101 protein-coding genes and 4 pseudogenes (1 of these 105 running past the window's edge) are annotated in these 114839 nt (G+C 69.8%); 46 read left to right on the forward strand and 59 right to left on the reverse strand.

The genetic code is table 11. The annotated features are described in order from the left end of the window. Positions 1 to 117, forward strand: a pseudogene (locus J7I98_RS41350) (RNA-guided endonuclease TnpB family protein); the annotation flags it as partial. A gap of 101 nt (positions 118 to 218) precedes the next feature. Here the strand turns inward: J7I98_RS41350 and J7I98_RS26000 are convergent. Further along, positions 219 to 626 (reverse strand): RidA family protein, encoded by a 408-nt coding sequence (locus J7I98_RS26000; protein WP_214926541.1) that lies wholly within the window; start codon positions 624 to 626, stop codon positions 219 to 221. Positions 627 to 734: 108 nt separating this feature from the next. Between J7I98_RS26000 and J7I98_RS26005 the strand changes: the two genes are divergently transcribed. After that, positions 735 to 1115 (forward strand): helix-turn-helix domain-containing protein, encoded by a 381-nt coding sequence (locus J7I98_RS26005; RefSeq protein ID WP_214926543.1) that lies wholly within the window; start codon positions 735 to 737, stop codon positions 1113 to 1115. A 38-nt stretch (positions 1116 to 1153) separates the two neighbouring features. Here J7I98_RS26005 and J7I98_RS42980 read toward each other — a convergent pair whose 3' ends face one another. From J7I98_RS42980 to J7I98_RS26015, 3 genes are all read right to left on the reverse strand, one after another. Next, positions 1154 to 1282, reverse strand: a complete 129-nt coding sequence (locus J7I98_RS42980; RefSeq protein WP_374225174.1) for a helix-turn-helix domain-containing protein — start codon at positions 1280 to 1282, stop codon at positions 1154 to 1156. Between the two features lie 230 nt (positions 1283 to 1512). Continuing rightward, positions 1513 to 1893 (reverse strand): hypothetical protein, encoded by a 381-nt coding sequence (locus J7I98_RS26010; RefSeq protein WP_214926545.1) that lies wholly within the window; start codon positions 1891 to 1893, stop codon positions 1513 to 1515. Continuing rightward, a complete protein-coding gene (locus J7I98_RS26015; RefSeq protein WP_214926547.1) occupies positions 1890 to 2477 on the reverse strand; it encodes a TetR/AcrR family transcriptional regulator in 588 nt (195 codons plus the stop codon). Before J7I98_RS26015 ends, J7I98_RS26010 begins: the two co-directional genes overlap by 4 nt. Before the next feature lie 241 nt (positions 2478 to 2718). Between J7I98_RS26015 and J7I98_RS26020 the strand changes: the two genes are divergently transcribed. Then, positions 2719 to 3060, forward strand: a complete 342-nt coding sequence (locus J7I98_RS26020; protein WP_214926549.1) for a hypothetical protein — start codon at positions 2719 to 2721, stop codon at positions 3058 to 3060. 24 nt (positions 3061 to 3084) lie between these two features. Next, a pseudogene (locus J7I98_RS41355) lies at positions 3085 to 3368 on the forward strand (transposase); the annotation flags it as partial. Positions 3369 to 3400: 32 nt separating this feature from the next. Here J7I98_RS41355 and J7I98_RS26025 read toward each other — a convergent pair. From J7I98_RS26025 to J7I98_RS26075, 11 genes are all read right to left on the reverse strand, one after another. After that, the gene (locus J7I98_RS26025; RefSeq protein ID WP_285438081.1) at positions 3401 to 4288 is read right to left on the reverse strand and encodes a LysR family transcriptional regulator; all 888 of its coding nucleotides are present in this window, start codon (positions 4286 to 4288) and stop codon (positions 3401 to 3403) included. Between the two features lie 109 nt (positions 4289 to 4397). Continuing rightward, positions 4398 to 6077 (reverse strand): AMP-binding protein, encoded by a 1680-nt coding sequence (locus J7I98_RS26030; protein ID WP_214926551.1) that lies wholly within the window; start codon positions 6075 to 6077, stop codon positions 4398 to 4400. After that, positions 6074 to 7930 (reverse strand): FAD/NAD(P)-binding protein, encoded by a 1857-nt coding sequence (locus tag J7I98_RS26035; protein ID WP_214926553.1) that lies wholly within the window; start codon positions 7928 to 7930, stop codon positions 6074 to 6076. Before J7I98_RS26035 ends, J7I98_RS26030 begins: the two co-directional genes overlap by 4 nt. Further along, on the reverse strand, positions 7927 to 9219 hold the full coding sequence (locus J7I98_RS26040) for a methylaspartate mutase (protein WP_214926561.1): 1293 nt from the start codon (positions 9217 to 9219) through the stop codon (positions 7927 to 7929). Before J7I98_RS26040 ends, J7I98_RS26035 begins: the two co-directional genes overlap by 4 nt. Further along, positions 9216 to 9692 (reverse strand): cobalamin B12-binding domain-containing protein, encoded by a 477-nt coding sequence (locus J7I98_RS26045; RefSeq protein ID WP_214926569.1) that lies wholly within the window; start codon positions 9690 to 9692, stop codon positions 9216 to 9218. Before J7I98_RS26045 ends, J7I98_RS26040 begins: the two co-directional genes overlap by 4 nt. A gap of 109 nt (positions 9693 to 9801) precedes the next feature. After that, positions 9802 to 10221 carry a cupin domain-containing protein gene (locus J7I98_RS26050; protein WP_214926571.1) on the reverse strand — a complete coding sequence of 140 codons (420 nt, stop codon included), beginning with the start codon at positions 10219 to 10221 and terminating at the stop codon, positions 9802 to 9804. Then, complete coding sequence (locus J7I98_RS26055) at positions 10221 to 11702, reverse strand: vanadium-dependent haloperoxidase (protein ID WP_214926573.1); 1482 nt, start codon at positions 11700 to 11702, stop codon at positions 10221 to 10223. Before J7I98_RS26055 ends, J7I98_RS26050 begins: the two co-directional genes overlap by 1 nt. A 94-nt stretch (positions 11703 to 11796) precedes the next feature. Next, positions 11797 to 12435 carry an HD domain-containing protein gene (locus tag J7I98_RS26060; protein WP_214926575.1) on the reverse strand — a complete coding sequence of 213 codons (639 nt, stop codon included), beginning with the start codon at positions 12433 to 12435 and terminating at the stop codon, positions 11797 to 11799. 62 nt (positions 12436 to 12497) lie between these two features. Beyond that, complete coding sequence (locus J7I98_RS26065; RefSeq protein WP_308377938.1) at positions 12498 to 12977, reverse strand: HPP family protein; 480 nt, start codon at positions 12975 to 12977, stop codon at positions 12498 to 12500. Positions 12978 to 13126: 149 nt separating this feature from the next. Then, positions 13127 to 13315, reverse strand: a complete 189-nt coding sequence (locus tag J7I98_RS26070; protein WP_214926579.1) for a transposase — start codon at positions 13313 to 13315, stop codon at positions 13127 to 13129. A 280-nt stretch (positions 13316 to 13595) separates the two neighbouring features. Next, positions 13596 to 14555, reverse strand: a complete 960-nt coding sequence (locus tag J7I98_RS26075) for a LysR family transcriptional regulator (RefSeq protein WP_214926861.1) — start codon at positions 14553 to 14555, stop codon at positions 13596 to 13598. Between the two features lie 39 nt (positions 14556 to 14594). On the opposite strand from J7I98_RS26075, the gene J7I98_RS26080 reads away from it, so the two are divergent. From J7I98_RS26080 to J7I98_RS26095, 4 genes are all read left to right on the forward strand, one after another. After that, positions 14595 to 15488: a serine hydrolase gene (locus tag J7I98_RS26080; protein WP_214926581.1), complete on the forward strand. Its 894-nt coding sequence runs from the start codon at positions 14595 to 14597 to the stop codon at positions 15486 to 15488. Between the two features lie 83 nt (positions 15489 to 15571). Then, a complete protein-coding gene (locus J7I98_RS26085) occupies positions 15572 to 16564 on the forward strand; it encodes an MBL fold metallo-hydrolase (protein WP_214926583.1) in 993 nt (330 codons plus the stop codon). A 149-nt stretch (positions 16565 to 16713) separates the two neighbouring features. Next, positions 16714 to 17463 (forward strand): DciA family protein, encoded by a 750-nt coding sequence (locus J7I98_RS26090; RefSeq protein WP_214926585.1) that lies wholly within the window; start codon positions 16714 to 16716, stop codon positions 17461 to 17463. Between the two features lie 336 nt (positions 17464 to 17799). Continuing rightward, entirely contained in the window at positions 17800 to 19197 is a 1398-nt protein-coding gene (locus tag J7I98_RS26095) for a condensation domain-containing protein (protein ID WP_214926591.1), read from the forward strand. Here J7I98_RS26095 and J7I98_RS26100 read toward each other — a convergent pair. The 5 genes from J7I98_RS26100 to J7I98_RS26120 form a co-directional block, all read right to left on the reverse strand. After that, the gene (locus J7I98_RS26100) at positions 19154 to 19477 is read right to left on the reverse strand and encodes a recombinase family protein (RefSeq protein WP_251021202.1); all 324 of its coding nucleotides are present in this window, start codon (positions 19475 to 19477) and stop codon (positions 19154 to 19156) included. The genes J7I98_RS26095 and J7I98_RS26100 overlap by 44 nt on opposite strands. Next, on the reverse strand, positions 19474 to 19671 hold the full coding sequence (locus tag J7I98_RS26105) for a hypothetical protein (RefSeq protein ID WP_251021203.1): 198 nt from the start codon (positions 19669 to 19671) through the stop codon (positions 19474 to 19476). Before J7I98_RS26105 ends, J7I98_RS26100 begins: the two co-directional genes overlap by 4 nt. 103 nt (positions 19672 to 19774) lie before the next feature. Then, entirely contained in the window at positions 19775 to 20434 is a 660-nt protein-coding gene (locus tag J7I98_RS26110; protein ID WP_214926593.1) for an NADPH-dependent FMN reductase, read from the reverse strand. A gap of 390 nt (positions 20435 to 20824) precedes the next feature. Next, positions 20825 to 21397 (reverse strand): YceI family protein, encoded by a 573-nt coding sequence (locus tag J7I98_RS26115; RefSeq protein ID WP_214926595.1) that lies wholly within the window; start codon positions 21395 to 21397, stop codon positions 20825 to 20827. A 42-nt stretch (positions 21398 to 21439) separates the two neighbouring features. Beyond that, positions 21440 to 21922 (reverse strand): MauE/DoxX family redox-associated membrane protein, encoded by a 483-nt coding sequence (locus tag J7I98_RS26120; protein WP_308377939.1) that lies wholly within the window; start codon positions 21920 to 21922, stop codon positions 21440 to 21442. A 171-nt stretch (positions 21923 to 22093) separates the two neighbouring features. Here J7I98_RS26120 and J7I98_RS26125 point away from each other — a divergent pair. Continuing rightward, a pseudogene (locus J7I98_RS26125) lies at positions 22094 to 22553 on the forward strand (IS5 family transposase); the annotation flags it as partial. Positions 22554 to 22606: 53 nt separating this feature from the next. On the opposite strand, the gene J7I98_RS26130 reads toward J7I98_RS26125, so the two are convergent. Continuing rightward, on the reverse strand, positions 22607 to 23305 hold the full coding sequence (locus J7I98_RS26130) for a haloacid dehalogenase type II (RefSeq protein ID WP_214926619.1): 699 nt from the start codon (positions 23303 to 23305) through the stop codon (positions 22607 to 22609). A 336-nt stretch (positions 23306 to 23641) separates the two neighbouring features. On the opposite strand from J7I98_RS26130, the gene J7I98_RS26135 reads away from it, so the two are divergent. After that, positions 23642 to 24481, forward strand: a complete 840-nt coding sequence (locus J7I98_RS26135; RefSeq protein ID WP_214926621.1) for an aldo/keto reductase — start codon at positions 23642 to 23644, stop codon at positions 24479 to 24481. A 94-nt stretch (positions 24482 to 24575) separates the two neighbouring features. Here the strand turns inward: J7I98_RS26135 and J7I98_RS26140 are convergent, their stop codons facing one another. Next, the gene (locus tag J7I98_RS26140) at positions 24576 to 25808 is read right to left on the reverse strand and encodes a CdaR family transcriptional regulator (RefSeq protein ID WP_214926623.1); all 1233 of its coding nucleotides are present in this window, start codon (positions 25806 to 25808) and stop codon (positions 24576 to 24578) included. A gap of 163 nt (positions 25809 to 25971) precedes the next feature. On the opposite strand from J7I98_RS26140, the gene J7I98_RS26145 reads away from it, so the two are divergent. The 22 genes from J7I98_RS26145 to J7I98_RS26250 all read left to right on the forward strand — a co-directional run bounded on the left by J7I98_RS26145 (position 25972) and on the right by J7I98_RS26250 (position 56063). After that, entirely contained in the window at positions 25972 to 27183 is a 1212-nt protein-coding gene (locus J7I98_RS26145) for a lipase family protein (RefSeq protein ID WP_214926625.1), read from the forward strand. A 1212-nt stretch (positions 27184 to 28395) separates the two neighbouring features. Then, entirely contained in the window at positions 28396 to 29874 is a 1479-nt protein-coding gene (locus J7I98_RS26150; protein ID WP_214926873.1) for a sugar transferase, read from the forward strand. A 73-nt stretch (positions 29875 to 29947) separates the two neighbouring features. Further along, positions 29948 to 31261: a nucleotide sugar dehydrogenase gene (locus J7I98_RS26155; RefSeq protein ID WP_214926627.1), complete on the forward strand. Its 1314-nt coding sequence runs from the start codon at positions 29948 to 29950 to the stop codon at positions 31259 to 31261. Continuing rightward, the gene (locus tag J7I98_RS26160) at positions 31251 to 32531 is read left to right on the forward strand and encodes a glycosyltransferase family 4 protein (RefSeq protein WP_214926629.1); all 1281 of its coding nucleotides are present in this window, start codon (positions 31251 to 31253) and stop codon (positions 32529 to 32531) included. Before J7I98_RS26155 ends, J7I98_RS26160 begins: the two co-directional genes overlap by 11 nt. Further along, positions 32528 to 33925, forward strand: a complete 1398-nt coding sequence (locus J7I98_RS26165) for a Wzz/FepE/Etk N-terminal domain-containing protein (protein WP_214926631.1) — start codon at positions 32528 to 32530, stop codon at positions 33923 to 33925. The genes J7I98_RS26160 and J7I98_RS26165 overlap by 4 nt, the downstream gene beginning before the upstream one ends. Beyond that, positions 33922 to 35442 (forward strand): Wzz/FepE/Etk N-terminal domain-containing protein, encoded by a 1521-nt coding sequence (locus J7I98_RS26170; RefSeq protein ID WP_214926633.1) that lies wholly within the window; start codon positions 33922 to 33924, stop codon positions 35440 to 35442. The genes J7I98_RS26165 and J7I98_RS26170 overlap by 4 nt, the downstream gene beginning before the upstream one ends. Positions 35443 to 35445: 3 nt before the next feature. Beyond that, positions 35446 to 37380: an asparagine synthase (glutamine-hydrolyzing) gene (gene asnB / locus J7I98_RS26175; RefSeq protein ID WP_214926644.1), complete on the forward strand. Its 1935-nt coding sequence runs from the start codon at positions 35446 to 35448 to the stop codon at positions 37378 to 37380. 17 nt (positions 37381 to 37397) lie between these two features. Beyond that, on the forward strand, positions 37398 to 39602 hold the full coding sequence (locus tag J7I98_RS26180; RefSeq protein ID WP_214926646.1) for a bi-domain-containing oxidoreductase: 2205 nt from the start codon (positions 37398 to 37400) through the stop codon (positions 39600 to 39602). Next, positions 39599 to 41557, forward strand: coding sequence for an alginate lyase family protein (locus tag J7I98_RS26185; protein ID WP_214926648.1), 1959 nt, complete (start codon positions 39599 to 39601; stop codon positions 41555 to 41557). The genes J7I98_RS26180 and J7I98_RS26185 overlap by 4 nt, the downstream gene beginning before the upstream one ends. 8 nt (positions 41558 to 41565) lie before the next feature. Continuing rightward, positions 41566 to 43086, forward strand: coding sequence for a right-handed parallel beta-helix repeat-containing protein (locus J7I98_RS26190; RefSeq protein WP_214926650.1), 1521 nt, complete (start codon positions 41566 to 41568; stop codon positions 43084 to 43086). Position 43087: 1 nt separating this feature from the next. Further along, positions 43088 to 44344 (forward strand): O-antigen ligase domain-containing protein, encoded by a 1257-nt coding sequence (locus tag J7I98_RS26195; RefSeq protein WP_214926656.1) that lies wholly within the window; start codon positions 43088 to 43090, stop codon positions 44342 to 44344. Positions 44345 to 44346: 2 nt separating this feature from the next. After that, a complete protein-coding gene (locus J7I98_RS26200; protein ID WP_214926663.1) occupies positions 44347 to 45588 on the forward strand; it encodes a glycosyltransferase in 1242 nt (413 codons plus the stop codon). After that, on the forward strand, positions 45585 to 46829 hold the full coding sequence (locus J7I98_RS26205) for a class I SAM-dependent methyltransferase (protein ID WP_214926665.1): 1245 nt from the start codon (positions 45585 to 45587) through the stop codon (positions 46827 to 46829). Before J7I98_RS26200 ends, J7I98_RS26205 begins: the two co-directional genes overlap by 4 nt. Beyond that, entirely contained in the window at positions 46826 to 47620 is a 795-nt protein-coding gene (locus J7I98_RS26210; protein WP_214926667.1) for a glucose-1-phosphate cytidylyltransferase, read from the forward strand. The genes J7I98_RS26205 and J7I98_RS26210 overlap by 4 nt, the downstream gene beginning before the upstream one ends. Beyond that, entirely contained in the window at positions 47617 to 48264 is a 648-nt protein-coding gene (locus J7I98_RS26215; RefSeq protein ID WP_214926669.1) for a PIG-L deacetylase family protein, read from the forward strand. The genes J7I98_RS26210 and J7I98_RS26215 overlap by 4 nt, the downstream gene beginning before the upstream one ends. Positions 48265 to 48267: 3 nt before the next feature. Continuing rightward, a complete protein-coding gene (locus J7I98_RS26220) occupies positions 48268 to 49293 on the forward strand; it encodes an NAD(P)-dependent oxidoreductase (protein WP_214926676.1) in 1026 nt (341 codons plus the stop codon). Next, positions 49281 to 50564, forward strand: coding sequence for a DUF4910 domain-containing protein (locus tag J7I98_RS26225; RefSeq protein WP_214926678.1), 1284 nt, complete (start codon positions 49281 to 49283; stop codon positions 50562 to 50564). The genes J7I98_RS26220 and J7I98_RS26225 overlap by 13 nt, the downstream gene beginning before the upstream one ends. Beyond that, entirely contained in the window at positions 50561 to 51880 is a 1320-nt protein-coding gene (locus J7I98_RS26230) for a hypothetical protein (RefSeq protein ID WP_214926680.1), read from the forward strand. The genes J7I98_RS26225 and J7I98_RS26230 overlap by 4 nt, the downstream gene beginning before the upstream one ends. Then, complete coding sequence (locus J7I98_RS26235; protein WP_214926681.1) at positions 51877 to 52860, forward strand: glycosyltransferase family 2 protein; 984 nt, start codon at positions 51877 to 51879, stop codon at positions 52858 to 52860. Before J7I98_RS26230 ends, J7I98_RS26235 begins: the two co-directional genes overlap by 4 nt. Then, positions 52857 to 54143 (forward strand): polysaccharide pyruvyl transferase family protein, encoded by a 1287-nt coding sequence (locus J7I98_RS26240; RefSeq protein ID WP_214926687.1) that lies wholly within the window; start codon positions 52857 to 52859, stop codon positions 54141 to 54143. Before J7I98_RS26235 ends, J7I98_RS26240 begins: the two co-directional genes overlap by 4 nt. Next, positions 54140 to 54691, forward strand: coding sequence for a dTDP-4-dehydrorhamnose 3,5-epimerase (rfbC, locus tag J7I98_RS26245; RefSeq protein ID WP_214926689.1), 552 nt, complete (start codon positions 54140 to 54142; stop codon positions 54689 to 54691). Before J7I98_RS26240 ends, rfbC begins: the two co-directional genes overlap by 4 nt. Positions 54692 to 54698: 7 nt before the next feature. Beyond that, positions 54699 to 56063 (forward strand): glutamate-1-semialdehyde 2,1-aminomutase, encoded by a 1365-nt coding sequence (locus J7I98_RS26250; RefSeq protein ID WP_214926691.1) that lies wholly within the window; start codon positions 54699 to 54701, stop codon positions 56061 to 56063. Positions 56064 to 56075: 12 nt separating this feature from the next. Here the strand turns inward: J7I98_RS26250 and J7I98_RS26255 are convergent, their stop codons facing one another. From J7I98_RS26255 to J7I98_RS26265, 3 genes are all read right to left on the reverse strand, one after another. Next, positions 56076 to 56765 (reverse strand): phosphatase PAP2 family protein, encoded by a 690-nt coding sequence (locus J7I98_RS26255; protein ID WP_214926699.1) that lies wholly within the window; start codon positions 56763 to 56765, stop codon positions 56076 to 56078. Positions 56766 to 57290: 525 nt separating this feature from the next. After that, a complete protein-coding gene (locus J7I98_RS26260; RefSeq protein WP_214926701.1) occupies positions 57291 to 59210 on the reverse strand; it encodes an ABC transporter ATP-binding protein in 1920 nt (639 codons plus the stop codon). 98 nt (positions 59211 to 59308) lie between these two features. Next, the gene (locus tag J7I98_RS26265) at positions 59309 to 59881 is read right to left on the reverse strand and encodes an NAD(P)/FAD-dependent oxidoreductase (RefSeq protein ID WP_214926703.1); all 573 of its coding nucleotides are present in this window, start codon (positions 59879 to 59881) and stop codon (positions 59309 to 59311) included. A 118-nt stretch (positions 59882 to 59999) separates the two neighbouring features. Here J7I98_RS26265 and J7I98_RS42640 point away from each other — a divergent pair, with 118 nt between their 5' ends. After that, on the forward strand, positions 60000 to 60473 hold the full coding sequence (locus J7I98_RS42640; RefSeq protein ID WP_308377940.1) for a hypothetical protein: 474 nt from the start codon (positions 60000 to 60002) through the stop codon (positions 60471 to 60473). A 636-nt stretch (positions 60474 to 61109) separates the two neighbouring features. On the opposite strand, the gene J7I98_RS26275 is transcribed toward J7I98_RS42640, so the two are convergent. Continuing rightward, positions 61110 to 61544: a hypothetical protein gene (locus J7I98_RS26275; RefSeq protein ID WP_214926706.1), complete on the reverse strand. Its 435-nt coding sequence runs from the start codon at positions 61542 to 61544 to the stop codon at positions 61110 to 61112. Positions 61545 to 61635: 91 nt separating this feature from the next. Between J7I98_RS26275 and J7I98_RS26280 the strand changes: the two genes are divergently transcribed. The 4 genes from J7I98_RS26280 (at position 61636) to J7I98_RS26295 (ending at position 64625) form a co-directional block, all read left to right on the forward strand. After that, entirely contained in the window at positions 61636 to 62550 is a 915-nt protein-coding gene (locus J7I98_RS26280) for an IS5 family transposase (RefSeq protein ID WP_214926709.1), read from the forward strand. 213 nt (positions 62551 to 62763) lie between these two features. Beyond that, complete coding sequence (locus J7I98_RS26285; RefSeq protein WP_214926710.1) at positions 62764 to 63312, forward strand: DUF1062 domain-containing protein; 549 nt, start codon at positions 62764 to 62766, stop codon at positions 63310 to 63312. A 477-nt stretch (positions 63313 to 63789) separates the two neighbouring features. After that, positions 63790 to 64044: a DUF397 domain-containing protein gene (locus J7I98_RS26290; RefSeq protein ID WP_214926717.1), complete on the forward strand. Its 255-nt coding sequence runs from the start codon at positions 63790 to 63792 to the stop codon at positions 64042 to 64044. Further along, the gene (locus tag J7I98_RS26295) at positions 64041 to 64625 is read left to right on the forward strand and encodes a DUF6461 domain-containing protein (protein ID WP_214926723.1); all 585 of its coding nucleotides are present in this window, start codon (positions 64041 to 64043) and stop codon (positions 64623 to 64625) included. Before J7I98_RS26290 ends, J7I98_RS26295 begins: the two co-directional genes overlap by 4 nt. Before the next feature lie 42 nt (positions 64626 to 64667). On the opposite strand, the gene J7I98_RS26300 is transcribed toward J7I98_RS26295, so the two are convergent. The 11 genes from J7I98_RS26300 to J7I98_RS26350 all read right to left on the reverse strand — a co-directional run bounded on the left by J7I98_RS26300 (position 64668) and on the right by J7I98_RS26350 (position 77659). Continuing rightward, the gene (locus J7I98_RS26300) at positions 64668 to 66041 is read right to left on the reverse strand and encodes a hypothetical protein (RefSeq protein ID WP_214926726.1); all 1374 of its coding nucleotides are present in this window, start codon (positions 66039 to 66041) and stop codon (positions 64668 to 64670) included. A 202-nt stretch (positions 66042 to 66243) separates the two neighbouring features. Further along, positions 66244 to 66822, reverse strand: coding sequence for a YdeI family protein (locus J7I98_RS26305; protein ID WP_214926728.1), 579 nt, complete (start codon positions 66820 to 66822; stop codon positions 66244 to 66246). 661 nt (positions 66823 to 67483) lie between these two features. Continuing rightward, positions 67484 to 68317 carry a PaaX family transcriptional regulator C-terminal domain-containing protein gene (locus J7I98_RS26310; protein WP_214926730.1) on the reverse strand — a complete coding sequence of 278 codons (834 nt, stop codon included), beginning with the start codon at positions 68315 to 68317 and terminating at the stop codon, positions 67484 to 67486. A 70-nt stretch (positions 68318 to 68387) separates the two neighbouring features. Further along, complete coding sequence (locus J7I98_RS26315; RefSeq protein ID WP_214926884.1) at positions 68388 to 69128, reverse strand: Asp/Glu racemase; 741 nt, start codon at positions 69126 to 69128, stop codon at positions 68388 to 68390. Between the two features lie 97 nt (positions 69129 to 69225). Then, positions 69226 to 70131, reverse strand: coding sequence for a fumarylacetoacetate hydrolase family protein (locus J7I98_RS26320; protein ID WP_214926737.1), 906 nt, complete (start codon positions 70129 to 70131; stop codon positions 69226 to 69228). A 112-nt stretch (positions 70132 to 70243) separates the two neighbouring features. After that, entirely contained in the window at positions 70244 to 71356 is a 1113-nt protein-coding gene (locus tag J7I98_RS26325; RefSeq protein ID WP_214926739.1) for a cupin domain-containing protein, read from the reverse strand. Further along, positions 71353 to 72342 (reverse strand): carbon-nitrogen hydrolase family protein, encoded by a 990-nt coding sequence (locus J7I98_RS26330; RefSeq protein ID WP_214926741.1) that lies wholly within the window; start codon positions 72340 to 72342, stop codon positions 71353 to 71355. The genes J7I98_RS26325 and J7I98_RS26330 overlap by 4 nt, the downstream gene beginning before the upstream one ends. 21 nt (positions 72343 to 72363) lie before the next feature. Further along, complete coding sequence (locus tag J7I98_RS26335; protein WP_214926743.1) at positions 72364 to 74811, reverse strand: bifunctional salicylyl-CoA 5-hydroxylase/oxidoreductase; 2448 nt, start codon at positions 74809 to 74811, stop codon at positions 72364 to 72366. Between the two features lie 77 nt (positions 74812 to 74888). Next, the gene (locus tag J7I98_RS26340; protein WP_214926745.1) at positions 74889 to 75383 is read right to left on the reverse strand and encodes a thioesterase family protein; all 495 of its coding nucleotides are present in this window, start codon (positions 75381 to 75383) and stop codon (positions 74889 to 74891) included. A 63-nt stretch (positions 75384 to 75446) separates the two neighbouring features. Beyond that, on the reverse strand, positions 75447 to 77075 hold the full coding sequence (locus J7I98_RS26345) for an AMP-binding protein (RefSeq protein WP_214926753.1): 1629 nt from the start codon (positions 77073 to 77075) through the stop codon (positions 75447 to 75449). A gap of 152 nt (positions 77076 to 77227) precedes the next feature. Continuing rightward, entirely contained in the window at positions 77228 to 77659 is a 432-nt protein-coding gene (locus J7I98_RS26350) for an ATP-binding protein (RefSeq protein WP_214926755.1), read from the reverse strand. Positions 77660 to 77939: 280 nt separating this feature from the next. Here J7I98_RS26350 and J7I98_RS26355 point away from each other — a divergent pair, with 280 nt between their 5' ends. Next, complete coding sequence (locus tag J7I98_RS26355; protein WP_214926757.1) at positions 77940 to 78881, forward strand: alpha/beta hydrolase; 942 nt, start codon at positions 77940 to 77942, stop codon at positions 78879 to 78881. A gap of 162 nt (positions 78882 to 79043) precedes the next feature. On the opposite strand, the gene J7I98_RS26360 is transcribed toward J7I98_RS26355, so the two are convergent. Together J7I98_RS26360 and J7I98_RS26365 are read right to left on the reverse strand one after the other, a co-directional pair. After that, a complete protein-coding gene (locus J7I98_RS26360) occupies positions 79044 to 80051 on the reverse strand; it encodes a LacI family DNA-binding transcriptional regulator (RefSeq protein ID WP_214926759.1) in 1008 nt (335 codons plus the stop codon). Positions 80052 to 80139: 88 nt separating this feature from the next. Next, positions 80140 to 81693, reverse strand: a complete 1554-nt coding sequence (locus J7I98_RS26365; RefSeq protein WP_214926761.1) for a carboxylesterase/lipase family protein — start codon at positions 81691 to 81693, stop codon at positions 80140 to 80142. Positions 81694 to 82033: 340 nt separating this feature from the next. Here J7I98_RS26365 and J7I98_RS26370 point away from each other — a divergent pair, with 340 nt between their 5' ends. The 3 genes from J7I98_RS26370 to J7I98_RS26380 all read left to right on the forward strand — a co-directional run bounded on the left by J7I98_RS26370 (position 82034) and on the right by J7I98_RS26380 (position 84925). Further along, positions 82034 to 83281 (forward strand): MFS transporter, encoded by a 1248-nt coding sequence (locus tag J7I98_RS26370; RefSeq protein ID WP_214926763.1) that lies wholly within the window; start codon positions 82034 to 82036, stop codon positions 83279 to 83281. Positions 83282 to 83358: 77 nt separating this feature from the next. After that, positions 83359 to 84264 (forward strand): 5'/3'-nucleotidase SurE, encoded by a 906-nt coding sequence (surE, locus tag J7I98_RS26375; RefSeq protein ID WP_214926770.1) that lies wholly within the window; start codon positions 83359 to 83361, stop codon positions 84262 to 84264. A 151-nt stretch (positions 84265 to 84415) separates the two neighbouring features. Continuing rightward, the gene (locus J7I98_RS26380) at positions 84416 to 84925 is read left to right on the forward strand and encodes a DinB family protein (RefSeq protein WP_214926772.1); all 510 of its coding nucleotides are present in this window, start codon (positions 84416 to 84418) and stop codon (positions 84923 to 84925) included. Positions 84926 to 84964: 39 nt separating this feature from the next. Here J7I98_RS26380 and J7I98_RS26385 read toward each other — a convergent pair whose 3' ends face one another. The 13 genes from J7I98_RS26385 to J7I98_RS26445 all read right to left on the reverse strand — a co-directional run bounded on the left by J7I98_RS26385 (position 84965) and on the right by J7I98_RS26445 (position 101327). Continuing rightward, complete coding sequence (locus J7I98_RS26385; RefSeq protein ID WP_214926774.1) at positions 84965 to 86536, reverse strand: hypothetical protein; 1572 nt, start codon at positions 86534 to 86536, stop codon at positions 84965 to 84967. A 147-nt stretch (positions 86537 to 86683) separates the two neighbouring features. Further along, positions 86684 to 88006: a protein kinase gene (locus tag J7I98_RS26390; protein WP_214926776.1), complete on the reverse strand. Its 1323-nt coding sequence runs from the start codon at positions 88004 to 88006 to the stop codon at positions 86684 to 86686. Between the two features lie 92 nt (positions 88007 to 88098). Next, positions 88099 to 88293 (reverse strand): hypothetical protein, encoded by a 195-nt coding sequence (locus J7I98_RS26395; RefSeq protein WP_214926778.1) that lies wholly within the window; start codon positions 88291 to 88293, stop codon positions 88099 to 88101. A gap of 135 nt (positions 88294 to 88428) precedes the next feature. Then, complete coding sequence (locus tag J7I98_RS26400; protein WP_214926786.1) at positions 88429 to 89292, reverse strand: phosphatidylinositol-specific phospholipase C/glycerophosphodiester phosphodiesterase family protein; 864 nt, start codon at positions 89290 to 89292, stop codon at positions 88429 to 88431. Between the two features lie 138 nt (positions 89293 to 89430). Further along, the gene (locus J7I98_RS26405) at positions 89431 to 90090 is read right to left on the reverse strand and encodes an ABC transporter ATP-binding protein (protein ID WP_214926792.1); all 660 of its coding nucleotides are present in this window, start codon (positions 90088 to 90090) and stop codon (positions 89431 to 89433) included. Continuing rightward, positions 90083 to 90994 (reverse strand): ABC transporter ATP-binding protein, encoded by a 912-nt coding sequence (locus J7I98_RS26410; RefSeq protein WP_214926891.1) that lies wholly within the window; start codon positions 90992 to 90994, stop codon positions 90083 to 90085. Before J7I98_RS26410 ends, J7I98_RS26405 begins: the two co-directional genes overlap by 8 nt. Positions 90995 to 91599: 605 nt before the next feature. Next, positions 91600 to 92469: an ABC transporter permease gene (locus J7I98_RS26415; protein ID WP_214926794.1), complete on the reverse strand. Its 870-nt coding sequence runs from the start codon at positions 92467 to 92469 to the stop codon at positions 91600 to 91602. Then, positions 92462 to 93427, reverse strand: a complete 966-nt coding sequence (locus J7I98_RS26420) for an ABC transporter permease (protein ID WP_214926795.1) — start codon at positions 93425 to 93427, stop codon at positions 92462 to 92464. The genes J7I98_RS26415 and J7I98_RS26420 overlap by 8 nt, the downstream gene beginning before the upstream one ends. Positions 93428 to 93459: 32 nt before the next feature. Then, positions 93460 to 95055: an ABC transporter substrate-binding protein gene (locus tag J7I98_RS26425; RefSeq protein WP_214926797.1), complete on the reverse strand. Its 1596-nt coding sequence runs from the start codon at positions 95053 to 95055 to the stop codon at positions 93460 to 93462. Positions 95056 to 95144: 89 nt separating this feature from the next. Beyond that, positions 95145 to 96251, reverse strand: coding sequence for an acyl-CoA dehydrogenase family protein (locus J7I98_RS26430; RefSeq protein ID WP_214926798.1), 1107 nt, complete (start codon positions 96249 to 96251; stop codon positions 95145 to 95147). Further along, positions 96248 to 97453, reverse strand: coding sequence for an acyl-CoA dehydrogenase family protein (locus J7I98_RS26435; protein ID WP_214926800.1), 1206 nt, complete (start codon positions 97451 to 97453; stop codon positions 96248 to 96250). The genes J7I98_RS26430 and J7I98_RS26435 overlap by 4 nt, the downstream gene beginning before the upstream one ends. Next, a complete protein-coding gene (locus J7I98_RS26440) occupies positions 97450 to 98418 on the reverse strand; it encodes an NADPH:quinone oxidoreductase family protein (protein WP_214926802.1) in 969 nt (322 codons plus the stop codon). Before J7I98_RS26440 ends, J7I98_RS26435 begins: the two co-directional genes overlap by 4 nt. 266 nt (positions 98419 to 98684) lie before the next feature. Continuing rightward, complete coding sequence (locus J7I98_RS26445; protein ID WP_214926900.1) at positions 98685 to 101327, reverse strand: beta-N-acetylglucosaminidase domain-containing protein; 2643 nt, start codon at positions 101325 to 101327, stop codon at positions 98685 to 98687. 195 nt (positions 101328 to 101522) lie between these two features. Between J7I98_RS26445 and J7I98_RS26450 the strand changes: the two genes are divergently transcribed. Beyond that, positions 101523 to 102437: an SDR family oxidoreductase gene (locus J7I98_RS26450; RefSeq protein ID WP_214926804.1), complete on the forward strand. Its 915-nt coding sequence runs from the start codon at positions 101523 to 101525 to the stop codon at positions 102435 to 102437. A 67-nt stretch (positions 102438 to 102504) separates the two neighbouring features. On the opposite strand, the gene J7I98_RS26455 is transcribed toward J7I98_RS26450, so the two are convergent. Then, positions 102505 to 103338 (reverse strand): enoyl-CoA hydratase/isomerase family protein, encoded by an 834-nt coding sequence (locus J7I98_RS26455; protein ID WP_214926807.1) that lies wholly within the window; start codon positions 103336 to 103338, stop codon positions 102505 to 102507. A gap of 57 nt (positions 103339 to 103395) precedes the next feature. Continuing rightward, entirely contained in the window at positions 103396 to 104154 is a 759-nt protein-coding gene (locus tag J7I98_RS26460) for a PIG-L deacetylase family protein (protein WP_251021207.1), read from the reverse strand. 98 nt (positions 104155 to 104252) lie between these two features. Here J7I98_RS26460 and J7I98_RS26465 point away from each other — a divergent pair, with 98 nt between their 5' ends. Continuing rightward, positions 104253 to 105416, forward strand: a complete 1164-nt coding sequence (locus J7I98_RS26465) for an ABC transporter ATP-binding protein (RefSeq protein ID WP_214926814.1) — start codon at positions 104253 to 104255, stop codon at positions 105414 to 105416. Between the two features lie 74 nt (positions 105417 to 105490). Further along, positions 105491 to 105743: pseudogene (locus J7I98_RS41365) on the forward strand (cupin); the annotation flags it as partial. 89 nt (positions 105744 to 105832) lie between these two features. On the opposite strand, the gene J7I98_RS26470 reads toward J7I98_RS41365, so the two are convergent. Genes J7I98_RS26470 through J7I98_RS26480 form a run of 3 tightly spaced genes read right to left on the reverse strand, consistent with a single transcriptional unit; the run spans position 105833 to position 108131 of the window. Further along, the gene (locus J7I98_RS26470) at positions 105833 to 106783 is read right to left on the reverse strand and encodes an ABC transporter substrate-binding protein (RefSeq protein WP_214926815.1); all 951 of its coding nucleotides are present in this window, start codon (positions 106781 to 106783) and stop codon (positions 105833 to 105835) included. Then, entirely contained in the window at positions 106780 to 107454 is a 675-nt protein-coding gene (locus J7I98_RS26475) for an ABC transporter permease (RefSeq protein WP_214926823.1), read from the reverse strand. The genes J7I98_RS26470 and J7I98_RS26475 overlap by 4 nt, the downstream gene beginning before the upstream one ends. Further along, positions 107451 to 108131 (reverse strand): ABC transporter permease, encoded by a 681-nt coding sequence (locus tag J7I98_RS26480; protein ID WP_214926825.1) that lies wholly within the window; start codon positions 108129 to 108131, stop codon positions 107451 to 107453. The genes J7I98_RS26475 and J7I98_RS26480 overlap by 4 nt, the downstream gene beginning before the upstream one ends. Positions 108132 to 108284: 153 nt before the next feature. Here J7I98_RS26480 and J7I98_RS26485 point away from each other — a divergent pair, with 153 nt between their 5' ends. Both J7I98_RS26485 and J7I98_RS26490 read left to right on the forward strand, forming a co-directional pair. Beyond that, positions 108285 to 108860, forward strand: a complete 576-nt coding sequence (locus tag J7I98_RS26485; RefSeq protein ID WP_214926826.1) for a TetR/AcrR family transcriptional regulator — start codon at positions 108285 to 108287, stop codon at positions 108858 to 108860. Positions 108861 to 109004: 144 nt separating this feature from the next. Beyond that, positions 109005 to 111701, forward strand: coding sequence for a SpoIIE family protein phosphatase (locus J7I98_RS26490; RefSeq protein ID WP_308377941.1), 2697 nt, complete (start codon positions 109005 to 109007; stop codon positions 111699 to 111701). A 9-nt stretch (positions 111702 to 111710) separates the two neighbouring features. Here J7I98_RS26490 and J7I98_RS26495 read toward each other — a convergent pair whose 3' ends face one another. Together J7I98_RS26495 and J7I98_RS26500 are read right to left on the reverse strand one after the other, a co-directional pair. Continuing rightward, positions 111711 to 113768 (reverse strand): SpoIIE family protein phosphatase, encoded by a 2058-nt coding sequence (locus J7I98_RS26495; RefSeq protein WP_214926833.1) that lies wholly within the window; start codon positions 113766 to 113768, stop codon positions 111711 to 111713. 128 nt (positions 113769 to 113896) lie between these two features. Beyond that, positions 113897 to 114839, reverse strand: partial view of a SpoIIE family protein phosphatase gene (locus J7I98_RS26500; protein WP_214926906.1) — the 3' end only. The gene runs 1478 nt beyond the window's last position; only the last 943 of its 2421 coding nucleotides appear in the window; its start codon lies beyond the right edge, outside the window; it ends in the stop codon at positions 113897 to 113899.

Below are 114839 nucleotides of genomic sequence, written 5' to 3' on the forward strand. Positions count from 1 at the left end.
GCCGTCTCGTCCAGAGACAAGAGCTCCGCACGCGTGATGCTGGTCCGGGCTGGTCTCAACCCGGCTGGTGCTGAGGGCGTAAGACCATCTGGGGCGCTGCCCCAGATGGCTGCCTGAGCCAGAAATCCCCGATCAGCCCTGGAAGGTGAGGAACCCCCTCCCCTCAGGGAGGGGAGGTTTCAAGAGAGATAGACACCCCCGGGGCGAAGAGCACCTGTTCAGTCGATGACGGTGGTGGCTTCGACCTCGACCAGGTGCTCGGGTACATCCAGTGCCGCGACGCCCAGCAGCGTGGCCGGCGGTACCGGGGTGACCCCCAGCTTCGCGGCCGCCCGTGTGATCCCCTCCAGCAGCAGGGGCATCTTGCCGGGGGTCCAGTCGACGACGTAGACAGTCAGTTTCGCCACGTCGTCGAAGGAGGCACCGACCTCGGCCAGGGCGGTGCCGATGTTGAGGTAGCACTGCTCGACCTGGGCGGCGAGGTCGCCTTCGCCGACCGTGACACTGTCCGCGTCCCAGGCGACCTGTCCGGCGATGAAGACCAGTTTCGACCCGGTCGCGATCGACACCTGCCGGTAGGCGTCGATTTCCGGCAATCCGTTGGGGTTTACCAGGGTGATGGCCATGTGCCTGCCTCCATTGCTACGAGAGCCACTCTCTTGTGGTTACTCAGAAACCGTAAGAGAGTGTCCGTTGACATGGAAGAACGCACTTTTCGGTGACTGGGGAACCTGATGGTGACCAAGCAGTTCAGCGGCTCGCCCGAGGATGCGGACCTAAGGCGCGCGGACTCTCTGGCGCGGGAGATCTTCTCGGACGTCGCCAACAAGTGGGCGCTCCTGATCATCGAGTCTTTCGGCGAACGCACCCTGCGCTTCAGCGAGTTGCGGAACGAGATCGAGGGCATCAGCCACAAGATGCTCACCCAGAACCTGCGCATGCTGGAGCGCTACGGCCTGGTTGAGCGGATGGTGCACCCCGTCGTGCCGCCGCGGGTCGAGTACACCCTCACCGAGCCGGGCCAGGCCCTGCGGGTGACGATCGATGGACTGTGCGACTGGACCCATCGCTACCTCGGGCACATCGAGACCTCCCGCCACCGCTTCGACGCCTGACGGGTGGAGCACGCGCACGCGAAGCCATCGGCCGGGCCTCACTGGGACCCGCCGGCCGCGAAGCGGTGGACCGCACCCCGCACGGTGACGGCGTTGCATTCGAGCAGGTCAGCCACCTCGGGCACGGTCAGGCCCCGCCCCATCAGCCGTACGCAGTCCAGACGCAGTCTGGCACCCGGCGCGAGATCTCATGCCTGCAGACGCTCACGCACCTCGCGTTTCTGATCAGACGTCAATTCCACACGCAAGATCTTCGGCATGGGCAGACCCTCCCTGTCCTGCCTCATACCCGAACCACAGCCCGCATCACCGAGACCGCTTAGCTTGTGCGCGGGAGGCTGCTGGCGGCTCGGATCAGCCCCGCGGGCACCGCGGCTGTATCTCTCCGGGGCTGTCGCTACGCAGCACCCGCCACTGTCAGGACCGCGACCGGCAGGAGAAGAATCCACTGCGGCAGCCGGAGCAGTGGCTTCGGCCAGCCGACCGACAACGTGACGACCAGGAAAGCGACTGCGTACGCGACGAAGTGCGCAGCCACGAACCACGCCACCAGGCCGGTCGCTGACGTATCGTCCGCCAGCGCGAGGTAGACCAAGGCGGCTGCGGAGAGCACCAGGTCGACGCTCACCATGTGCCACACGGCATGAAGGACGCGCTTGGGTTCGTCTGCGAGTCCGCAGGACAGCAGCGGGCGCACCACATCCCGGTGCCCGCCGACGATGTGCGCTGCGGCCACACCGAACGCGGTGATGCCCGCTGCGAGAAGCCAGCCGTTCATCGGATCTCGATTCCTTTGGCTATGACAGCAGCCAGCCGGCCGGCCAGCTGAGGGTCGGGCTGTTCTCCGACCAGACCGACGTGGAAGAACACGGCTCCTGCCAGCGTGTCCAGAACCAGATCCACGGGTGTGTCGGCCGCGATCTCCCCGCGCGCCACGGCACGCTCGAAGACGATCAGCAGCCGCTCCTTCGAGGGGGCCAGGAAGTCGCTGCGGATGCGCGCCTTCAGCACCGGATCGGCGGCGAAGTCAGCGAGCAGCCCCGGGAGCGCCGCTGCAGCGGCCGGTGCGTGGAACTCGTCGACCAGGCCCCGCAGCAGTGCCGTCAGGTCCCCGGCCAGCGTTCCGGTGTCTGGGGTCGGAGCATGGTCGGTGGTCGTGAAGACGGCCTCGAAGACCAACTCCGGCTTGCCCCGCCACCGTCGGTAGACCGTGTCCTTGCCGACACCGGCACGGGCAGCCACCGCCCCGATCGATGTCGCTGCGTAGCCGACGTCGATCACCAGCTCTGTGGCCGCGCTGACGATCGCCTCGTGCGAGCGGGGGTCCCTGGGACGTCCCCTGGAGGACGGAAAGGAGCTCATACCGATTTACGATACGGGTCGACCCGTTTGATAAGCAACCCCGGTCGGCGTCACAAGGACATCACTGCTGCAGAGCACGCACACGCGCGATGAGACGAGCCACAGCAGCGGCACCAACCACACAACGCACTTACAAGACCGCTTAGGCCCTGTCCGATGAGTCGTAAGCACAGGGCGGGGCGAACAAGCCTGCGTGGCAGGACCCCGACCCTGCGGGACGCCCTGCCGCGCAGGGTGGAGCATGAGAATTATCGTTCTCGACGACCAGGCCCGGACGCTGCAGCCCAGCCAAGTGCAGTTGGAGTTCTTTGACCGCACGCGCTGGCGGCCTGTCTCCTTCAAGAAGACCGACCGGGGCGAGCACATCGGCGTCTTCAACGACGGCTTCCCCGGGTTCACCGTTTCGCCAGGCCGGACGGTCACCATCTCGGTCCGGCTCGACTTCATCTCCAACACCAAGCCCAACAGGGTCACGGCCAATGCCGCGGCCCTCCAGCGCCGTGACGGCGAGGGCGACTGGCTGGGCCAGTCCAACGCCTATCCGTTCACCATTACCGGCGGGACTGTAGAAAGAACGGTGTAACTCCTGATCACGGAAGATGCGCCGATGACCAGCAACAACATGTCTGAGCATGAGCCCGTCGAGGTAGCTGAGCCGCAGGCGGCCAGGTCCGTGGACGACCAGGTGATTGAGGAGTTGGTGGGCCGGGCCCAGGCCGAGGGTCTCCAGCTGACCGGCGAGGGCGGGCTGCTCCAGCAGCTGACCAAGCGGCTGCTGGAGTCCGCTTGGGAGGGCGAGGTCACCGATCACCTTGGTTATGACCGGCACGATCCGGCGGGAAGAATAGCGGCAACTCCCGTAACGGCACCCGCTCCAAGACGACTCCAACAACCCGAGTTACACCGTTCATTGGACAGGCCGGTCAGCTCCAGTTGCGGGCGTTCTTCAGGAGTGTGCTGTGGACCTGGGAGAGGCGGTAGTCGGACAGTGACCCTGGCTGGACGGCGAGGTAGAGGGTGTTGATGGGTGGTAACTCGGGTTCTATGAGGATGGTGATGGCGCCGGATGCCAGGGCTGCGGAGCACAGGCATTTGGGCAGTACGGAGATGCCGGCGGAGGAGATGACGGCGGCGAGGATGCCGCGCAGGTCGGGGATGACGGCGGTGATGGGGCAGTCGGGTTCGCTGTTGAACACGGTCTGCCAGTAGAGGCGGATCAGTGGCATCGTGTCGGCGTAGGCGATCATCGGTGCTTTGAGGATGCTGTGTTGGTCGACGCCGGAGGGGAAGAAGTCTTCGACGGCTTCGGGTGAGGCGACGAGGATGAGTTCTTCGTCGGCCAGGGGTGTGGTTTCCAGCCCTCGGCGTGAGGGGCGGATGGTGGAGACGACCAGGTCGAGGAAGCCTTCTTCGAGCTGTGGGAGGAGTTCGTGGCTGGCGCCGAGGGACAGCCGGATTCCCAGGCCGCCGGATACGAGGCTGGAGATGGCGGGGACGACGCGGGCGGCGGTGAGTTCGGCGGTGGCTCCGATGCGGATGGGTCGTTCTTCGTCGGCGTGGCCGAAGTGTCGGTAGATCGCGGAGTTCAGGCCCTTGAGTGACGTCTGTACGTCGCGGGCGAGGACGGATCCGCTGGGGGTGGGAAGGGCTCCTTTTGCGGTCCGTTCGAAGAGTGGACGTCCGAACTCCTGCTCGAGGTTACGGATTTGCTGGGTGACGGTTGGCTGGGTCACGCCGAGGTGGCGTGCTGCTTTGGTGAAGGACCCGGTCTGGTACACAGCCATGAAGGTTTGCAGCCAGGTGAGTTGCATGAGGATCCGGCCCCCGTGCCGGATTGCGCATGGCGCGCCGCGCGGCGTGGTCCATGCTGAGCCCGTGGCGGTCCATCGTCAGGGCGGAGAGGGCCGCCACGGGCTCTTCCTAGTCGAGAGTCCAGGTCTCCCCGGTGCTCTCGTGGTGCCCGTTACGCAGAACGCTTCGCTGGATCTTCCCTGACGCGGTCAGAGGGAGTTCCTCAGTGAACTCTACGGCTTTGATCATCTTTTCGTCCGGGAGTTTCTGGGAGACGTGGGTGAGGATCTGCCGGGCGGTGACCTTGGTTGCGGCCCATCCGGGGGCCAGCACGATGTGCGCCTTGGGGATGAACATGCCGATCGGGTCGGGTACGGGGATGACGGCGACGGCAGCCACGGCGGGGTGGGTCAGGGCTGCGGTCTCCAGTTCCAGGGGGGAGATGCGGTGGTCGAACGACTTGAACATGTCGTCGTCGCGGCCCGAGTAGTACAGGGCACCGTCTTCGCCCTGGGTGACGATGTCGCCGGTGTGGTAGATGCCGCCGGCGAATGCGCGGGCGGTTCGCTTGCCGTCGTCGTGGTAGCCGGCCATGACTCCGGCGGACATCTCGGACAGGTCCAGACACAGTTCCCCGGGCTCGTCCTCGCGGACCGGGTTGCCGGTGGCGGTGTTCAGGACGGCGGTCTGGTAACCGGGCATGGGCCATCCCATGCTGCCGGGCTTGCCTTCCCGGCCGGGGGGGATGCCGATCTGGCAGGTCGTTTCGGTCTGCCCGTAGCCGTTCCTGAGGGTGATGCCCCAGGAGTCACGGACGGCGTCGACGAGGTAGGTGTCGAGGGGCTCTCCGGCGGAGGTCGCGGAGGTGAGGCGACCGGGCGGGTTTCCGAGGCCGTGGGCGAACATGGCCCGCCACACGGTGGGGGGTGCACAGAAGCTGGTGATGTCGTGCTGCTGGAGGGTGCGCAGGATGCGGTAGGGCTCGGTTTTGGGGTGGGAGAAGGCGACAGCGGTGGCTTCGGCGTTGAAGGGGACGAAGAAGGAACTCCAGGCGTGCTTGGCCCAGCCGGGTGCGGCGATGTTGAGGTGCCGGTCTCCGGGCTGGACTCCGTTCCAGTACATGCCGGACAGGTGTCCGGCAGGGTAGCTGGTGTGGGTGTGGATGACCATCTTGGGCCTGGAGGTGGTGCCGGAGGTGAAGTAGCAGAAGAGCGGGTCGTCGGCGCCGGTGTGATGGACCGGTTCGAAGGGCTCGTTCGGCGCCTTGTAGGAGGTGGAGTAGTCGAGCCAGCCTTCGGGAACGGGGCCGTCGGTGCAGATCTCGGTGAGGTGGTCGGATATCCCGGCGAACTTGGGGGCGAGCTTGGCAGAGGTGATGACGTGGCTGACGCCGGCACGTTCGACACGGTCCTTCAGCTCCGCCGGGGAGGCCGTGGGGTAAGTGGGGACGAGGATCGCGCTGATCTTGATGGCGGCGATCATCACTTCCCACAGGGGCAGCAGGTTGTGCAGGGCGATCAGGATGCGGTCGCCGCGGGCTACGCCATGTTCGGTGAGCCAGTTGGCGACCTGGTCGGAGCGCTGGGCGAGTTGGCGGTAGCTGGTGGCGTGGTCGGTGACGGTTCCGATCAGATGGAGGGCGGTCTGGTCGTTGTCGCGGGCGATGACGTCGAACCAGTCCAGCGCCCAGTTGAAGCGAGGGATCTGGGGCCAGGTGAACTTCTGCCGTGCGGTATCGAGGTCGTCGCGGTGCTCCAGGAGGACGTCGCGGGCCGCGCGGAACGCCCGGGTGGCGCAAGAGCTCCTCATCGGATGCTTCCCATCATGGTGGCGTGTCGGGGGACGGGGGTCGTCGTGTCGTCGCCGAGGGCGGCGAGCATGGAGCGGGCCATGGCATCGGCGTCCTGCTTGAACAGGGTGTTCAGGCCGGGCTTGCCAGAGCCGACTTGGGTGAACCAGCGGGTGTGCTCGGTGGGGATACCGAGCGCATACACGTCGGGGTGGACTTCCCCATCTGCGCTGATGACGTGGAAGGGGGCGCGGGTGACGTTGAGTCCGCCCGTCGGGGCGGGGGGTGCAGTGCCAGGCCCGGTGCGGAAGAACTCGGAGACGATGCCGGTGGAGATGAGGGAGAACGTCAGCTCGGAGGTGTCGCGGTGCAGGTCGGGGGTGGGGATGCGGGCGTCGATGAGGGCTGCGGCCCACTTGACGGCTCCGCGGACCTGCGGGGAAGAGATCTTGAACAGGCCCTTGGCGTCGTCTTCGGTGAACTCGGTCGCGGGGCCGATGATGTCGGCCTGGCCGGCTTCGATCAGGGCGTAGAGCTGTTCGACGCGTTCGGCCGGGGGCCCTGCGGACAGCAGGGAGTTGACGGGCAGGAACTGGCGGTTGAAGTCCTCTTCGTGGGAGGCGGGGAGGAGCCCGTTGTAGTCGACGGCTTCGCGTACGACGTTGCGGATGTCGCGCAGGACGTCGAGGGCTGCCTTCAGCGGCCCTCGGGCGTTGCCGAGGGCGGCGTCGTCCAGGTCGGCGCGCATCGTTTGCAGCAGGTGGGTGCGGAAGTGGCCGGGGCTGTAGAACGTCTTGCCCGCGAACGGGCGGGCGAGCTTGTGCAGGTCGAGTTCGGGGAGGGTTCCGATGCCGCCCTGAGCGCGGTGGGTGTCCTGGTAGACCTGGTTGACTTCGCGCATCAGCAGCGGCCAGACATCCTCGGTGAAGGACAGCTGGTCGTTGCCGGTGGTCTCCCGACGCCGGACGCGGGCGGCGGCGACGGCCTGCTTGGTGAGGTGGCGTGCCTTGTGGGTGTGGTCGGGTCGCTTCTGGTTGACGCCCCGGGCGGGGATGGGCAGGCCGGAGCGTGATCCGGCGACGATGTAGGGCTCGCGGCCCGAGGGGATGTAGGTCATGCGGTCGCCGTTCGTCTTGAACGTGCCGCCGCGCCCAATGGTCAGGGACAGCATGACGTCGTAGAACGACAGGCCAAGTCCGCGGATGGCGACTGTGGAGCCGGCCGGGATGGCGCGTTCGCTGAGGTCCATGTCGGCGGCGGAGTCCCCGCACTCGTAGTGCGGGCCGTAGGCGTTGCGGGCACAGAAGTCGATCATGCGGCGTTCGAACGCGTCGGGAAGGTTCTTGGGGTGCCCGGTGGCCAGCAGGACATGGTCGGCGGCGATCACGTGCGGGGAGCGGTCGACTTCGACGAACCATCCTCCGGCCGGGCGGGCGGCGAGGGACTTGGCGCGGGTGCGGGTGGAGATCAGCTCCACCCCTTCGGGGAGGTGCTGTTCGATGCTGCGGTAGACGTCGCGCAGGTAGTGACCGTAGGTGCGGCGCGTGGCGTAGTCGTCCGAGCCGAGCGAGAGGATGTCGGCGCGGCTGCGTGACCACTCGTCCAGCGCGGGGCCGGCGCCGGGCCGCCACGGGCCTTCGTCGGGAGTGCCGGAGTACATGGTGATCTGCCCGGCGACGGTGTTCATCGTGTACCAGTCGTCCTGGCTGGTACGCCAGATCCGTCCGGCGCCGATCTCGGTGTCGTCGATGGCGTGGATGCGCACCGGCCGGTTGGGCGGGGTCTCGGCGATGCGGACGGCGAGGCGTTCGAGGACGGAGATGCCGCGCGGGCCGGTGCCGATGACGGCCAGAGTCAGGGGCTGCATGGTCATGAAGCGTCCTTTGCTGCGGAGGTGAGGGCGAGGCGGCGGCCGGTTTCGAGGTGCGGGGCGTCGTAGTGGTGCTGGACGTGCCCGAGCATCGTCAAGAACCCGTCGGCGGTCAGCCGCGGCCTGGAGGCGGGGCGCTCCACGGAGATAGGCATCGATCCGGTGGTCAGCCACTTCAGGCGGCCGTCGGGGGCGATGTAGGCGCGGGTTTTCTGGGCGTTGTCGGCGTGCAGGCAGTACGGCACGTCGAGATAGCCGCGCTCGAACGCCGTCAGGAGTCCTTGGCCGACGTCGTCGGACAGTTCCAGGACCGCTTCGACCAGCGCGCGGGCCTCCTCATACAGGCCCTCCTGTGCGGGCCCGAACACCAGCGGCGGCTCCTGCGATGCTTCGGATGCGGTTTCCAGGGCCTCGATGTTGTCGGCGACAGTCGGGATCCGGTGCGCTTCGGCAGGGGTTTTGACGATCATCCGCTCGATGCCGGTGGACTTCGCCAGCAGCGCTGAGGCACGCAGCAGGTCGAGGGCTCCGCCGTGGGTCTGGGGGAAGACACCCATGTAGGTGTAGAGGACGACGTGCCATTGCGTGCCGCCCAGGTATTGGGCGGCCAGGCGGCGCAGGGCGGCGATGGCTTCGGCGTCCTGGTCGAGGTGGGTCTGCTGCGCGTAGGACAGGGAGATGCTGGTGATTCCGTGCTGGCGGAAGAAGATCCCTTCGAGGAGGGAGATGGCGATGAGGAGGCTCGGGGGGCAGAGCTGTCCCAACATGCAGCCGCCGAAGCTTTCCAGGTGCGCGCCGGGGACCTTCTCCGCTAGGAGCTCGCAGCTTTTCGCCCAGGCGTCGTGTGCTTGTGTGAGGGGGGTGCGACTGTAGGGCAGGCAGTAGGAGACGGGTCCGCCCTCGGTGGCGTTCAGACCGGCGTCGATGAGCCCCTGGACGATCCCGGCCGGTAGCGGCGACCCGTGGCGTACCTGGATCGCGAACCCCGGCGCGTCCAGGCCGGCGAGCATTGCCCGGGTGACGTCCGCGCCGTGCGCGACGATCGGGAACCCGTTCAAGTCGCTGTCCTCGTCCAGTGCCTTGCGCGCGGAGGCGTGGTCACCGACACGGGTGTAACTGTCGAGGGTGATCGTTCCCACCGTCGTCGCGCGGGCCCGGGAGACCGCATACAGCCCCTCCCGCATCTGGGAGACGGTCGGCATCCCCATGCGCGGCTGCACCACCAGACGGCCCTTTCGCGCGGCCTGGGCGACGGCGTCCCCGAACAGCGACGCATCGTGTTCGCTGCTCATCCGGTGGCCTCCAGCTCACGCCGCGGGCCGGTCAGGGCGAGGTAGTCGCGGAAGGTGTCGATGCCCTGGCTGTCTTCGAAGACCGCCGTGAACCCGGCGTCCATCAACTCAGGGCCGGCCTGGCCCCCTTCCCCGGCCTTGATGTCGAGCTTCCCGCCGATGACGACCGGAAGATCTGCGAGGTCGAGAAGGGTGCGGATGCGGGTGATGAGGCGTTTTCCGTCGAGGGCGCCGTGGCCGTTGACGCTGGAGATGACGACCATGTCCGGTCGGTGGCGGCGGGCTTGTTCGATCAGCAGGTCGTCGGGGACGCAGGAGCCGATATTGATGACCTCGTGTCCCATGTCCTCAAGGAGGATCTGGAGGAACACCAGATTCCAGGTGTGGGAATCGGATGAGGTGGAGGAGACCAGGACACGCCGTTTCGGTTCCCGGTCGGGATGGATAGCCTGTGCGGGCGCAGGAAAAGTCATGCTCCGTGCTTCCACTCGTCATGGTGTGGGTGGTGTGGGTGGGGTTTGATGCGCAAAAGAAGGGGGGCTGTGCCCCGGGGTGCGACCCGGAGCACAGCCCTTCGTCCGGTCAGGACCCGGCGGAGACGACCTCTCGGATCGGCTTCTTCGGGGCACGGGGGCTGGCCGGACGGGTCCGGATGGCGAGCACGGTGCAGCCGGAGCTGGACGACATGCGGTGCTCGGTGCCGGGGCCTTCGACGACGAGGTCTCCCTTGAAGTAGGACACGCCGTCGCTGTGGTCGAGCTGGCCGTCCAGGACGAGCATCAGCTCATAGCCCAGGTGCTCGTGGAAGTCGCCGTGGGCGGTCGGCGGGAAGCGCAGCAGCAGGCCGACCGAGTCCTCCCCGGCCGCCTCGTCCGGTGCCCACAGGACGTGGTGGTCGACGCCGATCCGGCCGGGCTCGGACCACGGGGTCCAGTCGATGTCCTTCAGCTCGAATCCGGAGCGGAAGACGTTCTTGATGTACTTCACTGCCTCTGTGGCCATTACTGCTGCTCCTTGGTGTGGGTTCCGTTGAAGTAGGACTGGGAGACCTTCCACACGTCCTTGGCCAGGACTCGGCCCTGCTTGTCGGCGGAGTCGTGGTCGAACTTCCAGTGGGCTCCGCCGTAGATGCGGGAGTCGCCGACTTCCTTGGCCGCTTCGGAGAAGGTGTCCCACTTCAGGGGGACCTCCTTGGACGGCATACCGGGCTCGATCTTGGAAGAGCCGGCCTTGATGACGCCGGTGTTTCCGTAGCGGTCGGAGCCGGTGTAGAGCTTGAGGGTCTCGGCGGCGACGGCGGTGAAGCCGGTGTGGCCGGAGCCGTAGGCGGCGAACGCGGGGGTCTTCAGGTACGGAGTCCAGGTCTCGCCCTTGATGGTCTGGGTGCCCTTGCCGGGGCCGGCCCAGCCCCTGATGTCCTTGCCCGCCATGGCGTAGCGGATCATCGTGATCGGGCGGCCGTAGTCGTGGGTGACCTTCGTCATCCAGTCGACGACGGACTCATCTCCCTCGGCGAGGTTGAGGGCGAAGAACATCTTCACGTCCTCGTCCAGGGTGTGCTTGTCGCGCTGGGAGACGAACGCGGCCCACTCCTGCGGGATGGAGGAGGAGGTGGAACCGGGGTACTGCCAGTGTTCGGCGATGGCCTTCTGGCGTTCGGTGAGGTTCGCGTTGACCTTCATCTGCTCAGCGATGGCCTTACTGGCCTCCGCGCTGCCGTACTTCGGCGGCTTCGGGGACAGGTAGGTCCTGGTGTCCTTTACCGCGTACGGCTTCCCGGTGGCGAACTGCGGGGTCAGGAAGTTGTGCACCATGCCGTCGGGCGTCTTGAGCGGGGCCCACCGGTCGGGGTACTTCAGGGCTTCCTTGTCGAACTTCGCGATCTCCTGCGGCGGGTTGACCGGTGTGTAGTAGCCCACGGGGACCTTGTACGGGGGGTCGGCCTTCTGGTTGCTGCCGTCGTCGGCGCGGTCCTTGATGACCGCGTCGGCGGCCTTGAGGGCTATCTCCTGCGCCGATCCGGCCTTGGGGTTGTCGGTGTAGGCGATGCTGTAGCCGAGGTCGGTCAGCTTCTTGTCGAAGGTGGCCTTCTGCTCGGGGAAGATGTCTGTCAGAACGCGGTGGGCGGCGTAGCTGATCGCGGCCTGCTTGTTGGCGTCGGTGCGCTCGGCTGCCGGTCGGCGCAGGTCTGCGCCGTACTGGGTGCCCACGGCCTTGCTGTCGTAGGCGGCCCATGCGTCGTACATGGCCATGTGGATGATGGCGAAGGCGCGGGCGCCGACGGGCGGGGAGGTGGGGTGCATCTTCCCGGCCTGCGCGGTGCTCAGGGCGCCGGTCATCATCTTGTTCCACTGGATGACGACGTTGGTGCTTTCGGCCTTCGCTGACGGCTTGGCCGTGGCGGGGGGTGCCGGGTTGGCGTTGGCGGTCAGGGTGACCGCGCCGGTGGTCAGGGCGACGGCGGCGACGATGCCGGCGCTCAAGCGGATACGGTTTTTCGATGTGCGGCGGTGCTTGGTACTCAAGGGTGTCCGTGTCCTCAGGGTTGGTGCGTGATGGGCTTGGGCGTGGGGGGATTTACTCGGGCCAGGCGGAGTTCTCGATGACCTGAACGAAGTTGGGCCGCACGTAGCCGTCGGTGAAGCGCTCCAGGACGTCGGCCTTGACGTTGCCGAAGGTGGTGGCCGGGCGGCGGGTGATGCCGTCGTTGAAAGCCTGGAGAATCTGGCGCTTGAAGTCCGGGCGCGGGTGGGCGGCCGTGACGGCGGTGCGGGTCTCGTCCGACACGTCGTGGTAGCCGATGCCCAGGACGTCGAGTTCGACGCCGGCGGTGACCAGGGCGACTTCGGGGGCCATGAGGGTGGGGATCTCGGGGGTGGTGTGCAGGGCGATGCCCTCCCACACCAAGCGGGCCTTGTCCTCGTCGATGCCGTGGGAGAGAAGGAACTTGCGGGCCTCGTTGGCGCCGTCGATCTCGAACCGGGTGCCGTTGTCGCGGTAGGGCTCGGTCAGGCCGAGGTCATGGAACATGGCGCCGACGTAGAGGAGTTCGGCGTCGAAGGTGAGGCCGCGGCGACCTCCCTGGATCGCACCCCAGATGAACACGCGGCGGGAGTGGTGGTAGATCAGGTCGTCGGTGGCCTCGCGGATCAGCTCGGTCGCTTCCTTGGCGATCTGGCTGTCGGGGATGGCGATTCCGGCGATGGTTTCAGACATGGGGGTACCTCGGTTTCTGCCCTGCAGGGGGCGATGGGGTGAACAAAGGGGGATGGCGGGGTCTACCACCAGTAGGCGGGGTAGGCCGCCTGGGCCTTGACCCGGCCCGCTGCGACGCCGACGGCGACGAGGATGACCGACGCGAGCGCGAGCAACGGCAGGAACACCAGCGCGTCCGGCGCTGTCGCGGCGACGATGACAGCGGTGGCCGCGGCCGGTGAGTGGGGGGTGCGGGCGATCATCATCACGCCGAGCGCGAGACCGCCGGCGACCGCCGCGGACCATACGGAACTTCCCGCTACCGCGAGGACCACGAACCCGGTGATGGCTGAAAGGAGTTGACCTCCTACCACGCTGCGCGGCTGGGCGAGCGGGAGGGCGGGCGCCCCGTAGACGAGTGCTGCGCTTGCCGCGAGTGGCGGGATCAGCAGGACCTGCCCGGTGGCCTTGCCTACTGTGACCAGGGCGACCAGGCCGATCACCGCCGCTGCGGTGGCGGCGGCGATGACGTTCCATGAGGCCCTGGGTGGTGCCTTACTCACAGGGACAGATACCACCTTTCGGATTTCGGTGTGTTTTTCAACCGGCCATGGGAACGCTAATTCGAGTGCCGCTCCAGGCTCAAATACGTCCATGCATGGGCCCCATAAGCCCACCGACCCCTAAAAGATCTTTATGGCGGGGGTCGCGATCACCTATGGCTCCCTTCGTCACAGCCGTCGAGCATCTGGCGGTGGCAGTAGCCGTCGGTCTGTCCGCCCCGTCCTTCCAGCCAGACCGGGACCGGCGACAACGGCCGCACGGCCGCCCACTCCGCGTCCGTCATGTCCGACGGACAGCGGCGTTCACGGTCCGGGCGATCGGCTGCGTTGCCGTACACGTGCGCGAGGCAATCGCACGACTGGGCAGCCGAGTTGAAGTCAACGGGCGCGGGCGCATACAACAACGACAACAGGGCATCCCGGCGTCGCTCGGTCAGATTCGCATCCCCGAGCTACCGAGAGGCGCTGCCCTCAGCACGCCACCGCCGGAGTTGACCCGCGCCAGCACCCATGGCGAGGTTGGAAAGAGCTCACTGACTGATCCGAAAGAAACGGCCTAGCCAAGTGGGAGCGTTTGACGGTCTCCCGCGATGCGGCGCAGACGTCGGACTCACTCATCTAGTCGTACACCACCGACCACGGGCGGGGCGCCCCGCCCTGCGGGCGCGGGCTGTCGTCGCGGCGCAGGGCCGCCGTACGGTCGCGGGCGAGCACGTCGGCTGCGAGCTCCGCGAAGTGGGGGGCGGCCGGGTGGGCAGACCGGTCGGCGGACCAGGCGCCAGTGATCCGCTGGGTGAGGGGGCGGCCTGCCAGCGGCCGCCAGGCGACGCGGGGTTCCTTGCGGGCCACCGGCCCCTGGTCGAAGGCGATTCCGTGTCCAGCAGTGACCAGGGCCAGCAGGAACTCAGAGTTGGAGGCGTGCCGGAGGCGGCCGGGCACGAGGCCCTCGGCGCGACAGATGTCGAGGATCCGGTCGTACCAACCGGGGGCATGGGCACGCGGGAAGAGCACCAGATCGTGGCCGGACAGTTCGCCGAGCGCGACCTCCGGGAGCCGGGCCAGCGGTGAGCTGCGGGGCAGGACAACTCCGAGTTCCACGGAGACCTCCGGGCCGAGGCGAAGCTCGGTGGCGTCCACGGGCTGGTGGACGAGGCCGACGTCGAGTCCACCGGAGGCGAGCAGCCGCAGTTGTTCCTCGGTGGTGACCTCCTGCAGATCGACGGACAGACCCGGGGAGTGCTCCGCGCAGGCAGCGAGCAGCGTGGACAGCATCGCGGCTGTGGTGTCGGGAGGTACGCCTGCGCGCAGGGTGCCCAGGCCCCCGTCCCCGGCGCGCCGGGCCAGCGTCCGCAACCGGTCCTCGCGGGCGAGGAGTTCGCGTGCCTCGTCCAGCAGGACCATCCCGGCGGCGGTCAGTCGTATCTGGCGGTGTGATCGGTCGAACAGCTCGGCGCCGAGGTCCTTCTCCAGTCTGCGTACCGCCTGGCTGAGCGGCGGCTGAGCCATGCCCAGTTGGTCGGCGGCACGGCTGAAGTGCAGCTCGTCGGCGACGGTGATGAAAATGCGCAGGTGGCGCAAGAGGTCCACACTCAGGACCTTACGTGAGAGGGGAAACTGGTGGTCGAGGAACGGATCCGCGAGGTCTTCGCGGGGGCGGGCGCCGAGGGATTGCTGCATGCGATCCCTGTCGGCATGGAGCCGGGTGCCGAGGAGGTGGCGGTCGGCGCGGACGAGTCCGTCGTGATCGCTTCGATTTTCAAGGTGCTGCTGGTTTTGGAGTTTGCCCGGCAGGCCGCCGCCGGCCAGCTCGATGTCCGCGAGCGCATACGGGTGACGGCGGCCGACCGGCTCGGCGGCTGGGGCACGGCCGGCTGTATGGACGACGTCGAGCTGTCGCTGCGCGATCTGGCCCTCTTCGCGATGTCGGTCAGCGACAATTCAGCGGCGGATCTGCTGCTGGCGCGGGTCGGCCTGGACACGGTGCGGCTTCTCGCCGGGGAACTCGGGCTCGACAGAACCGTGATCGTGGGCGGCCCTCGTGACGTACTGGAGTCGATGCTCACCGAGGTCGGGGCACGCGACGAGGCAGAGTTCGCCGTCCGTTACCCGGCTTTGCCGGATGACCGCAAGAGACGGCTGAGCGTGTTGGATCCCCGGCGGACCAACGCCAGCACGCCCCGCGAGATCACCGAGCTGCTGCGTCTCATCTGGCGTGATGAAGCGGGCCCGCCGGAAGCCTGCGCCCAGGTACGGGATTTGATGAGCCGTCAAGTATTCCGGCACCGGCTGGTTTCGGGTTTTCCCGACGAGGTGACGGTCGCGGCGAAGACCGGCACCCTGCCGGGGCTGCACATGGAGGCTGGGGTCGTTCGGTATCCCGACGGCAGCTGCTATGCGGTCTCCGTCTTCGCCCGTACGCGGGAGCTGAACGCCTCACGGCCGGCAGTGGACGCCGCGATCGGCGCCGCGGCCAGGATCGCCGTCGACTTCCTGCAGAGCACAGGCGTGTGACCTGGTCTCATATACGTTTGCATATAGGGACGGCAGTGTTTTGATCTTGGACGAAGGTGGTCGGTTCCTGATCTCCTGACGCCATGAGCGACGACACAGACGCACAACGCATACAGAGATTCGGCCGACGTACGGTGCTGCGCGGCGCCGCCCTCGGCGCGGCGGCCCCGCTCCTTACCTCCACCGCCGCCGCGTCCGAGGCGGCCACCCGCGGGGCCCCGGCGGCCGGTTCGGCGTCCCTCCGCTGGCTCGGCACCTCCGGCTGGCGCATCGACGTCGACGGCCGGACCGTGCTCTTCGACCCGTACATCACCCGGTTCAAGACCGGGCTGTTCTCCGGCGCCTTCAAGCCCGACACGGAGCTGAAGTCCAATCCCAAGCTGGTACGGGAATACATCGGCCGCCCCGAAATCGTCCTGGTCAGCCACTGCCACTGGGATCACCTTGCCGATGTGCCCTACATTGCCAAGTCCACCGGCGCCCGGATCATCGGCACCGAGACCACATTCCATGTGCTGGTCGCATTCGGTGTCGACCCGGACCAGATCTCGGTGGTGAAGGGCGGCGAGGTCCTGGACTTCGGCGGGCTCACCGTCGAGGCCGTGGCGAGCCGGCACAGTCGCAACAAGCGCCACTCCTATTTCGCCCCGGGCACGCTGAACGCACCACCCGCGGCGGCCCCGAGGACCATCTCCGACCTGCCGGAGGGCGACACACTCGCCTTCCAGGTGACGGCCCCCAACAGTGGCCCGTCGGCGTTCCTGATGGGCGCCAGCGACTTCTCCGAGCGGGACGCGAAGGGACTCCGCCCCGATCTTGCGATGATCGCGGTGCCGTCCAGCGCCTCCACATCCCACTATGTGCCCCGGCTGCTGCGGGCACTGGGCAAACCCGGGGTCGTCGTGCCCGTCCACTGGGACAACTTCGAGGAGCCGCTGAGCGATCCCCCGCGCCGCGACCCGGCGGTGGACCTGGCCGCATTCATCGCCCAGGTCCACCGGGAGTCTCCGGCTAGCCGGATCGTCGTCCCGGATTACCGCACCACGTATGGCGGTGACATGCGGCCGAGGAACTGACCGGCCTACCCCAGGTTGGACCGGTCAGAGGCTGCCCGGGACAAGCAGGTCATTGCCGCGATGCAAACGTTCATTTCGCAATGGCACAAGCAGGCGAGCTCGCCACCTTCGGTCGCGCAAGTCGCTGAGGGACTTCAGATTTCAGAAAAGTGGGTCCTTTCCGCCAATCGGTCCCTTCTGGGTACACGCGCGGTAAGAAGCGGGGCCACGGTCATCTTTCCCGCAGCATCGGTCGTAGTGGAGGGCCAGACCGAGCCTCAGCACATCGACATTTTCGTCGTCTCTCAACATCTGACGCGCGGGACGGCCGCGATCCGCTGGGACTGGGCGACGCGATCGGCGCGCTGATCACGGAGCGGGCCCGGGAACTCCCTGCCGCCGGCGGCGCGCTGCGCGACCGGCGGCCAGCCATCGCACCGGCCCCCGCGGAGCACGTCGCCGCGACTGAATTCGACGCGGAGGCACGGGAGCTGACGCTGCGCCCGGAGCCGACCGCCTGGGCGGCGAAGGCGGGCATCGAGCAGACTCGGATCGTCCGCGACGTCGACAAGGCTGCGGGCGGTCAGGCGGTCCGCAGGGTCCGTGTGCTGGCTCCCGGATCCGTCCCCGCGGCCGCGATCGCGGCCGCCAATCCGGCACCGTTCCAGGTGACGTCCGCGTCGGAGGCGCCGCGTACCCGCGAGACCGCTTCGGCCAGCTACCGCCGCGCGCTCGCCTCCCAACAGGCCGCCAAGCCCGCACCCCGGCTGAACCGGGTATTGCGGAGGCAGTCGAGCTCAGCGCCCGTGCGTTCCGCGGGCGGAGACGGTCCCGGACGATGCGCCGGCCCGATCGAGGCGTCCCGCATCCAGCGCCGTCGCGCAGCCGCTGCCACCGAGGCCAATGACGGAGGTGAATGAGGGTGGCCAGGCAGACGGTCGACGAAGACCAGTCAGGCGCGCACGCGGTGTGGGTTCTGGGAGTCGGTCCCCACACGAGGCGGATCAGCCGGCTGTGCTCGACTCCCTCTGACACTGTCGGGCACTGTCGGGTCTCATCTGCGGCGTTTCTTTGGGATCATCCGATCGTTGGTCTGGTCGTGTGATTGAGCGATGTCCAATAGGTATGGATCGACGGCGGCCCGGTGGCGGCGACGCCCCACAGTGCGGCTGGCGGCCGCTACCCCGCGCTCGTTTATCCGACCCCACCCTGCCCTGCCTGTGTCCGGGGCATGCGAACGGAGAGCCCCCGTGCGAATGACCGACATGCAGCGTTGCGAGATCCGGCCCGGACATCTCGTGGAATGGACGCTGCATCCGACGACCGTTGAGACCGCGATGAGTCTGCCGGACGATTCCCGCCCGCCCGCGTACGTACAGGAGTCCCACGTTCGAACGGCGCGATCGGCACGCCAAAACGGCATGTTCGTAGCGACGTGGCTAGGCACCGCATTCGATATCCCGGGGCAGGTCGATCTCGACGTCCTCCAAGACGCACTGCGGGCCTGGACACTTCGGCACGAGACGCTGCGCAGCGGTTTCCGCTGGATCGGCGACGACATGCGGCGCTTCACGCTGGACGCCGATGCCGTCATGCTGCACCGCGAGGACATCGGCGACTTTCCCGACGCCCAGAAGCTGGCCCAGTACCTGCAGGACCGCTTCGACATCGCGGCGGACGCGCTCACCTGGCCGAATTTCATTTTCACCGCGGTCGTCAGGGACGACAGCGCAAGTGTCTACATGGCGTTCGACCACAGCAACGTCGACGCATACTCGATCCAGCACATCCCCGCCGAGATCCACGAGCTCTACGCGGCCTTGCTCGAAGGCCGCGCCGTGGACACGGCACCGGTCGCCAGTTACGTCGACTTCTGCGCAACCGAGCGCACGGACGCCGATCAGATCGACGACACGCACGCGATCGTCGCTCGCTGGCGGGATTTCGTCGCCCAATGCGACGGGAAGCTGCCGAATTTCCCCGTCGACCTCGGTCTCGACCCCGAAGGGCCGTTGCCCACCCAGAAGTTCATGCACGAGATGCTCGTGGACGACGCGGATGCGGCGGCCTTCGAGGCATACTGCCGCCGGTACGGCGGAAGCATGGTCGGCATCCTCGCGGCCACCGGCCTCCTCGTCCGCGAAATCAGCGGGCAGACGGTGTACCGCACCATCGTGCCGTTCCACACCAGGGCGAAATCCCAGTGGTCGGACTCGGTGGGCTGGTACGTGGGCAACGCGCCGGTCGAGATTCCCGTGGCGCAGGCGACGGATTTCGACAGCGCACTGGAGATGGTCCGAGCCGCGCTACGGGCGAACCGCCCACTGTCACGGATGCCCCTCGCCCGCGTACTCCGTCTACTGGGCTCCGACTTCCGGCCCACGTCTCCGGACCTGTACTCGATCGTCTCGTTCGTCGACGCGCGCGGCATCCCCGGGTCCGAGCGGTGGCAGGACCTGAAGGTGTACGGGCTGGCCCGGGCTTCGTACGGCGACCAGGTGTGCGCGTGGGCAACGAGGCTCCACGAGGGCTTGCAGTTCGCCTGCCGCTATCCGGACACCGACATCGCGTACAAGAACATGCGGCTGTACGTCGAAGGGCTGCGGGAACTCATCGTTTCGGTGGCGCGCCAAGACTCAACCGTGCGCGCCTGACGAGCTCGAGCATGGTCGGCTTCGCGTGACCGACGGACAGCCGGATGAAGGCCCCGACGTCCCGCTGGTCCAGGCCCGGTCTCGATGCCGTGCTCTTACCGGCTGCGGGCAGCGCCTGCGAGGCCCAACAGTCCTTGTCCGTACCTGCGGCCTTGAGTGCGTCGTACTGCCGGTCGAGCTTCTGCCCGCCGGTCGAGACCCGGGCGTACCCGATCCGGATGTCGGTGAGCACCAGCGGCTCGGGAGTGAGGAGTTCGGACGGCTCCAGGGGTGCATTCATTCCCCGGATCTTCTCAGTGTTCCGGTGAGGCGGTAGAGCGCGAGCTGGGCATCCGCGATCGCATCGGAGGGGACCGCCACCACGATCACCTCAGCGTCGGAGGCGTCCCCGCCGTCGCGGCCCAGCGCGGTCACATTGTGACCGGCCCGCTGCCAGAGCCGCGCGAGGCCGCCACCGACGTGTCCCCTGCCCACGCGTGATATCCAATTGATCCTCCCGAAGTGTCGCCACGCCCACGGTAGGGGCGCCAATCGGTTGAATACCGGATGAAAATTAGCAAAAGGGTGAGATCCCGGGCTAGTCCTCCGCCCGTTGGGTGACAGGCGCCTCGGTGCGGTCTCCTGGGAACTCGTACCACCGGCGCTGCAGGCAGACGTAGCGCACATCGGCCTCGACCAGGCGGAGGAAAGCCGCGACGGTCTCGGAAAGACGCTGCTGCAGGCCGGAATCGGTGAGCAGACCGTCCTGGGTGAAGCCCTTGTGGGCCCTGGCAAGGCTGAACATGTCCGGATAGACGCGGGTGCCCAGGTGCTCCAGGGGAACCCTCAGGGCCCATAGCCCGCGGTTTCCGCCGACCAGGGACGGGGAGGCAGAGACGAGCAGCGCGTGCTTGGTCTTGAACGGCTGCGGCTGGACGCGGGAGACCCAGTCGATCGCGTTCTTCAGCACTCCGGGCACGGAGGCGTTGTACTCCGGGGAGGAGATCACAAAGGCGTCGCACCGCTCGAGCCGGTCACGCAGCGCGAGAGCGCCCTCCGGCAGCCCCACGGCGGCCTCCACATCGCCGTCGTACGGGGGCATGTCGAAGTCGCGCATGGCGGCGAGGTCGACGGTGGCGCCGATTTCGGCGATCAGGCGGCCCACGAGGGAGGCGAGGCGGGCGTTGGTGGATTCGGCCCGCAGCGCGGCGCCGAGGACGAGCACGCGCAAGGGACCGGGGTGGGCGTCCGTGGGCATGGCAACATCCTTCCATCGTGCGGGTTCGCCCGGCCAGGGCGTCATGCGGACCAGTGTGGTCCGGGTAGGGCGGCCGCGCGATCGGTACGGGGCTCTCCGGGCCAGGCCGCGTGTGCCTCCGTCGTATTTGGCGAGCCCGGTGCTGGTAGCCGCGGTGGCGGTGACCGGTCGACGGAGCGCTGGCCGTCGGCCGGCCGCCTTCCGGCCAGTGCTTCGTGGGACCCGACACCGTGCCGGGGGGACAGTGGGGAGGTAAGGGGCGGAGGCTGTCGGCACGGAGGCCGGCCGAGACGATGGCCATGGCCTGCCCGGTGGTGATGAGTTCGAGCTTGTCTTCGAGGGCTTCGGTGAAGGGGGCTTTCGGCCTCAATGACCGCCGGTATGCGGTGCTCAGGCGGCCGTTTCGCCGGCCTCAAGGACTGCCTCGATGTCGACCACGACATCGACCATGGCGCTGACGACGACTCCGCCCCGGTCGACCACATCGTTCCAACTCACCCCGAAGTCATGGCGATTGATGCGGGTGGTGGCCGTGAACCCGGCGCGTCGCCTGGGGCCCAGGTCTCGACCGTCCTCCCACCAGGGGGTGTCCCACTGTCCCAAGTAGGTGACGTCGAAGAGCACAGGATGCGTGACACCCCGCACGGTGAGATTTCCGGTGACCTCGAACTCGGTTGCGCTGAGCTGATGAACGCGCGACCCGACGAATGTCCACGTCGGGTGGTGCTCGACGTCGAAGAAATCGGCACTGCCCAGATGGGCGTCACGCTCGGGCTGACCTGTGTACACCCGGGTCGCGTCGATGGTCGCCTTGACGCGGGCCTTCTCCGGCTCGTCGGGATCGACCTCCAGCCAGCCGTGCACGTTCTTGAACTGCCCGCGCACGTAGGTGACCATCATGTGCCTGGCGCGGAACTCCGCGCCGGTATGGCCGGGCTCGAAGAACCATCTCGTCCAAGCCATGTCGACTCCCGTGGCACCATTGCCCCTGGGGCGGTGGCCTGATCAGCGTCGCAGCATGCGGCGCCAAGGGCCGAGGGCAGTGGTCGCGGGTCCCCGGTGTCCGGTTATGCCCTCGGCGATGAGGGAGATGCCGGCGCCCAGCATCCAGACGTCCTTGGCCAGCACGGTTCCCTGCTCAGTGGGGCGCAGACTGCCTTCCTGACGCATGCCCGGCGTACGCAGGTAAAGCCCGAGAGTGCCGCAAGAGAATGCGCTGAGCGCAGCCCCGGCGACAGCGGCAGGGACGACCGGCAGGAGCAGCGCAGCGGCAACGGCGATCTCCCCGGTGGAGAGCAACCGGGCGAACTTCTGGGCGTCGAGCTTGCCCAGGAAGGGGTAGGCGGCGGTGGCGAACTGCTGGAGTCGCTCAGCGGTGGCCTGGTCCGCGTCGCGTTTCGACAGTCCGGAGTTGAGGAAGAACGCACCGACAGTGAGCCTGAGCGGCAGTTGCCGCGCTGCGGAACGCCATGCCGAACCGGATGCCACGCCGAGCCTCCCAACCGTCACCCCGCCTACCACCATGCCACCCGTCCGAACCATGTCAAACGCGGAGTAGTCGCTGCCGGTGGCGCGTATCCGGGGCGGGTGGCAGCCTCCTTCCCAGGTCCTGTCCGACGGATCTTGTGACTGCTGGGGGTTCTCGTCGTTGGCATGGCCATGGGGCGGGGAAACCTGACGAACCAGGAGTGGGCTCGACTGAAGCCGCATCTGCCCAAGTCCGGGCAGCAGGGTGGACGGTGGGCCAGCCATCGCAGGGTCATCAACGGGATCCTCTTCCGGCAACGCACCGGGGTGCCGTGGCGGGATCTGCCTGCGCGTTTCGGCAAGTGGAAGACGGTGTACGAGCGGCATCGGCGCTGGTCGGCGGACGGCACGTGGCACAGGATCTTCGCCGCCGTGCCGGCCGACGCCGACGCCGAGAGGCGCATCGACCGGTCGATGGTGAGTGTGGACTCCACCTCCTGTCGCGCTCACCAGCACGCCGCCGGAGCACGCAGAAGACCGCCGCGGGTGCCTGGAAAGACGCACGCCCCGGCAGCACCGCCCTGACGAAGGGCTCGGACGCTCCCGGGGCGGCCTGACCTGCAAGATCCACCTCGCCAGTGCACGGCACTGTCACCCTCGCCTCAATCCGACTCTGGCTCCGCCGATGACCCGCCGAACACGCCCCTAGGCATGGTCGAGTTGGTCGGCCAGACCGGCCAGATCGTCGGCGTGCAGGTCGAACCCGTCCGAGGAGGTGGGCGGGTCGCCGACTGGGCGGGCGACGTAGGCGGTGCGCAGGCCGAGGCCCTGTGCTGCGCGCAGGTCCCAGGCGTGGGCGGCGACCATCAGGAGCCGCTCCGGCGGTCGTCCGGAGCCAGTTACGGCCAGCTGGTAGACCGCTGGGTCCGGCTTGTAGGTTCGGGCGTCTTCGGCGGACAGGGCCTGGTGCCAGCGCAGTCCAGCGTGGGCGTTGAGTCCCAGCAGCGCCGTCCGGCTTGCGTTGGAGAGTCCGATCAGCGGCAACCGGTCGGCGAGTCGGGCCAGTCCCGCCACGGTGTCGGGCCACGGCGGGAGCCTGCGACCTGACAGGGCCAGCGCCGCTACGGCAGCCGGATCGGCGACTCCGGCGGCATCGGCGGCATCGGCGACGAGCCTGGCGGCTTCCAGGTCGAGGACGTCGCTGGTGAGGTAAGGCCGGACGCCGTCGAGGATGCGACGTTGCTCGCGGTCGATGTGCTGCTGCCACAGCGACAAAAGCTGCTCGACCCTGGGATCGTCGAGCGATGGGTCGAGTTCACGAATGCCGGCGCGGATACCGGCAGGTTCGTCGACGAGCGTGCCGAGCACGTCGAACACGACGGCATCGATCTCTAGCTCTGACATGGGAGAGGTCTCCTGGACGAAGCAGGGGCGTAAGAGTGGCTGTTAGCCGAACGCAGCGGGAAGCCACCCTGATTCCCGAACCGCACGGCCTGTGCGGCAACCGCATCGCCAGGCCACAACGCACGAAGGCGCACCACCTCCGACTAGCCCCAGGAGCGAGCGACCGGCAACTCAGAGACGCGGCGTGGCTCCGTCCATGATCCGCCGGACAGGCCCTGGGCAGTGTCTCTGCGATCAGGTAGCTGGTGTTGACCATTGGACAACCGCTACTGGTGCCGTCTTGCGGCCAACTGCGCTGTTAGCGTTGCCCCTTGAGAGAAGGGGAGAAGACACCAGGTGACATCGACTGCGTTTCTTATCGGCGGGGATCTGAAAGTGCGGAGGCTCGGGTTCGGGGCCATGCAATTGCCGGCGGAGCCGGGGCCGGCCCGTGAAACCTCTCTCGCGGTCGCCCGGCGAGCGGTCGAACTGGGCGTCACTCTGATCGACACCGCGCATCTATATGGCGGGGGCGCCAACGAGGAACTCCTTGCCGAGGCGCTGTACCCCTACCCGGAGGAGCTGCTGATCACCACCAAGGTCGGCGTTGCTCGATCGGGTCCCTCAGGCGAGTGGGAGCTCGACGGGCGGCCGGCTGTTCTGCGCGATCAGGTCGAGCAGGCGCTGCGCCGACTGCGCGTTGAGCGGATCGAGCTGCTTCAGCTCCACCGTATCGATCCGCAGACGCCGCTCGCCGACCAGGTGGGCACGCTGCGAGACCTGAGGACCGAGGGCAAGATCGGCCGGATCGGGCTGTCCGAGGTCACCGTCGACGACCTCAACCAAGCACAGGACATTGTCGACGTCGCGAGCGTGCAGAACCGCTACAACCTGCTCGATCGCGAGCACGAGCCCGTGCTCGCGGCCTGCGAAGCGGCAGGCATCGCATTCCTGCCGTGGCGCCCTGTCGCCTGGGGGGAGGCTGGGGCGAGGGCCGAGGTCGCTGCCGTGGCGGCCGAAGTCGACGCCACTCCCACGCAGGTCGCGCTCGCCTGGCTCCTCGGCCACTCGCCTGTCATCCTCCCGATCCCGGGCACTGCCCGGATCGACCACCTGGAGGAGAACCTTGCTGCGGAACGTCTCCACCTGACCCAGGCCCACCGCGACCGCCTCAACCGTCTGCCCGAGTTGGCATAGGGCTCAGCCTTTTCGGTGATGATCTGAGCCGGATGAGGAGTGAGGCGGCGGTGACGGTGCCCTGGAACACATATCCACACACCCAATCGCGAAATCACAGCTGCCGTTGCTGGTGAGCGCGAGGTAGCGCCGGACAGCGCAGGACCGAGCGCGGCAGCGCCCGGACGGCCTGGAGTGCGGCGTACAACTCGGCCGTGCTCACCGGGTCAGTGACGGTGCGTCCGGTGAGGTCGTGGATCCGGCGTAGCCGCTGGCGGACGGTGTTGGCGTGGCAGTGCAGGGCTTGCGCGGCCTCCTCCGTGGAGCCGGAGGCCGCGTACCACGCCGTGAGCGTGCCGATCAGCATGGTGCGCTGCTCGGCCGGGAGATCGAGCAGCGCGCCGAGGACCGAGCGGGCCATCCGGGCGGCGACGTCCGGGGAGTGCACCACCAGCCCGGCGAGCGGGCCGTCGTCGAAGCTGGCGACCGGCGGGCCGGCCGGGTCGGCGGTGGCCAGGGCGAGCCGGGCCAACCGCAGGCCGGTGGCGCAGTCGGCGAGGCTCGCGAAGGCCGGGCTCACCCCGTAACGGAGGGTGGCCGACCGCTGGAGCGTGATCAGTAGCCGCTCCAGGGTGCGCTGGTCGCGGACCGAGACCAGTCCGGCCAGCAGGCCGGCGGTGCGGCTCCAGGCGGAGGCGATGCCGTGGGCGGCGAGCCGGTTGCCGAGCTCGGGCGCCGACCCGGGCGGCGGATCGGCGACCAGCACCACGAACAGCCCGTCGTACGGCAGGCGCAGGGCGTCCGCCGCCCGCCAGAGCGCCTCTGTGGTGCGGGCGGTGCCGTCGAAGAGCCCGGCGAGGGCAGGGGAGCCGGCCTGTTCGGCGGCGGCCGACGTCGCATGCCGGTAGGCGGCGGTGATCTCGTTGGCGCCGGTCTCGATCAGCCCGAACAGGCGGGCCGCGCCGTCGGGGAGCGCCTCCAGTCCGCCGTGGCCGGCGTTGCGCGCCTCGGCGGTCAGCTCCTCCAGCAGCATCCGTCCGCCCGCGTGGTAGGCGGCGATCACCGCGGGCAGCGGGACGCCCTGGCCGGCCCGGCGGAGCGCGGTGGCGGTGGCCGGGGCCGGGCTGTTACAGCCCGTCAGGGTACGCAGGGTGAAGGTCAGGTGGGCGCGGCAGGAGCCGCGCAGCTCCTCGACGGGGACCAGCCGGTGGTAGGCGACGGTGCCGGAGGGGGCAAGGATCCGGTCGACGGCGTGTTCGCTCAGTTCGGTCAGCCGCCCGTTCAGGGCGGTGGCCAGTAAGCCGATTCGTCGATCCGTCGGGTGGGTGGTGACGGGGCTATCGGGCATGGCCGCATCCTAACGGGCCGTACGGCATTACCGAACGGCATATGTCATTGTCGCCGCTCACATGATCATGCTTCACATCCTGTTCGACGCTCCATCACCAGGCGCGCACATCCCGCCGATCATCGGTGCACGACCTCGTAACCCTCACCCTTCAGGGACGCTCATGAGATTCCTGCGCACCGCCGTGCCCGCATTCGCCGCACTGCTGGCCACCACCCTGATGGCGACGGCCGCTCCGGCCGCCGCCGTGGAGAGCGGTGACCTCCGCGATGCCTTCTTCACCCCACCGCCCGGTGAACTCACCGCCGGGCCGGGCGAGGTGATCCGGTCCCGAGCCGCCGATTTCCGGGTCGAGCCGACCGGCCTGCTCAAACAGCACGTCCGCTCCTGGCAATTGCTCTACGGCTCCGCCGACGCCGACGGCCGCCGGATCGCCGTCTCCGGCACCGTGCTCGTCCCCGAGGCCCCGTATGCCGGGCCGGGCCCGCGCCCGGTGGTCGCGCACGCCATCGGCACCCACGGTCTGGGCGACCGGTGCGCCCCCTCGCGGGCGCTGGCCGACGGCACCCAGTACGAAAACATCGTGATCAAGGCGATGCTCGACCGCGGCTGGGCCGTGGTCGCCACCGACTACCAGGGGCTCGGCACACCCGGCGGGCACACCTACGTCAACGGGCGGGCCGAGGGCCAGGCCGTGCTGGACTCGGCGCGTGCCGCCCAGCGGCTGCCCGAGGCCGGGATCGCTTCCGACGCCCCGGTCGTCATCGCCGGCTACTCGCAGGGCGGCCAGGCGGCGAGCTGGGCGGCCGAGCTGCAGCCCTCGTACTCACCGGAGTTGAACCTGCGCGCGGCCTCGGTCGGGGCTCCCGCCGCGGACCTTCAGGCGGTCGCGCAGGGGGTGGACGGCAGCATGGCCTTCGGCTTCGGCCTGACCGCCGCCGTCGGCCTCAAGCACGCGTACCCGGAACTCCCGCTGGAGGAGCTGCTCACCGACCACGGCCGCGAACTGCTGGCCGACATCTCCGACGACTGCACGCTGGAGATCGCCACCAAGTACGGGATGCACAGCTGGGACCGGTTGACCACCGAGGACCCGTTCGCGCGGGCCGACTGGCGCGGCCGGCTTGCCGAGCAGCAGGCGGGGCGGCACCGTCCGGCGGTGCCGGTGCGGCTGTACCACTCGCGCCTGGACGACGTGATCCCGTACCGAGTGGGCACCGAGCTCAAGGACCGGCTGTGCGGGCTCGGCGCGTCCGTCGACTGGGACTCGTACCTCGTGCCCACCCACATCGCCGCCTTCTACGCCGCCGCCCCGGCGACCGTCAGGTGGCTGGCGGACCGCATCGAGGGCCGGCCGGTGGAGAACGACTGCTGACCTCAGGAGCCGACTCGACGCCTTCCTGATGAGCGAGAAGAGCTCGGCCGTCGGGCCGTGCGTGAGTACGGGCGGCGACCCGGGCCCGGTTCACAAGAGCGGTGGGTCTGCCAGGTCGCCGATTACCCGTTCCACCTCGACGGAGGGTGGGCCCGCCGGTGGAGCGGTGCCGGGGGTGGAGCGGTGCCGGCCCACAGGCGGACCCGCCACCGGCGATGCTCGCCGTCGAGCCCCGGTGATGTCCTTGGCGTGGTAGCCGTGTCGTACGGAATGCGACGACGCCGAGAAACGACAGAACTGCTACGTGGACCACAGCCTCTCGCTGCGGCCGCCGACGGCCCACGACGTCCGGGCCAAGATCCCGACCATTCTCGGACCACCCTTCCGTCCGCTCACCTCCGGTCCGTCATTTCACCTGGCCAACAGCGGTACAGCTCCTGTACCAGCAGCAGACGAAGAACCTGCTGGTGAGCTACTCGCCCAGGAAGGTCGGGCTCTTCCAGGAGACCGAATGAGGTGTCCGGCCAGGAATTTCTCTGCCGGACACCTCACACTCTCTCGCGTTCGAGGCTGTTGTGGCTGGAGAGCTTGTCGGTGACGATCCAGAACACTCCGGTGGGGTTGGTGTCCGGTGACCAACCCGGTGCCGGCAGCCCGGAGGACTCCCGTCATCACAGGTCACAAGGCACGTCTCCGTCGTCAAGGCACCCGCAGCCGATCACCCGTCGGTGGATCAACCTTCAAAGGTTCAGCACAAGTTGCACACATCCCCTCTCCAGGCAGGCCCCGATGGTCTAGATTGACCGTGCCTCACATCCTTGGACACGGGGCGACAAATAATGATCTATAGGTCAGGCGCCATGGGCAGCCAGCAGTCGCATGCCCGGTGCCAGACGTGGGGGTGACCAATCCTTGGAGCCCGAGAGTGGGCCTTGGGTGCGGGGAGCACTCGAGGTTTCGACCGGTTCGCGCATAGCTCGAGACTCTGGCAGGACGTACGAGACCACCTGCCACCTGGGTGGGGTGTGCGAGTAGCGCGGCAATAGCCGGTACGCATTTCGCGGGGGGCGGGGGCCTCCCGGAGAGAGGAATGGCGCGACACGGGGGGCGGGGGCCTCCCGAGGGCTGGAACTGTGCGGGGGGCGGGGCCTCCCGGGGGGAGGAACCGTGTTGAGCGAACACGTCGAGCCCAGTGGCAACCTGGGGGGGGCTGTGCAGCAGGGCGACTTAGTCAGCCCGTTCCTACCGGCGCGCGGGCGTCCGGTGAACGGGGCAATCAGACAGCCCGCGACCGACTGGGAGCAGCGGTACCGCCGTACCGTGATCACCAGCGATACCGTGGCCACCGCCTTCGTGGTGGCGGCGATCGGCAACTTCTTCGGGGTCCGGGACGCGGCCAACTGGCACGAGAAGTGGGGAATTCTCGCATTCGGCACCGAACTGCTGGTGCTGGGGGCACTTGCGGTGAGCCGGTCGTGGGCTCCGGCCGTGCTCGGCCAGGGCGCCGAGGAATTCCGCCGGCTCGGACGCTCACTGTTCGCGGCGACCGTCGTACTGGCGCTCGGCGGGATCGCCCTCACCTCGCGCAACATCAAGCTCTGGATCTTCGTCGCGATCCCCACGATCGCGGTCGTCACCATGACCGCGCGGTACCTGCTGCGCCTCTCGCTGCACAAACAGCGAAAGGAAGGACGGTGCCTGAGACCGGTGCTCGCTGCCGGGAGCCCGGCCACCGTGCGCGACCTGATCACCCGAACCCGTAAGTTCCCGCACCTCGGCTGGCGGGTGGAGGCGGTGTGCACGCCGGACGGTCTCGGGCTCGACGGTGACCAACTGGACGGAGTGCCGGTCGTCGGCCGACTGACCGACGTCGCAGGCCACGTCCGCCGCGACGGCTACCGTGTCGTCGCGGTCACACCGGACCCGCACTGGTCACCGGACCGGCTGCAGCGGCTGGCCTGGAACCTCGAAGGCAGCGATGCCGACATGGTCGTGGCCCCCGTGCTGATGGAGGTGGCAGGACCGCGGCTGCACGTCGATGCGGTGCTCGGGATCCCGCTGCTGCGGGTCAGCATCCCGACCTTCACCGGGGGCCGCCGGGCGGTCAAAGGGGTCGTCGACCGGACGGGCGCAGCGATCCTGCTGATGCTGTTCGCACCGCTGATGGTGCTCGTCGGGCTGCTCGTGCTGATGGACAGTCGGGGTGGGGCGGTATACCGCCAGCGCCGGGTCGGCAAGGACGGCCGCGAGTTCACCATCTTCAAGTTCCGCACCATGGTCACCGGGGCTGACGCGGCACGTCATGCACTGGCCGACCGCAACGAGGGCGCCGGCCTGCTGTTCAAGCTCCGCCGGGATCCGCGGGTGACGCGGGTGGGAGCAGTGCTGCGCCGGTACTCGCTCGACGAACTCCCGCAGCTCTTCAACGTACTCACCGGCTCGATGTCGCTCGTCGGTCCACGGCCTCCGCTACCGGAGGAATCCGCTGCGTACGGCCCGGACATCCGGCGGCGGCTGCTGGTCAAGCCCGGGCTCACCGGCCTGTGGCAGATCAGCGGACGCAGCGACCTGCCGTGGGAGGAGGCGGTCCGCCTCGACCTGCGGTACGTGGAGGACTGGTCGCTCGCCCTGGACACAGTGATCTTGTGGAAGACGCTGCGCGCGGTGCTCTATGGGCAGGGGGCCTACTGATGCTCGGGGGGCGTCGTCCGGTCGGCGCACGGATGGCAGGCCAAAAGGGCCTGCCCAGGGGGAGGAGCGGGTCATGAGGGTCAGCGTCTTAGGGCTCGGCTACGTGGGCTGCGTGTCGGCCGCGTGCCTGGCGAGCCTGGGTCACGAGGTCATCGGGGTGGACGTGAACCAGGTGAAGGTCGACCTGGTCAACGACGGCAAGGCCCCGGTGGTCGAGGAGCGGATCGGCGAGCTCATCGCCGAGTTCGTGCGGACCGGAGCGTTACGCGCCACCGGCGACGTCCGCGAGGCGATCATGAGCAGCGAGGTGTCGCTGGTCTGCGTGGGCACGCCGTCGGAGCCCAACGGCAGCCTGTGCACCACGTACTTGGAGCGGGTCACCGAGCAGATCGGTACCGCGGTGGCCGAGCGGGGTGGGCGGCAGACCGTCGTGTTCCGCAGCACCATGCTCCCGGGCACTTGCCTGAACCTGCTGGTACCGATCCTGGAGAAGTACGTCGGCACGGCCGGGGTGGACTTCGGGGTCGCGGTCAACCCGGAGTTCCTGCGCGAGGGCACGAGCGTGCGGGACTTCTTCGACCCGCCCAAGACCGTCATCGGCGAGCTCGACCCAGAAAGCGGCGACGTGGTGGCGGCGCTGTACGAGGGACTGCCCGGCGAGGTGTTCCGGGTGCCGGTCCCGACGGCCGAGGCGATCAAGTACGCGGACAACGCGTTCCACGGCCTCAAGATCGGCTTCGCGAACGAGCTGGGCGCGGTGTGCCAGGCGCTCGGGGTGGACTCGCATCAGGTGATGGATGTGTTCCTGGCCGACCGCAAGCTGAACATCAGCCCTGCCTATCTGCGGCCCGGCTTCGCCTTCGGTGGCTCCTGCCTGCCCAAGGACTTGCGCAGCCTGGTCTACGCGGCGCGGCGGGCCGACGTCTCGGTGCCCATCCTCTCCCATGTGCTGCCCTCCAACTCCGAACATCTGCAGCGCGCGGTGGAGTTGGTCGAGCGCACCGGCAAGCGTCGGGTGGGCCTGTTCGGGCTGTCCTTCAAACCCGGCACCGACGACCTCCGCGAGAGCCCGCTCGTCGAGCTGGCGGAGCGGCTCTTCGGCAAGGGGTACGACCTGCGGATCTACGACCCCAACGTGAACCTCTCCCGGCTGCTCGGCGCGAACCGCGAGTACATCGAGACCCGGCTGCCGCACCTCGCGCAGCTGCTCGCGAACTCCGTCGACGAGGTGCTCGACCACGCCGAGGTGTGCCTGGTCGGGACCAGGGATCCGGCCGTCGTGTCGGCGCTCCCCCATGGCGACGGCCCCGTGATCGTCGACCTCATCCACCTTCCCGACGCCGACGCGCGCCGGACCGAACCGGGGTACGTGGGCCTTGCTTGGTGACACATCGTTTGACGACACAACCAGCGGCGACCGGCAAGGCCGGAGCGCGCTGATCCTCGTGGAGAACCTGTCGGTGCCGTTCGACCGGCGGGTGTGGCAGGAGTGCACGACGCTGCGCGACGCGGGCTGGACGGTGCACGTCATCTGTCCCCGGGGGACGAAGCGGGACACCGAGCCGGAGGCGGAGATCGACGGGGTGCGGATCCACCGCTACCCGTTGCGCGCGGCCACCGGAGGACCGGCCGGCTACCTGCGCGAGTACGGCTCTGCCTTGTGGCACACGTTCCGGCTGGCCCGCAAGGTCGGCCCGGTCGACGTGGTCCACGCCTGCAACCCGCCCGACCTGCTGTTCCTGCCGGCGCTGTGGCTGAAGCGGCGCGGCACGCGGTTCGTCTTCGACCAGCACGACCTGGTGCCCGAGCTGTACCTCTCGCGGTTCGACCGCGGCAAGGATCTGCTCTACCGCGCCGTGTGCGCGCTGGAACGGCGGACCTACCGGGCCGCGGACGTCGTGCTCGCCACGAACGAGAGCTACCGGAACGTCGCGCTGCGCCGCGGCGGTCGGCGGCCGGAGGACGTCTTCGTGGTGCGCAGCGCGCCCGACATCGACCGCTTCCACCCGGTGCCGCCCGAACCGGAGTTGAAGCGCGGCAAGCCTCATCTGCTGTGCTACCTCGGCGTGATGGGCCCGCAGGACGGCGTCGACTACGCCCTGCGGTCTCTCGCGAAGCTGCGCGACGAGCTCGGGCGGACCGACTGGCATGCGGTGTTCGTCGGCGCCGGCGACGCCTTCGACGCGATGGTGGAGCTGTCCCGGCGGCTCGGGCTCTCGGAGCAGGTCCAGTTCACCGGGCGCATCCCGGACGCCGACCTGGTCCGCTACCTGTCCACCGCGGACGTGTGCCTCTCCCCCGACCCGCGCAATCCGCTCAACGACGTGTCGACCATGAACAAGGTCCTGGAGTACATGGTGATGGGTCGGCCGATCGTCTCGTTCGACCTCCGGGAGGCGCGAGTATCCGCCGGTGACGCCGCCGTCTACGCGCCCGCCAACGACGAGGCCGAGTTCGCCGAGCTCATCGCGCTGCTGCTTGACGATCCGGAGCAGCGGGCCCGGATGGGCAAGATCGGCCAGGAGCGGATCAGCGGGCCGCTGTCCTGGCGGAACTCGCAAGCGTCGCTGCTGGCCGCCTACGCCGCTGCCTGCCGTGACAACGCTCCAGTGTCGGCGGGCGGCCCGGTCCGGACACGGAGGAGGCCGGGCCGTTGAGCGATGACACGATACGCCTGGTCACGATCGGCCGGATCATCCGTCGGCGCTGGCGGCTTCTCACCGTCCTCGCGTTGGTGGGTGCGCTCGTCGGCTACAGCACCTCCTTGCTGTTTCCGCCGCGTTATACGACGTCGGCATCGGTACTGCTGCCGGGGCAGTGGGAGGAGCGCGAGCTCCTGACTCAGGCGGAGATCGCGACCAGTTCGGTGGTGGTCGACCGCGCGGCTGCCGCGCTCGGCTGGGCCGGGGTCAGCGGCAGCGAGCTGCGGGACCGGGTGAGCGCCAAGGCCACCGACGGGAACATCGTCAAGATCTCGGGTACGGCCGACACCCCGGAGCGCGCACAGGAACTCTCCGACCAAGTGGCCCAGCAATTCGTGACATTCGCCGCGCGGCTCGCAGGCGACAACACCGACTCCGAAGCGACGACGGGGCCCGAGGAGCTGCGGAAGATGGTGGCGCAGACCAGCCGCCGCATCACCGAGCTGGCCGAGGCGACCGATCCGGGGCAGACCGTGGAGAGCGTGCAGACCCGCACCGAGCTCGCGAAGCTGCGCACCGCGCTGCAGGACGCAATCAAGAAGCTGGACCAGGTCGACCCGGCTGCCAACAAGGCCAACATGGTCGTCATGGGGCCGGCGGCCCGGCCGGCCGGCGAGGCACCGCCGACACGGATGCAGCTCATCGTCGCCGGGGCGCTGCTGTTCTTCCTGCTCGCGGTCATCGGCCATCTCACCGCCGCACGGATGAGTCGCCGGCTGCGCACCGAACCGGAGATCGCCGCGGCGCTGGGCTCGACGCTCCTCGGCACCGTCGACGTACCTGGTGAACGGTCCGCGCACCGGCCGGAAGACCATGGCCCGCGGGCCCGGATCCGCCGGCTGCTCGGCGTCGACATCCGGTGGGACATACCGCCCCCGCAGACCTCCGGCGACGAGGCCGGCAGGCAGATCCGCTACCGGCGGGTGTGCACCCGCCTCCGGGACCAACTCCCGGCCCCCCGGCGGCTGCTGGTTGTCGTACCGGACGGCGACGAGGTCGCCCGCCGGGCCGCCGGGCAGCTCGCCGCCGAGGCCGAGAGCGATCCTTCCCCAAGCTCTTCGAGCAGGGGATACCCCATGCTGCGGGTGGTGGGGGTCTCGGTGTCCCGGCCGATGGTGCCGGACCGCGACAACGAGTCCGGTGCCCTGGTCGTGCTCAGCGCGGGCAGCTGGACCGCAGGGGAACTCGCCGGCATCGCCGAGGCGTGTGCGGACGCCAAGCACGAGGTCGTCGGCATCGTCCTCGCCGACACGGTCCGGGCCCGTCCGACGCGGTCTGCCGGCCGTCCTCGGGATGCCGCCACGCCGGCGCTCGCGGTTGGCGACGACGCGACGGGAGGTTCAAGGTGACGACGAGTACGACTTCGGAGTCGTCGGCCGCCGCTCCGCTCTTCGACCTGCAGGCTCTGGTGGTGGCGGTACGCAGACGGCGCCGCCTCTGGTCCTTCATGGCGCTCCTTGGGCTGCTCGTCGGCGCGGCGGTGGCAGTCCTGATGCCGCCGCCGCCGACCGCGGTGACCAAGGTGCTGGTCGCGCATCAGGCCGACCAGCCGAACGACCCCGGAACGCTGATCCGCACCGACGTCGCGCTGCTGCAGACCACTCGGATCGCCAGTAACGCCCTGCAGTCCCTCAACTCCACAGAAAAACCAGAGGACTTCATGCAGGACTACGGGGGTATCGGCTTGACCAACAACCTGCTGCAGATCAATGTGACAGGTGACAGCGACGCGGAAGCGGTGGCCCGTGCCAAGGCGCTGGCCGAAGCGTTCGTCGCGAACCATGTGAAGCAGATACAGGCAGCCGCGAAAGCCGAGGCCAAGGCTCTGCTCGACCAGCGTGACCGCATGCGGGACGAACTCGCCCAGGTCAACAAGGCGATCGGAGACGGACCGCAGGACAACAGCCCGGAAGCCTCGGCGAATTTCGAGTCGCTCTTCGCCCGCCGGGCCGAACTCACCTCGCGGATAGCCGATTTCGATCAGCGCGCAGCAGAGGCGCGCACCGGCACGCCCCAGCTCATCGCCGGCACACAGATCGTGGACGCCCCGCGCGCGGTGCAGCACTCCCTGCCCAAGGCCGCTGCCACCAACGCCGCGATCGGGCTCGCCCTCGGGCTCGCCCTCGGGCTCGCGCTGGCCGCGGTCGGCTCGGTGGTGGCGGATCGCCCCGTGCTGCGCCGGGATTTCGCGGCGAACCTGGGCGCCTCGGTCATCGCGGAGCTGCCCCGTCGGACGGGCAGGCTGTGGCAGCGCCGACGGATCCGGGAGGCACGGACACGGCTCACCACGTCCCTGGCCCGCACCGTGCTCGGCTCCGCGGAACCGGTGTCGCTGCTGGAGCTGGGCTGTGCGCGCGGCACGAGTGTGCTCGCCCTGGACCTCGCCCGGGCACTGGAACCGGAGGGGCCCGTGGTCATCGTCGATGGACTGCCCGGCCCGCAGCTCGCGGGCCGCCGCCCGAAGCCGGGAGACCCGACCGTGGTCAGCGGCGAGCGTGCCGCGGCCGTGTCGCATCAGGAGCGCCGGCTCGGCGTCGGATCGGTGGCGCCCGGCACGGCGTGGACCGACCTCCAGTACCTCGGCACCCGGACCGTGCTCGTCGTGCGTGCCGGGCACGGCAGCGCCGCATGGCTGCACACCGTGGCGCGGCAGCTCGCGGACCAGCGCATTGCGGTGATCGGTGTGGTGCTGATCGACCCCGATCCGCGTGACCGGACCGACGGCACGCTGTGGGACGGGCTGCACACCGCGCTGCGCGGCCAGAGCGAGCGCTTGGCCCGGCAGAACGGGACGGGCCTGCGGCGGACGGAGCGGCAGCCGATGTGGGACGCACGGGTCCCGGACAGCGACCAGGAGGCGCGGTAGGACATGTGTGGCATCGCAGGAACTTACCTATGGCCGGACGGGAAGGTCGTGGCCGACCGGCTCACCGATACCCTCGCCCACCGCGGCCCGGACGGGGCGGGCCGGTACAGCCACCCCGCCGGTGACGGCGAAGTGCAGCTCGGGCACCGCCGGCTTGCCATCATCGACCTGTCCGAGACCGGCGCCCAGCCGATGGTCTCGGGCGGCCTAGTCCTGACGTACAACGGCGAGCTGTACAACGCGCCCGAGCTGCGTGCCGAACTGGCAGCCGCCGGCGTGCGCTTCCGCGGTACCTCCGACACCGAGGTGCTCCTTGAGGCCTGGCGGCGCTGGGGCACGGACTGCCTGCCCCGGCTGCGCGGTATGTTCGCGTTCGGGATCTTCGACGAGCGCACCGGTGAACTGGTGCTGGCGCGCGACCAGTTGGGCATCAAGCCGCTGTTCCTGCTCCGGCGCGGTGCGGGCCTGGTGTTCGCCTCCGAGCTCAAGGCGCTCGCCGTCGCCACCGGCGGGTCTCTGGAGGTGGACCATGCGGCGCTGGTGGCCTCGCTGTTGTACTACTGGGTGCCGGACTCGCGCTGCGCGTACCGCGAAGCGGAGAAGCTGCCGCCGGGGAGCTGGCTGCGGTGCCGGCCCGACGGCCGGGTGGAGCGCGGCCGGTACTGGCACTTGAAGGACGTCGCCGCCGAGGGCCGGGAGCGGGCCCTGAGCGGCGAGCAGCCGGACCTGGCCGCCATCGTCGAGGAGTCGACCCGACGCCACCTGCTCTCCGACGTACCCGTGGCGACCTTCCTCTCCGGCGGTCTCGACTCCAGCTACCTGACCGCGCTGGCGGCCCGCGACCAACCCGGGATCTCCGCCTACACGATCGGATTCCGCGCCGAGGACGCCAAGTTCGAGGCGATGCCGGACGACCTTCGCTATGCCCGACGGGTGGCCGAGCGGTTCGGCGTCGACCTGCATGAGATCGAGATCGCTCCGAATGTGCTCGACCTGCTGCCGCAGATGACGTACCACCTGGACGAGCCGATCGGCGACCCCGCCGCGATCAACACGTTCCTGATCTGCGAGGCCGCCCGGGAGGCCGGGGTCAAGGTGATGCTCTCGGGGATGGGCGCCGACGAGCTGTTCGCCGGTTACCGCAAGCACCTGGCCAACCTCCTTGCGCTGCGCTACCAACGCGTCCCGGGGCCCCTGCGGCGCGGGGTGTCCAGGGTCGTGGACCGGCTGCCGGTCGCCACAGCCCGCCGCGGGTACCGGTCGGTGCGCTTCGCGAAGCGGTTCCTCTCATTCGCCGATCTGCCGGAGGAGACCGCGTTCCGGCGCAGCTACACCATGTACGACCAGGACGAGCTGCTCGCCCTGGTCAATCCGGACTTGGCCGGGACGGTCGAGGACGTGCTGACCGAGCACGCGGACATCTACCAGGACAACGACCTCGACGACTTCGTCAACCGCATGTGCCTGGGCGACGCCCGGATGTTCCTGCCGGGCCTGAACCTCGCTTACACGGACCGGTCGAGCATGGCCGCGTCGACCGAGGTGCGGGTGCCGTACGTGGATGTCGAGGTGGTCAAGGCGGCGTTCGCCGTGCCCGGCGATCGCAAGATCGTCGGACGACAGGGCAAGGCCGTCCTCAAGGAGGCGGCCACCTCGATCCTGCCCCGGGAGATCGTGTACCGGCCCAAGGGCCTGTTCAGCGCCCCGCTGCGGGCCTGGATGAGCCGGGATCTGGCACCGCTGGTGCGCGAGGTGGTCAACGACGGCGTGCTCGTCAACTCCGGGCTCCTGCGCCGCGACGCGCTGGCGCGCATGGTCGCCGAGGACGCCGCCGGGCAGCGGGACTTCTCCAAGCATCTGTGGCATGTGCTGACCCTCGAGTACTGGTATCGCGGCGCGACCTCTGGGTCCGGTCAGAGCACTCGGTTAACGGCTTAGGAATCAGAGGAGTTCGGGTGAAGCAGGTTGTACAGAACTACAAGAGCGGCGAGCTGGCGGTGCTCGACGTGCCGGTGCCGGGGTGCAAGGCGGGCGGTGTGCTGGTCCGCAGCGCCTACTCGCTGATATCCACCGGGACCGAGCTCATGAAGGTGTCCGAGGCCGGCATGTCGATGCTGGGCAAGGCCCGCTCCCGGCCGGACCAGGTGGCCAAGGTCATGCAGAGCGTGGCCACCAACGGGGTGCCCGCCACCTACCGCAAGGTGATGGGCAAGCTGGACTCCTACACGCCGCTGGGCTACTCGCTGTGCGGGGTGGTCGAGCAGGCCGGCACCGGGATCGACGACGTGAAGGTTGGCGACGTCGTGGCATGCGCCGGCAATGAGCACGCGTTGCACGCCGAGCTGAACTGGGTGCCGAAGAACCTCTACGCCCCGGTGCCGGACGGCCTCGCGCCGCAGCACGCGGCCTTCGGCACCGTCGGGTCGATCGCAATGCAGGGCGTCCGCCAAGGCGAGCCGCAACTCGGCGACGTGGCACTGGTCATCGGCCTCGGGCTGATCGGGCAGCTGGTGGTGCAGCTCCTTACCGCCTCGGGAGTCCGCGTCGTCGGGGTCGACCCCGACCCGGTGCGCTGTGAGCTCGCCGAGCGCCTGGGCGCGGCGGCCTGCGGCGATCCCGCCTCCGCGGCCGTGGAAGCCTCCGTCGCCGAGCTCACTGACGGTCACGGCGTGGACCAGGTGTACCTGGCCGCCGGCGGCGGCAGCAACCAACCCGTCGAGCTGGCCGCCAAGTTGAGCCGGGACCGCGGCCGGGTGATCGACATCGGCAAGTGCCGCCTGGACCTGCCGTGGAACGCGTACTACGAGAAAGAGCTCGACGTCCGGTTCTCCCGCAGTTACGGCCCCGGGCGCTACGACCCGGAGTACGAGCTCGAGGGCCGGGACTACCCGATCGGCTACGTGCGCTGGACCGAGCGCCGCAACCTGGCGTGCTTCCTCGATCTCCTCGCCCGCGGCCGCGTCGACGTAGAGCCCCTGGTCTCCCACATCGCCGACTTCGACGACGCCGTGGAGACGTACCAGCGCCTGAAGGACGGCGACCTGAAGGCCGTGGCCGTGCTGTTCCGGTACCCCGAACAGGCGGGGGAAGCGGAGGAAGCGGCGGCCCCGGCCGTGGCCGTGCCCGCGGTGCGACGCAGCGGCAAAGCGCCCACCCCGGCCCGGCCCGCCAAGGCGTCGGTGCGGGTGGCGTTCGCCGGCGCGGGAAACTACGCGACCTCGATGCTGCTGCCGCACCTGGCACAGCGCGACGGCGTCGAGTTGTCCACGGTCGTCACCACGACGGCGCTGTCCGCGGCCAACGCGAAGCGGAAGTTCGGCTTCGCCGAGGCGACCACCGATCTCGACGCCGTGCTCGACGACCCGTCCATCGACGCGGTGTTCGTGGTCACCCGCCACAGCTCGCACGCCGAACTGACCCAAAGGGCACTCCTTGCTGGCAAGGCGGTGTTCGTGGAGAAGCCCCTGGCCCTCACCGAGGACGAACTGGCAGGCGTGCTCGCGGCGGTGGAGAAGTCCGGCAACGACCGGCTGCAGGTGGGCTTCAACCGCCGGTTCGCGCCGCTGCTGCAGGAGGCCAGGAAGCGGTTCGGCGCCCGGACCGGTCCGGCGAGCCTGCGCTACCTGGTCAACGCGGGCCGGCTGCAGCACGGCAGCTGGTACCTCCAACAGGGCACCGAGGGCTCGCGGTTCGCCGGCGAGGGCGGGCACTTCATCGACACGGCAAGCTGGCTGCTCGAGGCCGACCCGGTCTCGGTGTACGCGGTCGCGACGTCCGGCAACGAGGACCTGCAGGTCGTGCTGCGCTACCCGGACGGGTCCACCGCCACCATCAGTTACGTCACCACCGGCTCGTCGGCCTTCCCCAAGGAGACGCTGGACCTGATCGCGGACGGCAAGGTGCTGCGGCTCGACGACTTCGTCCGTGCCTCGGTGTTTGCAGACGGAGGGGTCGGCCGCAAGCGGTGGGTCTCCTCGCGGCTGCCCAAGGCCCGGGACAAGGGCCAGTCCGCCGAGCTGGCCGCGTTCATCAAGGCCGTGCGGACCGGCGGCCCGATGCCGGTGCCGCTGGAGTCGCTGGTCGCCACCACGGCGGCCACCCTCGCCGTGCAGACCGGCCTGGCCGGCGGCGCGCCGGTGACGTTGGCGAGGGCGCGATGACCATGAGCGCGGGCTGGTACCTGCGGCGGCTGTCCCGGATGGGACCGCAGGAGATCGCCGGCCGGGCGGGCGACACGGTGCGCAGGCGGCGGTGGCGGTCGGCGCTGCCCAACTGCCCGAGCGTGACCGGCGCCCGGTTCACCGCGGTACTGCCCGCCGGGACGATCGCCGCGGTGCCGGCGGACGCCGCGAAACGTCTCATCGCCGAGGCGGACCGGCTGATGGCCGGGCACGCCGAGTTCTTCGGCGTGGACCGCGACGACCTGGCCGACCCGGACTGGTGGTACGACCCGAAGACCGGGCGCCGGGCTCCGTGGGGCTACGCCTTCGACGTGCCGTACCGGAACGAGGACGTGGTCGGGGACATCAAGCAGATCTGGGAGCCGTCCCGGCATCAGTACCTCACCGTGCTCGCCGCCGCCTACGCGATCACCGGGAACGAGCAGTACGCCGAGCGGGTGGCCGAGCATCTGCGGTTGTGGTGGACGGCCAACGCGCCGCTGCGCGGAGTGCACTGGATCAGCGGCATCGAGCTGGGGATCCGGCTCCTTTCCTGGGTGTGGATCCGCCGGCTGCTCGACGGCTGGCCGGGCGCGGCCGGTCTTTTCGAGGACAACCCGGTGGCGCTGAACCAGATCTGGCACCACCAGCGCTGGCTGGCCGCCTTCCCCAGCCGGGGATCTTCGGCGAACAACCACGTCATCGCCGAGGCCGCCGGGCAGTTGGCCGCAGCCTGCGCGTTCGGGTGGTTCCCCTCCTCGGCGCGTTGGCGAGCCGGCGCGCTGCGGTCGCTGGAGCGGCATCTGCGCAGCAACACCTTCGAGTCCGGCCTCAACCGCGAGTTGGCCACCGAGTATCACGGACTTGTCCTCGAGCTCGGCCTGGCCGCGGTGGCCGAGGCGGACGCCGCCGACGTACCGGTCCCCGCGTCGATCCGCCTTGTGCTACTGCGGATGACCGACGCGCTCGCGGCCGTCGTGGACGGCCGGTTACGGCCGCCGCGCCAGGGAGACGCGGACGACGGGCACGGTCTGGTCGTGGACGGCGCGGGCACCGACCGCTGGGCCTCGCTACTGGCCACCGGGGACGCCGTGTTCGGCCGGCTCGCCTGGTGGCCGGCGGCGGGTGGCACCGATGTGCGCACCCCGCTGCTTGCCGCGCTCATCCGGCCGTACGCGAAAAATGGAACCGCACCGGCCGTGACCCGCCCGGCAGGCCGACCCGCCCATTTCGCTGACGCGGGCATGACCATTCTGCGCGGTCCGGAGGAGATCTGGTGCCGCTGCGACGGGGGTCCGCACGGGTTCCTGTCCATCGCCGCGCATGCCCACGCGGACGCCCTGTCCGTGGAGGTCCGGCACGACGGGGTCGACGTGCTCGCCGATCCGGGGACGTACTGCTACCACGGGCAGCCCGAGTGGCGGCAGTACTTCCGGTCGACCCTCGGCCACAACACCCTGCAATTGGACGGCGGTGACCAGTCCGTCTCCGGCGGCCCGTTCCTGTGGACCCGGCAGGCCCGCAGCCGCGTTCTGGTCGCGGATACCTCGGACGCGGGTGTGGCCCGCTGGAGCGCCGAGCACGACGGGTACCAGGGCTCCGTGCACCGCCGCCGGGTGGAGCTGACCGCCGCGAGCCAGGAGCTGCGGGTGGTCGACGATGTGCGCGGCCCGCGCCATGCAGTGCAACTGGCGTTCCACCTCGGCCCGTTGATCGCCGCGGATCTGGTGGGGAACCGGGCACAGCTCACCTGGACCCGGGACGGCGAGGACCGCTCCGCGGTGCTCGACCTGCCCGGGCAGCTGTCCTGGCGGGCGCATCGCGGCGAGACCGACCCGCCGCTGGGCTGGTACTCCGCCGGCTTCGGGCGCAAGGAACCCACCACCACGCTGGTCGGCACAGGCTTCACCGACGGCGCGGAGGGGTTCACCACCGTACTCAGGTTCCGGGGCTAGGGGGACGCGTGGTGATCGAGAAGCGGCACTGGGCGTTGCCGACGGCACCGCTGGTGCTGGTCCTGCTGACGGCGACTGGCTGCGTGAGTACACCGGGCCCCCCGGCGGAGCCGACCGTTGCACGAGCCACGTCCGTGGCCCGGGTGTGCGCCAAGCCCGTGGCCGGGCCGGCGAAGGCGCCGGCGGGCGCGGTGACGGTCGACCCCGCGGTGGTCGGTGACCTCGCTGCGAAGACCAAGAGCAGCCCCCCGAACACCACGTTCTGGCTTCGACCGGGCAAGCACAGGCTCGAATCGGACCGTTATGCCCAGGTCATCCCCAAGAAGGGGAACCGCTACCTCGGCGCGCCGGGCGCGGTGCTCGACGGCCGGAAGAAGAACCAGTACGCGTTCGGCGGTTCGGCTCGCGACGTCACCATCCGCCACCTGACCGTGCAGCGTTTCGTCGCGCCGCAGGACCAGGGCGTGGTCAACCACGACTCGGCCGACGGGTGGGTGATCGAGCACGCGACGATCCAGCACAACTCCGGCGCCGGGCTGATGGCCGGTGCCCGCCAGCAGGTCCGCGCCAACTGCCTGCGCGAGAACGGCCAGTACGGAATGAACGCGTACAAGCCCGGCGACGCCATCCGCGGCCTGGTGGTCGAGGGCAACGAGATCGTGGGCAACAACACCGACGACTGGGAGCGGAAGCGGAAGGGCTGCGGCTGCACCGGAGGCATCAAGTTCTGGGCCGTCAACGGCGCCGACGTGCGGGGCAACTGGGTGCACGACAACCGCGGAACCGGGTTGTGGGCGGACACCAACAACAACGACTTCCGCATCGAGGACAACGTGCTCGAGGCCAACGACGGTGCCGCGCTGATCTACGAGACCAGCTACAACGCGGTCATCCGGAAGAACACGATCCGGCGGAACAACTGGGTCGAGGGCCGCAGGTACGCCGACCGCGGCGACAGCTTCCCGCTCGCGACCGTCTACCTGTCCGAGTCCGGCGGCGAACCACGGATCCGAGCCCGCACGGACAAGATCGAGATCTACCGAAACGTGCTGGAGAACAACTGGTCCGGGATCACCCTGTGGGAGAACGCCGACCGGTTCTGCAACAGCCCGGCCAACACCTCGTCCGGTGACTGCACGTTGCTGGTGAAGAAGACCGACCGCTGCGCGCGGCCGGCGATCGCCACCACACCGCTCTACGACGACTGCCGGTGGAAGACCCAGCGGGTGGACATCCACGACAACCGCTTCGTGCTGGACAAGTCCGTCGTCGAGTGCACGGTGAAGTGCGACCGCATGGCGGTCCTTGCCAACTACGGCACCTATCCGGACTGGTCGCCCTACCAGGGCGAGCGGGTGGCTGAGGCGATCACCCGCAAGCAGCACAACCGCTGGCACGACAACGTCTACCTCGGCCCATGGAAGTTCGTGGCCCACGACCCGAGCCGGGTGCTCGACTTCGGACAGTGGCAGGGCACGCCGTACCAGCAGGACGCGGGCAGCACCTTCCGTGCACGGGACGGTGGTTGAGATGGGCGCGGACCACACGTCGAAGATCGTCGGGACAGCCTGGGGGCTGCTGATCCTCAACACGCTCGGCTCCACCGGGGCGAAGACCATCGTCCCGCTGCCCCGCTCCCTCATCCAGATGGTCACCATGGGCGCGCTGGCCGCCGCGTTCGCGCTGGCGCTGGCAGTCAATCTCCGGCTGCGCGTCCGGGCCAGCGCCTTCGTATTCCTGCTCACCCTGCTGCTGGTGCCGAGCGTGATCTCCAGCGCGAACCTGGAGTCCGGGTTCGGCGCGCTGTTCCGCTGCGCCCGGCTGGCTCTCTTCGTCGGCACGCTGTGGCTGCTCAGCCGCTGGTGGGACGGCAGTGAGACGTTCGTCCGGCACCACATCCGGATCTACTTCGCGGTCCTCGGGTCGGTGGCCGCCGGCCTGGTCATCTCACCGGGCGCCGCCCTGCCCGACCTTTACGGCGGGCGGCTGGTCGGCGCGTTGTGGCCGCTCACCCCGCCGCAGATCGGACAGTACGCCGCGGTGATCATCGGGCTCACCGTGCTGCTCGTTCTGGGCCGCCGGACCGACAGGCGCAGCGCGGCGGTAGTCATCGTGCCGGCACTCGTCCTGCTCGCGCTGACCCATACCCGGACGGCCACGCTCGGCCTGTTCATCGGGCTGGTGTTGGCGATCGGCTCGCTCCTCCTGACCAGCGCCGCCGCCCGCCGGTTCTTCGCCTGGGCGGTGCTGTGCGCCGCCGTGGCCGCGGTGGCGTTCAGCTCCGCGCTGCAGGCGTGGTTCCTGCGCGGACAGAGCAAAGAGAACATCTCCAACCTCACCGGTCGGGCCAAGGTCTGGGACGCCCTGCTGGCAGCCCCCCGGTCGACCTCGGAGCAGCTGTTCGGCGCGGGCCTGGGCGACAAGTCGTTCGGCGGGCTGCCGATCGACAACAGCTGGCTGGCCGTTTACCACGAGCAGGGTCTGACCGGCGTCGCCCTGGTGGCGGCGATCATCATCGTGCTCGGCGGCGTCGCGTTGCTGCGGCCACCGTCGCTGTCGAGGGCCTGCGCGATCTTCCTGATCAGCTACTGCGCGATCGCGTCGTACACCGAGGCCGGGCTGGGCGACGCCTCGCCGTATCTGCTGCATCTGACCGTGGCCGCCTCGCTGCTTGCGGCACCTGCCGCGGCCACTCCCCTGTCGACGCCCGACGTCCCCCGGCTCTCGACGCCCGAAGGTCCTCGACGACGCATACCGCGCTGGGCCCGCACATCGGAGGTCACCTGAGCATGCACGTTCTCGTGGTGCACAACCGCTACGCCTCGGCCCAGCCGAGCGGGGAGAACAAGGTCGTCGACCAGGAGGCGGCGCTGCTGCGCGAGGCCGGCCACCGGGTCGAGGTGTTCGAGCGGCGCAGTGACGACATCGGCGCCCGGTCCCTCCTTGCCAAGGCCGCGCTGCCGCTCCTCGTGCCGTGGAACCCGGCGGTTCGCGCGGAGCTCGCCGACCGGCTCCGGAGCGAGCGGCCGGACGTGGTGCACGTCCACAACGTATTCCCGCTCCTGTCGCCCGCGGTCCTTGCCGCCTGCGCCGACGCCGGCGTACCCGCCGTCGCCACGCTGCACAACTACACCCAAGTCTGCCCGCCCGGCACACTGCAGCGGGACGGCCGGCCGTGCACCGAGTGCGTCGGGAGGGCGCCGCTTCCCGCCGTCCGGCACGGCTGCTACCGGAACTCCCGTCTTGCGACGGTGCCGCTCGCGGTCAGCCTGTCGGTCAACCGGCGCCGGTGGTGGTCCGGCGTGGAGCGGTTCTTCTGTATCTCCGCGGCGCAGCGCGACGTCCTGGTGCAGGCCGGCATGCCGGCCGAACGGCTTGCGGTGAAGCACAACTTCGTGCCCGACCCGGGCGCCGGCCGAGCGGGCGCCGGCGAGCATCTGCTCTATCTCGGCCGGCTCGCGGAGGCCAAGGGCGTACGGCTGCTCATGACGGCGTGGGACGAGATCGCCGCGAGCGGCGGGCTGGGCGTGCCGCTCGTGATCGCCGGCACGGGACCGCTGGAGCGCGAGGTGACCACCTGGGCGGCGGGCAGGGACGACGTGCGCTACGTCGGCCTGTACGACACGGCGGAGTGCCAGAAGGCCATCGCCCGGTCCGTCGCCGTGGTGGCTCCCTCGACCTGGCTGGAGGCGTTCGGCCTGGTGGTCGTGGAGGCGATGGCGGCGGGGGTCCCGACCGTCGCCGCCGGACACGGCGCCTTCGTCGAACTCGTCGAGGACGGGGTGACCGGGCTGCTGCACCGGCCGGGCGAGGCCGCCTCGCTCGCGTCCTGCATACGCCGGATCGCGGCCGAACCGGACCTGGTCCGAGAGATGGGCCGGGCGGCCCGGCGCCGTTACGAGCAGGGGTTCAGCCCGGCCGTCGGCCTCGAGCGCCTGGTGGAGGGGTACCGCACCGCGATCGCGGGGCGGTCAGCAATGACTCGCGGCGGGGACACCCACGCGAGCAGGGGGGATGGGGACAGTAGATGACCAAATGCCGACTCTGCGGCTCGGAAGCGATGGCGAGCGTCGTCGATCTCGGGGCGACGCCACCATGTGAGAGCTTTCTCGCCGCGGACCAACTGGACACGGCGGAGCCGGCGTACCCGTTGCACCTGCGGGTCTGCACCGACTGCTGGCTGGCGCAGATACCGCCGCTGATCACGCCGGAGGAGACGTTCAAGGAGTACGCGTACTTCTCCTCGTACTCGACCTCCTGGGTGGAGCACGCGCGCACGTTCGTCGCGGACGCGGTGCAGCGGGTGGGTCTGGGCACCGACGGCGCCGAGGCCTTCGTGGTCGAAGTCGCAAGCAACGACGGGTACTTGCTGAAGCACGTGGTGGACCGGGGGATCCGCTGTCTCGGCATCGAGCCGTCCGTGAATGTCGGCGCCGCGGCGCGGGACGCGGGTGTGCCCACGCTCACGGAGTTCCTGAGCCCGGACACCGGCTCGGCCGTCCGCGAGGAGCACGGCCCGGCGGACCTGGTCGTGGCCAACAACGTGTACGCGCACATCCCCGACGTGGTCGGGTTCACCCAGGGGCTGCGCGCCCTGGTCGCCGACGACGGCTGGGTCTCCATCGAGGTGCAGCACCTGCTGACCCTGATCGAGGAGAACCAGTACGACACGATCTACCACGAACACTTCCAGTACTACACGGTCGCTTCCGCGATCCGGGCCCTCGCGAGCGGCGGACTCGCGCTCGTGGACGTCGAGTTGCTGCCCACGCACGGCGGCTCCATCCGGCTGTGGGCCCGGCCGGCCGACGTGGCGGGCGAGCCGTCCCAGCGAGTGGCCGACGTGCTTGCCCGGGAGAAGGCCGCCGGGCTGCAGGAGGTTTCCGGGTACACCGAGTTCTCCGCCCGGGTGGCCAAGGTGCGCCGGGACCTCCTGCGGTTCCTCATCGAGGCGGCCGAGCGCGGCGAGACGGTCGTCGGCTACGGCGCCCCTGGCAAGGGCAACACCCTGCTCAACCACTGCGGCATCCGGCCCGACCTGCTCCCGTACACGGTCGACCGCAACCCGTACAAGCACGGCAGGTTCACCCCTGGCACCCGCATCCCGATCCTGCCGCCCGAACAGATAGCCGCCGACAAACCGGACTACGTCCTCATCCTGCCGTGGAACCTGCGGGCCGAGCTGGTCGAGCAGCTGTCGTTCGTGCACGACTGGGGCGGCCGCCTTGTCTTTCCCATCCCGGAACTGAGCATTGTCGAGGTCAAGTCATGAAGGTCGTCCTGTTCTGCGGCGGTTACGGGATGCGGATGCGGAGCGGTGCCGCAGACGACGTGCCCAAGCCGATGGCGATGGTCGGCCCCCGGCCGCTGATCTGGCACGTCATGCGCTACTACGCGCACTTCGGGCACACGGAGTTCATCCTGTGTCTCGGGTACGGGGCGCACCACATCAAGGACTTCTTCCTCAACTACGAGGAGACGACGTCCAACGACTTCGTGCTGCGGGGCGGGCGGACCGAGCTGCTTTCCACCGACATCTCGGACTGGACGATCACGTTCGCGCAGACCGGCATCGAGTCACCGATCGGGGAGCGGCTGCGCCGGGTGCGGCACCACCTGGACGGCGACGAGATGTTCCTCGCCAACTACGCCGACGTGCTCACCGACGCCCCGCTGCCCAAGATGATCGACCGGTTCGCCCGGCGCGACGCCGGTGCGTCGATGATGGTGGTGCCGCCGCAGTCGTCGTTCCACTGTGTGGAGTTGGGCGAGGACGGCCTGGTGGGGGGCATCACCGCGGTGAGCGAGCTGCCGCTGTGGGAGAACGGCGGCTACTTCGTGCTCCGCCAGGAGGTCTTCGATCACATACCGGAGAACGGGGACCTGGTCGCCGACGGATGCGCCCAACTGGCCAAGCAGGGCCGGTTGGTGGCGCACCAGCACCGCGGCTTCTGGAAGCCGACCGACACCGTGAAGGAGCGGGCCGCGCTCGACTCCGCCTACGCCCGGGGCGAGCGCCCCTGGGCCGTGTGGGAACGGGACGGCGCGGGGGTGAGCGCGTGATCCGGCTCGGGGCCGGGCGCCTGGACCGGATCGTCGTGGTGGGCGCGCACTGCGACGACATCGCCATCGGCGCCGGCGGCACGCTGCTGACGATGTGCCTCGCGCATCCGGGCACGCGCGTCGACGCGCTGGTGCTCTCCGGCGGTGGCAGCGAGCGGGAGCAGGAGGAGCGGGCCGCGCTCGCCGCCTTCTGCCCGGGCGCCGAACTGCGCCTGACCGTGGACAAGTTGCCGGACGGCCGGCTGCCGGCGCACTGGGAGGGGGCCAAGGCCGCGGTCGAGGAGCTGCGCGAGCGGACCGAGCCGGATCTGGTCCTCGCACCGCGTACCGATGACGCGCACCAGGATCACCGCGGCCTGGCGAAGCTGATGACCACCGCTTTCCGCGACCACCTCGTGCTCGGCTACGAGATCGTCAAGTGGGACGGCGATCTCGGCCGTATGGGGGCGTACCAGCCGCTGTCGCCGGAGATCGCCGAACGGAAGGTGCGGCTGTTGCAGGAGCACTACCCCTCGCAGCGGCACCGGCCCTGGTACGACCGGGAGGCCTTCCTCGGCCTTGCCCGGATCCGCGGCATCGAATGCCACGAGCGATACGCCGAGGCGTTCGCCGTCACCAAACTCACGCTCAACCTGGGGGATTGAACCTTGCGCGTACTACTGACCGGACACCAGGGCTATCTGGGCACCGTGATGGCCCCGGTCCTCGCGGCCGCCGGGCACGAGGTCGTCGGCCTCGACGCCGGCCTGTTCGCCGACTGCGTCCTCGGCCCGTCGCCCGCCGACCCGCAGGGGCATCGGGTGGACCTGCGCGACGTCACGGCCGAACACGTGGCCGGGGTGGACGCCGTGATCCACCTGGCCGCACTCTCCAATGACCCGCTGGGATCGCTGGCGCCGGACCTCACCTACGACATCAACCACCACGCCTCCGTACGGCTGGCCCGGCTGGCCCGCGACGCCGGAGTGCGGCGCTTCCTGTACGCGTCGACCTGCTCCGTCTACGGCGCCGCCGGCGGCGGCGACCTGGTGAGCGAGGACGCCCCGCTGCGCCCGGTCACGCCGTACGCGGAGTCCAAGGTGCGGGTGGAGGACGACCTGCACGCGCTGGCCGACGGCGACTTCACCCCGGTGTTCATGCGCAACGCCACCGCCTTCGGCTACTCGCCCCGGCTGCGCGCCGACATCGTGCTGAACAACCTGGTGGGCCACGCGCTCCTGTCCGGCGAGGTCCTCGTGCTCTCCGACGGCACCCCCTGGCGCCCGCTGGTGCACGCCGCCGACATCGCCCGGGCCTTCACGGCCGCACTGACCGCGCCGCGCGAAGCGGTGCACGACCGGGCGTTCAACATCGGCAGCGAGACCAACAACGTCACGGTCGCCGAGATCGCCGAGCAGGTCGCCGAGGCGGTGTCCGGCGCGAAGGTGGTGATCACCGGGGAGACCGGTGCCGATCCGCGGTCGTACCGGGTGGACTTCTCCCGGTTCCGCGCCGCGATACCCGGCTTCGACTGCGAGTGGACGGTGAAGCGGGGCGCACTCGAACTCGCCGACGCCTACCGGAAGTTCGGGCTGACCCGGGAGGACTTCGAGCAGCGCTTCACCCGGCTTGCCGTGCTGCGCGAGGCGTCCGACGCCGGCGCCGTCGACGACACCCTGCGGTGGCGCCGATGACCGCTGTCGGTGAGGAGATGCACGCACTGGTGGAGCGGCTGTACCCGCTGTGCCGGAGCATCACCGGCGACGGTGTGCGCGCCACCCTGGAGATCGTCGGCGAGTACGTTCCGCTGCAGGTGCACGAGGTGCCGACCGGGACGCAAGCGCTCGACTGGACGGTGCCGCAGGAGTGGAACATCCGGGACGCGTACATCGCCGACACCACAGGCAACCGGGTCGTCGACTTCGCCGCGTCCAGCCTGCACGTGCTCGGCTACAGCGTGCCGGTGTCGGCGACCATGCCGCTGGCCGAGCTGCGCGCGCACCTGCACACCCTGCCGGACCACCCGAGTTGGGTGCCGTACCGCACCAGCTACTACAAGCCGGAATGGGGGTTCTGCCTGGCCCAGGAGACCCTGGAAGCGCTGCCGGACGGCGAGTACGAGGTGCGCATCGACTCCACACTCGCAGACGGCCACCTCACCTACGCCGAGCACGTGGTCCCCGGGCAGGTCCCCGACGAGGTGATCGTCTCCTGCCACGTCTGCCACCCGTCGCTGGCCAACGACAACCTGGCCGGCATCGCGGTGGCGACGTTCCTGGCCCGGGCGCTGGCACAGGAAACGCCGTACTACACCTACCGGTTCATCTACGCACCCGGCACCATCGGGGCGATCACCTGGCTGGCCCGCAACGCGGAGCGGATCGACCAGGTCAAGCACGGGCTCGTGCTGGCCTGCGCCGGCGACTCGGGTCAACTGACGTACAAGCAGAGCAGACGCGGCGACGCGGAGATCGACCGGGTGATGCGGCACGTGCTTGCCGCCTCCGAACGCCCGCACAGCATCAACGAGTTCACTCCGTACGGCTACGACGAGCGGCAGTTCTGCTCGCCCGGGTTCGACCTCGGCGTGGGCTCGCTCAGCCGGACCCCGTACGCCGGCTACCCCGAGTACCACACCTCGGCGGACAACCCGGACTTCGTCACCCCGGAGGCGATGGCGGACACCCTTGCAGTCTGCCGCGAGGCATTCGCCGTCCTCGACCGCAACCGGCAGTACGTCAACCTCAGCCCCTACGGCGAGCCACAGCTGGGCCGACGAGGGTTGTACGACTCACTCGGCGGCCGCAGCGACGCGAAGCAGGCTCAGATGGCCATGCTCTGGGTGCTCAGCCTCTCCGACGGCGAGCACAGTCTGCTGGACGTCGCCGAGCGGTCCGGGCTGCCGTTCAGCGCCGTCGCCGTCGCGGCCGACGCCCTGCACGGCGCCGGGCTGATCAAGGCATGACGCCCATGACCACCGGGAGGGAGAAGCCGACGCCCTCGGCGGCCGGGGCCAGACACGCCCGGCCGACCGCCAGGCGGGCCATCGTCGGCCGGCTGTCCTGGGGACTGGCCGACCAGGCGGCCTCCAGCATGACCAACTTCGCGGTGGGGATCTACGTCGCACGTTCGCTGGGGCTGGCCGCGTTCGGCGTGTTCAGCCTGGCCTGGGTGACCTACGGCGTAGTGCTCAGCGTCTCCCGCGGGGTGGCCACCGACCCCCTCGTGGTGCGCTTCAGCGGCGGGTCGGACACGTCCTGGCGCGGGGCGGTGGCCCGGTCGTCGGGTACCGCGCTCGGCGTCGGTGCCACCATCGGCGCGGTGTGTCTGGTGGTCGGGCTTGCTGTCGGCGGCCCAGTGGGGCCCGCGTTCGCCTGCCTCGGCGTCATCCTGCCGGGGCTGCTGCTGCAGGACGCCTGGCGGTACGCGTTCTTCGCCGCCGGCACCGGGCGGAAGGCATTCGTCAACGACCTCGTGTGGGGCGTCACGCTCGTCCCGGCCATGGTGGTGGCGGCCCGCGTGGGCAGCGTGGCCGCTTTCGTGCTCGCCTGGGGCGCGTCCGCCGCGGTGGCCGCGGTGTACGGCTGCCTCCAGTCCGGCATCCGGCCCCAGCTGACCGGAGCGCGCGAGTGGATTCGCGAGCACCGCGACCTCGGCTACCGATACCTGGTCGAGAACGTCAGCACCAGCGGCGCGAGCCAGCTGCGGGCGTACGGGCTCGGCGCGATCGTCGGAGTCAGCGCGGTGGGTGTGGTCCGGGGCGCCGAGCTCCTGCTCGGCCCGTTCCTCGCTGTGCTGATGGGGCTGTCGCTGGTCACCGTCGCGGAGGCGGCACGGGTGCTGCGGCAGGCCCCGCACCGCCTCGGCAAGTTCTGCCTCGTGCTGGGCGGCGGGCAGGCCGCCGCCGCGCTGCTCTGGGGCGCGGCGCTGCTGCTGATGCCGGACCGGGCCGGCGAGTTCGTACTCGGCGACGTCTGGCGCGCCGCCTCGGAGCTCATCGTGCCGGCCACGCTCGGCGTCGCGGGCGCCGGCCTCGGCACCGGCGCGGCGGCCGGACTGCGCGCGCTCGCCGCGGCCCGGCGCAGCCTGCGCAGCCAGCTGTTCGCCTCCGCCTGTTACGTCATCGGCGGGCTCGGCGGGGCGGCCGTGGCCGGCACGGTCGGCTCGGCCTGGGGCGTCGCCGCCGCGACGTTGAGCAGCTCGGCCGTGTGGTGGCTGCAGCTGCGGTCCGCCCTGCGCGAGCGCCACCAGAACCCCAACCGCGAAGTGAGGACGCCATGACCGCCCATCCCCGGCTGAGCATCGGCCTGCCCGTCTACAACGGCGAGGAGTACCTGGCCGAGGCGCTCGACGCCCTGCTCGGCCAGACCTACGAGGACTTCGAGCTGGTCATCTCCGACAACGCCTCGACCGACGGGACTCAGGACATCTGCGGCAAGTACGCCGCGCAGGACTCGCGCATCCGGTACATACGACTGCCCCGGAACATCGGCGCCGCACCGAACCACAACTACGTGTTCACCGAGTGCCGCGGCGAGCTGTTCAAGTGGGCCTCGCACGACGACCTGTACGCCCGGGACCTGCTGCGGCGCTGCGTGGAGGCGCTGGACGAGCGGCCCGGCGTGATCCTCGCACACTCCGACCAGGCGGTCATCGACGGCGACGGCCAGGTGAAGGTCCCGTACGCGTACACGCTCGCCACCGACTCGCCCCACGCGCCCGAGCGCTTCCGCAGTCTGCTGTTCGAGCCCGGCGGCGACGACTTCTACGGGGTGATGCGGGCCGACGTGCTGCGCCGGGTGAAGCCGCACGACAGCTACCACCACGCGGACCGCACCTTCGTCGCCGAGATCACCCTGCACGGGCCCTTCCACCAGGTGCCGGAGCTGCTGTACTTCCGCCGCGACCACCCCACCCGCGCCGAGCGGGCGAACCCGAGCAAGCGCTCCCGGTGCGTCAACCTCGACCCACGCCGGGCAGGCCTGCTGCACCCGACGCCCCGGCTGCTCGCCGAGTACCTCTGGGGCTTCGCCTCGGCGATCCGGCGGGCGCCGTTGTCCCCCGCCGACCGGCGCGCGTGCTACCGGCACCTGGCCGCATGGATGACCAGCCGGGTCCGGCCGGGCGCCGGCGAGCGGGTCGAGGACCGCGCCCCGGTCGACCCGGCCCTGCTCAGCGTCTCCGTCGACGCCCTCGTCGCCGGACGTGAAGGTCGTGCAGGTCGTGATGCTCGTGATGCTCGTGAAGGGAGGCAGGCATGACGTCCGGAAGTGAAACCCCGGTGCGCGTCGGGGTGTTCGGACTGCTCGGCTCCGGCAACCTCGGCAACGACGGGTCGCTCGAGGCCGTGCTCGGCTACCTCCGCGCCGACCACCCGGAGGCGCTCGTGGACGCGCTGTGCGGCGGACCCGAGGTCGTCACGTCCCGGTACGGGATTCCCGCGATGCGGCTGCACTGGTACCGCGGGGAGTACCGGACCGCGTCACGGGCGGGCGCGATCGCGGGGAAGGGACTGGGCAAACTCGTCGACGTCGTCCGCACCGCCGCCTGGGTGCGCCGGCACGACGTGGTGATCGTGCCGGGTATGGGCGTCCTTGAGGCCACGCTGCCGCTGCGGCCGTGGGGCTTCCCGTACTCGCTGTTCCTGCTCTGCGCGAGCGGCCGGCTGCTGCGCACCCGGGTTGCGCTTGTCGGTGTCGGCGCCGCCGCGATCGGCAACCGGCCGACCCGGGCCCTGGTGCGCTGGTCGGCACGGCTTGCCGCATACCGGTCGTACCGGGACACCCAATCCCGCGACGCTATGCGGAAGATGGGCGTGGACACGGCGCGCGACGAGGTCTACCCGGACCTCGCCTTCGCCCTGCCGACGCCGCCGGAATGGGGTATCCCCTGCTCGGAGCTTGTCGGAGAGCTTGGGGAAGCGCCCTCGGGTCCGCCGGACGCGCCGGGCCCGGTCTGCGTCGGCGTCATGGACTTCCACGGCGGCAACGACGACCGCGCCCGGGCCGAGCAGATCCACCGGCGCTACCTCGACGGGACGACCCGATTCGTCCGCGCTCTGGTCGAGGACGGCAGGCCGGTCCGGCTGCTCACCGGCGACGCGTGCGATGCGCCGGTGGTGGCCGCGATCCTCGACGCGGTGGACTCGCCGCTGGTCACCGCTGCCGAGGCGGCCTCCCTTGCCGACTTGATGAAGGAGACGGCGGCTGCCGACGCCGTGGTGGCGACCCGGTACCACAACCTGATCTGCGCGCTGAAGGTCGGCACACCGACGCTCGCCCTCAGCTATGCGGCGAAGAGCGACGCGCTCATGGACCGGATGGGCCTCGCCGCGTACTGCCACCCGGCCCGCGAGGTCGACGCCGACCAACTCCTCGAACAGTTCCGGGCGCTGGAGAAGCAATCGGCGGAGCTGCGGCGAACCCTCGCCGAGCGGAACCTGATCGCCACCGGACAACTCGAGTCCCAGTTCACCGCCTTGACCGCGGCCCTGTTCCCGGCGGCCGACCATGCCCGACCCCACGCCCGCCAGGAGGCCCCATGAAAGCGACCGAAGTCCCGGCGATCGCCGGCGCGTACCTGTTCGAGCCGACGCCGTACGCCGACGAGCGCGGCTTCTTCTGCCGCACCTTCGACGCCGACGTGGTCCGCTCGGTGGGCCTCGACCCGAACGCCTTCGTCCAGCACAGCCTGTCCCGCTCGGTGCGAGGCGTGCTGCGCGGCCTGCACCTGCGCTCCGGCGCCGGCGAGGCCAAGCTCGTGCGGTGCTCGTACGGGAGGATCTTCGACGTCGTCGTGGACCTGCGGCCGGACTCGCCGACCTACCGCAACGTGGCCTCCTTCGACCTGTCCGACGAGACGCAGGTGACCCTGTACATCCCGGCGGGGTGCGCGCACGGTTTCCAAGCGCTGACCGAGACCGCAGACATCTCCTATCAGATCGACCGCCCGCACAATCCGGCCGAAGACGTGACGATCGCCTTCGACGACCCGGAACTCGCCATCCCCTGGCCACTGCCGGCCATATCGATGTCCAAGCGGGACCGGGAGGCGCCGAGCCTCGCCGAGGCCCTGAAGCAGAAAGAGAGCTGAAGTCAGCGTGGACACCGAAGAGTTCCTCCTGCCCCGGTCGCGGAAGGCGAACGAGCGGCTGCACGCCATGATCCCCGGGGGCGCGCACACGTACGCCAAGGGCGACGACCAGTACCCCGAGAACCTGGCCCCGGTCATCAGCCACGGCCGCGGTGCCCACGTGTGGGACATCGACGGCAACCGCTACATCGAGTACGGGTCCGGACTGCGCTCGGTCAGCCTCGGCCACGCCCACCCACGCGTGCTCGAGGCGGTGCGGCGGGAACTCGACCGCGGCAGCAACTTCGTCCGGCCTTCCATCGTGGAGGTCGAGGCCGCGGAACGCTTCCTGGCCACGGTGCCGACCGCCGAGATGGTGAAGTTCGCGAAGAACGGCTCCGATGCCACCACCGCCGCGGTGCGCCTCGCCCGCGCCGTCACGGGGCGCCCGCGGGTGGCCATCTGCGGCGACCATCCGTTCTTCTCCGTCGACGACTGGTTCATCGGTACGACGCCGATGTCCGCCGGCATTCCGGCGGCCACCACCGAGCTCACCGTGGCGTTCCCGTACGGGGACTTGGCCGCCACGGAGGAACTGCTCACCCGGTATCAGGACGAGATCGCCTGCCTGATCCTCGAACCCGCCGGGCACGCCGAGCCTTCCCCTAGCTCTCAACTTCGTTCGAGCAGGGGAGACCCCACTCCCGGGTACCTCGCGGGCCTCCGCGAACTGGCCGACCGGCACGGCTGCGTACTGATCTTCGACGAGATGATCACCGGCTTCCGATGGTCCGAGGCGGGCGCCCAGGGCCTGTACGGCGTCGTCCCCGATCTCTCCACGTTCGGCAAGGCGCTGGGCAACGGGTTCGCCGTCTCCGCGCTGGCCGGGCGCCGCGACCTGATGGAACGGGGCGGGCTGCGTCACTCCGGCGACCGGGTGTTCCTGCTGTCCACCACGCACGGTGCGGAGACCCACTCCCTGGCAGCCGCGATGGCCGTGCAGACCACCTATGTCGAGGAGGGCATCACCGCGCAACTGCACGCCCTCGGCGAGCGACTGGCCGCCGGTGTCCGCGCAGCCGCGGCCGGCATGGGCGTCGGCGATCACGTCGTCGTCCGGGGCCGGGCCAGCAACCTGGTCTTCGCCACCCTCGACGAGAACCGGCAGCCGTCGCAGCAGTACCGCACCCTGTTCCTGCGCCGGCTCCTCGCGGGCGGAGTGCTGGCCCCGTCGTTCGTGGTGAGCAGCGCGCACGACGACGCCGACATCGACCGCACCGTCGACGTGGTGGCCCAGGCATGTGCGGTGTACCGGAAGGCACTGGACGCCGCCGACCCCACCCCCTGGCTGGCCGGGCGGCCGGTGAAGCCCGTGTTCCGCCGCCTGGCGTGACGTGATGCGTCGTCAGCGGGCCTCCCGCCGACCGGCGTCGGCCATCCGGTCGCCCCGCCGGTCGGCAGTCCAGTCGACCAGCCACGCGGTCGCCGGTACCACCGCCAGCGCGGTGCACCAGCCGCCGAGGGCGTCGGTCGGGTAATGCGCGCCCAGGGCGACCTGCGCCCAGCCCATGGCGGCACCGGCAACCAACGCCGCGGCGAGCACGAGTAACGCGCCGGCCGTCCTGCCGAGGCCGAGCCGGCCGGTCGCGAGCAGCGCCACGATGAGGGCGAGCGCGGTGAGGAAGGCTGTGTGCCCGCTCGGATAGGACAGGTTGCCGTCGCCGTGGATGGTGCGTCCCACCAGGCGCTTGAGCAGCGTCGCCGTGGCCACGGTCATGCCGACACCGAGAACGACGAGCGCCGCCGCGACAGGACGCCGAAGCAGCAGGCAGCCCGTCACGGCGGCCACGACCAGCATCGCCGCTCCGGCGGGCTCCCCCAAGAAGTCCGTGGCCAGAGCGACGTACCGCCACGGCGGCCGCACACTGTCCGCCGTCGGCTGGATGATCCACCTGTCCACCCTGCCGGGCTGGCTGTGGCCGGCATACAGGACCCCGAGCACGACGACCACCAGCGCGGCGAGGGCCGCGATCAGCCCGAGCCCCACGCGCAGCGACGGGGGCAGCACCGTGGGCGCCGGCCGGCAGCCGGTCACACGCCCACCGCGTCCGGTCGGCCTGCGGCAGTGCCCTTGTTGTCTGCCGTACGCAGCGTCGGGCGTTGCGGGATTACCCGCTGCCGCCCGCCGACATGGCCGGGATCGTCAGCCTGTACGGGCTGCGCGGCTGGACCGAGCAAGATGACAAACCCGTCGAGCACGAACTGGGCTGGGCCGACTTCCAGCTCCGCTCCGGCCAGGCGATCCAACGCGAGCCCCCCGTCGTGTCCGACCCACCCTCGAGCGACCATAGCTGCCCCGCGGACACCCGCTCCTGGCCTGTACGACTCCGCAGGAGCCGTAAGCCTGTGCAGCCCCGAACTCGCCAGCCTGGCCATCGCCTTGGCCAAGGGAATCGGGATCAGCCTCTACTTGTCACCCTAACCAACAATCCGGTGCTCTCACACTGCCCCTATGACGGGGGTCACGGCTGTGCCTCCCCGGCGCTTCGCGGTTTGCCGCATGCGACGGACGTATCAGCGTGACGCCGCCTGCGGTCGAGGAGTCCGGGAACCGACTCGGTCACGTGGGCCCGGTGCTCGTACGAGCGTGCGACGACGTCCTTCGGCCCCCGTCCGGCGCCGGGTCGGCCGGTCCGGGCAGCCCGCTGGGACCGGCTCCTGGGACCGGGCGTCCGGAGGCCGACTCGGTGCTCTCGCCGAGGAAGCCGCCCGACTGGTGCTGCCACAGCTTGGCGTAGGCACCGTTCGCCGCGAGCAGCTCCTCGTGGGTGCCCTGCTCGACGACGCTTCCGCGGTCGAGGACGACGAGACGGTCCATGCCGGCGACGGTGCTCAGACGGTGGGCGACCACGAGGGCCGTACGTCCGTCCATCAACCGCCACAGGGCGTCCTGGACGAGGAGCTCGCTCTCCGAGTCCAGCGCGCTGGTCGCCTCGTCGAGCAGCAGGATCGGGGCGTCGCGCAGGATGGCCCTGGCGAGGGCGACGCGCTGGCGCTGGCCGCCCGAGAGTTTCACTCCCCGCTCCCCCACCAGAGTGCCGAAGCCGTCGGGGAGTTGGTCGGCGAACTCCGTGACGTGCGCGGCCGCGGCCGCGGCGTGGATCTCCTCGTCGGTGGCGCTGGGCCGGGCGAAGGCGATGTTGTCCCGCAGGCTGCGGTGGAACATGGCGGGTTCCTGCGGGACGTAGGCGATCAGTGAGCGCAGGTCGGTCTGGCGCAGCCGGCTGATGTCCTGACCACCGATCAGGATGCGTCCGTCATCGATGTCCGACATCCGCAGCAGGAGCCGGGTGAGTGTGGTCTTGCCGCCGCCGGACCTGCCGACCAGACCGATCCGTGCGCCTGCGGGCACGTCCAGGTCGAGTGCCTGGAAAATCGGCTTCGCGCCCGCGTGGGCGAAGGTCACCGCCTCGAAGCGGATGCCTGTGTCCCGCGGAGCGAGCGGTTCGGGTTCCGTCGGGTCGAGCACGGTGGGCGGATCCAGCAGCAGCTCCGTGAATTGCGCGGCCTCGGTCATCGAGCTTTCCAGACGCCGGTAGATCTGGTTGAACTCGAACATGATCTGGGTCGCGTTGGAGTAGTAGGTGAAAGCGACGACGACCTCCTCCACTCCCTGGCCCGGGCCACCGAAGGCGATGGCGACCAACAGGCCCAGCACGTTGGTCAGCACGGACATGGGGGCGATCAGGGTGTCGACGCGCAGATTGCCGTAGTCCCACGACCTCAGCGTCAGGCGCCGGGAGTCCGCGACACGGCTGCGGTGTTCGTCGGCCTCCCGCCGCTCGGCCGCGAACGCCCGGATGGTCTCCATGTTCATGAGGCTGTCGGCGACGTGGCCGGAGACCCGGGCGATCGCCGCCTCACGGTCGTTGACGAGCCTCTGCCGGCGACGGATCAGAGGTGTCGCGGCTACCACGGTCAGCACGATCATCACAAGAAGGCCGGCGACAAGCATCGGTTCGTAGCTCCACAGGACCACGGCACCGAACACCAGGGGGACGAGACTGCCCACGATCCGGTACGTCACCGTGTCGACGAAGTCCTCGAAGCGCTTGCCGAAGCTCAGCACCCGTTTGGTCAAGGAGCCGGCGAAGCTGTCGTGGAAGAATGCCGCGTCCTTGGCGAGGAGTTCGTCCATGCCGCTCACGTACAGGTGTTCCATGCCGAGGGCGTCCACGCGGTTCAGGCAGTGCTGCCCGACCCGCCATACGGCCTCGGCGAGCAGCAGCGTCACGCCGACGCCCAGCACGTACGGCAGCGCCGAGCTGAGGGTGAGACCGCCGTCGTCGGCGGCCTGTCCTACCAGTTTGGCGATGAGTAGGGGGGCAACGTAGCGGATGCCGATGTTGCCCACGGCCGGCAGCAGCAGCGCGGGCAGGGCCAGTCGTCGTAGTCGCAGCAGTTCCCGGCCGTAGCGGCGCAGTGCCAGAACGACCGCGCTCCTGCCCGGCGTCGGCCCTCGTGTATCTGTTGTCCCCATCACACTCCCGGAGGTTCGGAAGTCGGAAGTGTCCCGTCAGGGGAGGTCCTCAGTCCAGGCATTTACCGCGGACTGGCGAGAACCGGACACCGCTGCGTTCAGCGTACGCAGCGGACGTATCCAGTGGTGAGCTTGCGGTAGGAGGAGCGGCCCGAGGCGTCCACCACGAGGTCCGCGGCGATCTCGTCCTCGCCGTCGCCGTCCTTGACGCGCACCCCCGTGACCTTCCCAGGCGTGGCCGTGCGCAGACCGGTGACGGTCAGTTCGCCCCGTAGGGTGACGGGCTCCAGCGCCGTCACCCGTTGGCGGAGAACATGCTCCAGGAGAGGACGGGAGAAAGTCTGGATCGGCATGCCCATCGGTGTAGGCGGTGGGGTGCCGTTGGGCAGCACGGCACACAGTCCTTCGCCCCAGTCCCACACCGGCGCACCGGCCTGTTCCAGCTCGGCCCGCAGCCCGGGGAAGTACCCCTCGAACACCTCGGCACCGAGGGCCAGAAGGCCATGGACATGGTGTCCCTGCGGCACCCCGGCCCTGGGTGCGGACGCACTCGGAAGCGCGTCGCGTTCGATGACGGTGACGACCTCGCAACTGTCGGCCAGGACACGGGCGGCGGCAAGACCCGCCATGCCCGCCCCAATCACCACCGCGTGCCGGACGTCCGTATCCATGAGCATGCCGCTCCTCCCTCTACGGGCCGAACCCCGCTGTTCCCGGACCCTTCCCTGCCCCGATGGGCCGACAGGTATTTCCGAAAGGTGTAACCACTGAGCACGTTCCGTAATCAGGGTGATATTGCCCCGAGTCGGCTGGTGGCTCGGCCCGGCCGTCGGCCTGGTCGTCGGCCTGGTCGTCGCGGCCACCGAGATGCTCCTGGTGCTCTCGCAGCACCGAGCCGGAACCGCAATGACGATCTCCTCGCCGCCGTCCCTGCCGTCCGGACCGGCGCCCTCGTCGGATGCACTCACCCCGGACACCGCGCCCCAGGGCCTGAGCGCGCGGCGGCGCTGGACCCGATCGACGTGGTCCTCGACCTGTTCCCCGCCCTCGGCCGGGACGACGCCGGTACGGGCCACGGCGATGGCGGTCCGGGAGTACGGCACGGTGGTGCTGATGGTGGCGTCGGCATGCTCGGCGACCCCGACCTCGCCTGCCGTATCCGTGGATCATGCGCAACAGCATCACCGTCCGCGGCCAGCGGATGTACCCCCCGATGCGGGCGCCCGGCTCGTCCGACTGGTCCGCTCCGGCGACGCCCAGTAGCCCGCCGCACGCAGAAGCCCCGCCGGGGGCATGGGGGGCGCATTCCGGCGGGGCTTCTCGTCTCATGCGCTCTGACACAGATCTCACCGACGGTGCGGACTCCCCCGGACCATGCGGGCCCTGACCCGGCCTTAAGCTCCCATCCTGGATCGGCTGGACACCCCTGGACGGTCCCTACGACCTGTGCCAGGTGGGACCGCCACAGCTCAAGGACAAAGGCCAGCGCCTTGTGTGGCCGGTCTCGCTGTCCGCGGCCGGATGCAGTTGACGTCGGAACCGTGGGCTCCTCCAGGACGGCATGGGTGTCCGTGCCGATGGAGTGGGCATCAGCGGTTCCCCGCGCCAGTACAGAAGCCCGACCTGCAGGCAATACGCACCACAAGCCCTCACGCAGCGGCCCGCCAACTCAGTGCGTTCCTTATGCGTGCCACGACATGGTTGCGTCCTGCTTCGACCGCTTCATGGCGCCAAGCGGCGGCCAACCAGGAGTGACGTTCTTCGAAGCCGGCCACCAAGCAGCGCAGGAGGCGAAGGTCCGTTCAAGCAATGACCCGGTCCGGGGAACAGCATCGATCATGATCCGGACCATTCCCCCAGACTCAAGGACGGTCCGAGGCGCTGGAGGCAGCGAGATCGCTACCGGTCGCGCAGTAGCCAGACCAGCCGCTCACCGAGATGATGACGCCACAGCCAGAGCGGCAACTCCCGGTGAGCCACGAACGACCACAGATCGTCGTCTGCCTCGTTGCCGCGCGGACAGGCACGCAGAAGTTCCAGACAACGCCGATCCACCGTGTGATGCTGCCGCGCGACGTGCGCCAGCGCGACGACCCCCTGCCGCCGCACCTCCTGGTCCTGCGACTCCAGCGCCCTGGCCACAACAGGCAACACCGCTTTCGGATCGGGGTGGTTGAGCACCAGAGCGATCACAGCCACTCCAACGAGCCCCTCGCCCCGCTCGAACGCCGCATCTACCTGCTCCGGCTGATCGACCCATCTCAGCGTCGAGCTGTGCAGCCAGTCCACACGACCGGTCTCAGACCCACCAGAAGCGAGCTCATCACGATTCACCCGCTGACCGTATCGACTCGGCCCAGCGACCTTCCGAGTCGTCGCGACCCTTGTCCGTGACCCGATCACTAGGGCCTGTCCGGCGGATCATGTGACTGGTTCGGGCCGGGGTCGTTGCGCCCGTCGTGGGACGGGAGATCTGACGAACGACGAGTGGTCCCGGCTGAAACCACATTTGCCCAAGACGGGCCAGCGGGGCGGGTGTTGGAAGAGCCACCGCAGGGTGACCCACGGGATCCTCTTCCGGAAGCGGACCGGAGTGCCATGGCGGGATCTGCCTGCACGTTTCGGCAAGTGGAAGACCGTCTACGAACGACACAGACGCTGGTCGGCGAACGGCACGTGGGACAAGATCCTGCGGGCCGTCCAAGCCGACGCCGACGCGGCAGGCCGCATCGACTGGTCCATGGCGAGCGTGGATTCCACCTCCTGTCCCGCCCACCAACATGCCGCCGGAGCACGCAAGAAACCGCCGCGAGTGCCGGGAAGAAGAAACACGCCCCGACAGCACCGTCCCGACGAGGGACTCGGACGCTCCCAGGGCGGACTGACCTGCAAGATCCATCTGGCCGGTGAAGGTGGGCGTCGCCCGCTGTCATTCGCGATCACACCAGGGCAGTGGGGCGACGCACCGCAGCTCATTCCAGTCATGGAAGGCATCCGCGTCGCCCGCCTGGGCGGCGGGCATCCGCGCACCCGCCCCGATCACCTCGGCGGCGACAAGGCGTACAGCTCCCGCCGTAACCGCCGCTACCCGCGCAGACGCCACATCAAGCACACCATCCCCGAGCCGAAGGACCAGCGGGCCAACCGCAAGCGCCGGGGCAGCAAAGGTGGTCGGCCCGCCGGCTTCGACAAGACGATCTACAGGCGTAGGAGCGAGGTCGAGCGGACGATCAACAGGCTCAAGACCTTCCGGGCCGTGGCCACGAGGGACGACAAGCGGGCCTACGTCTTCCACGGCACCGTCACCGTCTCCGCGATCCGGCTATGGCTCCGTCCATGATCCGCCGGACAGAACCTGGCGGTGAGGCGCTCGAAAACCAGTGGAGCAGCGCCGCTGTGCGCCATTACCGTGCTGCCGAACCAAGTCGTCTGGGCAAGGACGTGCCGTTGTACACCCTGTGAGACCTCCCGAGCGCTGAATCGTCACGCGTCGCGCATGCGCGCGCCGCGCTCCTTTTTGCTGCGGACTTCTCACTGAAACCGGTGTACTTCTGTGCTCGAAAACTGGGTGGTCGTGCCCACCTGCCTGCCGCTCGTTCTCCGTCGTTGTCACGCGTGCGCGTCCGAGCGCTTCCGGGCAAGCGGTAAATTTCGCGTCAACGCAAACCACAAGCTCATCGACGCCTGGCTCCTCGCGCTCTGTACCGCTTGCGGGGAAACTGCAAAGCTCACGGTCCTGGAGCGGATGAATGTGCGCTCCGTACGACCTGAGCTGCTGGACCGGCTGCATGACAACGACCCTGGCCTGACAGCTGAGCTGCTCCAGGATCCGGTCGTGCGGCGCCGTAATCGCATCGCCCTCGACTGGGACAACGCCTGGCGCCTCGACACCGGCGGATCGGATCACCTGGACCGCGAGGTGATCGACGTCTCGGTCCGCTTTGCGGCGCGGATCCCTGTCCGGCCGGTGCGACTGATCGCTGAAGGTTGCGGTCTTTCGCGGGCCAAGGTCGAGAGACTGATCACGGAGGGGAAACTCGTTTCGGCAGTCCGCCTGAGCGGCAAGCTCTCCGGCGACTTCACCTTCACGCTCAAGCGCTGAGCCCTCCTCGGGACCAGGGGCCTGTCCGGCAAGATCCGCCGGACAGGCCCTAGGACTCCGGGGCCAAGCACGGCGGACTCTCGGCGATTCATGCAGCCGGTCCAGCAGCTCAGCTCGTACCGAGCGCACATTCATGCTGCGTCCACGTAGTTGCCGGCCTGGTTCCGGAACAGCCGACCGTCAGGCGCCACGCCGAACCGTTCGATGTGTGTAAGGAGGATGCGCACGAACTGCGGCGGAATGGGAACGGACCGGGTCGCGGTAGCCGCGCGGCGCTTGAGCGAGTGCACCTCGTGCACCGTTGGCTCCCAAGGGGCACAGCCACCAGGTCGGTTACACCGAGGTACAGGGGCACCCTCGACTGATCACTGATGCCCCCGAGGTCCGGCTGCTCGCTGAGCGCTATGGGATCATGCGTGTGGCGGCTAACACGCCACGCAAGTCCTTGGAGCTGATCGAAGGGAAGCTGGGGAAGCGATGAACTCCGCTGAGGAACTCGCCCGGTTCAAGTCGAGCTACAGCGGCGGCTCGGGCGGCGACCGCCTCGAAGTCGCCTATGACTGGAAGAAGTCGACGTACAGCAGCGGCAAAAGCGGCGAATGCGTGGAGATCTCCACGTGCCTCTGCGAGTCCCACGACGTCCACATCCGCGACTCCAAGAACCCCCACGTCCCCCACCTGACCGTCACCCCGGCCGCCTGGTCGCACTTCCTCACGCACACCGCACGATGACCAATCCGCTGGCCTGGATCGGCGAGATGCACATGGCGCACAGCTTGACCCTGGTCCAGGGCCTGACCGGCCGCGATGTGCTCGTACGCATCGGTGGTGAGCCGGAGAGCATCCGGCAGCCGGACGACGCGGACGAGGTCGGGGCGTTGCGCGACGAGGCGCTGGAGAACTACTGGGACTTCGGCGCGCTGCACGGCGGCGTCGCCGGGGAGTGGGCCTTCGCCTTCGAGCCGGCGAGCACCTGGGCCTTCGACGACGAGCGTCTCGCGGCCGCATCGCGCGGCACCCGGCTGATCGGCTGCTACAACGGCGACTCGCTGGGCTTCGTCGAGCACTGGGTGGACGGAAAGCTGATCACCAAGTTCGACACACGGCAGCCCGAACTCCGGCACGAGCAGCCGGGCGAGGACCCCGACCGGCTCGTACCGGAGATGGGCCGGGCAGGCTTCCTCGACCCGGAGAGCACGCTGTCTCCGAACCTGCGCGCCCTGGCGCTGCTGCACGACTGCACCGGGGTCGCGCTGAGCCCGCATCAGGTCACCTTCGGCCTGATGGCCAGGCTTCCGGCGTACGACGAGTGAGGCGGGGCCGGCCGTGCACCGCCCCGCCCCGCACGCCCGGAATCAGCCGACGCTGATCCAGAACTTCTCGCCGTCGATGACCCGTTGCTTCTGGTAGAAGCCGCTCAGGGAGCCACCGACCGAGCCGTTCTGCCGGTTGGGCACGTGCCCGATGGTGCACTCACTGGTGGGGGTCACGTTGTTGACGTAGTAGATGGTCCACTGGCCCTTGCGGCTACCGCTGGTCTCCTTGTGGGGGCGGATCTCCGCGCAGTCCTTGCCCGCAAGCTTCCGCTGCCCGCCGCTCTGCCGCGTCTTGGCGAACGGGTACTCGTCGCAGCTGTCGTCGGGGACCTGCGGGTCGGCCTTGAACGTGCCGTCGTGGCAGATCTTGTTGCGGTTGGCGTCCGACTTGTCCTCGTCGGCAAGCCGGGTCAGCGGCTTGCCCCTGCCCTGCCAGCCCCAGTGGCCCTTGAGGTTCCGCATCGACCAGGCGACATTGGCCTGTCCGGCGTTCCTCAGCGGCAGTTTCATCGTGGGCACCGCCTGGGGGAACACACAGCCGACGTTCTTGCCGCTCGGATACCGGGAGTCACCGAAGGTCCGGTCGCACCTGATCTTCATGGGCGGCGCGAACCAGGCCGGGGAGATGAGGACTTGGCCAGCGCCGAGGATGGTCACGGTGTTCTTCGCGCGGAAGCTCTGGACCGGGACGCCCCCCTTCCACACATGGCTGGTGGCGCCGTCGAGGACCCGGCCCTTACCGATCGGCACCGACCCCGACCACGCGTTGTCGGCCGCGCACGCGCCGCCCGAGCAAGCGGTCTTCCACGACGCCCGCAGCCCCTTCGCCGAGCCCGATGCGGCGTCGAGCCGCAGCGTGTTCTCGGTGTGCCACAGCCCCTCCTTGATGGAGGTCTTGCCGTTGTGCTCCTTGGGATCGAGCTGGATCTCCTGCGTCGCCGTGAACACGGCCCTGCCGGTCGTCCGCTTCGTCTTGATGTCGATCACAGTGTACGTGAGCGACACCCGGCCGCAGGCGTCCGTGCGCGTATAGAACCAGCGGCCCGGCTGGGCCCGGCACTGCCGGCCCGCCAGCGACGCGATCTCGGAGGCCGCCTTCACCTCGGGCTCGGGCAGCTTCGCGCTGTCCCAGCAGCCAATGCTGTCGAGCCCCTTCTTCAGGAACCCTTCGAGCGCCGCCTTGACCTTCTTGCAGCCCTGCTCGAACTCGAACTTGACTGCGCCGCCCTCCTGGGCCTTCGGCGCCGTACCGGCGGCCTGGACGACCTGCCCGCTGCCGGCCTTCGCCCCGGCGTCCTGCGCGCCCTTGTCGTCCTTCCCGCCGCCATCGGGCCCGCAGGCCACGGCACCGGCCAGTACGGCGACGGACAGCGCCGTCGCCAGCACCGGCCGTACGGCCTTCCCGACCAACATCCCCGAGGACTTCCTTACAGCCGATCTCACGGCTCCTCCTCATCATGATCATGCCAAAGAAGTGATCATGATGCCACGCCCACTGTCACACCTAGGCTCGGCCCCGTCCGCGCAAGGCGGACCGGGAGTAAGCCGGGGTCAACTACCCCCCAGCCCCGGACGTTCCCGGAGGACAGACGTCGCCGAGGCCGCGATGACCGGCTTATCCCGGCCTTTCACCGCTCACCAGCATGTGCAGCGCTCTTTCGAGCCGAACCTGCCTGGACTCCGGTGTGAGCGCCTGGAGCAACGGAAGGATCACCAGGTAACGGCCGGTCTTGTCGAGCGCCTCGAACGTCTTCTTGGCCTCGGGGTTCGCATCGAGCGCCGCCGCGAGGTCGGCCGGTACCGTCGCCGTCTTCTGGGACTCGTAGGCCCGCGCCCATCGCCCGTCCTCCTGCGCCCTGCGCACCTCGGCCAGCCCGGGCTCGCGCATACGCCCCGTGGCCGTCAGCATCGCAACCTTGTCCACATTCACCTGCGACCACAGGCTCTTGGGGCGACGTGGCACGTACTTCTGCAGGTAGTACGCGTCGTCGAATGACCGCCGCTGCCCGGAGATCCAGCCGTAGCACAGCCCGATGTCGACCAGCTCGTCGCTGGTGACCGTCGGAATGCCGGACTTCTTCTTGGCCATCTTGATCCACACACCCTCGTGGCGCGTGTAATGCTCGGCCAGCCAGCTCTCGAACGCCTCGGCATCCGCGAAAACGATGATCTCCACCCCGTCGATCTCATCCATGCGACTCAGGCTATCGGCCTCCTGGCCGGCGCCACCGGTGCGCCGGTACGTCAGTGGCTCGCCCTCCCTGACGGAAGGTGGCGTGCGCGCGAGTCGCAGCACCCCTTCGTCGAGGACGCCGCCGAGCTCTGCGTATGGGGCATGAAGACCCTGCAGCCGGAGCGGTTCCTGTGGATCGACGAATCCGGCGTCGCCGCTCATGTGGGCTCGCAGACGGCCCCACGGGGCGAAGCGCGCAAGCACCACCTGTGAATTCCGCCCTCCACCGGCTGGAGTTCCCTGCATCCGCGCGCGCAACAGCTCCTCGGCGACGTCCTCCTGCTGCTCAATCTCCCTGAGCAGGGCGACTGGCCCAATGAGCGGCTCCTGCGTCTTCAGCAGACGGTACGGCCGGACTTGCCGCCGTGCCTCACCCGGGACCGCGGCCCGCTCGACCCCGGTCGTACTGTCGTCCGTACGGCCGCCTCGCAGGCGGGCTCCAACTGCCGGGACGACTGCGCCTTCGAAACTGTGCCCGTACCCGCCGAAGGGCCTGGACAGCCACCGGGTCGAGCTGAGCGAGGCGTTCTGCCGGGCGCAGTCCACCCAGTTGTCGCGATCCCTCTTCCATTCGGGTGGCAGCGCCGCACGGTGACCGGCCCCGGTGCAGGGGGCCTGGTGGCTACGGTTCGCGGACCTCTAGGCCGGTCACGTTCTGTACGTGTCGCAGGCTCGGTTCGGCGAGTACGTGATGCAGCTCCTGGAACACCTGGCGCGCGGCAACCGCGTTCCAGTCCCCCGGCAGTAGTTCGGTGGGCAGGCCGGGGTCGAGATACGGAAGGCGGCGCCACTGCGTCAGCATCGGCACGTAGTGGCGGAATGCCTCGGTGGTGTCGAGGTCGCCCTGCCGCGACAGCCGCTCGGCGACCGGACCGTACGCGTCGGTGAACTCGGCGTACTGCGCCTGGATCGCCGGGAAGTCCCACCAGGTACTGACAGTGGAGCGCAGGTCGCTGAACGCGGCGTAGTCGGCGGCGAACAGGTGCACGTAGTCGCTGAGTCCGAGGCGGACGAGCATGCTGCGGGCATCGTCGAGAAGGCGACCGGGTGCCAGCCACACTCCGGGGGCCATGTTCCCGAAACCGAGCCAGGTGAGCCGGGTGCGCAGCTGGTAGCGGTAGGAGCGCTCGGACTCCGGCACCGAGAAGACGGCCATCGCCCAGCCGTCGGTCAGGTCCGCGGGCTCCAGGCTGCCGAAGATGCGCCGGTCGCCCTCGTCGAAGACGGGGTAGACGGCCGGGCTGAGCCGGTAGCCGGTGGCTCCCCGTCGCTCGGGCTCCAGGATCCCCTTCTTCTTCAGCCGTGACATCGCGGAACGCACCGCCTGGCTGTCCACGTCCAGTTCGGACATCAGCGTGATCAAGTCGGCGATGGAGATCCATCCGCCGAGGCGGCGCAGGAACGCTCCATAGACTGTATTGATCAATGAACTGGGCCGGGTGGGGCTGTCCGACATGATCGCCTTCCGTCGTGTGCGGTGGCGATCCTATCCAGCAGCCGTGCGGCGCCGCGTGGTCGGCTGCTGCTCATCCCGTGCTTGCCGCCTGCCGGGCCAGGGGCGCCTCGGCGTACGCACCGGACAGCAGGTGGCCTGCTCCGGGGGCGACGGCCGGGAGGTCGAGTGCGCGCAGCATCTGATGCGCGGTGCACACCGCCGCGGACACCACGGGCTTGCCCAGGAGTTGCTCGGCTTCCTCGACGGCGCCCAGGGACGGCATCTGTACGCAGGCGGAGAGCACGACCGCGTCGGCGTCGGCGTGGTCCAGGGCGCGTGCGAGTCCGGGCAGTTCGGCGGGGTCGTGCGCAGCGACGTCGAGATTGTTGGGGATCTCCAGTGCCCGGTAGTCGAGCACCTCGATCCCCTCGTGGGTGAGGTACTCGACGACGGTCCTGGTGAGGGGCCGCATGTACGGGGCGATCAGGGCGATCTTCTTCGCGCCGAGGGTGTGGAGCCCGTGGACCAGGGCGCCGGCGCTGGTGACGACCGGCGCGGGTGCCTTGTTCTCGACGGTACGGCGGTGGAGGCGCTCCTCGGATGTGCGGTGGTAGCCCAGGCCCATGCTCATGATGGCGACGAGGCAAGCGTAGCCGAGTACGTCGACATGGGCATCGGAGAGCTCGACGGCGCAGCGGTCGGAGTCTGCGTCCATCGCCTTGAGCTGCTCGGGTGTCACGTGGGTCATGCGCATGCGGCTGGAGTGGAAGGTGAAGCGTTCGGGCGCGACGGTGTGCCGGGCACGCAGGATGGCCGGTACTTCGGTCTCCATGGTGACGTTGGAACTAGGCACGATCTGGCCGATGCGATACGTGCGGTGTGACACAGGGGCTCCTTGATACGGGGATACGGGCCGATGCCGAGTCGGTTCAGCGGGCGTCGATCACGGGGTTGGTGAGCGTGCCGATGCCCTCGACGGTGGCTTCGACCGTGTCGCCGGGGACGAGAAACTCCGGCGGGACCATGCCGGCGCCGACGCCCGAGGGAGAGCCGGTGGCGATGACGTCGCCGGGCTCCAGGGCCACGCCGGAGCTGATGTCGGCGATGAGGCGGGCAATGGGGAAGAGCATGTGGCGGGTGTTGGACTTCTGCTTGGTCACCCCGTTGACGCGCAGCGAGAGATCCAGGGCCATGGGGTCGGGCACATCGTCCGTGGTGACGACGCACGGGCCGAAGGGGGCGTACGAATCCTGGCCCTTGGAGAAGAACCACTGGCCGGAGCGCCGCTGGTCACGGGCGCTGATGTCGTTGACGATGCTGTAGCCGAAGACGTACTCGAAGGCGTCCTCCTCGCTCACGCGGAAGGCGGTGCGTCCGATGACGACGGCGAGTTCGCATTCCCAGTCCAACTGGCTGGTCAGGTCGGCGTTGTGCAGGATCGGCTGCCCGGGGCCGGTGACTGCCGTTGCCGGTTTGCTGAACAGGACCGGACGGGTGGGCAGTTCCTTGTCCGTGTCCAGGCTGCGGCTGGACTCCTCGACATGCTCGACGTAGTTGAGGCCGACTCCGACGATCTTGCCGGGGCGCAGCGGGGCGCGGAGAGAGACGTCGTCGATCCGGTGGACGGCCTCGGCCGGCCATCCGGTGGGGTCGCCGTCGATCAGCTGCCGCGCAGCGTCCCGAGCTGCGCTGCCGGCCCGGATGAACGAGAGCAAGTCCGCGGGAAGTTGTACGCCGGCCCGGTCGGCCAGGGTGGCCAGGTCGAGCACGTGGTCCTCGATCCGGGCGCCGAGGCGGTCGGTCGTGTCGTCGAGCGTGTAGGTCACCAGTCGCATCGGTGGCTCCTCGTGGGCGCGGTGGAAGAGGGCAGTGGAGGTGGTGCGGGGTCGATGCGCCGCCGTACCGGTACCGGTGTCAGGGCCGGCGGTTCCGGTACGGCGGCGCGGTTCAGGCGGTGGGCTGGTGCCCGCCGTTGTCTGCGTAGGCCTCTTCGCGGTAGAAGCCGAGCGAGTGCATGACCGGGAAATCGTTGAAGGAGAACAGGCAGGCATCCTCGGACTGGTCGAGGTTGCGATGCTCGTGCCAGGCCCAGGAGGGCACGCAGAAGATGTCGCCCCGCTTCCACTCGAAGCGCTGTCCGGCGATCACCGAGACGCCCTGCCCCTTGGCCGCGGTGTAGATGACCGAGCCGGTGTGGCGGTGGGCGCGGGTGGCCTGGCCGGGTCGCAGGAGCTGCATGTGGGCGCCCATGGTGGGCATGACCGAGCCGCCGGTGACGGGGTTGGTGTACTCCGCGATCACACCGTCGTACGGGGATCCCTCCGTGGCCGTGGCCAGGTTGCGCAGGGCCTCGTAGGTCTGCTCCCACGGGAAGGCCAGCAGTGGCGAGTACGGCCGGGTCCACTTGTCCACGCCGTACGGCAGAAGGTTCGCGCCGTAGGTGAGGACCGACGCATTGATGACCTTGCCAGGTGTCTGGTACAGGTCGGGGTGGACCTCGTAGAAGCCGGCGTCCAGGGCGTTGACCAGGGGAATGTCGAGCCCGTCCTGCCAGATGACGGGCGCGTCGGCCGAGTCGTTGCCGTGCTCGTGCCAGGTGCCGTTGGGTGTGATGGCGAAGTCGCCGGCGCCCACCTTGAGCTTCTGTCCGTCCACGACGGTCCACGCGCCGGTGCCTTCGTGGACGAAGCGCAGGGCGGCTGCCTGGTGGCGGTGGGCGGTCATGGCCTCCCCGGGGCCCATGATCTGCAGCCCGGTGTAGAGGAGTCCGGCGGCGGCGCTGACGTCCTTGCGGCCGGGGTTGACGAGCATGACGACACGTCGGCCCGCGTCGTCGGCCTTGACCAGGTCGAGCGCCTTGTGGACCAGCGGACGCAGTTCGTCGTAGCGCCACAGGACGGGGACGGACTTGGGCTGCGGGTACCAGGGCTCGATGTCGTTGGCGACGGTCCACAGCGCACCGGCCTCCAGTTCGGCGAGTTCGCCGTAGTAGGCGGTCAGTTCGGGGGTGTCGGACACACGCGCCCGTCCCAGCATGGTGTCGTCGTTCTCGGTGGTCATGCTTCCTCCTTCGTGGGCGGCGCGTCGGTCGGGAAGGTCACCGGGGTGCGCGGCCGGGTGTCGACGTGGAGCTGGAAGATGTCGAAGCGGTTGTAGTGGCCGACGATGTCGTGCATCTGCTTGGGCTGGATGCACTTGGCCAGGTCGATTTCGGCGTACACGATGCCGTCGTCGTCGATGAGCGGTTCGGTGACGGGGCGGCCGTCCGGGCCGAAGATCCCGGAGAGTGCGCTGCGGGGCCGGGCGAGCATGCGCCGTACGTCCTCGTCGTCCCCCGCGATGGTGTCCACGATCTCCGGGGAGATCGTCGAACAGGACACGACGGAGAAGACCTTGCCCTCGAAACTGTGGGCGGCGGTACGGACCGCGATGGCATCGGCCATGTCGTAGTCCTCGGGAGCGACAGGCAATGCGATGTAGCAGGACGCGTGGACGAGCTCGCCCTGTGCGAGGAGGGTGAAGCGGGCAAGTGTGTTCGTGTTCTCGCCGCAGGCGAGCGCGCCGAGCGGCCCGATGGGGGTGGGATGGACCTTCAGGGAGCTCCCGTCACCTCCGGTCCAGGTGAGCTTCTCGGCCCACGTGGGCACCAACTTGCGGTGTACGCCCAGCAGTTCGCCGTCCGGGCCGATAATGAGCAGGGTGTTGTAGAGGACACCGAGACTGTGCGGGCCCCGCTCGTTCACACCGATGACGAGGACGACGCCGTACTGGCGTGCCGCGGCGCGCAGTGCGTCCACGTGCGGGCCGGGGACGTCGATCGATGAGCGGTAGAGGCGTTCGTACCAGGGTGAGCCCTGGACCGGGTTCATGGTCCAGTTCCAGTACGGGTAGCCGGGGACGAACGCTTCGGGGAAGACGACGAGTTCGGCGCCGTTGGCCGATGCCTCGTGGATGAGTGCGACGGCCTTTTCGACGGTTGCTGCGGCGTCCAGATAGACGGGGGACGCCTGGACGGCAGCGGCGGTGAAGCGAGGCAGGTTCTCCATCGGATCTCCGGTTCCTCCAGGTCAGTGGACGGTTGCCGACGCGGATGGGGTGGCAGGTCCGGCAGCAAGTGCCGTGGCGTCGGTGTGCGGCTGCCAACGCTGGTGGACGGGGGCGGAAGGTTCGCGGAGCAGCTGGAGGCGGGGTGGGACGCGGTCGCTGCGGGCGCCGGGGGGCCGTTTGCTGCCTGCCTTCCAGGACGGAGGCCAGGGGGCGCCGGGTCCCGTGTAGTTCTGTGCCGCCGCGGCGTGCAGGGTCCACAGCGGGTCGTGGAGCTGGGCGCGGCCGACGGCGCACAGGTCCGCCCGGCCGGCGAGGATGATCGAGTTGACGTCGTCGTAGCTGGAGATCGCACCGACGGCGATGGTGGGAATGCTCGTGGCGTTGCGCACCAGATCGGCGTAGGGCGTCTGATAGCTGCGCCCGTACCGGGGCCGCTCGTGGGCGACGACCTCACCGGTGGAGATGTCCACGGCGTCCGCTCCCGCTTCGGCCAGGGCCCGCGAGATGGCGACCGCGTCCGCTTCGCTCGTGCCCCCCTCGGCCCAGTCGGCCGCGGAGATGCGGACGATCAGTGCCTTGCCGGCGGGCCAGACGGCACGTACCGCCCGTAGGACGTCGAGCGGGAAACGCAGTCGGCCCGCGAGAGTTCCACCGTAGGAGTCGGTGCGCCGGTTGGTCAGTGGCGAGAGGAAGCCGGATATCAAGTGGCCGTGGCCATACTGCAGTTCAAGGGCATCGAATCCGGCGCGATGGGCGCGCTCGGCCGCGGAGACGAAGTCGTGGGCGATGCGGTCCATGTCCGCGCGGGTGGCTTCGCGCGGGACCGTACTGGCCTGGTCCCAGGCGACGGCCGAGCAGGCGACCAGTGGCCATCCGCCCTCGCCCAGGGGGGTGCTTGTGCCGTCCGGGCGGGGTGTGGTGGTGGCCGCGCGGCGGCCCGCGTGGGTGAGCTGGATGCCCAGGCAGGCATCCGACTGGCGGTGGACGAAGTCGGTGATCCGTCGCCATGAGGCCTCTTGTTCGTCGGTGTACAGACCGGGGCATCCGGGTGTGGCACGCCCCTCGGGGCTCACCGCCGTCATTCCGGCGAATACGAGGCCGGAGCCGCCCAGGGCCCGGGTGCTCAGATGGACGAGGTCGAAGTCCCCGGGGACGCCGTCGCGTGCGGTGTACAACGCGGTCGGCGGCACGACGACGCGGTTGTACAGACGCAGGCCGCCCAGCTGGAAGGGGCGGAACATCGGCGGAACAGCGGAGACCGTGGGATGGCTGGAGCCGGTGGAGTCGGCGGCGGACGCGACCCGGGCGTGCTCCGCCGTGTGCCAGGAGTCGACGGCGGTGGTGAACTCCTCGTCCCGTACCCGCAGATTGTCGTAGGTGACGCGGCGGCTGCGGGTCAGCAGGTTGAACGCGAACTGGTGAGGGTCCTGCCCCGTATAGCGGTCGATGTTCTCGAACCACTCCAGGCTGGCCTGGGCGGCGCGCTGGGTGGATTCCACGACCGGCCTGCGCTCCGCTTCGTACGCGGCGAGCGCCGTGGGCACGTCGGGGTGTTCATGCAGGCAGGCGACCAGGGCCAGTGAGTCCTCCATGGCGAGCTTGGTGCCGGAGCCGATGGAGAAGTGGGCGGTGTGGGCGGCGTCCCCGAGCAGCACCACATTGCCGTGGCGCCAGGTCCGGTTGCGTACGGTCGTGAAGCGGATCCACTTGGAATTGTTGGGGATCAGGCGGTGTCCGTCGAGGTGCGGGGCGAGCAGCTCCTCGCACAGCCGGATGCTGTCCTCGTCACTTGCGCCGGCGGGGTGGTCCCGGGCGGCGTACTTTTCGAAGCCCGCGCGACGCCAGGCATCCTCGTCGATCTCGACGATAAAGGTGCTGCGGGTGGTGTCGAACGGATAGGCGTGCACCTGCAGGGTGCCGAAGTCGTGTTCGTCGACGATGAAGGTGAAGGCCTCGAAGACCTTGTCCGTCCCGAGCCACATGTAGCGGCAGTGCCGCTCGTCGAGATCCGGTCCGAACGTGCCGGCGTACGCCTCGCGCGTGGCCGACCGCACTCCGTCGCAGGCGACCACCAGGTCGTACGCGTCGGTGAGTTCACCCACCGGCGGTGCCTGGGTGCGGTATCGGACGTCCACATCCAGGGCAGCGCACCGCTGTTGAAGGATCTGGAGCAGCCGCTTGCGCCCCAGCGCGGCGAACCCGTGTCCGCCGGAGGTGAGCAGACGGCCCTTGTAACGGACGTCGATGTCGCTCCAGCGGGCGAAGTCCGCGGACATCGCTTCGAAGATCTCCGGGTCGGCCTGCGCAATGCCGTCGAGCGTCTCGTCGGAGAACACGACCCCGAATCCGAAGGTGTCGTCCGCCGCGTTGCGCTCCCAGACGGTGACGTCCCATCGCGGGGAGAGCTGCTTGGCCAGGGCCGCGAAGTACAGCCCGCCGGGCCCTCCTCCGATGACTGCTACGCGCACGGCGTCCTCCTCTGTGGTTCCAGGAACAAGATATGCCGTAAATTCTACGACCGTCAAGATTTCGAGATATGGCAGGGTCAGCCGCTGGTGAGGAGCTCGGGCTCCTGTGGACCCGCCTTGGTGAGGACCTCGCGTACGTCGTCGGGCCAGGGCGCGGATCCGGTGGCGCGGGCGGCCGCGTGCGCGATGACCATGCGCCCGGTGGCGGCAGCCCCCTCCTCACCCTCGCCCCGGACCGTGAAGGCGTAATGGAGGGAGCTGGCCCCCACCTTGGTGACGCGAAGCTCGGTGCGGACGGTCTCGCCGAACCACAGCCGCGCGCGGTAATCGGCCTCGAACCGGACGCGGGGGGTGCTGCCGAAGAGATGGGCCAGCCCCAGGCGCCGCAGCAGGACAGCCTCTGCCGACTCGACCCAGCGCACCACGGTGGAGTGGTGGTAGTGCCCGGCCGCATCGGTGTCGATCCACTCGACGCGGCGCTCGATGACGACGCTGGGCAGGTTCCGCGGCGCGGGGACCTCCGCGCGGCCGTCCGCCGGGGAAGCAGCCGGCTGCGGGGTGGAAATGTCCATGGTGGTGCCTTTCGTGGGGCGAGGGAGCAGTGACAAGTGCGGAAGTACGGGCAGGTCGGCGTATTAACCGGCCGTCGTCCGGGCTCGTTTGCGCAGTTCGCTGCGCTGGAGCTTTCCGTTGCTGGTGCGCGGCAGTTCAGTGACGAACTCGACAGCGCGCGGGTACTTGTACGGCGCGATGCTCTGCTTGACGTGGTTCTGCAGCTCCTTGACGGTCACGTCGTCGGCGGCCGCGCCGGGCCTCAGGACCACGTACGCCTTGACGACCATTCCGCGCCGGTCGTCCGGTGCGCCCACGACGGCGCACTCCTCGACATGGGGGTGGGACGCCAGTGCCTTCTCGACCTCGGGACCGGCGATGTTGTAGCCGGAGGAGACGATCATGTCGTCACTGCGGGCCACGTACCAGAAGTAGCCCTCGGCGTCGCGTATATACGTGTCACCGGTGAGGTTCCAGCCGTCCCTGACGTACGTCGTCTGGCGGGGGTCCGACAGATAGCGGCAGCCCGTGGGACCGGTGACGGCAAGGAGACCGGGCTGCCCGTCGGGCACGGGATCGCCTTCCCCGTTCACCACCACCGCCCGGTAGCCGGGGACGGGCCTGCCCGTGGATCCGGGGCGTATGCCGTCGTCGGCCGCGGAGATGAACACATGGAGCATCTCGGTGGCGCCGATGCCGTCGATGATGCGCAGTCCGGTGGCAGCACGGAACTCCTCCCACACAGCCGCCGGCAGCGCTTCTCCGGCGGATACGCACCGGCGCAGTCCCGCGAGTCGGTCCACCACTCCGGCGGCCATGATCGCGCGGTAGGCGGTGGGGGCGGTGAACAGCACAGTGACGCCGTGTTCCGCCACGAGGTCGGCCAGTTGGCGCGGGGCGGCCTGCTCGATGAGCAGGGTCGCAGCACCCACATGCAGCGGGAAGACCACCAGTCCGCCGAGGCCGAAAGTGAAGGCCAGGGGTGGTGTGCCGGTGAACACATCGTCCTGCTGAGGCTTGAGGACATGACGCGAGAACGTGTCCGCGTTGGCCAGCACGTCCCGGTGGAAGTGCATCGTCGCCTTGGGCCGCCCCGTCGTGCCGGAGGTGAAGGCGATCAGTGCCACATCGTCGGCGGCCGTGTCGACGGTGGTGAACTCGCCGTCCTTGGCCGCACTGCGCCGGGTCAGGTCGTGCTCGCCGGGGCCGCCGTACGCGATCACCGCGAGACCGGGCGTGTCGGCGGCGTCGAGTTCGTCGAGATAGCGGTGGTCGCACACGGCGACCGTGGGCCGGCTGATGTCGTGCAGTTCCGCGATCTCGGCGGAACGCAGCAGCGGCATGGTCGTGACGACGACTCCGCCGGCCTTGAGCACCCCGAACCAGGTGGCGACGAGCCACGGGTTGTTCGGGCCGCGCAGCAGGACGCGGTTTCCGGGGAGCAGGCCGAAGTCCTCGGTGAGCACCTGGGCCACCTGGTTGGCGCGGCGCAGGAGTTCTCCGTAGGACCAGCGACCGGAGGAGGGGGTCAGCAGACAGGGGCGGTCGGCTCCCCAGCGCGTGACGGCGTCGTCGAGCAGTCGCTGGGCGCAGTTGAGCCGGGCCGGGTATTGCAACTCCGGCAGGTCGAAGTGGAGTTCGGGCCAGAGAGGGAATGGCGGGAGCCGATCACGGCAGAAGGGATCGGCGTGCGCGGAAGGGGACAGCTCCATGGGGCGGCACCTCAATCTCGGGGCAGCGGGGAGAGTGGAGCAAGTATCTCGATAATCTGACGACCGTCAATAGTCCGCCACATCGAGATCTGGACCGACGCCACCCGGAGAGCCGGCAAGGTGCATCGGCGACCGCCGAGCAAAAGGCCTGCTCAGGAGGCAGGGATACGCACCCGGACCGCCTTGCCGCGACCACACGGCAGCGCAGCGAGCTCGCCGCACATCTCGGCAACCAGCAGATGGACGATCATCAGTCCGCGGCCGCCCTCCGCATCGGGATCAACTTCCGCCCCGGCGCACGGCAGGGCCGGATCACCGTCGGCGACTTCGAGCTGCAGCCATCCGCCACCGAACGTCACGGTGACGCGCAGGCGATCGGTGACGGCGCCGGCGTACTGGACGGCATTGGTGACAAGTTCACTGACGACCAACAGCAGGGCGTCGGCGACGGCGGGGGATATGCGCCAGCCTTCAAGAACGGCCCGCACGCAGGTCCGGATGCGCGGAACGGTGGCGACGGTCGGCTTCGGGGCCCAGTGGACAGAGGACCGGACAGGGACTGGTCGAGCAGTGGCGGTGACCATGACGGACTCCGGAGGGAAGGCGACGACGCCGACGGAGACAGCTCGTGTAATCAGCGAAAGAAGCGGGCTTGGCAAGTGCCTGCAGTCGGCCTGCTGAAGTGTCGCGGGAGCGTTTGTTACACGTGTAACATCCTAGGCGCCCCCTCGGGCAAGCACAAGGCATTTCGGACAAACATCCCGAGGCCCTCAAAAACCCCGCGGCGCGCGTACGGCCCCCTCAGCGGCACCGTCCCGTGGTCAATGTGGCCCATGTGGTCAATCTGATTGGAAAGAGGCGGACATGACTCAATCCCTTCCGGCCGAGCTCGACACAGGGTGGCCGCCGCCCCCCTACCTCGCTCCAGTTCCTCCCGTGGTGGGCGAAGACGGCATCCGCCGCTTCCACGGGGTCACCTATGCGACCACTCCCGGATACCGGCCCCGCCTGCTCGACGTGCACATGCCCGCGGGCGACGGACCGGTGCCGGCCGTCATATGGATCCACGGCGGGGGCTGGCTGGAGGGCGACCGGCGCTATCCTCCGCCCACCGTTCCGGTCGAGCTGCTGCACGGTTCCGTACTCGGGGCCGGTCTCGCGCTCATCAGCATCGACTACCGGCACAGCCTGGAGGCTCCGTTCCCGGCGCAGCTGCACGATGTGAAGGCGGCGATCCGCTACGTCCGGCGGTTCGCCGACACCTTCGGCATCGACACGAGCCGTATCGGCGTCTGGGGCGAGTCGGCCGGCGGCCACCTGGCCGCGCTCGCCGGGCTCGCCCGCCCCGACAGCCCGAACGGCGAGGCCCTGGAGGGCAGTACAGGAGTGCTCGACGAGCCCAGCGACGTCCGGGCCGTCGTCGACTGGTACGGGGTTTCCGAACTGAACTCACTGCTCGCGCATCCCATGCCGCCGCCCCTGGCCGGTACGGAGTACCCCAATCCGTTCAGCGCGCTACTGGGTGGATCCACCGACCAGTGGCCGGAGCTGGCACGCGCCGCCAGCCCCGTCACGTACGCGCAGAACGGCCCGACTCCCCCGCCGTTCCTCCTCGTCCACGGAACGCAGGACGCCCTCGTGCCCTACAGCCAGAGCGAGGTGCTCGCCGATGCGCTCAAGAGCGCCGGCGGTGACGTCACCCTCCAGCCCGTGGACGGCGCGGATCACATCTTCCTCGGCGCCGCCGACGTCACACCGATCGTCACCGCGAGCGCGGCCTTCCTCGCCCGCCATCTGACCGGCTGAGGACCGGCTCAGGACCGGCTCAGGACCGGCTCAGGACCGGCTCAGGACCGGCTCAGGCTGACAGGAGCTCACCGCAGAGGTGCTTGGCGCAGAGGCACCTGGCACATCTCAGGCGCGAGAGAGCGACCTCTCCCGCGCCTGAGGCCAGGCCCACTTATGCGCTCAGGAGGATTTCCGGTGCACGAGGACGGCTTCCACGCCGTCGAGGGCGGGCGCCGTACCCCGCTCGACCAGCTCGTGCACGGTGTCGGCGATGAGCGCGGGCGACGGCAGGTCCAGCCGTACGGTGGTGAGCGCGGGCTGCTCCAAGGCGGACGGCACGAGGTCGTCCGAGCCGACGACGGCCACATCCTCCGGTACGGCAATGCCTTCGTTTTGGAGCGCACGCATCAGCAGAGCGGCGTACTCGTCGTTGTAGGCGAAGACGGCGTCCAGGTCCAGGTTCCGCCAGCGCCTGGCCAGCTCCGTGGCTGACTCCCGGGTGTACGCGAGGTCTACCGCGGTGACCGTTGCCATATGGCGCGCGGCGACACCCTCCGCGCCGGCCAGCCGTGGCCCGGCGAACGCGTCGAGGCCTCGCTCCTGCGGCATGACCACACCGATCCTGCGTCGCCCGCGGGCGACGAGGTGCTCGACGGCCACCGCGCCGATGCTGCTGTGGTCGAAGGCGACCGTGTAAGCGCCTTCGACAGGCCGGGCGGCGAAGGCGAGGAGGCCGCGCACACCGGCCCGGCGCAGCAGGTCGGCCGCTTGCGCGGTGAAGCGGTCGCCGTCCATGGCCAGCACGGCCGCCGGCCGCAGTTCGGCCCAGGCGCGGGCGGCGGTGACCGCGTCGGGGAACCGGCCGGCATGAAGCACCGCGGTATAGCCCTGGCGGTCGAGCTCGCTGTGCAGGTCGTCCACCCAGTTGCTGACCAGTCGGCCGATCGCCGAGACCGAGGTGGGCATCAGCACCAGATTGCTGCGTCCCGCACGCAGGGAACGGGCGGCCGCGTGCGGTACGTATCCGAGCTGCCTGGCCGCGTCCAGCACACGGGCGCGGGTGGCATCGCTGACCCGGTGCGCCTGTGTGTCGTTGAGGACGAAGGACACCGTGGCGCGGGACACCCCCGCCAGGCGGGCCACATCCGCGCTGGTGACGGTCGCCGCGGCAGTCCTGTCTCTGGCCATGATGTCCTTGATCGATTCCGACGGTCAGCTGACCGACTTACCTCTCAAGGTTACACGCGTAACAGGGGGTAATCGCGCCCCGGGCGTCCTACCGGGTCGCCCGCCGATGCAGTCGGCGCGAGTCTCCGGCCGGGTCGCCGACGGCGGCAGTGACGGAGTCGAACCGCATGGTGGTACGGGAGGGCCTTTCGTACCGGCCCCAGGTCGGCAGGTCCGGGTGATTGGGGTCTCCGGTGCGTACGAACGCGATCCACGCCCGGTGCATGGCGTGCGCCAGGCCGTCACGGACCGCCGGATCGATCCCGGCCAGGAAGGGCGCGTGTGACCACTTGTCGAAGTTGTCGAAGACAAAGGGGAGTTCCAGGCAGTGCGCAGCGGCGAGCCGCCCCTGGTGCGCGGGGGTCGGGAAGTCGAACTGGTACACCCACACCGGGCGCCCGAGCTCCGCCCGGGCCTCGGCCAGTTCCACGCAGGGAACACGGAACAGTTCGTCGGAGATCAGGTCCATGAGTACGTCCACCGGCCGGGCGCCGGGCCGGGCTCGCTCGTACGCGGCGTAGACCTCGACCGCATCGTCCGGGAAGGTCTCCGCGATTCTTCCGATCACTTGATCCTTGGTCGCCTTGTCGTAGCCCTTGTCGAGGGCGAACCCGAAGTTGGCCTCCTCCCGGGTCCAGCCGATCATCACGTCGATGTCGGTGGCCGCGCCGTGGAGCAGCGTTTCGGCGGGGTGGCAGCTCAGCGTCACACCGTCGCGTACGGGCAGGAACGGTGTCGGCCAATAGCCCCACCGCATGGTCTCCCCGAACAGACCTCCGGCCGCCTCGATGAGCTGGGGCCACGGCAGGCCACGCAGTTCGTCGACGTCCTTCACTCCGGCCATCCGCAGATACGCGGCGGTGCGCGGCAGATATTCGGCGGGAGTGGGGATGTGCAGGCCGAAGGGCGGGCTCTGCAGGATGACGCGCCGGAAGAGCCCCTGCGCCTCGGGGTGCCCCGCCAGCGCCGCGATGGACACCGCGCCGCCCGACTGGCCTGCGACGGTGACACAGTCGGGGTCTCCGCCGAAGTGCGCGATGTTGTCGTGCACCCACCGCAGCGCGGCGACCTGATCGGTGAGCCAGAAGTTCCCCGGCTGCACCTCACCGCCCTCCTCCGGACCGCCGCCTTCTGTGCCGAAATGGAGGTAACCGAGCGGTCCGATGCGGTAGTTGATGCTGACGACCACGAGATCTCCGTTGCGTGCGAAGGTCTCGCCGGAGTAGTTGGGCAGCGAGCCGGAACCCGAGACGAATCCACCACCGTGGATCCAGACGAGCACCGGCCGGGGCGCGTCGGCGGCGGACGGGGTCCACACGTTGAGCGTCAGGCAGTCGTCGTCGAACGGCGGCGAGCCGTGGCCTCCGAGTACGGGGTCGCCGCCTTCCATGTACATCTGCGGTGCACTGGGCCCGTCGGCGGTCGCATCCCGCATTCCGCTCCAGCCGGTGTGCGGCTGCGCCGGGCGCCATCTGAGGGCACCGACGGGGGGCTCGGCATAGGGCACCCCCCTGAAGACGGTGACGCCGCGTTCGGTGGCGCCTTGCAGGAGGCCGGCAGGCAGTTCCACAACGGGTGAAGCCTGGTTTCGGGCAGTACCCATGGGTTTCCCTCTCGGTCGGCGGGGCTCGTGCCCTGTCGCAGACGGTCGGCACCCTTCGACGGTATGCCGCATCATTTACGACCGTCAATAGCGCGTAATGCGTGACCGACTGCCGAGCCTTTACCGCCCACCTCCATCATCACGATCCGCCCGACAGTCCGGATTGAAGTCTGGCGCGCGGCCGCCATGAGTGCTACACAGGGCTTCACCACGGCGGTAACACGTGTAACCACCGCTGTCGCCTCACCCCCTGCCCGCCGATTCCGAGCGGCGCAGCCGCCGCGACCCCACGTCCCGCGGCCCCCTCTCACCTCTCCGCTCCATCCCCCGAGGAGTCGACATGTCCTCCCTCAAACTGATCCGTCCGCGCGGTCCGCACGCCGCGACGAAGGACCCCAAGCAGCGGGGGCTCATGCTGCTGCTCCTGGTGGCCAACGCCTCCATGCTGGCCGTCTACATGGGTGTCGGCGCGGTGCTGCTGCCCACCCAGATCGCGGCGATCGACCCCGCGAACAAGGTCGCCGTTCTGGGCGTGGTCGGCGGTGTGAGCGCGGTCTTCGCGACCGCCTTCAACCCCATCGCCGGCGCCCTGTCGGACCGGACCGGCCGACGGAACCCGTGGATCATTGGCGGCGCCCTGGCGTCGCTGGCGGGGCTGGCGTTCCTCGGCAATGTGCACACCGCACTGCTCGTGGGCATCGGCTGGTGCCTGGTGCAGGCCACAATGAACGTCTACCAGGCCGCCGTAACCGCAGTCGTGCCCGACCGGATCCCGGCCGCCCGTCGCGGTACCGCTTCCGCTCTCGTCGGCCTTGCGCTGCCGATCGGCGGAACTGTCGGTGTGCTGATCGCATCGCAGACCGCGGATCAACTGACCATGGGCTACCTGGTGTTCGGCGCGATCGTGGCAGGGGCGGCCGTCCTGCTGACGACCTTCTGTCGCGACGTTCCACGCCCGGCTCCCGCTCCGGCCGTCCCCCGCCGCGAGCAATTCGCCGCGTTCCTTTCCGCCCTGTCCCATCACGACTTCCGCTGGGCGTTCATCGGCCGGGCCCTGATGGTCCTCGGCTACTTCTCCGTCGTCGGCTATCAGCTGTACATCCTGGACGACCACATCGCACTGCCCGCCGGGATGAACCCGGCCGCGGCGATGGCGGTCCTCACCCCGGTGTCGATGGCCGCGATGGCCGTGTCGACGGTGGTCGGTGGAATGCTGTCCGACCGTCTGGACCGACGGAAGGTGTTCGTCGGCGTCTCGGCCGCGCTCGCCGGACTGGTCATGGCCGTCCCCGTCATCAGCCCCACCTGGACCGGGATGCTCGTATTCAGCGCGCTCAACGGCCTGGCTTTCGGCTGCTTCATGGCGGTGGACACCGCACTGGTCACCCTCGTGCTCCCCCGGGCCGAGGACGCCGCCCGCGACATGGGCGTCCTCAACATCGCCAACGCGGGCCCGCAGATCGTCGCCCCGTTCGTCGCCTCCGCGATCGTCACCGGCCTGGGCGGGTATACCGCGCTGTTCCTCGTCGGCGGCGCGCTCTCCCTGGTCGGCGCCCTGGCGATCCTCCCGATCCGCAGCGTGCGCTGACCCCTCCCGACCTCCTCCCTCCCCCGGCGCCTGCACCTGCCGGTTCCACCCCTTCCACCTTCTCGAAGGAGCACATTGTGAGACGTAATCGCGCTCTGCCGCTGGCTGCCCTGCTGCTGTGTACGCCCGCCCTGACCGGGACCGCGCCCGCAGTTGCCACGTCCCAGTCCGTACCGGCCGGTCCGCTGCGGATCCTGCTCACCAATGACGACGGCTACAACGCGCCCGGCATCCGTACGGCGTTCCAGCGGCTCACCGCCGCCGGGCACGACGTCACCATCGTCGCCCCGCTGACCAACCAGAGCGGCACGGGCACGAAGATGCTCAGTGGCCCCACCGTGACGGTCAAGCACCCCGAACCGAAGGTGTGGGCCGTGGACGGCACGCCGGGCGACTCGGTGGCGTTCGGCCTCTCCGAGGTGTTCGAAGACCAGGCTCCGGACCTGGTGGTCTCCGGTACCAATTTCGGTCCGAACATCGCCGGTCTGGCGACCCACTCCGGGACGGTCGGCGGTGCCGTCGCCGCCCTGGAGTACGGCGTTCCTGCCATCGCCCTGAGTACCGGCGGCTTCGCCGCACCCGACCCCGTCTCCACCATCAACGCCATGCGCCCCACCGTCGATTTCACGGTCAAGCTCATCGACCAGCTGCAGTCCCGGGCGAAGTCCGGACGGCTGCTGCCCAAGGGTGTCGGCCTGAACGTCAATCACCCGGTCGTCGGTGCGGACGGCACCGGAACCGCCGAAGGCGTTTCCACGACCTTCCAGGATCCCCAGACGGTACTCGAGCCGGACTTCACCGACTCCGGTGACGGCACCTGGAAGGTGGATGTCCGGTTCGCCCCGCGGCCGGCTGCCAAGGGTGGTGACGTGGAGGCCGTGAGCGCCGACAGGATCTCCATCAGCCCCATGTCCGCCAACTGGAACACCGGCCCGGTCGACTTCGCCGGAACCGCCGCGCTGCTCACCGGGCTGCGCCCGTAGGACGGCCCGCAGCGGCGGTCATGAGCCGCTACGGAAAGGCAGAACAGCGTGTCGGCTGCGATATCCGCAGCGCGGGCGGGGACGCCTTGCATGGTGGGTTTGACGGCGGCTGCCGGGCGGCGGTGTTCACGGACAGAGCTGGGGATCGTGCATGAAGGCTACGGAGCTACTGGCCGACGGATTCGGACGCATCGGAGAGGTGGTTCACGATGCCGTTGAGGGGCTCTCCGCCGAGGAGCTCAATGCGCGCATCGACGCGAAGGCGAATTCGATCACGTGGCTGGTCTGGCATCTGGCCCGGATCCAGGACGCCCAAGTGGCCGAGGTTGCAGGTCTGGAGCAGGTGTGGGACGCCCAGGGCTGGGATGCGCGGTTCGGTCTGTCCCTCCCCGCAGGGTCGACCGGGTACGGCCACACCGCCCGGCAGGTCGGGGCCGTCAAGGTCGACTCGGGCGAGTTGCTGCTGGAGTACTCGGACGCCGTGCTTGAGCAGACCATGACGTTCGTCCGCGGACTCGCCGCCGCCGACCTGGACCGTGTCGTCGACGAGGGCTGGGATCCACCGGTCACGCTGGGGGTACGGCTGGTCAGTGTGCTGAGCGACGACCTGCAGCACGCCGGCCAGGCGGCCTTCGTCCGGGGCGTGCTGCAGCGCCGCTAGGCGGAGGAAGCGGGCGGGCCTCCCCGTGCCCGCCCGCCGTCAGGCCCGGTCGCGCACCGCCACTATGCCGTTGAAGACGCCGACATAGGCCGTGCCGTCCGGGCCGATGGTGACCGGCGCCCAGTTGTTGTCGTACGCCGGTCCTGTGCCGGTGAGTTGCTTCCAGCGCATCTTGCCCGTACGGAAGTCGACGGCCGTCAGGTACCAGGCGTCGATGCCGAGCCAGTTCGGTCGCTTGGCGTAGAAGTAGAGCAGGCCGTTCGCGGTGGAGAGCTTGGGGACGGTGGACGGCGACCGTACGTCGCTCTCCCAGACGGTGTCGCAGCCGCTGCCGTCCTCGCGTACGTCGATGCGTGTCGCGCCGCCCGTTACGCTGCGGCCGAAGAGCAGGGAGCTCGGGTTCTCGTAGCCGTAGTTGTTCTCCACTACGAGGCTGTTGCCCCAGCTGATGAGGGAGTTGTCGGTGGTGGACTTTCCGGCGGCGAAGACCGGCACCTTGCAGACGAGCCGTTCATCCGCCGGTATGTCTCTTCCGCGCCGGTAGACGAGGACATTCATCCGGTCGTCGGCGTTGTCGGTGATCGCCACATAGCCGTCACCGAAGAGGTCGGGCGTGGTGCCCGAACCCTGGTTGACCGAGCCGGGTTTGGTGCCCGTGCCCCGGTCGTACGTCTGGCGCCACTGCGCGCGCGGCGTGCCGTCGGGGTCCGCGCGGAAGCTGTAGAGGGCGTGGTCGGAGACGATCGAGACGCCGTCCTCGGCGACCGAGAAGGAGTTCTGGATCTCCTCCCCCGCCAGGCGGATGGAACGGATCCGGGACGTCTCCGGGTCGACTGTGCCTACGCGGCCGAGCCTGGTCACCCACCAGATACGCCCCTGCCAGTCGGGCATCACGGACGTCACGGGGTCGCACTTACCGCTCGGTAAGAGGTTCGTCCAGGTCACGCAGTCGTGCGGGACGTGTGCCGTGAGGTCCCAGTCGTCCTCGACGACGAAGTCCCACTTGCCGTCGGCCGCCTGCCGGTGCGCGATGCGCCGAACGTGCTGGCGCGAGTCGGCGAGCACCACCCGGTCCTGGTCGTCGAGGTAGAAGTACGCACCGCCGGAGGTGTCCTTGAAGATCTTCCCGAAGTCGAGGCGCGTGATGGCCTCTACGGTCGACGAGCGCTGCGGGAGCTTGTACTCGGCGAGGGTGGCGAGCGTACGCGGGTCGAGCAGCTTGAGTCTGAAGCCCTGGATGGTTCCGCAGACGGTGATCAGGCGGCCCGCCGCGTCGAACGTCGCGGTCGCGCACTCACCGCCCACTGCCGCCATCTTCTCGCTGGTGACCTGCGGGTCGCGCCCGAGGGGGCCCGAGTAGGGGTGGGTGCCACTGCCCGTCGCGTCCGCGTGCATTCCGCTGCGGCCGTTGGGGGCCAGGAAGGGGTGCTGGGGCGGGGCGTCGCCGGGGACCGGTTGCGCGGTCGCCGGTTCGCCTTCGTACGAGCTGACCAGCCGGTGGCCCGGCGTCCTGGGGATTCCCTCCGCCCGCGCGGCAGTCGTCGGCATGGCAGTGGGCACGACGAGGGTGAGGGCGAGGGCCAGCGCGCGGGCATACGCTCTGCGGGACATCGGGCTCCTTGGGTGGGGCGGAGTCGCGCCGCCGCCCGACGCTAGAGCCGAGCCCTTGAAGTGTCCATGGTGATGCCACGTGCTTCATGAGCGTGTAATCGTCGTGCAATGCGGGGCCGTCCGACCCGGATCGAGGGCCGTGGGTCGTCAGGTCTGGCCCGCCATCCCCAGCAGCCACGCGAACCAGACGGCCGCGGCCATCAGATTCAGGAACACACCCCAACCGGCCATGCCGTGCCTGCAACCGGGCCCGCAGCCCGGGTGCGAGAGGGCACGGGCCGAGCAGATCAGACCCACCAGAGCGGCGACGGCGGAGGTCAGAGCGAGGGCCGCGACGGGAGGTCTGGAGACCCCCTCCTCCACCAGGTGATAGAGGAGGGAGAACAGCGGGATGCCGGCCAGCCCGGCCCAGAAGCCGAAGCGGGAAGCCGTCCGGCTGTACGGAACGTACGGCTCGTCCAGCGGCTCGGGTATCAGGTGCGGTGAGCCCGCCGCGCGGGCCCGTTGGGCCACCGGAGGAGGTGGCAGTGGCGACGACCGTACGGGCCGGGGCGGTTCCGCAACTCGGGCGGCGCCCCTGCGGCGTACGTCCGCCATCGCCGCGTGTGTCCGCGCCCCGCCACGTTCGAGAATCCGGCCGATGGCCGAGCTCATCAGGTGGGCATCCTCGAACCGGTCGCGCGGGTCCTTCGCGAGCGCGCGTGTGATGACGTCCTGTACGGCGCGAGGGACGCGTACGCCCACCTCGGCCAGGGTGGGCGGGGCCTGCTGGAGCTGCCTGGCCAGCAGAGTCTGTACGGGGGCGTCACCGAAGGGGGTGCGCCCGCTGAGGAGTTCGAAGAGGACGATGCCGACGGCGTACACATCCGTACGCCCGTCCGTCGCCTCGCCGACCACCTGCTCCGGCGCCATGTACGGCGGCGAACCGACGAAGCGCCCTTCGGCGGTCAGATTCGGCGAGCCCTCGGCCGCCCACGCGATCCCGAAGTCCAGGACCTTGCACCAACCGCTCGACGTGATCATCACGTTGGCCGGTTTCACGTCCCTGTGCACGATCCCCTGCGCGTGGCTGGCCCCCAGCCCCTCCAGGATGTCGACGGCGCAGCGCAGTGCGTCCTCGGTGGGCAGCGGGCCCCGGGCGAGCCGGTCGAGCAGGGACTCGCCCTCGACGTACTCCATGACGAGATACAGCAACGACTCCTGGGTGCCTGGGACGTGGTGTTCGCCGATGTCGTGCACGGACACCACGTGGGGATGGTTGAGCCCGGCGACGAGCCTGGCCTCCCGCCGGAACCGCTGCCGGAACGCCGGGTCCCGGGCCAGCTCGGGCCGCATGACCTTGACCGCGACCGTCCTGCCCAGGGCGTCGTCGAGCGCGCGGTAGACCGTGGCCATGCCGCCGGAACCCAGCGCGGCCTGCAAACGGTATCGGCCGGCGCCCAGTTCGGCGCCTTCGCCCAGGTCGTACAACGGCGTCCCCTCCCCGCGTATCCCCCGTGATCGCTGTTCGCCGAATCGTAGGAGAAGGCCCGCCGCGTGTCTGCCCCCATCACTTCACCGGGTCAGGGCTTGAGGCCTGCGACGACATCGGCGGTGGCGGCGATGCCGTTCTGGATGGTCGGGCCCATGCTCGTACCCGCCAGGAAGAAGCCGAGCAGGGCACAGACCAGCGCGTGTGACAGCTTCAGTCCCCCACTGCGCAGGAAGATAACCGCGAGGATGAGCAGGAGCAGCACCAGTGAGATCGAAATGGCCATGGTCAACCTCCTCCGCCGCGCCTGAATTGCGGCATTCGGCCGCCAGTGTGGCGTAACGAAGGGGCCATCCGGGCGGAAAGCGTGTCCGCCGTACGGGTGTTGACTGCCTGTAGTTCCCGCTACGCGTCGTATCCGCTACGCGTCGTAGGTGCGGAGAAAGCGCTCAAGGCCGGCGAGGTCGTCGGTGTTGATGTGGTCCACGCCCGCGGCGAGCAGCTCGGCCCAGACGGCGTCGCGCGAAGGCCCCGCCAGGTCGGGAGTGGCCCAGAAGCGGACACGTTGGCCGTGCTTGTGGGCGGCGGAGACGATGGCGTGCAGTTCTGCCCGCTCGGCTGCCGGGAAGGGGCCGGTGCCGAGCCAGCTGAAGCTCTGCGTCCAGTTGCTGCTGATGAGCGGGACGAAAGAGGCGGGGGCCGCCGTGCCGAGGTCGTCGAGGCGCCCGTCGTAGAACGCGTACCGGACGCGCTGCGCCTCCATCGGGGCGCGGGCGGCGCGGTCGCCGGAGATGACGGGGATCACCGCGCCGGGGCGTACGTGGCCGTGGGCGTACGTACTGAGCATGCGGCGGTAGCGGCGCAGTTGGCGGTGGAGTTCGAGGTAGGTTTCGGCGCCCTCGTTCTTGATGTCGATGAGCAGCTGTACGGGGCGGCGGTAACCGGCGTATACGGTGCCGTGATTTGCCCTGATCCTGGCCATAAGGGGGGCCAGATAGAGCGATTCGAGCGTGCGGGCGGGGTCGAGGTCGACCGGATCGTGGGCGACGAGGAGCTGCCCGTCGACGAGGTAGATGTCGGCCTCCACGCTGGTGAAGCCGTGGGAGAGGGCGTCGAGCAGGGGCCGTTCGTGCTCGTAGTCGTTGTGGGCATGGGCGCGGCGCAGGGGCTTCGGGCCGGGCTTCCTCTCGGCTGCCTGGGCGAACGCGGGTACGGCGACGGCTCCCGCAAGGGCGGCTGCGAAGGTGGTGACGACTCTGCGGCGGGTGGGCGCGGGGACGGCCATGTGCGGTGCCTCCGGAGCGTACGGGGGGCGGTTCAGGACTCCGGCGAGTATCCGCTCCGTACGGGCTCAATGGGCAGGCCCCTGACAAGAGTTCGGCCATCTGTTGCCCCGGGTTCAAGCTACTACGCACTGACACGCTCAGGCTGCGGCGACGTCCTCCCACCGGAGTGTGCGGTCGCACCAGCGCTCCAGGAGCACGCGGTCGTGGCCGACGGCCAGCAGGCCGGCGCCACGCTCGCGCCGGTACGCCTCGACCACCGCGATCAGCGCGGCCGTCGTCGACGCGTCCAGCATCGCGGTCATCTCGTCGCAGACGAGCCAGCGCGGGCGCAGCACCAGTGCGCGGGCCAGGCAGGCGCGTTGCAGCTGACCGTCGCTGACTTCGTGCGGGCGACGGCCCAGCAGTTCGTCGCCGAGGCCGACCGTTGCGGCCAACTCCCCGACTCTCTCTGCCGCTTCGTTACGCCGCCCTGTAGCGCGCAGTGGTTCCGCGATCAGGTCGCGCAGCCGCAGCCGGGGGTCGGCAGACATCCTTGGCTGCTGGAAGACGACACCGACGGCGGTGCGCTGTTCGCGCGGGGCGCGGTGGCGCCACCCCGTGACGGTGCGGCCGTCAAGGGTGACGGTGCCCGCGTCGGGCCGGTGCAGCAGGGCGGCGACCCTGGCGAGCGTCGATTTGCCGCAGCCGCTCGGCCCGAGCAGGCCGACGGCCTCGCCCGGCTCGACGGTCAGCTGTGCGTCCCGCACGACCGGAGCCCCTCGCTCGTAACCGGCGGTGATCGCATCGAGCTCAAGCACGGGCACGCTCCTCGGCCGGCGGGTGGTGGCAGGCGATGCCGTCCGCGAAGTCCGGCTGTACGGCGCATGCTTCGGAGGCGTACGTACAGCGGGCGGCGAACGCGCATCCGGCGGGCAGGTCGCCGAGCTCGGGCGGCATACCCGGGATCGGCGTGAAGGAACGCTCGGGCAGGGCGTCCAGCAACCCCCGGGCGTAGGGATGCAGGGGCCCGGGAGCACCGAAAAAGCTTGCTGCGTCGGCGAGTTCGACGATCCGCCCGGCGTACATGACGGCGACGCGGTCGGCGATGCGCTCGGCTGCCGCGAGGTCGTGGGTGATCATCAGGAGTGCGTGTCCGTCGTCGACGTGGCGGCGGAGCTCGTCGACGGTCCGGTCGACGAGGTCCCGGTCGAGGCCGGTGGTCGGCTCGTCGGCGAGCAGCAGCGGTGCGTCCCCGACGAGCGCGAGGGCGGTCGCGGCGCGCTGCGCGAGCCCGCCGGACAGCTCGTGCGGGTAGCGGTCGAGGTGGTCCACTGGAAACGCGGCCCGCCCGGCCGCCTCCCGCGCCGCCTTGCGCAGGTTTCGCCTGCGCGTCCCGGTGAGCTCGCGAAGCGTCTCTTCGAGCTGCGCCCCGACGGTTCGTACGGGCGTGAGGTGCGCGGCGGGACTCTGCGGTACGAGCCCGATACGACGCCCCCGCACGGTGCGCGCGAGGGTGCGTTCGTCGGCGGTGAGGAGGTCCAGGTCTACGCCGCCGAGGCGCGCGGATCCTGCGGTCTGCGCGTTGCCGGGGAGAAGCCCGAGCAGCGCAGAGGCAAGCACGGACTTGCCGCACCCGCTCTCACCGACGAGGGCGAGACACTCCCCGGCCGCGAGATCGAAGCTCACACCGGCAACGGCGGCGATATGCGCGCCGCCCCGCATCCGAAAACGCACGGAAAGCCCGCGCACGGCCAGGACAGGTCCCCCAACGGCTGCACCACGACAGACACCGCCGACAGCCGACGCAGACGGGTCCGCCGCGCCGCTGGTCGCGTTCGCCCCGTCCTCCGCGCCGCCCGGCTCCGCGGAATCTCCCCCGGCACCGTGCAGACCCGCAACCGGCGCCGACGCGAAGCCCCCGTCGACGGCCTGCGGCACGACGACCACCCTGCTGGCAGCCGACTCACAATCGCCAGCAGCCGGCGCCTTCGCCGAGCCGCCTGCCACTCCCCTGGGCGCGCTCGCGCCGCTGCTTGCGCCCGGCTCCGCCGAAACGGCCCCAGCACCACGCAGACCGGCAACCGGCGCCGACGCGAAGCCCCCGCTCACGATCCGCGGCACGACGATCGCGCCGCCACCAGCCGACTCAGGTTCGCCAACAGCCAGCGCCTTCGGCGGTGTCGCCGTGCCGCGCTGCGGCGGCGCCGCGGCCTCGCCGGGGCGGGCCGTGGCTGCAGGTCGTGGGGCATCGGCGGTCGCGTCGTCTCGCTGCGCGCTCTCCGCCGGGGCCGGGGCCTGGTCCCGGGGGGACGTGTTGTGTCGGGTACTCACAGCATCAGCTCCGATCGGCGGCGGGGGTTCAGTCGTTCCCGCCAGGCTCCGGCCAGGCCTGCGATCGCCAGGGTCGGGATGATCAGGAGCAGGCCGGGGAAGAGCGTCGGCCACCAGTCGCCCGCCAGCAGCGAACCGCGTGCCGACTGGACCAGGTTGCCGAGGCTCGCCTGGTGCGTCGGCAGGCCGAGGCCCAGGAAGGACAGCGCCGACTCGTGCCACATCGCGTGCGGAATCATCAGCACCGCCGCAAGGCCCGCCTGCGGCAATACGCCCGGCAGCAGGTGACGGACAGTCACCCGCCACCGCGACGCGCCCCCGGACACCGCCGCGTCGATGTACGGACGCGAGCGCAGCGACAGGACTTCCGAGCGGACGATACGGGCCGTAGACAGCCAGTGGGTGAGGGCCACCGACACGATCACCGGCCACACCCCCGGTCGGAACATCGCGACGATGAAGATGCCGAGCAGCAGGTGCGGGACGGACGAGAAGGTGTCGACCAGCCGCATCACCACCCGGTCCGTCCAGCCGCCGAACGCGGCTGCCGCCGCGCCGACCGCCGTTCCGATGAAGGTGGCGGCCAGCGCCGCGACCAGGCCGACGAGGAGTGAGACGCGCAGTCCGTAGACGCAGCGCAGCAACAGGTCGCGGCCGACGTCGTCCGTCCCGAAGGGGTGGGCCGGGGACGGCGGCTGGAGCTTCATCGACAAGTCGACGGCCTGCTGGTCGAGGTCGGCCAGTGGCGGTACGACCAGGACCGCCAGGACCACCGCCGCCACGATCAGCGCAGACGTACGGACGCGGATCGTGCGGGTCGAGCGGCGGGTGCGGCCGTGGGAGCGCCATGCGGTGGGTTCAGCCATCGAAGCCCACCCTCGGGTCCGCCAGTCCGTACAGCACGTCGGAGAGGAGGTTTCCGGCGAGCACCGCCACCGTGGCCAGCACGGTCAGCGCTGCCAGCAGGGGGAAGTCGACGGCAGTGGCCGCCTGCACCGTCGCCGCCGCTATGCCCGGCCAGCTGAAGACCGTCTCGACGAGCAGCGCGCCCGTGATGAGTTCGGGCACGCGCGAGCCGACGAGTGTGAGCATCGGCAGCATTCCGGAGCGCAGGGCGTGGCCGAGCAGGACCGTGCGTTCGCTGAGGCCACGCGATCGCGCCCCGCGCACCGGGTCCTCTTCCAGCGCGTCGGCGACGCCTTGGCGGACGTACAGGAAGAACCAGGGAAGTTGGGAGACCCCGAGGACCGCCGCGGGCAGCACCAGGTGCGAGGCGACCTGGCCGAAGGTGACGACGTCGCTGGCGGTGTCGGTGAGGCCGCCGGCCGGCAGGACGCCCAGCTTCAGGGCGAACAGCCACATGGCCAGCAGGCCCAGCCAGAACGCGGGCGCCGCCTCCAGGGTGTACGCCGCCGAGCTCGCCGCCCGGTCCAGCCGGCCGCCCTGCCTGCGCGCGGCCAGCACGCCCAGCGTCGTACCGAGCAGGATCGCGACGACGAACGCGGCCACGGCCAGGAGGACGGACCAGCCCAGGCGTTCGGCGATGACGTCGGCGACCGGCCGGCGCATCACACCCGAGTCGCCGAGGTCTCCGGTGACCGCCGAGGTCAGCCAGTGCCACCAGCGTCCGACGAGCGGCTGGTCCACGCCGAGGTTGGCGCGGAGCTGGTCGAGGTTTTCCTGCGAGGCGGTGAGGCCCGCGGTGCCCGCGTATGCCTTGACGGGGTCGAAGGGCGAGGCGGCGGCGACGGCGAAGACGCCGAAGGTCACCACCAGCAGGACGGGCACGGCGAACAGGATCCGCCGCCCCGTCATCCTCGCCATCGGCCCCCAGGGGAGCTTCCGGCTCGGGTGTGTCACTTCTTCGGCGTCCAGTCCTCGACGTTCCACCACGGGCCGGAGGCCAGGCCGTGGTCGTGCGGCTCGGTCTGCGTCGTCAGCCCGGACCACTTGTCGTCGACGACGTACAGGTGGTCGATGTGGGTGAGGAAGGTGTAGCCCGGGTTCTTCACGAGCTCGTGCTGGATGGTGTCGTACGCGGCCTTGCGATCGGCCGTCTCACCGCTCCGGCGGCCGTCTTCGAGCGCCTTGTCGACGGCCGGGTTGTCGTACCGGGCCATGTTGTTGAAGGCGTCGCCCGCGAGGGAGGACTGGAGCAGCGCGTACTGGTCGAAGTCCGGGTCGCCGGGCGCTCCGCCGCCCGCGAGGACCGCGTCGTGCTTCATGCGCGGCATGATGACCTCCCAGGTGCCCGCCTGGGTCTTGATGCTGATGCCGGCCTTCTTCGAGTCGGACGCGTAGGCGAGGGCGTGGTCCTGGCGGAGCTTGTCGCCGGACAGGTACCAGAGCGGGAACTCGGCGCGTACGCCGTCCTTGACGCGGATGCCGTCGGCGCCCGCCTTCCAGCCCGCCTCGTCGAGGATCTTCTTCGCCCTGGCGAGGTCGTGCGTGCGCTCGGTGCCCTTGGCGAACCAGGGGCTGTCGGTCGGGACGGGACCGTACGCCGGCTTGCCCGCGCCTTCGAGGATCCGGTCGACCATGGCCTGGCGGTCGACGGCGACGTCGAGGGCCCGCCGTACGTCCGTGTCGCCCGCGACCTTGTTGTGGGTCGGCAGCGTCACGGTGCGGTAGTCGAAGGACCTGGCGGCGTACGTGGTCCTGCCGCTGTCATCCTTGAAGGTATTGGCCAGGTTGGGCGGCAGGACGGCCCCGTCGAGGTCGCCGGCGCGCAGCCGCGTGGCGCGCACGTCGTCGTCCTTGATGATCGCCATGGTGAACTTCTTCACCTTCGGCTCGCCGCCCCAGTAACCGGGGTTGGCCTTGAAGCTGAGCTTCTCGCCCTTGGACCAGCCGGTGAGGATGTACGGTCCGGTGCCGACCGGCTCGGTGGCGAACGCGCCGCTGTTGACGTCCTGGCGGCCCGCGACGTGCTCGGGGGCGATCGGCAGAACGGTGCGCTCGGCGAACGGCGCGTACGGGTACTTGAGCGTGAAGACGACCTTGTGGTCGCCCTCGGCCCGGACGTCCTTGACCGCGTCGAGCTCGGTCTTGGAGGCGTTGTTGGTCTTCTTGTCGAGGATGGTCTTGTAGGTGAAGACCACGTCCTTGGACGTGAAGGGCTTGCCGTCGCTGAACTTCACGCCCTGGCGCAGGGTGTACGTGTACGTCCGGCCGTCGTCGCCGACTTCCGGCAGCTCGGCGGCGAGCGCGGGCTTGAGCGTCATCTCCTCGTCGAAGGTGAGCAGCCCGTCGAAGATCTTGGAGTTGCCGTCCTTGCCGTAGCCGAGGAGAGGACTGAGCGTCTCGGGCTCGTACGCGATGCCGACGACCGCCGAATCCCCGGCCCCGTGTCCGGCGGCGCTCCCGCCCGGATTCGAGCAGGCCGCCGCGGTGATGGCCAGCGTTCCGGCCAGCGTCGCGGCGGCCGCCCCACGTATCGATCGGGACAGCATGGCTCCCCACACCCCTAATAAAGATCAACTGTTATTGCGAATCGGTCGCAATTAAACAGCATGTAGAGGGGTGCTCCAGGACGTGCCCCTTACCGAGGTCCTCGCAGGTCAACGAGGTCGGCGATGGCCTCCTTGTGCCGCCCGGGCGAACCCAGCACGATCTCATCGGACTTGGCCCGCTTGAGGTACAGGTGCGCCGGGTGCTCCCACGTCATCCCGATGCCGCCGTGCAGCTGTACGCACTCCTCGGCCGCCCGCACCGCGACCCGCGAGCAGTACGCCTGCGCGAGCGCGACCGCGAGCGGCGCGTCTGTGGCGCCGGTGGCCAGGGCGTCGGCGGCGTTACGGGCGGCGGCCCGCGCCGAGACGACCTGCAGCCACAGCTGCGCCATGCGGTGCTTGAGCGCCTGGAACGAGCCGACCGGGCGGTTGAACTGCTTGCGGTCGCGCGTGTAGCGGACGACCTCCTCCAGGCACCACTCCGCAACCCCCAGCTGCTCGGACGCGAGCAGTCCGGCCCCGGCGAGCAGCCCGCGGCGTACCGGAGCATCGGCCGAGGCGGCGAGCCGGCGGCCGCGCGCCCCTTCGAGGTTGACGGCGGCGAGCGGCCGGGTCAGGTCCAGCGGAGTGAGGGCGTCCACGCTCACGCCGTCCGCCCCCGTCTCCACCGCGTAGAGACCGTCCTGCGCCGGTACGAGCAGCACCGTGGCGGCGGCCGCGTCGGCGACGCCAGTGATACGGCCCACGAGCAGGCCGTTGCCGTCCGCCCGTACCGTGCCGGAGAGCGCGGCGCCCGGGGCGGCGGACAGCGGGACGGCGAGCACCGCGACCGTACGGCCGCCGGCCAGCGCGCCCAACAGCTCCGCCACGGTCTCGTCCTGCGTGTCGCAGGCCAGCAGCGTCTCGGTGGCGATGACGGCGCTCGTGAGGTACGGCGCCGGGGCGACGCTGCGGCCCAGCTCCTCCAGCACCACCGCGGCCTCGCGGTGTGTGGCGCCCTGGCCGCCCAGCTTCTCGGGCACAAGCAGCCCGGCCAAGCCCATTTCGGTGGCGAGGGAGGCCCACAACCGCTGGTCGTACGGGGTGTCCGACTCGACGCGGGCGAGGACGGCCGGGGCGTCGCAGCGGTCGGCGAGCAGGGACCGTACGGCTGCGCGCAGGTCGTTCTCGGCCTCGGAGTACAGCAGATCGCTCATCGAGCCAGGTCCTTCCAGGCGATGTCCTTGTCGCTGCGCGGCTCTGTCGGGAGGCCGAGCACGCGTTCGGCGACGATGTTCAGCAGCACCTCGCTCGTACCGCCCTCGATGCTGTTGCCCTTGGAGCGCAAGTAGCGGTAGCCGGCGTCGCGTCCGGTGAAGTCGACAAGTTCGGGGCGGCGCATGGTCCAGTCGTCGTACAACATCCCTTCCTCGCCGCGCAGTTCCACCTCCAGGCCGCTGATCTCCTGGTTGAGGCGGGCGAAGGCCAGCTTCATACCGGAGCCCTCGGGGCCCGGCTGTCCGGCCACGAGCTGCTGGCGCAGCCGCTCACCGGCGAGGCGTGCGACCTCCGCCTCGATCCAGAGGTCGAGCAGGCGCTGGTGCAGGTCGTGGGTGCGCAGTTCGGGGCGTTCGCGCCAGGTGTTCGCGACGGGGCCGATCATGCCGCCCTCGCGCGGGATGCGGGAGCCGCCGATCGAGACGCGCTCGTTCATGAGGGTGGTCTGCGCGACCTTCCAGCCCTCGCCGACGGCGCCGAGACGGCGGCTGTCCGGGATGCGTACGTCGGTGAGGAAGACCTCGTTGAACTCGGCCTCACCGGTGATCTGGCGCAGCGGCCTGACCTCGACGCCGGGGTCGGTCATGTCGCACAGGAAGTACGTGATGCCCTGGTGCTTGGGCAGGTCGGGATCGGTGCGGGCGATGAGGATGGCCCAGCGGGCCACATGGGCGCTGGACGTCCAGACCTTCTGCCCGTTGACGACCCATCCTCCCCCACCGTCACGTACCGCCCGCGTCCCGAGCGCCGCGAGGTCTGAGCCCGCGCCCGGCTCGCTGAACAGCTGGCACCACACCTCCTCGCCGACCCACAGCGGCCGCAGCAGGCTCTGCTTCTGCTCGTCCGTACCGAAGCGCAGGATGGTCGGCGCGGCCATGCCGAGGCCGATGCCGATGCGCCGCGGGTCGTTGTCGGGCGCGCCCGCCGCTTCCAGCTCCGCGTCCACTACGGCCTGGAGGGAGCGGGACACTCCGAGTCCGCCGAGCCCTTCGGGGTAGTGCACCCAGGCGAGTCCGGCGTCGAAGCGGGCCTTGAGGAAGTCCGTACGGTCCGTGGTGGCCGACGGGTGTGCGGCCAGCAACTCCCTGGTGAGGCGGCGCACTTCGGCGGCGTCGGTGAGCTTGTCCGGCGTGTCGGTCATCGGGTCGGCCCTTCCGGTACGACGACCACGCGTCCCGTGGTCGTGCCGTCGGCGACGCGCTGGACGGCGTCCGCCGCGTCCTTCATGGCCACGCGCTCGCTGACCAGCGGCTTGATGGCGCCTTCGGCGGCCAGCCTGGTCAGCTCCTGGTGGCAGGCGAGGATCGCGGCCGGGTCCTTGGTGTTGTAGAGGCCCCAGTGCAGGCCGACGATCGAGTAGTTCTTGACCAGGGCGTGGTTGAGCCCGGGCGAGGGGATCGCGCCGCTGGCAAAGCCGACGATCACGATGCGGCCCTCGAAGGCGATGCACTTCACCGACTTGGCGTACGCCTCGCCGCCCACGGGGTCGTAGACGACATCGGCGCCGCGCCCGCCGGTGGCCTCCTTGACCTTGGCCACGATGTCCTCGCTGCGCCGGTCGATGACCAGGTCACAGCCGAGTTCGCGGGCGATGCGTGCCTTGTCGGGGCCGCCGACGACACCGATGACGGTGGCGCCCGCCGCCTTGCCGAGCTGTACGGCGGCGCTGCCGACACCGCCGGCGGCGGCGTGCACGAGCAGAGTTTCGCCCGCCTTGAGGTGCGCCCTGCGGTGCAGCCCGAACCAGCCCGTCTGGTAACCGATGTGCAAGGCGGCCGCCTCAGCGTCGTCCAGCGCATCGGGGGCGGGCAGCACGGTGGCCGCGTCCACGGCGACGTACTCGGCGAAACCGCCGCGCGGCAGCGCCGGGTTGGCGATCACGCGGCGGCCGTCCTCGGTCTCGCCGCAGATCTCGACGCCGGGGGTGAAGGGGAGGGGCGGCCGGACCTGGTACTGGCCGCGGCAGAGCAGGGCGTCGGGGAAGTTGATGTTCGCGGCCAGCACCTTGAGGAGGAGCTGCCCTTCGCCCGGCGTGGGTTTTTCGACCTCGTCGAGCCGCATCACCTCGCTCGGCTCACCGTTCTCGTATACACGCCATGCCTGCATCTGAGGTCCTCCACAACACCGTAGGCAGTACCCGCTCGGCGCATACTAAGCGGTCGCTTGCCATGAATGGAACACCTGCAGGCCAGGCAGCTCCGGGTTACCGCGAACGATCTTTCCCTACTCGCCCCTTCCCGAACCGGGGGCAAGCTCCCAGACCCCCGGACGCCCCGAGGCGCGGGGTCTGGGGCGGAGCCCCCACGCGGCGGCAGCCGCAAAATGTCACAGCCGGGAAAGGGGCGGGTAGGGGAATGCGCCGCAGGCGGCACCTACCGCACAACCACCTCCGCGATCACCGGCGCACCCGTACCCGCCGCCCAGAGCAGCCGCACATCAGAGACCGGCGCTCCCCCAACCCTGAACTCCCCATAGGCCCTGCGGAGTTGGCCGACCGTACGCCACGCACCATCCTCCCCCCGCACCTGTACCGCCGCCCGCGCCGCCCCGCCCTCCGGCTGGAGCACCGTCACGGACTTCACCGCCCGAACCCCGCCCAGCGCCACCTGGAGCGCCTCGCCGGGCTCGGACGCGCGCGCCGCCCGGTAGGCGGTCCCGACGTCCCCGTCGGCCGCGGCCCGCAGGCTGCTGCCGGTCGCAGCGGGCGGGCCGCCGGACACCGCCGCGTCCAGCGTCTCGACGCTGAATTCCCGCACCACCAGCCAGTTCGTCTGGCCGGCCGTCGCCCGCGCCCGTACATAGCGCGCCTTCGTCCCGGCCGGAGCCGTCGCGTCCACGGTCGGCGTACCGGAGAAGGCGCCGAGCTGCTCCCAGCTGGTCCCGTCGGACGAGTACTCCAGCACTCCTTGGCGCAGGTAGTCGTTGACGCTCCCCGGCTTGGCCATGGCGAGACTGATCTCGCCGATCTCGCGCTCCTTGCGCAGGTCGACCGTCACATGGTCGCCCGCCCTCACCGCGCGGCTGCTCCAGAAGTACGTCGAGTCGTCGCCGTCGAGCATCCGCGAGATCACGTTGCCCTGGTACGTACCCAGGCTGGTGAGGCCCTTGACGCTGCCGGTCACGCCGAGCAGCCGGTCGTGCTCGGCGGCCGCGTCCTCGATGAACTTGTCGAGCACGCCGTCACCCACGACCACCGGAATCCTGCGCCCGTCCAGGTCGGTGTAGGTGAAGGACTTCGCCGTGGCGACGAGCCCGGGCAGCCGCTGCCGCAGCTTCCACGCGTCGGCGCCCTCGCCGTCGCGCGCCTCGCCGACCAGTCGCAGCGCGGCGCGGGTCGCGACGCCCCAGGCCTCGGCCGCGTCGAGCCAGGGCTCGCTTTCGGTAATGAACTCCCGCTCGGAAATGCGCTCGCGCAGCACGTCGGGGGACAGCTGGAGGTCTTCCAGCGCTTCGTCCAGCTCCTCTTCGTCTCCCGACTGCCAGAACCGGTCGATGTGGGCCGCCAGGTCGGGCGCCTGCTGCGCATTGATGCGGGAGCTGTAGTTGACGTCGGAGAAGATCCGCAGGGCCTTCTCCGTCCTCGCGTCTCCGTCCGCGTACTGGGAGATGGCCGTCTGCCAGGACCTGAGCGGGTCGTAGGCGTCGTCGTTCCACGTGTAGTCGGCGACCGTCATCAGCGGGATCTTGGAGACGTACGCCTGGTTCATCGGGTTCGCGGTGATACCGGCTCCGAGCTGCGCGGGCATCCCTGTCTCCCGGCCGTTGTACGGGCCGAGCAGTATCCGGTTGGTGACGTAGTCGTTCACCGGGTAGTTGTCCCAGAGCAGTATCGGGTGGGCGAACACATCACGCGCTGCCATCGCCTGCGACACCGTGATCACCGGCGCGATGACGCCGACACCGGTCCATTCGACCACCACGTCGTCGTCGAGGTACTCGGCGAGGGTGTTCTTGTACGGGGACGGGGTGACGTTGTAGTACTCCGTCGGCACCATCTGGAGGGGCGCGGCGCCCGGGTGGGTGGCGATGAAGTCCCGGTTGACCCGGTTCAGGAGGTACGCCTGGGCGGCTCCCGCGGCAGCCGCTCCCGTACCCCACCTGTCCTGGTCGGCCTGGCAGTTCCACTTGGTGTAACTGATGTCGTCGAGCGGGACGGCGTACGTGCGGATGCCGAGCTCCCAGACTGTCCGGAACTTGTCGGTCAGCGCCTTGATGTCGGCCTCGGAGCTATAGCAGACGGAGAGTCCGGGCGACAGCGCGTAAGTGAACTCGACGTGGCGGGCGCGGGCGCGGTCGACGAGCTCCTTCATCTTCGCGAGCTGGGCGGCGGGATAGGGCTCCCGCCACCTCTCGCGGAGATACGGGTCGTCCTTCGGCGAGTAGACGTAGATGTTCATCTTGTGCTCGCCGTAGAAGTCGAGCTGGTCCAGGCGTGCGGCGTGGGTCCACGGGATGCCGTAGAAACCCTCGATGACACCGCGCGTCGCGGTGCCCGGCCAGTCGCGGACCTCGATGCCCCCGGCCTTCCCTCCGGGACGGTCGCGTCGAGGCAGCACTTGGCGCAGCGACTGGGCCGCGTAGTACGTACCGACGGCGTCCTTGCCCGCGAGTGCGATGCGGCGCTCGCCGATGCCCAGGACGTAGCCCTCGGCCGGAAGTTCCACGGGGCCTTCGATGCCGAGGGCGGCCAGTGCGCCCGCGGTCTGCGGGGTCTCCGCCGCGCCGCCGACGTACACGCTGAGCCTGCCCTCGACGGGACGTTCACCGTGTACGACGCTGTCCACGCCCGCGTCGAGCAGCGCCTGCCGGGTCACACCGATGGCCGCGGGGTCGGCCCCGGCGCCGGCGATGAGCGTCACGGTGCGCGTGAGAACGGCCTGGTCCGCGCGTTGCGTGAGGTCCTGCGGAGTCGGGGTTATCACGGGGTCGGATCTTCGGACGCCGCCTTCCGCCGGGCCGGCGGCGGCCCCGACGGCAGGAACACCGAGTACGAGCGAGAGAGCGGTAGCGAGCATGGCGAGGCGGCGCAGGCGGAGCGTCACACGTCCTCCAGAAGTCCCGTTGAACACCGTGGGCATTCGCGCATCACAACGCACAGAATCCACCAGGGACCTGACAGACTGTCAATGGCGCGCTACGCCAAATAGGACATTTCAATAAGTTCCCCTTTGCCATTCAGCTTTGCGGCGGATAGCTGTATCGATGCGGCCATGACAGAGCGGAAGAAGACGACGGGAACGGCCTCCGGCCTTCCCGGCCCTCCGCCGACGGGCGCGAGCGCGCTGCCGCCCGGCACGTACGAGGGCAGCACCGTGCTGGTGACGGGCGGCGGGACGGGGCTCGGCAAGGCGATCGCGGCGGAGTTCGCGCGACTCGGTGCGGATCTGGTGATCGCGAGCCGCAGCTCGGAGCATCTGCTGCCGGCCCGGGAGGAACTGGCCGCGATCGGCGGCGGGGGCCGGGTCATGGCCGCGGTGTGCGACATCCGGGACCCGGAGCGGATCACCGAGGTCTTCGAAGCGGCCGAGGCGGCGTACGGCCTGCCGGACGTCCTGGTCAACAACGCGGCGGCCAACTTCCCTGTGCCCGCAGAGGACATGTCGCCGAACGCGTGGCGCTCGGTCGTGGACATCACGCTCACCGGAACGTGGTTCATGACGCGCGAGTTCGCCCGCCGCCATCTCGCAGCCCGGACGCCGGGTTCGATCGTCAGTGTGGGTGCCTCGTACGCGTGGACGGGCGGCCCGGGCTTCGCGCACAGTGCGGCTGCCAAGGCGGGCGTACAGAGCCTCGTCGAGACGCTGGCCGTCGAGTGGGGCCCGTACGGCATCCAGGTCAACGGCCTGGTGCCGGGCCTCGTCCCGCACGACGACATGACGGAGGCCATACGCGGCCCGCTCGACGGGGTACCGGAGAAGGATGCGCGGCAGCCGGCCCTGAGAGTCGGGCAGCCGCGAGAGGTGGGCTGGGCGGCAACGTTCCTCGCGTCGCCGTACGCCAGATTCATCACCGGCCACACGCTGGTGGTCGACGGTGCGAACTGGCAGCGGCGGAGTGTGGTGAGCGCGCCGGTGGTGCCGGTGCGGGAGCAGTTGGGGAGGGGGGCGTTCGGGGGTGTGGGGTAGCGGGGGTGGCCCTGCGGCGCGGGTGGCCCTGCGGGCGGCTGTTCCGCCCCGCAGGGCCGGCCAGCCTCTACCTCCCCCCGAAATCCGCGCTGCGGCGAGCCGCCTTCGCCGCGTACCCCTCCCGCGCATCCTCCGACGTCAGCGTGAGCGCCGCCGTCATCGCCGTCCGCTCCAGCGCCCCCGCCATCGCCGCGTCCGCATAAGCGTCGACAGAACGCTTGATGCCCTGGACCGCGAGCGGCGCGTTCGCCGCGATCCCGGCCGCCGTCGCCTGTGCGGCGGCGGCCAGTTCGCCCACCGGTACGACCTCCTGCACGAGCCCCAGGCGTTCCGCCTTCGCCACGTCGATACGCCGCCCGGTCAGCGCAAGGTACTTCGCCCAGCCGGCCCCCGCCTCCCGCGCGATCCGCAAATCGCCGCCCGCGTCGACCGCGACCCCGAGCTGCGCCTCGGGCAGTGCGAAGACCGCGTCGTCCGCGGCGATCCGCAAGTCCGCCATGAGGGCCAGCTCGAAGCCGAAGCCCAGGCAGTAACCCTGCACGGCGGCCACGACGGGCTGCGGGAGACGGGCGAAGGCGGCGAACCTTTCGTGTGCCCAGCGGATGCCTTCGTAGTAATTACGTGTCCGCTCGGCCCCGGAGCGGCCCGTGATCCCGCCACCGGGCGCCGTGACGTCGATGCCCGCGCAGAAGGCCCGTCCCCCCGCCCGCAGCAGCACCACTCTCACCGTGTCGTCGAAGCGGACACGGTCCGCCATGAGGCCGAGCTGACGCGTCGACTCCCAGCTCCAGGCGTTGAGCCTGTCCGGCCGGCAGAGGGTGAGGACGCCGATGCCGTCCTCGATATCGAGGCGCATCCGCTCCTCACCCTCGGCGACCTCCGTGCCAATGGTGTCGATCACAGCACCGCACCCCTCCCCCACTCCTGACTATGCGTCAGGAAGGGTACGGGCCGGGGCTCAGCGGCTGAAGACCTCGAACGTGACAGCAGGCGTTCCACCGAAACGCGGCGCCGCCGCCTGCGCATGCCGGCTCAGGAAAGCGCGGCAATACGCCTCGGGGTCCTCGTCCGTCAACGCCTCGATGTAGGCCCGGTGTTCGAGCAGGGACTGCACGCCCCGCTCAAGCCCCGGCGTCGCGTCCACCGCGTGCGTCGGCGTGGCGGAGCCCGCGACCGCGACCCAGCGCACCCCGTCCCACGGTGCGAGGCCCTGCTCGGTGAGCTCGGGGAAGATCCACCGGTTCCCGGCGTCCCCGGCCGCGTCGAGAACGGCGCGGCCGACGGCCCGGTGGTCGGGGGTGTTCCACGCGATGCCGCCCCACGTGTCGCGGTGGTTGAGGGTGATGACGAGCTCGGGGCGGTGCTTGCGGACGGCGGCGGCGATGTCGCGGCGCAGCCCGATCCCGTACTCGATCACGCCGTCCTTGTGGTCGAGGAACTCGACCGCGCTCACGCCGACGACCGCCGCACTGGCCCGCTGCTCCTGCTCGCGCAGCGGCCCGCACTTGGCGGGCTCCAGCCCGTCGATCCCGGCCTCACCGCGAGTGGCGAGCAGATACGTCACTTCGCGGCCGCCGTCGGTCCATCCCGCGATGGCTCCGGCGCACCCGTATTCGAGGTCGTCCGGGTGCGCCACCACGGCCAGGGCACACTGCCAGTCGGAGGGCATCGGTTGAAGTTGAAGCTGCTCAATCGGCTGTGCCGGATCGGTCGTCATGCGCGCAGGATAATAGGCGGCGAAGCGGTCCATGTGTGGTGACTCGTACAGTCGCGGCCGGTGTGCGCCCGGCCCCCGCCGCTTCTAGCGTGGCGTACATGATCCGGTTCGAGCAGGTCAGTAAGGTCTACCCGGACGGCACCACGGCCGTCCACGACCTGTCCTTCGAGGTGGCGGAGGGCGAGCTGGTCACCCTGGTCGGCCCTTCCGGCTGCGGCAAGACGACCACGATGATGATGGTGAACCGGCTGATCGAGCCCACCTCGGGCCGGATCCTCATGAACGGCGAAGACATCGCGGGCGTCGACCCCGTCAAGCTGCGCCGCCGTATCGGATACGTCATCCAGCAGGTCGGCCTCTTCCCGCACCGCACGATCCTCGACAACACCGCCACCGTCCCGTTCCTGACCGGCTGGAAGAAGCCGAAGGCGAGGCAGCGGGCGGCCGAGCTGCTCGACCTGGTCGGGCTCGATCCGTCCGTGTACGGCTCGCGCTACCCGGACCAGCTGTCCGGCGGCCAGCGCCAGCGGGTCGGCGTCGCCCGTGCGCTGGCGGCCGACCCGCCCGTACTCCTGATGGACGAACCCTTCGGAGCGGTCGACCCGGTGGTGCGCGAGCGTCTCCAGGACGAGTTCCTCGGCCTTCAGGCGACGGTCCGCAAGACGGTACTGCTGGTCACGCACGACATCGAGGAAGCGGTGCGGATGGGCGACCGTATCGCGGTGTACGGGGAGGGGCTCATCGAGCAGTTCGACACCCCGGGCACAGTGCTGGGCACGCCCGCGACCCCCTATGTGGCGCAGTTCGTGGGCGCGGACCGGGGCCTGAAGCGGCTGTCCGTCACCGAGATCGAGGCCGACGACCTGGAGCAGCCGCCGGTGGCCCGGCTCGACGAGGCGGCGCAGACGGCGGCGGCCGGGCTGCGCTCCGAGGGCGCCCGGTGGGCCGTCGTCCTCACCGACGGCGGTGACCTGCACGGCTGGGTGTCCGCCGACGAACTCGCCTTCGCGGGGCAGGGCGCCGAAGTCGGCGATCTGGCCCGACGGATGGACGCCTGGGTTCCGGTGGGGGCGCCGCTCAAGCAGGCGTTCAGCGAGATGCTGCAGCACGACGCGGGGTGGGTGGCGGTACTCGACGGCGCGAAGTTCGTCGGCGTACTCACTCCGGCGAAGCTCCACGAGGCGCTGCGCCGCTCGGTCGACGCGGACGCGCAGGGCGTGCCGCGCGGTCAGGTGGACTTCGACTCGGTCGCGGACGCGTAGGGCTATTGACCGGCCTGGCGCGCGGACTCCAGGTTCCGCAGCGAGAAAGCGCTGGCCGCACTCAAGGAGGCTCCGTGCCGAGCGGATACGAAGGGCTGCCCGGCGGCATCGGCATCTCGCTGCTGCGGGTGTACGACTGGCCCTCCCCCGACGGGCTGCGCGGCGGCACGCACCATCTCCATCTCACGTGTTCCGAAAGGTACTTGGTGACCGGCGGCCGGGGCACGGTCCAGACCCCTCACCGCATCCGGCTTCCACGAGACATCCCTCGCCGAGGGCACGCCGGCCTGGTTCACGCCCGGCACCATCCACCGACTCGTCAACGACGGCGACTGCGGGTGCCTGGCGCAGGCGGCCGTATACGCCGAACAGCCCGCCGCGCACGGCAGGTTCGGGATGTGCGGCCGGCTCGACGTCTACGACGCCGTGATCAGCTTCTTGGACTCCAGGTAGCCCCTGGCGACGTCTTCGGGCAGCCTGCGCCAGCTGTCCACCTGCTCGTTGAGGGACGCCAGGTCTTTCGTCGTCAGTACGGTGTTGAGCTTGTCCAGCGCGGCCGCGACCCCGGCGGACCCTGCCCGCGACCTGTTCACCACGGGCACGATGTAGTCGGCGTTCTGGAGGTTTTTGTCGTCCGCCAGCAGCACCAGGCCGAAGTCGTCGAGGGTCGCGTCGGTGGTCGTGGTGAGCAGCATCTGGTCCTGACCGCTCTGGACGGCCTGCTTCGCCGGGGTCGTGCCGACGCCCTTGGGGTCGACGGCGGTGATGTCGATGCCGTACGTCTTCTCCAGGCCGGGCTCGCAGTACGGGCGCTTCACGCACTCGTCGCCCGCCACGAGGCGCACGGGCTGCGCCGATTTTCCGAGGTCGGTGAGGGTCTTCAGGCGGTACTTCGCGGCGTACGCACGGGTGACGGCGAAGGCGTTCTGGTCGACGGCCCTGCCCGGGGCGAGGACGGTGAGGCCGCGCGGGGTGGCGAGCTTGCGCAGGGCGGTCATGGTGGTGCCCAGGTCGGGTGAGCCGACGGGCCGGGCTTCGGGGCCGTCGGCCTTGGCGTTCAGCCAGTCCGCGAAGGTGGCGGCGTATTCGGGGACGACGTCGATCTGGCCGCTTTCCAGGGCGGGTTCGTACAGCTCCCGGTTGGTGACGGAGAGGATCGTCGTCCCGTATCCGGCCCGGCCGAGCAGCAGGGCGTACATCTGGGCGAGCAGGTCGCTCTCGGTGAAGCCCGCCGATCCGATGGTCAGGTTGCGGCTGTCGCCGGGCGGGGCGGTGACCTCTCCCTGGTCCTCCAGCGAGGGTCCTGTGGTGCAGGCGGTGGCGGTGAGGAGGAACGTAACAGCGGCGGCCCGGGCGGCGGGTCTCATCGCATGCCGCCCTTCGAGCACTGCGGAGCGAGCCGCTGCCCGATCTCGAACAGCGCCTCCACCAGCAGCGCAAAGACCGCGACCAGCACGGCGCCCGCGACCACCTGCGGCGTGCTCGCGAGATTGAAGCCCGCGGTGATGATCCGCCCGAGGCCGCCGCCGCCCGCCAGCGCCGCGATGGTCGCGGTCGCGACCAGCTGCACGGCCGCGATCCGCACCCCGGTGAGGATCAGCGGCAGCGCGAGCGGAAGCTCGACGCGCCACAGCAGCTGGCCGCCCGTCATGCCCATCCCCCGGGCCGCCCGGACGATGTCGCGGTCGACGCCGCGCATGCCGACGTACGCGTTGGTGAGGAGCGGCGGTACGGCGAAGAGGACCAGCGCGATGATCGTCGGCCAGTCGCCGTACTCGCCGATGGGAGTGAGCAGCAGGAGCACGAGGACGGCGAAGGTCGGCACGGCGCGGCCGACGTTGGAGATGTTGACGGCGAGCGCGCCGCCCTTGCCGAGGTGGCCGAGTACGAGTGCGACGGGGAGTGCGATCAGGCAGCTGATCAGCAGGCAGACGACGGTGAGGAAGAGATGCTCGCCGAGCCGGCTCCAGACGCCGCTTTCGCCCGACCAGTTGGCGGAGTTGGTGAGCCAGTCCCAGGCCTCGGAGAGGATGTTCACGCGCGCGACTCCCGCAACCAGGGGGTGAGCAGCCGCTGGACGCCGAGCAGCAGGAGGTCGGCGGCGACGGCGATGACGACGCACAGGACGGACGCGGTGAGGACCTGGGCCTTGAAGTACGTGTTCATGCCGGTGTAGATGAGGTTTCCGAGGCCGCCGTGGCCGACGATCGCGCCGATGGTGACGAGCGAGACGGCGGAGACCGTGGCGATGCGCAGGCCGGCCATGGCGGCGGGGAGCGCGAGGGGGAGCTCGACGGCGAGCAGCAGCCTGACCTGCCCGTAGCCCATGCCGCGGGCGGCCTGCCGGGTCTCCTCGGGCACGGCCCGCAGTCCGGCGAGGATGTTGCGTACGAGCAGGGTGAGCGAATAGAGCACGAGCCCTGCGACGACGAGCGAGGCGGAGAGGCCGTACACCGGCAGCAGCAGCGAGAACATCGCGAGCGACGGAATGGTGTAGAGGACGGTCGTCACTCCCAGCACGGGTCCCGCCGCCCAGCGCTTGCGGCGTGCGGCGATGGCGAGGGGAACGGCGAGCACGAGGCCCAGGAGGACGGAGACGACGGTCAGCTGGAGGTGCTGCGCGACCGCGTCCAGAAGGATCTCGCTGCGCGTCGAGAGGTATTCGCCGCAGATCCACTCATTGCGCGCGAGGCAGTCGTCCGGGGGCGCGGTCACCCGTCCATTGCAGCCCGGGGGCGGGGGCGGCCGCGCGTATTGGTGGACTGTTCGAGGTGCTCGCACGCCACTGTTCGGGGTGCTCGCCCGCCGCCGTTGAAGCACTATGCTTGCAGTGGTCTGTGCGTAGTGCAACGAGCGGAGTACTTCCCCATGGTGCGCAGGAACGACGAGCGAAGGGCGGCCCTCGTCGACGCCGCCATCGAAGTACTGGCCAAGGAGGGTGCCCGAGGTCTGACCTTCCGGGCGGTGGACATCGAGGCAGCCGTGCCCACCGGAACCGCCTCCAACTACTTCGCCAACCGCGACGACCTGCTCACCCAGGCGGGCGCCCGTGTCTACGAGCGGCTCCAGCCCGACGAGGAGACCATCGCGCGTCAGCGGGCGAGCGCACCGGACCGGGAGACGTACGCGCTGCTCATGCGCGAGGTGGTCGGCCGGGTCACTGCCTTCCGGACCGGCTATCTGGCGCTGCTCGAACTGCGCCTGGAGGCCACCCGGCGCCCCGAGCTGCGCGCGGTGCTGACCGAGCGCGTGCGTGCCGACGTCGACGCCAACGTGGCCTATCACGAGGCTTCCGGCCTGCCCGGCGACGCGACCTCGGTCCGGCTGCTGTACCTGGCGTTCAACTGGCTCATCGTCGAACAGCTCACCCTGCCGGGAGTGTTCTCCGAGGCCGAGCGCGATCAACTCGTCACGGCCGCGGTCGAGCGCATCGTGACGCCGTAACCCAGCCGCTGACCCACCCGCCGACTCGGCTGCTGAACCGCGCGCTGCCGAGGCGGCCGTCCTGTTCTCGCCCGCCCCCCGACGGCCGACCGGTGCTACAAATGACAACGTGGTCGATCGTTTCAACCCGTGCCGGGCGCGTTGGTGCGTTCACTAGCCAGGAAGCGCCGCCGAAGCGTCGCCGGACAGGTCTTCGTCCTCCAGGTGGCGGTCGTGGTGCTGCTCGCCGCCGGTGCCGTGCTGGCCCTGGTGCTCCAGTCGCGCTACGACAGCGATCGTGAGGCCCGTACCCGGTCGGTGGCGGTCGCGGAGACATTCGCCCACTCGCTCGGGCTCCGCGAGGCGCTCAGGGCCCCCGATCCGTCCAGGATCCTCCAGCCGCTCACGGAAGAGACGCGCAGAAGCGCGGGCGTCGACTTCATCGTGGTGATGGACACCCGCGGAATCCGCTACACGCACCCCCAGCCCGACCGCATCGGCAAGCGGTTCGTCGGCACGATCGAGCCCTCCCTGGCAGGCCAGGTGCACACCGAGAGCGTACGAGGGCCCCTCGGCCGCGAGATCCAGGCCATCGTCCCGGTGACCTCCGGCGGCCGGGTCGTGGCACTGGTGTCGGCCGGTCTCACGGTGGAGAACGTCACCGGTCTGGTCGACCGGCAGCTCCCGGTCATCCTCGGAGTCAGCGCGGCCGGCCTGGCCATGGCCACCATCGGCACAGCGCTGGTCACCAGGCGGTTGCGGCGCCAGACCCACGGGCTCGGAACGCTTGAGATGACCCGTATGTACGAACACCACGACGCGGTCCTGCACGCCGTACGCGAGGGCGTTCTGATCACCGACGGCGAGGGCAGGCTGCTGCTCGCCAACGACGAGGCCAGGCGGCTGCTCGATCTTCCGGCCGACGCGGAGGGACGGCACATCCGGGAGCTGTCCGGGCTCGATCAGCGCATGGCCGCTCTCCTGATGTCCGGCCGGGTGGCCACGGACGAGGTCCTCGCGGCCGGAGACCGGCTGCTGGTGGTGAACCAGCGGCCGACCAAGCCCCACGGCCAGGCGGAGGGGGCCGCGGTCACCATCCGCGACTCCACCGAGATGCGCATCCTCACCAGCCGGGCCGATGCGGCGCGCAGACGGCTGAAGCTGCTGTACGACGCCGGTGTCGGCATCGGTACCACGCTCGACGTGGTGCGGACGGCCGAGGAACTGGCGGATGTCGCCGTACCCCGGTTCGCGGACTTCGTGACCGTCGATCTGGCGGACCCGGTGCTCCACGGCGACGAGCCGACCGGCACCGTCACCGGCGCCGACATCCGCCGCACGGCAGTCAGCGGGATCCGCGACGACCACCCTCTCTACCCGAGCGGCAAGCTGATCGACTTCGTCCCCTCCACCCCGCAGGCCCGCGGCCTCGGCAGCGGCCAGGCCGAACTGGTACCCGACCTGGCGGACGCACCGGGCTGGTTCGCCCAGGACCCGCCACGGGCGCAGCGCATTGTCGAGTACGGCATCCACTCCCTCATCACGGCCCCTCTCAAGGGACGCGGCTTCGTGCTGGGAGTGGTCAACTTCTGGCGCTCGCAGAAGCAGGAACCGTTCGACGACGACGATCTGTCCCTCGCCGAGGAACTGGTCGCGCGGGCCGCTGTCAGTATCGACAACGCCCGCCGCTACACCCGCGAGCACGCCGTGGCCGTGACGCTCCAGCGCAGCCTGATGCCGCGCGGCCTGCCGGAGGAGAGCGCCGTCGAGGTGGCGCACTACTACCTGCCCGCACAGTCCGGGGTGGGCGGCGACTGGTTCGACGTGATCCCGCTGTCCGGCAGCCGCGTCGCTCTCGTCGTCGGTGATGTCGTCGGCCACGGACTGCACGCCGCGGCCACCATGGGCCGGCTGCGCACGGCCGTGCACAACTTCTCGTCCCTCGACCTGCCGCCCGACGAGCTGCTCGCCCGTCTCGACGACCTCGTCCAGCGCATCGACCACAGCGAGGACGAGAACGGCGACACCGACAACGGCATGCTGGGCGCCACCTGTCTGTACGCCATCTACGACCCGGTGTCCCAGCACTGCGTCATGGCACGGGCGGGACACCCGCCGCCCCTGGTGGTCAGCCCCGACGGAACGGTGGAAGTCGTGCAACTGCCGACCGGACCGCCGCTGGGGCTGGGCGGGATGCCGTTCGAGGCCGCGGAGCTGCACCTGAGCGAGGGCAGCCAGCTGGTGCTCTACACCGACGGGCTGATCGAGGACCGCACCCGTGACATCGACAAGGGACTGGAGCTGCTGCGCACCGCTCTGAGCCATCCCGACCGGCCTCCGCAGGAAAGCTGCCGGGCGGTTCTCGACGTACTGCTGCCGACTCGCCCGCGGGACGACGTCGCCCTGCTCATCGCGCGGACGAGGACGCTGGGCGCGGACCGCGTCGCCGAGTGGGATGTGCCGTTCGAGCCGAGCGCGGTCAGTGCCATGCGGGCCGTCGTCGTCGAGAAACTGGATGAATGGGACCTGTCGGCTCTCGCCTTCGGCACGGAGCTGATCCTCAGCGAGCTGATCACCAACGCCATCCGCTACGGCTCCGCCCCGGTCCGGATACGGTTGCTGCGCGACCGCACACTGACCTGTGAGGTGTCCGACGGGAGCAGTACCTCGCCGCATCTGCGTTACGCCGCCACCACGGACGAGGGCGGACGCGGGCTCTTCCTGGTGGCGCAGCTCAGCCAGCGGTGGGGTACGCGGTACACACCGGCGGGCAAGGTCATCTGGGCCGAGCAGCCGCTGCCGGGCTCGCCGGGAGCCTCGGAGCCCGAGCTCCTGGACTTCTTCGACATCGAAGCGCTCTGACGCGAGGGTTCACGTCCGCAGGGTGCGGGCCAGGAGCACCGCCACGTCGTCCTGCGCGGAGCTGGGCAGCAGGTGTTCGAGGATGCCGTCACAGAGAGCTTCCAGCGGCTGTTCACGGTGTCTGAGCGCCTGCGCGAGCCGGTCCATGCCTTCGTCGAGGTCGCTGTCACGGGCTTCGATGAGTCCGTCGGTGTACAGGACGAGCAGGCTGCCGGGGGGCAGCGGCACCTGCTGGGTCCGGAAGTCCTGACCTCCCGTGCCCAGGGGCACGCCCGGCGGGCCGTCGAGGAACGTGACCCCGCCGCCGGCCGTGGCCACGGCCGGCGGCGGGTGGCCGGCCCTGGCGACGACGCACTGGGCGGTTGCCGGGTCGTGGACGGCGTAGATGCAGGTCGCCATTTCGTCCTCCCCCAGGTCGGCGACGACGGCGTCGAGGGAGCGAAGCATCCGGTCAGGGGGGATGTCGTGCCGGGCGAGCGTACGTACTGCTGTGCGCAGTTGTCCCATGACGGCCGCCGCATGGATCCCGTGGCCCATCACGTCCCCGATGACGAGTCCGGTTCTGCCTTCCGCCAGTGGGATGACGTCGAACCAGTCGCCGCCGACTTCGTGGTCGCTCGCGGGGAGGTAACGCCCGGTGAGTTCGAGTCCGGTGACATCGGGCAGAAGGCTGCTCGTCAGGCTGCGCTGCAGGGTGAGGGCCGCCTCACGCTGCCTGGTGTACATCCGCGCGTTGTCGATGTTCAGCGCCGCGCGCGCGGCGAGTTCGTCGACGAGTACGCAGTCCTGCTCGTCGAACGGCTCCCGGGTACGGAGCCGTGTCACCACGACCGCGCCGAGCACCGTGCCGCGCGCGACCAGGGGGATCAGCCGCGCGGAGCCGAGGGTCGTGAGGTAGTCACGCAGTCTGCCGGCGCCGGGGTCGGTGATCAGCGCCGGGACGTCCGACTCGTACAGGTTCATGGGCAGCCCGTCGGCGATGACCCGCTCGTACACCGAGCCGGGCGGGATCTGCATCGTCATGCCCGGCGCCAGTTTCGCCGTGGGAGCGGACGGATCGGGGAAGACTGCCGCAATCCTGCGGACGACGCCGTGGGTGGACGCGGCGGCCTCGTCCGGTTCCAGGACCTCTTCCAGCAGTTGTACGTCGGCCGAGTCGGCGAGCTGCGGCACGAGCAGCTGCACCACCTCCTCGGCGGTCTGTCGCAGGTCAAGGGTGGTACCGATCCGGGTGCCGGCCTCGGCGAGCAGGGCGAAGCGGTGCTGGGCCCTTTCGGCCTCGATCTGCGCCTGCTGGCCTTCGGTGATGTCGATGAGGGAGGCGATCAGTCCCAGTCTGCGGCCGGCGCTGTCGAGCAGCGGGGCGTAGGAGCAGGACCAGGTCCGGTCGCGGTCGGGGTCGGCGGCGGTCCGGCCGGTCCGGCGGGCGTCGACGACGGGCGTACCCCGGTCCAGGACCTGCCGCATCATCGCCTCCAGCGCCGTGGCGTTGACGCCGGGCACCACCTCGGTCAGCCGCTTGCCCAGGTGCTCGGCGGCGGAGACACCGTTCATCCGGGCGAGGGCGTCGTTGACCCGCAGAAACCGCAGGTCCGGGCCGAGGGTGGCCAGGCCGATGGGTGACTGGGTGAAGAGGCTCTCGAGGGCGGCCAGCGAGTCCCGCATGCGCAGGACCTCGGAGGTCTCCACGGCGATCAGCAGCGTGCCCGCTCGTCCCTGCGGGTCGGCCGCCGGGACGATCCACATCTCCATCGTCACGTAGTGGCCGTCGCGATGCCGCACGGGCAGGGTTCCGACCACGGTCTCACCCGCCTGGACCCGCCGCGTCAGCTGATCGGCCAGTTCCCGGTTGGCGTCGGGGACCAGCAGGGATGTGGCGCGGCGGCCGATAACGTCCTCGGGCTGATGGCCGAGCAGGTCGCGGGCGGCAAGCGACCACTCCGTGATGCGTCCTTCCGCGTCCTCGCGCCACAGCGCGATGGGAAGCAGTTCGCGGAGCACACCCGCGTACCCGACAACCGCCGGGGGCTGCTCCGGCGCCTCGCCCGCCGACTGGTGTGTGTCCAACGCATCGACCTAACCCCGGGAGGGCGCATTTCCTATGAAAACACCTTATCCGAGGCGTCAGTACGGGGCGCTTCGTCGGCCGTTCTTCCACCTTCCCCCCGCACGGCCGCGGCCCGCCGATCCAGGCGTCAGGGGGCGGATGGCGGCAGCGGGGTTTCGGCCCAGACCTGTTTGCCGCCGCTCAGCGGTACCGAGCCGTAGGACGCCGAGACCGCCTCGACGAGCAGGATGCCGCGGCCGCCGGTCGCGTCCCAGTCGACGATCGTCGGTTTGACGGGCGTACGCGGCGACGAGTCGCTCACCGCCACCCGGAGGCGGTCGCCGGCGAGTGTGAGGTCGAGGCGCACCTGGCCCTTCGTGTGCACCAGGGCATTGGTGACCAGCTCGGAGACGATGAGCAGGACCGCGTCGCGCTGCTCCGGCACGTTCCAGGTGCGCAGTGTGCGGGAGGTGAAACGGCGCGCGTGCGCGACGGCGTCGGGGAGCCGCCACACCGTCCAGCCGGCCCGGAGCGGCCGGTCTCCGATTCCGTCGTAGCGCAGGAGCAGCAGGGCCACGTCGTCGTCGCGCCGGTTGGCGCCGCCGAGCAGTTCGTCGGCCATCCGCCCCGCATCGGACGGGTCGGCGGTGGAGAGTGCGTCACAGACGCGGCGCATGCCCTCTTCCAGGTGGAGGCTGGAGGACTCGACCAGGCCGTCCGTCAGCAGGGTCAGCACCGCGCCGGGGGCCAGGGCGACCGCGGTCATCGGAAATTCGGCCTCCGCGAGCACCCCCAGCGGAGGCCCGCCTTCGAGCGCCAGTTCCTGGGTGCTGCCTTCGGGGGTGCGCAGCAACGGCGGCAGGTGGCCCGCCCGGACGCACCAGGCGTTGCCCTCCTCCATGTCGATGGCGACGTAGCAGCAGGTGGCGAAGAGGTCGGTCTCCATGCCGACGAGCAGGCGATTGGCACGGGAGACGACCACGTCGGGCGGGTGGCCCTCGACGGCGTACGCCCTGATCGCCGTACGCATCTGGCCCATGATCGTGGCGGCGCCGGCGCTGTGTCCCTGTACGTCCCCCACGACCAGCGCC

This window comes from Streptomyces sp. ISL-98, assembly GCF_018614055.1.
Lineage (GTDB): Bacteria > Actinomycetota > Actinomycetes > Streptomycetales > Streptomycetaceae > Streptomyces > Streptomyces spiramyceticus.

Bases quoted from the DNA above. Each gene is read 5' to 3' on its own strand.
- J7I98_RS26360 (WP_214926759.1), bottom strand. From the start codon at position 80,051: ATGGCCAGAGACAGGACTGCCGCGGCGACCGTCACCAGCGCGGATGTG.
- J7I98_RS26400 (WP_214926786.1), bottom strand. From the start codon at position 89,292: ATGGCCGTCCCCGCGCCCACCCGCCGCAGAGTCGTCACCACCTTCGCA.
- J7I98_RS26305 (WP_214926728.1), bottom strand. From the start codon at position 66,822: ATGGATGAGATCGACGGGGTGGAGATCATCGTTTTCGCGGATGCCGAG.
- J7I98_RS26195 (WP_214926656.1), top strand. From the start codon at position 43,088: ATGGGCGCGGACCACACGTCGAAGATCGTCGGGACAGCCTGGGGGCTG.
- J7I98_RS26020 (WP_214926549.1), top strand. From the start codon at position 2,719: ATGAGAATTATCGTTCTCGACGACCAGGCCCGGACGCTGCAGCCCAGC.
- J7I98_RS26130 (WP_214926619.1), bottom strand. From the start codon at position 23,305: ATGTCAGAGCTAGAGATCGATGCCGTCGTGTTCGACGTGCTCGGCACG.
- J7I98_RS26240 (WP_214926687.1), top strand. From the start codon at position 52,857: ATGACGTCCGGAAGTGAAACCCCGGTGCGCGTCGGGGTGTTCGGACTG.
- J7I98_RS26485 (WP_214926826.1), top strand. From the start codon at position 108,285: ATGGTGCGCAGGAACGACGAGCGAAGGGCGGCCCTCGTCGACGCCGCC.
- J7I98_RS26095 (WP_214926591.1), top strand. From the start codon at position 17,800: ATGACCGACATGCAGCGTTGCGAGATCCGGCCCGGACATCTCGTGGAA.
- J7I98_RS26230 (WP_214926680.1), top strand. From the start codon at position 50,561: ATGACGCCCATGACCACCGGGAGGGAGAAGCCGACGCCCTCGGCGGCC.
- J7I98_RS26260 (WP_214926701.1), bottom strand. From the start codon at position 59,210: ATGGGGACAACAGATACACGAGGGCCGACGCCGGGCAGGAGCGCGGTC.
- J7I98_RS26460 (WP_251021207.1), bottom strand. From the start codon at position 104,154: ATGACGACCGATCCGGCACAGCCGATTGAGCAGCTTCAACTTCAACCG.
- J7I98_RS26345 (WP_214926753.1), bottom strand. From the start codon at position 77,075: ATGGAGCTGTCCCCTTCCGCGCACGCCGATCCCTTCTGCCGTGATCGG.
- J7I98_RS26115 (WP_214926595.1), bottom strand. From the start codon at position 21,397: ATGGCTTGGACGAGATGGTTCTTCGAGCCCGGCCATACCGGCGCGGAG.
- J7I98_RS26205 (WP_214926665.1), top strand. From the start codon at position 45,585: ATGACCAAATGCCGACTCTGCGGCTCGGAAGCGATGGCGAGCGTCGTC.
- J7I98_RS26315 (WP_214926884.1), bottom strand. From the start codon at position 69,128: ATGGAGACCGAAGTACCGGCCATCCTGCGTGCCCGGCACACCGTCGCG.
- J7I98_RS26445 (WP_214926900.1), bottom strand. From the start codon at position 101,327: ATGCTCGCTACCGCTCTCTCGCTCGTACTCGGTGTTCCTGCCGTCGGG.
- J7I98_RS26430 (WP_214926798.1), bottom strand. From the start codon at position 96,251: ATGAGCGATCTGCTGTACTCCGAGGCCGAGAACGACCTGCGCGCAGCC.
- J7I98_RS26040 (WP_214926561.1), bottom strand. From the start codon at position 9,219: ATGAGCAGCGAACACGATGCGTCGCTGTTCGGGGACGCCGTCGCCCAG.
- J7I98_RS26415 (WP_214926794.1), bottom strand. From the start codon at position 92,469: ATGGCTGAACCCACCGCATGGCGCTCCCACGGCCGCACCCGCCGCTCG.
- J7I98_RS26370 (WP_214926763.1), top strand. From the start codon at position 82,034: ATGTCCTCCCTCAAACTGATCCGTCCGCGCGGTCCGCACGCCGCGACG.
- J7I98_RS26330 (WP_214926741.1), bottom strand. From the start codon at position 72,342: ATGGAGAACCTGCCTCGCTTCACCGCCGCTGCCGTCCAGGCGTCCCCC.
- J7I98_RS26005 (WP_214926543.1), top strand. From the start codon at position 735: ATGGTGACCAAGCAGTTCAGCGGCTCGCCCGAGGATGCGGACCTAAGG.
- J7I98_RS26000 (WP_214926541.1), bottom strand. From the start codon at position 626: ATGGCCATCACCCTGGTAAACCCCAACGGATTGCCGGAAATCGACGCC.
- J7I98_RS26060 (WP_214926575.1), bottom strand. From the start codon at position 12,435: ATGTCTGAAACCATCGCCGGAATCGCCATCCCCGACAGCCAGATCGCC.
- J7I98_RS26145 (WP_214926625.1), top strand. From the start codon at position 25,972: ATGAGATTCCTGCGCACCGCCGTGCCCGCATTCGCCGCACTGCTGGCC.
- J7I98_RS26100 (WP_251021202.1), bottom strand. From the start codon at position 19,477: ATGAATGCACCCCTGGAGCCGTCCGAACTCCTCACTCCCGAGCCGCTG.
- J7I98_RS26045 (WP_214926569.1), bottom strand. From the start codon at position 9,692: ATGACTTTTCCTGCGCCCGCACAGGCTATCCATCCCGACCGGGAACCG.
- J7I98_RS26030 (WP_214926551.1), bottom strand. From the start codon at position 6,077: ATGAGGAGCTCTTGCGCCACCCGGGCGTTCCGCGCGGCCCGCGACGTC.
- J7I98_RS26325 (WP_214926739.1), bottom strand. From the start codon at position 71,356: ATGACCACCGAGAACGACGACACCATGCTGGGACGGGCGCGTGTGTCC.
- J7I98_RS26410 (WP_214926891.1), bottom strand. From the start codon at position 90,994: ATGCGGGGCGGCGCGCATATCGCCGCCGTTGCCGGTGTGAGCTTCGAT.
- J7I98_RS26035 (WP_214926553.1), bottom strand. From the start codon at position 7,930: ATGACCATGCAGCCCCTGACTCTGGCCGTCATCGGCACCGGCCCGCGC.
- J7I98_RS26265 (WP_214926703.1), bottom strand. From the start codon at position 59,881: ATGGATACGGACGTCCGGCACGCGGTGGTGATTGGGGCGGGCATGGCG.
- J7I98_RS26320 (WP_214926737.1), bottom strand. From the start codon at position 70,131: ATGCGACTGGTGACCTACACGCTCGACGACACGACCGACCGCCTCGGC.
- J7I98_RS26365 (WP_214926761.1), bottom strand. From the start codon at position 81,693: ATGGGTACTGCCCGAAACCAGGCTTCACCCGTTGTGGAACTGCCTGCC.
- J7I98_RS26465 (WP_214926814.1), top strand. From the start codon at position 104,253: ATGATCCGGTTCGAGCAGGTCAGTAAGGTCTACCCGGACGGCACCACG.
- J7I98_RS26385 (WP_214926774.1), bottom strand. From the start codon at position 86,536: ATGTCCCGCAGAGCGTATGCCCGCGCGCTGGCCCTCGCCCTCACCCTC.
- J7I98_RS26440 (WP_214926802.1), bottom strand. From the start codon at position 98,418: ATGCAGGCATGGCGTGTATACGAGAACGGTGAGCCGAGCGAGGTGATG.
- J7I98_RS26200 (WP_214926663.1), top strand. From the start codon at position 44,347: ATGCACGTTCTCGTGGTGCACAACCGCTACGCCTCGGCCCAGCCGAGC.
- J7I98_RS26050 (WP_214926571.1), bottom strand. From the start codon at position 10,221: ATGGCCACAGAGGCAGTGAAGTACATCAAGAACGTCTTCCGCTCCGGA.
- J7I98_RS26380 (WP_214926772.1), top strand. From the start codon at position 84,416: ATGAAGGCTACGGAGCTACTGGCCGACGGATTCGGACGCATCGGAGAG.
- J7I98_RS26025 (WP_285438081.1), bottom strand. From the start codon at position 4,288: ATGCAACTCACCTGGCTGCAAACCTTCATGGCTGTGTACCAGACCGGG.
- J7I98_RS26210 (WP_214926667.1), top strand. From the start codon at position 46,826: ATGAAGGTCGTCCTGTTCTGCGGCGGTTACGGGATGCGGATGCGGAGC.
- J7I98_RS26420 (WP_214926795.1), bottom strand. From the start codon at position 93,427: ATGGCGAGGATGACGGGGCGGCGGATCCTGTTCGCCGTGCCCGTCCTG.
- J7I98_RS26140 (WP_214926623.1), bottom strand. From the start codon at position 25,808: ATGCCCGATAGCCCCGTCACCACCCACCCGACGGATCGACGAATCGGC.
- J7I98_RS26235 (WP_214926681.1), top strand. From the start codon at position 51,877: ATGACCGCCCATCCCCGGCTGAGCATCGGCCTGCCCGTCTACAACGGC.
- J7I98_RS26355 (WP_214926757.1), top strand. From the start codon at position 77,940: ATGACTCAATCCCTTCCGGCCGAGCTCGACACAGGGTGGCCGCCGCCC.
- rfbC (WP_214926689.1), top strand. From the start codon at position 54,140: ATGAAAGCGACCGAAGTCCCGGCGATCGCCGGCGCGTACCTGTTCGAG.
- J7I98_RS26310 (WP_214926730.1), bottom strand. From the start codon at position 68,317: ATGTCGGACAGCCCCACCCGGCCCAGTTCATTGATCAATACAGTCTAT.
- J7I98_RS26425 (WP_214926797.1), bottom strand. From the start codon at position 95,055: ATGCTGTCCCGATCGATACGTGGGGCGGCCGCCGCGACGCTGGCCGGA.
- J7I98_RS26085 (WP_214926583.1), top strand. From the start codon at position 15,572: ATGAGCGACGACACAGACGCACAACGCATACAGAGATTCGGCCGACGT.
- J7I98_RS26015 (WP_214926547.1), bottom strand. From the start codon at position 2,477: ATGAGCTCCTTTCCGTCCTCCAGGGGACGTCCCAGGGACCCCCGCTCG.
- J7I98_RS26300 (WP_214926726.1), bottom strand. From the start codon at position 66,041: ATGTTGGTCGGGAAGGCCGTACGGCCGGTGCTGGCGACGGCGCTGTCC.
- J7I98_RS26290 (WP_214926717.1), top strand. From the start codon at position 63,790: ATGAACTCCGCTGAGGAACTCGCCCGGTTCAAGTCGAGCTACAGCGGC.
- J7I98_RS26155 (WP_214926627.1), top strand. From the start codon at position 29,948: ATGAGGGTCAGCGTCTTAGGGCTCGGCTACGTGGGCTGCGTGTCGGCC.
- J7I98_RS26395 (WP_214926778.1), bottom strand. From the start codon at position 88,293: ATGGCCATTTCGATCTCACTGGTGCTGCTCCTGCTCATCCTCGCGGTT.
- J7I98_RS26435 (WP_214926800.1), bottom strand. From the start codon at position 97,453: ATGACCGACACGCCGGACAAGCTCACCGACGCCGCCGAAGTGCGCCGC.
- J7I98_RS26110 (WP_214926593.1), bottom strand. From the start codon at position 20,434: ATGCCCACGGACGCCCACCCCGGTCCCTTGCGCGTGCTCGTCCTCGGC.
- J7I98_RS26295 (WP_214926723.1), top strand. From the start codon at position 64,041: ATGACCAATCCGCTGGCCTGGATCGGCGAGATGCACATGGCGCACAGC.
- J7I98_RS26340 (WP_214926745.1), bottom strand. From the start codon at position 75,383: ATGGACATTTCCACCCCGCAGCCGGCTGCTTCCCCGGCGGACGGCCGC.
- J7I98_RS26450 (WP_214926804.1), top strand. From the start codon at position 101,523: ATGACAGAGCGGAAGAAGACGACGGGAACGGCCTCCGGCCTTCCCGGC.
- J7I98_RS26010 (WP_214926545.1), bottom strand. From the start codon at position 1,893: ATGAACGGCTGGCTTCTCGCAGCGGGCATCACCGCGTTCGGTGTGGCC.
- J7I98_RS26470 (WP_214926815.1), bottom strand. From the start codon at position 106,783: ATGAGACCCGCCGCCCGGGCCGCCGCTGTTACGTTCCTCCTCACCGCC.
- J7I98_RS26350 (WP_214926755.1), bottom strand. From the start codon at position 77,659: ATGGTCACCGCCACTGCTCGACCAGTCCCTGTCCGGTCCTCTGTCCAC.
- J7I98_RS26185 (WP_214926648.1), top strand. From the start codon at position 39,599: ATGACCATGAGCGCGGGCTGGTACCTGCGGCGGCTGTCCCGGATGGGA.
- asnB (WP_214926644.1), top strand. From the start codon at position 35,446: ATGTGTGGCATCGCAGGAACTTACCTATGGCCGGACGGGAAGGTCGTG.